This window comes from Castellaniella sp. (assembly GCF_034675845.1).
Classification (GTDB): domain Bacteria; phylum Pseudomonadota; class Gammaproteobacteria; order Burkholderiales; family Burkholderiaceae_B; genus Castellaniella.
This window is the reverse complement of sequence record NZ_JAUCCU010000002.1, coordinates 346,030-461,372: the sequence shown is the minus strand read 5'-3', so window position 1 is coordinate 461,372 and position 115,343 is coordinate 346,030. Positions and strand designations below refer to the sequence as shown.

Annotated in this window: 97 protein-coding genes, 3 tRNA genes, 3 rRNA genes and 3 pseudogenes (2 of these 106 only partly in view); 38 read left to right on the top strand and 68 right to left on the bottom strand. The window is 59.3% G+C overall.

Annotation, left to right across the window (positions count from 1 at the left end):
- The 8 genes from purD to VDP81_RS13675 form a co-directional block, all read left to right on the top strand.
- A protein-coding gene (gene purD, locus VDP81_RS13710) for a phosphoribosylamine--glycine ligase (protein WP_322995337.1) crosses the window boundary here: on the top strand, nt 1-945 show its 3' portion. Its footprint begins 351 nt before the window's first position; the window shows 945 of its 1,296 coding nt (coding positions 352-1,296); its start codon lies beyond the left edge, outside the window; it ends in the stop codon at nt 943-945.
- Between the two features lie 12 nt (nt 946-957).
- Nucleotides 958-1,860, top strand: coding sequence for an oxygen-dependent coproporphyrinogen oxidase (gene hemF / locus VDP81_RS13705; protein WP_323012615.1), 903 nt, complete (start codon nt 958-960; stop codon nt 1,858-1,860).
- A complete protein-coding gene (gene nadD, locus VDP81_RS13700; protein WP_322995339.1) occupies nt 1,851-2,462 on the top strand; it encodes a nicotinate (nicotinamide) nucleotide adenylyltransferase in 612 nt (203 codons plus the stop codon). Before hemF ends, nadD begins: the two co-directional genes overlap by 10 nt.
- A gap of 12 nt (nt 2,463-2,474) precedes the next feature.
- A complete protein-coding gene (gene rsfS / locus VDP81_RS13695; RefSeq protein WP_323012614.1) occupies nt 2,475-2,870 on the top strand; it encodes a ribosome silencing factor in 396 nt (131 codons plus the stop codon).
- A complete protein-coding gene (gene rlmH / locus VDP81_RS13690) occupies nt 2,867-3,340 on the top strand; it encodes a 23S rRNA (pseudouridine(1915)-N(3))-methyltransferase RlmH (protein ID WP_323012613.1) in 474 nt (157 codons plus the stop codon). Before rsfS ends, rlmH begins: the two co-directional genes overlap by 4 nt.
- Nucleotides 3,341-3,453: 113 nt before the next feature.
- Nucleotides 3,454-4,899: a pyruvate kinase gene (pyk, locus tag VDP81_RS13685; protein ID WP_322995342.1), complete on the top strand. Its 1,446-nt coding sequence runs from the start codon at nt 3,454-3,456 to the stop codon at nt 4,897-4,899.
- On the top strand, nt 4,899-5,534 hold the full coding sequence (locus VDP81_RS13680; RefSeq protein ID WP_323012612.1) for a Maf family protein: 636 nt from the start codon (nt 4,899-4,901) through the stop codon (nt 5,532-5,534). The genes pyk and VDP81_RS13680 overlap by 1 nt, the downstream gene beginning before the upstream one ends.
- A gap of 153 nt (nt 5,535-5,687) precedes the next feature.
- Nucleotides 5,688-7,145, top strand: coding sequence for an Nramp family divalent metal transporter (locus VDP81_RS13675; RefSeq protein ID WP_323012611.1), 1,458 nt, complete (start codon nt 5,688-5,690; stop codon nt 7,143-7,145).
- A gap of 141 nt (nt 7,146-7,286) precedes the next feature.
- Here the strand turns inward: VDP81_RS13675 and rrf are convergent.
- The 5 genes from rrf to VDP81_RS13650 all read right to left on the bottom strand — a co-directional run bounded on the left by rrf (nt 7,287) and on the right by VDP81_RS13650 (nt 12,764).
- Nucleotides 7,287-7,399, bottom strand: a 5S ribosomal RNA gene (rrf, locus tag VDP81_RS13670).
- 231 nt (nt 7,400-7,630) lie between these two features.
- Nucleotides 7,631-10,604: ribosomal RNA gene (locus VDP81_RS13665) — 23S ribosomal RNA — on the bottom strand.
- 320 nt (nt 10,605-10,924) lie between these two features.
- Nucleotides 10,925-11,000: transfer RNA gene (locus VDP81_RS13660), tRNA-Ala, on the bottom strand.
- Between the two features lie 27 nt (nt 11,001-11,027).
- A tRNA-Ile gene (locus VDP81_RS13655) sits at nt 11,028-11,104 on the bottom strand.
- Nucleotides 11,105-11,221: 117 nt separating this feature from the next.
- Nucleotides 11,222-12,764: ribosomal RNA gene (locus VDP81_RS13650) — 16S ribosomal RNA — on the bottom strand.
- Together the 16S, 23S and 5S rRNA genes with 2 tRNA genes alongside form the textbook arrangement of a ribosomal RNA operon.
- 756 nt (nt 12,765-13,520) lie before the next feature.
- Between VDP81_RS13650 and rng the strand changes: the two genes are divergently transcribed.
- Nucleotides 13,521-14,996, top strand: a complete 1,476-nt coding sequence (gene rng / locus VDP81_RS13645; protein WP_323012610.1) for a ribonuclease G — start codon at nt 13,521-13,523, stop codon at nt 14,994-14,996.
- Between the two features lie 7 nt (nt 14,997-15,003).
- Here the strand turns inward: rng and VDP81_RS13640 are convergent, their stop codons facing one another.
- On the bottom strand, nt 15,004-15,441 hold the full coding sequence (locus VDP81_RS13640; protein ID WP_322997378.1) for a hypothetical protein: 438 nt from the start codon (nt 15,439-15,441) through the stop codon (nt 15,004-15,006).
- Between the two features lie 76 nt (nt 15,442-15,517).
- Complete coding sequence (gene msbA / locus VDP81_RS13635; RefSeq protein WP_322997377.1) at nt 15,518-17,305, bottom strand: lipid A export permease/ATP-binding protein MsbA; 1,788 nt, start codon at nt 17,303-17,305, stop codon at nt 15,518-15,520.
- 152 nt (nt 17,306-17,457) lie between these two features.
- Here msbA and VDP81_RS13630 point away from each other — a divergent pair, with 152 nt between their 5' ends.
- Nucleotides 17,458-18,372, top strand: coding sequence for a glycosyltransferase family 9 protein (locus VDP81_RS13630; protein ID WP_323012763.1), 915 nt, complete (start codon nt 17,458-17,460; stop codon nt 18,370-18,372).
- The gene (locus VDP81_RS13625; RefSeq protein WP_323012609.1) at nt 18,369-19,133 is read left to right on the top strand and encodes a YdcF family protein; all 765 of its coding nucleotides are present in this window, start codon (nt 18,369-18,371) and stop codon (nt 19,131-19,133) included. Before VDP81_RS13630 ends, VDP81_RS13625 begins: the two co-directional genes overlap by 4 nt.
- A gap of 11 nt (nt 19,134-19,144) precedes the next feature.
- Here the strand turns inward: VDP81_RS13625 and VDP81_RS13620 are convergent, their stop codons facing one another.
- From VDP81_RS13620 to hrpA, 9 genes and pseudogenes are all read right to left on the bottom strand, one after another.
- The gene (locus VDP81_RS13620) at nt 19,145-20,338 is read right to left on the bottom strand and encodes a glycosyltransferase family 4 protein (protein WP_322997375.1); all 1,194 of its coding nucleotides are present in this window, start codon (nt 20,336-20,338) and stop codon (nt 19,145-19,147) included.
- Nucleotides 20,335-21,072, bottom strand: a complete 738-nt coding sequence (locus VDP81_RS13615) for a polysaccharide deacetylase family protein (protein WP_323012608.1) — start codon at nt 21,070-21,072, stop codon at nt 20,335-20,337. The genes VDP81_RS13620 and VDP81_RS13615 overlap by 4 nt, the downstream gene beginning before the upstream one ends.
- Nucleotides 21,069-22,283: an O-antigen ligase family protein gene (locus VDP81_RS13610; RefSeq protein ID WP_323012607.1), complete on the bottom strand. Its 1,215-nt coding sequence runs from the start codon at nt 22,281-22,283 to the stop codon at nt 21,069-21,071. The genes VDP81_RS13615 and VDP81_RS13610 overlap by 4 nt, the downstream gene beginning before the upstream one ends.
- A 54-nt stretch (nt 22,284-22,337) precedes the next feature.
- The gene (locus VDP81_RS13605; RefSeq protein ID WP_323012606.1) at nt 22,338-23,465 is read right to left on the bottom strand and encodes a glycosyltransferase family 4 protein; all 1,128 of its coding nucleotides are present in this window, start codon (nt 23,463-23,465) and stop codon (nt 22,338-22,340) included.
- The gene (locus VDP81_RS13600; protein WP_323012605.1) at nt 23,462-24,256 is read right to left on the bottom strand and encodes a glycosyltransferase family 2 protein; all 795 of its coding nucleotides are present in this window, start codon (nt 24,254-24,256) and stop codon (nt 23,462-23,464) included. The genes VDP81_RS13605 and VDP81_RS13600 overlap by 4 nt, the downstream gene beginning before the upstream one ends.
- Entirely contained in the window at nt 24,246-25,091 is an 846-nt protein-coding gene (locus tag VDP81_RS13595; RefSeq protein WP_323012604.1) for a polysaccharide deacetylase family protein, read from the bottom strand. The genes VDP81_RS13600 and VDP81_RS13595 overlap by 11 nt, the downstream gene beginning before the upstream one ends.
- Nucleotides 25,088-26,185, bottom strand: a complete 1,098-nt coding sequence (locus VDP81_RS13590; RefSeq protein WP_323012603.1) for a glycosyltransferase family 4 protein — start codon at nt 26,183-26,185, stop codon at nt 25,088-25,090. Before VDP81_RS13590 ends, VDP81_RS13595 begins: the two co-directional genes overlap by 4 nt.
- Complete coding sequence (gene dnaE / locus VDP81_RS13585) at nt 26,182-29,661, bottom strand: DNA polymerase III subunit alpha (protein WP_323012602.1); 3,480 nt, start codon at nt 29,659-29,661, stop codon at nt 26,182-26,184. The genes VDP81_RS13590 and dnaE overlap by 4 nt, the downstream gene beginning before the upstream one ends.
- 35 nt (nt 29,662-29,696) lie before the next feature.
- Nucleotides 29,697-33,510, bottom strand: a pseudogene (hrpA, locus tag VDP81_RS13580) (ATP-dependent RNA helicase HrpA).
- A 221-nt stretch (nt 33,511-33,731) separates the two neighbouring features.
- Between hrpA and argA the strand changes: the two are divergent.
- Genes argA through VDP81_RS13560 form a run of 4 tightly spaced genes read left to right on the top strand, consistent with a single transcriptional unit; the run spans nt 33,732 to nt 37,438 of the window.
- Entirely contained in the window at nt 33,732-35,087 is a 1,356-nt protein-coding gene (argA, locus tag VDP81_RS13575; protein ID WP_322997367.1) for an amino-acid N-acetyltransferase, read from the top strand.
- A 32-nt stretch (nt 35,088-35,119) separates the two neighbouring features.
- The gene (gene rfbB, locus VDP81_RS13570) at nt 35,120-36,184 is read left to right on the top strand and encodes a dTDP-glucose 4,6-dehydratase (protein WP_323012601.1); all 1,065 of its coding nucleotides are present in this window, start codon (nt 35,120-35,122) and stop codon (nt 36,182-36,184) included.
- Nucleotides 36,185-36,199: 15 nt separating this feature from the next.
- Complete coding sequence (rfbD, locus tag VDP81_RS13565; RefSeq protein ID WP_322997365.1) at nt 36,200-37,114, top strand: dTDP-4-dehydrorhamnose reductase; 915 nt, start codon at nt 36,200-36,202, stop codon at nt 37,112-37,114.
- Between the two features lie 51 nt (nt 37,115-37,165).
- On the top strand, nt 37,166-37,438 hold the full coding sequence (locus tag VDP81_RS13560) for an oxidative damage protection protein (protein WP_322997364.1): 273 nt from the start codon (nt 37,166-37,168) through the stop codon (nt 37,436-37,438).
- Nucleotides 37,439-37,497: 59 nt separating this feature from the next.
- Here VDP81_RS13560 and phoU read toward each other — a convergent pair whose 3' ends face one another.
- Nucleotides 37,498-38,217 (bottom strand): phosphate signaling complex protein PhoU, encoded by a 720-nt coding sequence (gene phoU, locus VDP81_RS13555; protein WP_322997363.1) that lies wholly within the window; start codon nt 38,215-38,217, stop codon nt 37,498-37,500.
- A 131-nt stretch (nt 38,218-38,348) separates the two neighbouring features.
- Nucleotides 38,349-39,035: a ribose-5-phosphate isomerase RpiA gene (gene rpiA, locus VDP81_RS13550; RefSeq protein WP_323012600.1), complete on the bottom strand. Its 687-nt coding sequence runs from the start codon at nt 39,033-39,035 to the stop codon at nt 38,349-38,351.
- 223 nt (nt 39,036-39,258) lie between these two features.
- On the opposite strand from rpiA, the gene VDP81_RS13545 reads away from it, so the two are divergent.
- Nucleotides 39,259-40,011, top strand: coding sequence for a carbonic anhydrase (locus VDP81_RS13545; protein ID WP_323012599.1), 753 nt, complete (start codon nt 39,259-39,261; stop codon nt 40,009-40,011).
- On the opposite strand, the gene VDP81_RS13540 is transcribed toward VDP81_RS13545, so the two are convergent.
- The 3 genes from VDP81_RS13540 to VDP81_RS13530 are packed head-to-tail and all read right to left on the bottom strand — an operon-like array spanning nt 39,995 to nt 42,423.
- A complete protein-coding gene (locus tag VDP81_RS13540; RefSeq protein ID WP_322997361.1) occupies nt 39,995-40,963 on the bottom strand; it encodes an autotransporter outer membrane beta-barrel domain-containing protein in 969 nt (322 codons plus the stop codon). The genes VDP81_RS13545 and VDP81_RS13540 overlap by 17 nt on opposite strands.
- A gap of 30 nt (nt 40,964-40,993) precedes the next feature.
- A complete protein-coding gene (locus VDP81_RS13535) occupies nt 40,994-42,001 on the bottom strand; it encodes a hypothetical protein (protein ID WP_323012598.1) in 1,008 nt (335 codons plus the stop codon).
- Nucleotides 41,941-42,423 (bottom strand): hypothetical protein, encoded by a 483-nt coding sequence (locus tag VDP81_RS13530; protein WP_322997359.1) that lies wholly within the window; start codon nt 42,421-42,423, stop codon nt 41,941-41,943. Before VDP81_RS13530 ends, VDP81_RS13535 begins: the two co-directional genes overlap by 61 nt.
- 93 nt (nt 42,424-42,516) lie before the next feature.
- Between VDP81_RS13530 and VDP81_RS13525 the strand changes: the two genes are divergently transcribed.
- The gene (locus VDP81_RS13525; RefSeq protein ID WP_323012597.1) at nt 42,517-43,989 is read left to right on the top strand and encodes an inorganic phosphate transporter; all 1,473 of its coding nucleotides are present in this window, start codon (nt 42,517-42,519) and stop codon (nt 43,987-43,989) included.
- 31 nt (nt 43,990-44,020) lie between these two features.
- On the opposite strand, the gene VDP81_RS13520 is transcribed toward VDP81_RS13525, so the two are convergent.
- The 9 genes from VDP81_RS13520 to alr form a co-directional block, all read right to left on the bottom strand.
- Nucleotides 44,021-44,830, bottom strand: coding sequence for an ABC transporter permease subunit (locus VDP81_RS13520; protein WP_322997357.1), 810 nt, complete (start codon nt 44,828-44,830; stop codon nt 44,021-44,023).
- A complete protein-coding gene (locus VDP81_RS13515) occupies nt 44,830-45,729 on the bottom strand; it encodes an ABC transporter permease subunit (RefSeq protein ID WP_322997356.1) in 900 nt (299 codons plus the stop codon). Before VDP81_RS13515 ends, VDP81_RS13520 begins: the two co-directional genes overlap by 1 nt.
- Nucleotides 45,726-46,850, bottom strand: a complete 1,125-nt coding sequence (locus VDP81_RS13510; RefSeq protein ID WP_322997355.1) for an ABC transporter ATP-binding protein — start codon at nt 46,848-46,850, stop codon at nt 45,726-45,728. Before VDP81_RS13510 ends, VDP81_RS13515 begins: the two co-directional genes overlap by 4 nt.
- A 5-nt stretch (nt 46,851-46,855) precedes the next feature.
- Nucleotides 46,856-47,953, bottom strand: a complete 1,098-nt coding sequence (locus VDP81_RS13505; RefSeq protein ID WP_323012596.1) for a polyamine ABC transporter substrate-binding protein — start codon at nt 47,951-47,953, stop codon at nt 46,856-46,858.
- Between the two features lie 84 nt (nt 47,954-48,037).
- Nucleotides 48,038-48,736 (bottom strand): 3-deoxy-D-manno-octulosonic acid kinase, encoded by a 699-nt coding sequence (locus VDP81_RS13500; protein ID WP_323012595.1) that lies wholly within the window; start codon nt 48,734-48,736, stop codon nt 48,038-48,040.
- Nucleotides 48,733-49,515 carry a sulfite exporter TauE/SafE family protein gene (locus VDP81_RS13495; protein WP_323012594.1) on the bottom strand — a complete coding sequence of 261 codons (783 nt, stop codon included), beginning with the start codon at nt 49,513-49,515 and terminating at the stop codon, nt 48,733-48,735. Before VDP81_RS13495 ends, VDP81_RS13500 begins: the two co-directional genes overlap by 4 nt.
- Complete coding sequence (gene radA, locus VDP81_RS13490) at nt 49,515-50,870, bottom strand: DNA repair protein RadA (protein ID WP_322997351.1); 1,356 nt, start codon at nt 50,868-50,870, stop codon at nt 49,515-49,517. The genes VDP81_RS13495 and radA overlap by 1 nt, the downstream gene beginning before the upstream one ends.
- Nucleotides 50,870-51,586, bottom strand: a complete 717-nt coding sequence (locus tag VDP81_RS13485; protein WP_322997350.1) for an SDR family oxidoreductase — start codon at nt 51,584-51,586, stop codon at nt 50,870-50,872. The genes radA and VDP81_RS13485 overlap by 1 nt, the downstream gene beginning before the upstream one ends.
- Before the next feature lie 20 nt (nt 51,587-51,606).
- Nucleotides 51,607-52,725, bottom strand: coding sequence for an alanine racemase (gene alr, locus VDP81_RS13480; protein WP_323012593.1), 1,119 nt, complete (start codon nt 52,723-52,725; stop codon nt 51,607-51,609).
- Nucleotides 52,726-52,832: 107 nt separating this feature from the next.
- Between alr and hpnC the strand changes: the two genes are divergently transcribed.
- From hpnC to hpnE, 3 genes are read left to right on the top strand one after another with little or no spacing between them, the layout of a single operon-like run.
- The gene (gene hpnC, locus VDP81_RS13475) at nt 52,833-53,726 is read left to right on the top strand and encodes a squalene synthase HpnC (RefSeq protein ID WP_416233270.1); all 894 of its coding nucleotides are present in this window, start codon (nt 52,833-52,835) and stop codon (nt 53,724-53,726) included.
- Nucleotides 53,716-54,579 carry a presqualene diphosphate synthase HpnD gene (gene hpnD / locus VDP81_RS13470; RefSeq protein WP_322997347.1) on the top strand — a complete coding sequence of 288 codons (864 nt, stop codon included), beginning with the start codon at nt 53,716-53,718 and terminating at the stop codon, nt 54,577-54,579. Before hpnC ends, hpnD begins: the two co-directional genes overlap by 11 nt.
- A complete protein-coding gene (gene hpnE / locus VDP81_RS13465; RefSeq protein WP_323012592.1) occupies nt 54,576-55,883 on the top strand; it encodes a hydroxysqualene dehydroxylase HpnE in 1,308 nt (435 codons plus the stop codon). The genes hpnD and hpnE overlap by 4 nt, the downstream gene beginning before the upstream one ends.
- Before the next feature lie 6 nt (nt 55,884-55,889).
- On the opposite strand, the gene VDP81_RS13460 is transcribed toward hpnE, so the two are convergent.
- Nucleotides 55,890-56,969, bottom strand: a complete 1,080-nt coding sequence (locus VDP81_RS13460) for an ornithine cyclodeaminase (RefSeq protein WP_322997345.1) — start codon at nt 56,967-56,969, stop codon at nt 55,890-55,892.
- A gap of 239 nt (nt 56,970-57,208) precedes the next feature.
- On the opposite strand from VDP81_RS13460, the gene VDP81_RS13455 reads away from it, so the two are divergent.
- Nucleotides 57,209-57,634, top strand: a complete 426-nt coding sequence (locus tag VDP81_RS13455) for an Lrp/AsnC family transcriptional regulator (RefSeq protein ID WP_322997402.1) — start codon at nt 57,209-57,211, stop codon at nt 57,632-57,634.
- A 56-nt stretch (nt 57,635-57,690) separates the two neighbouring features.
- Here the strand turns inward: VDP81_RS13455 and thrC are convergent, their stop codons facing one another.
- From thrC to alaC, 3 genes are read right to left on the bottom strand one after another with little or no spacing between them, the layout of a single operon-like run.
- Nucleotides 57,691-59,091, bottom strand: a complete 1,401-nt coding sequence (gene thrC / locus VDP81_RS13450; protein ID WP_322997344.1) for a threonine synthase — start codon at nt 59,089-59,091, stop codon at nt 57,691-57,693.
- Nucleotides 59,088-60,392 (bottom strand): homoserine dehydrogenase, encoded by a 1,305-nt coding sequence (locus VDP81_RS13445; RefSeq protein ID WP_322997343.1) that lies wholly within the window; start codon nt 60,390-60,392, stop codon nt 59,088-59,090. The genes thrC and VDP81_RS13445 overlap by 4 nt, the downstream gene beginning before the upstream one ends.
- Nucleotides 60,389-61,576: an alanine transaminase gene (alaC, locus tag VDP81_RS13440; protein WP_323012591.1), complete on the bottom strand. Its 1,188-nt coding sequence runs from the start codon at nt 61,574-61,576 to the stop codon at nt 60,389-60,391. Before alaC ends, VDP81_RS13445 begins: the two co-directional genes overlap by 4 nt.
- A 185-nt stretch (nt 61,577-61,761) precedes the next feature.
- Here alaC and VDP81_RS13435 point away from each other — a divergent pair, with 185 nt between their 5' ends.
- From VDP81_RS13435 to pdxA, 4 genes are all read left to right on the top strand, one after another.
- Entirely contained in the window at nt 61,762-62,208 is a 447-nt protein-coding gene (locus VDP81_RS13435; protein WP_322997341.1) for an Mth938-like domain-containing protein, read from the top strand.
- Nucleotides 62,205-62,675: a peroxiredoxin gene (locus VDP81_RS13430; RefSeq protein WP_322997340.1), complete on the top strand. Its 471-nt coding sequence runs from the start codon at nt 62,205-62,207 to the stop codon at nt 62,673-62,675. Before VDP81_RS13435 ends, VDP81_RS13430 begins: the two co-directional genes overlap by 4 nt.
- A gap of 57 nt (nt 62,676-62,732) precedes the next feature.
- Nucleotides 62,733-64,472 (top strand): PhoH family protein, encoded by a 1,740-nt coding sequence (locus tag VDP81_RS13425; protein WP_416233259.1) that lies wholly within the window; start codon nt 62,733-62,735, stop codon nt 64,470-64,472.
- A gap of 101 nt (nt 64,473-64,573) precedes the next feature.
- A complete protein-coding gene (pdxA, locus tag VDP81_RS13420; protein ID WP_322997400.1) occupies nt 64,574-65,536 on the top strand; it encodes a 4-hydroxythreonine-4-phosphate dehydrogenase PdxA in 963 nt (320 codons plus the stop codon).
- Nucleotides 65,537-65,614: 78 nt separating this feature from the next.
- Here the strand turns inward: pdxA and VDP81_RS13415 are convergent, their stop codons facing one another.
- The 10 genes from VDP81_RS13415 to VDP81_RS13370 all read right to left on the bottom strand — a co-directional run bounded on the left by VDP81_RS13415 (nt 65,615) and on the right by VDP81_RS13370 (nt 74,279).
- A complete protein-coding gene (locus tag VDP81_RS13415) occupies nt 65,615-66,985 on the bottom strand; it encodes a replicative DNA helicase (RefSeq protein WP_322997339.1) in 1,371 nt (456 codons plus the stop codon).
- A gap of 106 nt (nt 66,986-67,091) precedes the next feature.
- Nucleotides 67,092-67,547, bottom strand: coding sequence for a 50S ribosomal protein L9 (rplI, locus tag VDP81_RS13410; protein ID WP_322997338.1), 456 nt, complete (start codon nt 67,545-67,547; stop codon nt 67,092-67,094).
- 17 nt (nt 67,548-67,564) lie between these two features.
- A complete protein-coding gene (rpsR, locus tag VDP81_RS13405) occupies nt 67,565-67,837 on the bottom strand; it encodes a 30S ribosomal protein S18 (protein ID WP_322997337.1) in 273 nt (90 codons plus the stop codon).
- Between the two features lie 42 nt (nt 67,838-67,879).
- A complete protein-coding gene (priB, locus tag VDP81_RS13400) occupies nt 67,880-68,176 on the bottom strand; it encodes a primosomal replication protein N (protein WP_322997336.1) in 297 nt (98 codons plus the stop codon).
- Nucleotides 68,177-68,195: 19 nt separating this feature from the next.
- A complete protein-coding gene (gene rpsF, locus VDP81_RS13395) occupies nt 68,196-68,564 on the bottom strand; it encodes a 30S ribosomal protein S6 (RefSeq protein WP_322997335.1) in 369 nt (122 codons plus the stop codon).
- A 193-nt stretch (nt 68,565-68,757) separates the two neighbouring features.
- Nucleotides 68,758-69,564: a GTP cyclohydrolase FolE2 gene (gene folE2, locus VDP81_RS13390; protein WP_322997334.1), complete on the bottom strand. Its 807-nt coding sequence runs from the start codon at nt 69,562-69,564 to the stop codon at nt 68,758-68,760.
- The gene (gene dxs, locus VDP81_RS13385; RefSeq protein ID WP_322997333.1) at nt 69,561-71,423 is read right to left on the bottom strand and encodes a 1-deoxy-D-xylulose-5-phosphate synthase; all 1,863 of its coding nucleotides are present in this window, start codon (nt 71,421-71,423) and stop codon (nt 69,561-69,563) included. The genes folE2 and dxs overlap by 4 nt, the downstream gene beginning before the upstream one ends.
- Nucleotides 71,424-71,448: 25 nt before the next feature.
- Nucleotides 71,449-72,363 carry a farnesyl diphosphate synthase gene (locus VDP81_RS13380; protein WP_322997332.1) on the bottom strand — a complete coding sequence of 305 codons (915 nt, stop codon included), beginning with the start codon at nt 72,361-72,363 and terminating at the stop codon, nt 71,449-71,451.
- A gap of 126 nt (nt 72,364-72,489) precedes the next feature.
- Nucleotides 72,490-73,356 (bottom strand): sulfurtransferase, encoded by an 867-nt coding sequence (locus VDP81_RS13375; protein ID WP_323012590.1) that lies wholly within the window; start codon nt 73,354-73,356, stop codon nt 72,490-72,492.
- The gene (locus tag VDP81_RS13370) at nt 73,353-74,279 is read right to left on the bottom strand and encodes a DMT family transporter (protein WP_322997331.1); all 927 of its coding nucleotides are present in this window, start codon (nt 74,277-74,279) and stop codon (nt 73,353-73,355) included. Before VDP81_RS13370 ends, VDP81_RS13375 begins: the two co-directional genes overlap by 4 nt.
- An 88-nt stretch (nt 74,280-74,367) precedes the next feature.
- On the opposite strand from VDP81_RS13370, the gene htpX reads away from it, so the two are divergent.
- Both htpX and VDP81_RS13360 read left to right on the top strand, forming a co-directional pair.
- Nucleotides 74,368-75,243, top strand: coding sequence for a protease HtpX (gene htpX / locus VDP81_RS13365; protein WP_322997330.1), 876 nt, complete (start codon nt 74,368-74,370; stop codon nt 75,241-75,243).
- 12 nt (nt 75,244-75,255) lie between these two features.
- Nucleotides 75,256-76,914, top strand: coding sequence for a Na/Pi cotransporter family protein (locus tag VDP81_RS13360; RefSeq protein WP_322997329.1), 1,659 nt, complete (start codon nt 75,256-75,258; stop codon nt 76,912-76,914).
- On the opposite strand, the gene polA is transcribed toward VDP81_RS13360, so the two are convergent.
- Nucleotides 76,911-79,634: a DNA polymerase I gene (gene polA, locus VDP81_RS13355; protein ID WP_322997328.1), complete on the bottom strand. Its 2,724-nt coding sequence runs from the start codon at nt 79,632-79,634 to the stop codon at nt 76,911-76,913. The genes VDP81_RS13360 and polA overlap by 4 nt on opposite strands.
- Between polA and VDP81_RS13350 the strand changes: the two genes are divergently transcribed.
- The 5 genes from VDP81_RS13350 (at nt 79,633) to VDP81_RS13330 (ending at nt 83,491) form a co-directional block, all read left to right on the top strand.
- Nucleotides 79,633-80,304, top strand: coding sequence for a TIGR00730 family Rossman fold protein (locus VDP81_RS13350; protein ID WP_323012589.1), 672 nt, complete (start codon nt 79,633-79,635; stop codon nt 80,302-80,304). The genes polA and VDP81_RS13350 overlap by 2 nt on opposite strands.
- 134 nt (nt 80,305-80,438) lie before the next feature.
- Nucleotides 80,439-81,227 carry a transporter substrate-binding domain-containing protein gene (locus VDP81_RS13345; protein WP_323012588.1) on the top strand — a complete coding sequence of 263 codons (789 nt, stop codon included), beginning with the start codon at nt 80,439-80,441 and terminating at the stop codon, nt 81,225-81,227.
- A gap of 93 nt (nt 81,228-81,320) precedes the next feature.
- Nucleotides 81,321-82,010: an ABC transporter permease gene (locus VDP81_RS13340; protein ID WP_323012587.1), complete on the top strand. Its 690-nt coding sequence runs from the start codon at nt 81,321-81,323 to the stop codon at nt 82,008-82,010.
- The gene (gene hisM / locus VDP81_RS13335; RefSeq protein WP_322997324.1) at nt 82,007-82,717 is read left to right on the top strand and encodes a histidine ABC transporter permease HisM; all 711 of its coding nucleotides are present in this window, start codon (nt 82,007-82,009) and stop codon (nt 82,715-82,717) included. The genes VDP81_RS13340 and hisM overlap by 4 nt, the downstream gene beginning before the upstream one ends.
- A gap of 6 nt (nt 82,718-82,723) precedes the next feature.
- A complete protein-coding gene (locus tag VDP81_RS13330) occupies nt 82,724-83,491 on the top strand; it encodes an ABC transporter ATP-binding protein (RefSeq protein ID WP_322997323.1) in 768 nt (255 codons plus the stop codon).
- A 47-nt stretch (nt 83,492-83,538) separates the two neighbouring features.
- Here the strand turns inward: VDP81_RS13330 and VDP81_RS13325 are convergent, their stop codons facing one another.
- Together VDP81_RS13325 and VDP81_RS13320 are read right to left on the bottom strand one after the other, a co-directional pair.
- The gene (locus tag VDP81_RS13325) at nt 83,539-84,363 is read right to left on the bottom strand and encodes a DUF4351 domain-containing protein (RefSeq protein WP_323012586.1); all 825 of its coding nucleotides are present in this window, start codon (nt 84,361-84,363) and stop codon (nt 83,539-83,541) included.
- Nucleotides 84,364-84,507: 144 nt separating this feature from the next.
- Nucleotides 84,508-85,989 (bottom strand): IS5 family transposase, encoded by a 1,482-nt coding sequence (locus VDP81_RS13320; protein WP_323012059.1) that lies wholly within the window; start codon nt 85,987-85,989, stop codon nt 84,508-84,510.
- A 347-nt stretch (nt 85,990-86,336) separates the two neighbouring features.
- Between VDP81_RS13320 and VDP81_RS13315 the strand changes: the two genes are divergently transcribed.
- Together VDP81_RS13315 and VDP81_RS13310 are read left to right on the top strand one after the other, a co-directional pair.
- Entirely contained in the window at nt 86,337-87,107 is a 771-nt protein-coding gene (locus VDP81_RS13315; protein WP_323012585.1) for a DUF3944 domain-containing protein, read from the top strand.
- 342 nt (nt 87,108-87,449) lie between these two features.
- Complete coding sequence (locus VDP81_RS13310) at nt 87,450-88,931, top strand: IS5 family transposase (protein WP_322996682.1); 1,482 nt, start codon at nt 87,450-87,452, stop codon at nt 88,929-88,931.
- On the opposite strand, the gene VDP81_RS13305 is transcribed toward VDP81_RS13310, so the two are convergent.
- On the bottom strand, nt 88,907-89,713 hold the full coding sequence (locus tag VDP81_RS13305) for a GTPase family protein (RefSeq protein WP_323012584.1): 807 nt from the start codon (nt 89,711-89,713) through the stop codon (nt 88,907-88,909). The genes VDP81_RS13310 and VDP81_RS13305 overlap by 25 nt on opposite strands.
- 239 nt (nt 89,714-89,952) lie before the next feature.
- Here VDP81_RS13305 and VDP81_RS13300 point away from each other — a divergent pair.
- Nucleotides 89,953-91,121, top strand: a protein-coding gene (locus VDP81_RS13300; RefSeq protein WP_323012413.1) for an IS3 family transposase whose coding sequence is annotated in 2 segments (ribosomal slippage) — nt 89,953-90,172 and nt 90,172-91,121 — 1,170 coding nt in all. Because the reading frame shifts where the segments join, the coding sequence is not laid out codon by codon here.
- An 850-nt stretch (nt 91,122-91,971) separates the two neighbouring features.
- Here the strand turns inward: VDP81_RS13300 and VDP81_RS15395 are convergent.
- Complete coding sequence (locus VDP81_RS15395) at nt 91,972-92,487, bottom strand: EcsC family protein (protein WP_416233258.1); 516 nt, start codon at nt 92,485-92,487, stop codon at nt 91,972-91,974.
- Complete coding sequence (locus tag VDP81_RS15390) at nt 92,420-92,779, bottom strand: hypothetical protein (protein ID WP_416233257.1); 360 nt, start codon at nt 92,777-92,779, stop codon at nt 92,420-92,422. The genes VDP81_RS15395 and VDP81_RS15390 overlap by 68 nt, the downstream gene beginning before the upstream one ends.
- 147 nt (nt 92,780-92,926) lie before the next feature.
- On the opposite strand from VDP81_RS15390, the gene VDP81_RS13290 reads away from it, so the two are divergent.
- Nucleotides 92,927-93,679: a hypothetical protein gene (locus tag VDP81_RS13290; RefSeq protein WP_323012583.1), complete on the top strand. Its 753-nt coding sequence runs from the start codon at nt 92,927-92,929 to the stop codon at nt 93,677-93,679.
- 4 nt (nt 93,680-93,683) lie between these two features.
- On the opposite strand, the gene VDP81_RS15385 is transcribed toward VDP81_RS13290, so the two are convergent.
- The 12 genes and pseudogenes from VDP81_RS15385 to scpB form a co-directional block, all read right to left on the bottom strand.
- Entirely contained in the window at nt 93,684-94,091 is a 408-nt protein-coding gene (locus tag VDP81_RS15385) for a GNAT family N-acetyltransferase (protein ID WP_322997399.1), read from the bottom strand.
- A 12-nt stretch (nt 94,092-94,103) separates the two neighbouring features.
- Nucleotides 94,104-94,733 (bottom strand): annotated as a pseudogene (locus VDP81_RS15380) (YqiA/YcfP family alpha/beta fold hydrolase); the annotation flags it as partial.
- Between the two features lie 103 nt (nt 94,734-94,836).
- Nucleotides 94,837-96,102, bottom strand: coding sequence for a hypothetical protein (locus VDP81_RS13280; protein WP_323012582.1), 1,266 nt, complete (start codon nt 96,100-96,102; stop codon nt 94,837-94,839).
- A gap of 113 nt (nt 96,103-96,215) precedes the next feature.
- Nucleotides 96,216-96,671 (bottom strand): ACT domain-containing protein, encoded by a 456-nt coding sequence (locus VDP81_RS13275; RefSeq protein ID WP_323012581.1) that lies wholly within the window; start codon nt 96,669-96,671, stop codon nt 96,216-96,218.
- A 170-nt stretch (nt 96,672-96,841) separates the two neighbouring features.
- Entirely contained in the window at nt 96,842-98,662 is a 1,821-nt protein-coding gene (gene typA / locus VDP81_RS13270; RefSeq protein WP_323012580.1) for a translational GTPase TypA, read from the bottom strand.
- On the bottom strand, nt 98,659-99,417 hold the full coding sequence (gene truB, locus VDP81_RS13265; protein ID WP_322997315.1) for a tRNA pseudouridine(55) synthase TruB: 759 nt from the start codon (nt 99,415-99,417) through the stop codon (nt 98,659-98,661). Before truB ends, typA begins: the two co-directional genes overlap by 4 nt.
- Before the next feature lie 38 nt (nt 99,418-99,455).
- Nucleotides 99,456-99,866 carry a 30S ribosome-binding factor RbfA gene (rbfA, locus tag VDP81_RS13260; protein WP_323012579.1) on the bottom strand — a complete coding sequence of 137 codons (411 nt, stop codon included), beginning with the start codon at nt 99,864-99,866 and terminating at the stop codon, nt 99,456-99,458.
- A gap of 17 nt (nt 99,867-99,883) precedes the next feature.
- Nucleotides 99,884-102,841 (bottom strand): translation initiation factor IF-2, encoded by a 2,958-nt coding sequence (gene infB / locus VDP81_RS13255; protein ID WP_322997313.1) that lies wholly within the window; start codon nt 102,839-102,841, stop codon nt 99,884-99,886.
- Nucleotides 102,842-102,895: 54 nt separating this feature from the next.
- Complete coding sequence (gene nusA, locus VDP81_RS13250; protein ID WP_322997312.1) at nt 102,896-104,380, bottom strand: transcription termination factor NusA; 1,485 nt, start codon at nt 104,378-104,380, stop codon at nt 102,896-102,898.
- Nucleotides 104,377-104,847 (bottom strand): ribosome maturation factor RimP, encoded by a 471-nt coding sequence (gene rimP, locus VDP81_RS13245; protein ID WP_322997311.1) that lies wholly within the window; start codon nt 104,845-104,847, stop codon nt 104,377-104,379. The genes nusA and rimP overlap by 4 nt, the downstream gene beginning before the upstream one ends.
- A gap of 213 nt (nt 104,848-105,060) precedes the next feature.
- Complete coding sequence (gene rluB, locus VDP81_RS13240) at nt 105,061-106,659, bottom strand: 23S rRNA pseudouridine(2605) synthase RluB (protein ID WP_323012578.1); 1,599 nt, start codon at nt 106,657-106,659, stop codon at nt 105,061-105,063.
- Between the two features lie 16 nt (nt 106,660-106,675).
- Nucleotides 106,676-107,329, bottom strand: a pseudogene (gene scpB, locus VDP81_RS13235) (SMC-Scp complex subunit ScpB); the annotation flags it as partial.
- 68 nt (nt 107,330-107,397) lie between these two features.
- On the opposite strand from scpB, the gene VDP81_RS13230 reads away from it, so the two are divergent.
- Nucleotides 107,398-107,474: transfer RNA gene (locus tag VDP81_RS13230), tRNA-Met, on the top strand.
- 82 nt (nt 107,475-107,556) lie between these two features.
- Here the strand turns inward: VDP81_RS13230 and VDP81_RS13225 are convergent.
- The 3 genes from VDP81_RS13225 to VDP81_RS13215 are packed head-to-tail and all read right to left on the bottom strand — an operon-like array spanning nt 107,557 to nt 109,341.
- Complete coding sequence (locus tag VDP81_RS13225; RefSeq protein WP_322997309.1) at nt 107,557-107,934, bottom strand: CrcB family protein; 378 nt, start codon at nt 107,932-107,934, stop codon at nt 107,557-107,559.
- Between the two features lie 14 nt (nt 107,935-107,948).
- The gene (gene crcB / locus VDP81_RS13220; RefSeq protein ID WP_322997308.1) at nt 107,949-108,356 is read right to left on the bottom strand and encodes a fluoride efflux transporter CrcB; all 408 of its coding nucleotides are present in this window, start codon (nt 108,354-108,356) and stop codon (nt 107,949-107,951) included.
- A complete protein-coding gene (locus VDP81_RS13215; protein ID WP_323012577.1) occupies nt 108,349-109,341 on the bottom strand; it encodes an urea transporter in 993 nt (330 codons plus the stop codon). Before VDP81_RS13215 ends, crcB begins: the two co-directional genes overlap by 8 nt.
- Before the next feature lie 247 nt (nt 109,342-109,588).
- Between VDP81_RS13215 and VDP81_RS13210 the strand changes: the two genes are divergently transcribed.
- On the top strand, nt 109,589-110,440 hold the full coding sequence (locus tag VDP81_RS13210) for a helix-turn-helix transcriptional regulator (RefSeq protein ID WP_323012576.1): 852 nt from the start codon (nt 109,589-109,591) through the stop codon (nt 110,438-110,440).
- Between the two features lie 20 nt (nt 110,441-110,460).
- On the opposite strand, the gene VDP81_RS13205 is transcribed toward VDP81_RS13210, so the two are convergent.
- The 3 genes from VDP81_RS13205 to VDP81_RS13195 form a co-directional block, all read right to left on the bottom strand.
- Complete coding sequence (locus VDP81_RS13205; protein ID WP_322997305.1) at nt 110,461-111,558, bottom strand: ribonucleotide-diphosphate reductase subunit beta; 1,098 nt, start codon at nt 111,556-111,558, stop codon at nt 110,461-110,463.
- Nucleotides 111,559-111,633: 75 nt separating this feature from the next.
- The gene (locus VDP81_RS13200; protein WP_322997304.1) at nt 111,634-114,150 is read right to left on the bottom strand and encodes a ribonucleoside-diphosphate reductase subunit alpha; all 2,517 of its coding nucleotides are present in this window, start codon (nt 114,148-114,150) and stop codon (nt 111,634-111,636) included.
- Nucleotides 114,151-114,355: 205 nt separating this feature from the next.
- A protein-coding gene (locus tag VDP81_RS13195; RefSeq protein WP_322997303.1) for an EAL domain-containing protein crosses the window boundary here: on the bottom strand, nt 114,356-115,343 show its end. 2,186 nt of this gene lie beyond the right edge of the window; 988 of the gene's 3,174 nt are visible here — the last part of the coding sequence; its start codon lies off the right edge, out of view — the gene reads right to left on this strand; it ends in the stop codon at nt 114,356-114,358.

Genomic DNA, 115,343 nt, shown 5'->3' with positions numbered 1-115,343 from the left:
GCCGCCTACCAGACCTTTACTGACGCAGCCCAGGCAAAATCCTTTATCCAGGCACAAGGCGCACCCATTGTCATCAAGGCCGACGGCCTGGCCGCCGGCAAGGGCGTGGTCGTGGCCCAGACCCTGGATGAGGCGCTGCAGGCCATCGACAACATGCTGGGCGCAGACGGCGCATTCGGTGCCGCTGGCGCCCGGGTCGTCATCGAGGAATTCCTCAGTGGCGAAGAAGCCAGCTTCATCGTCATGTGCGACGGCCAGCACGTGCTGCCCCTGGCCACCAGCCAGGACCACAAGCGTCTGCTGGACGCCGATGCCGGCCCCAATACCGGCGGCATGGGGGCCTATTCCCCCGCGCCCATCATTACCCCGGCCCTGCATAATCGCGTCATGCGCGAAATCATCCAGCCTGCCATCCAAGGGATGGCAAAAGACGGCATCCCCTATACCGGGTTTTTGTATGCCGGCCTGATGATCGGCGATGGCAAGGACGCGACCCGCCCGCTCAGGGTCCTGGAATTTAACTGCCGCATGGGTGATCCCGAGACTCAGCCCATCATGCTGCGCATCAAGAACGATCTCACCGAGGTCTTTGACCACGCCATCGACGGCACGCTGGACCAAGCTGAAATCGATTGGGACCGCCGCACAGCCGTCGGTGTCGTGCTGGCGGCCGCCGGCTACCCCGAAGCCCCCCTGAAGGGCACCCCCATCACCAGCATGGCGCCCGATACGGACACTTGCATCACCTTTCATGCCGGCACTCTGCGTCAGGATAATCAGCTGCTGACCAGCGGCGGGCGGGTACTCTGCGTCACCGCCTTGGCTGACTCCCTGCGCCGCGCCCAACAGGCCGCCTACGATGCGGTCAACCAAACACTATTCGAAGGCCGCCAATACCGCCATGACATCGGTTGGCGTGCCCTGACCCACTCCAAACACGACTAGGTCGCAACCCTCATGCATGTTCCCGTTGAGCAGGTTCACACATACTTTTCTGGGCTGCAAGCCCGCATTGTTGCAGGGCTGGAAGCGCTGGAAGGGGCTGCCTTTGGCAGCGATGCCTGGACCCGCACCGAAGGCGGCGGCGGCCTGACCCGCTATTGCGAGGACGGGGCTGTATTCGAACGCGCCGGCGTACTGTTCAGTCATGTCCAGGGCCATACCTTGCCGCCCTCGGCCAGCGCCCACCGGCCCGACTTGGCCGGACGCAGCTGGGAGGCCATGGGGGTTTCAATGGTCTTGCATCCCCGTAACCCGCACGTCCCCACGACACACATGAACGTCCGGATGTTCGTTGCGCACGGCACCAAAGCAGAACAAGATGTGTTCTGGTTCGGTGGCGGACTGGACCTGACCCCCTATTATTTGGTTGAAGCTGACGCCCGGCATTTTCACCAGGTCTGCCACGACGCAGTCAGCCCCTATGGCGACGACAAATACCCGCAATACAAAGCCTGGTGCGATGACTACTTCAAGCTCAAGCACCGCCAGGAAACCCGCGGCGTGGGCGGGCTGTTCTTCGATGATCTGAATGTGCCGGATTTTGACACCAGCTTTGCCCTGACCCAATCCGTTGGCGACTGCTTCCTGGCGGCCTACGTCCCCATCGTCCAGGCACGCCAGAACACGGCTTATGGCGAACGCGAGCGCGCATTCCAGGCCTATCGCCGGGGACGCTATGTCGAATTCAACCTGGTCTATGACCGTGGCACCCTGTTTGGCCTGCAGTCAGGCGGGCGCACCGAGTCCATCCTGTTATCCATGCCGCCCATGGCCCAATGGCGCTATAGCTGGACCCCGGAACCAGGTTCTCCAGAAGCTGCCCTGTCGGCCTATCTCACCCCGCGCACATGGCTGTAAAGCCTCAGGTGGGCCTGCTGGGGGGCAGTTTCGATCCCGTCCATACGGCCCATATTGGCCTGGCGCTGGCAGCAATCCAGGCACTATCCCTGGAACAAGTTCAGTTACTGCCTGCCGGACTGCCTTGGCAAAAAGGCCAATTAGGCGCCTCGGCCAATGACCGTCTCGCCATGCTGCGCCTGGCCAGCAGCCCCTACCCCCAGTTGCATATCAACCCCATCGAGCTCCAGCGCAGTGGCGCTACTTATACAATCGACACCCTGACGGCGCTGCCTGACAGCGCCCAATACACCTGGATCATGGGTGCCGATCAGTTGGCGAACTTCTGCAACTGGCACCGCTGGCGCGATATTATCCAGTATGTGCGCCTGGCCGTGGCTCAACGGCCAGGCACAACATTAACCATCCCGCCTTCTTTGGAACAACTCCTGCCCGACGAAGGCCTGGTCCGCATCCCATTCCCTCCTCAGGATATTGCGGCATCCACCATCCGCCTGGCTCTGGCCCAAGGCCAGACCCATATTCCAGAGCTCGATCCCCTGGTGCTGGACTATATCCACACCCATCAGCTCTATCAACAGCCCTCTATTCCAGGCGCCTAAGCCCAGCACACCATGAATCTGCAAAAACAACAACGCCTCGTAATCGACGCCCTGGAAGACACCAAGGCCCAGGACATCCAGATCTTCAACACCACCGCCCTGACCGGCCTGTTCGACCGGGTCATCATCGCCAGCGGCACATCCAACCGCCAGACCCGCGCAATGGCCAGGCACGTCGCCGATCAGGCCAAGAAAGACGGCCTGCAGGTCGTCGCCTTCGAAGGCGAGGACACCGGCGAATGGGTGCTGCTCGACTTGGGCGACATCGTCGTGCACTGCATGCAGCCTGCCATCCGCAGCTACTACAACCTCGAAGAAATCTGGGGCGCTCATCCGGTGCGCGTGAAGCTCCTGTCCACGGGTCCAGCCCAGGCATCCTGGACCGGTGACGACGACGTCGAGGAATGAAACTGCGCATCTATGCCGTCGGCACCCGCATGCCAGCCTGGGTGCAAGCTGCATGGCAGGACTACACCAAGCGCATGCCGCGCGAATGTCAGATCGAACTGCACGAAATCCGTCCAGAACCCCGGACACATGGCAAAACACCTGCTCAACTGATGCAGGCAGAGGCCCAACGCATCGAGGCCGCCCTGCCCGCGTCGCCAATCTGGCGGGTGATTCTGGACGAGCACGGTCAGGACCTGAGCACCCGGGCTCTGGCCAGCCACCTGGAAACCTGGCGCGAAGCCGGCCAGGATATTGCGCTGATCATCGGCGGCCCGGATGGTCTGGAGCCCGCTCTGAAAAAAACCGCCCGCCAGATGCTGCGCCTGTCGTCACTCACCCTGCCCCACCCGATGGTGCGCGTTTTACTGGCCGAGCAACTGTACCGTGCCTGGACCATCTTGTCCGGCCACCCCTATCACCGCGAATAGGCAACGCGCAAATCTCTGGACACGCCCCTTGCCCCAGCGGGGCTTTAGGGTATGCTGATGGGCTCCATTCACCCGTCTGGGCTTTATTGCCAGATCCTCTCTGGAACGCATGTATGGTTACCCCTCGCCGTCGTACCAAGATTGTCGCCACTCTCGGGCCTGCAACATCCAGCCCCGAACGCATCCAGGATTTGATCTTGGCCGGGTTGGATGTGGCACGCATGAACTTCTCTCATGGCTCAGCCGATGATCACCGTCAGCGCGTCCGGCTGGTGCGCGAAATCGCGGCAAAAAACGATCGCCACGTCGCCATCATGGGCGACCTGCAAGGCCCAAAGATCCGGATTGCCCGCTTTACCGACGGTCAGATCGAACTGCAGGTGGGTGAACCCTTCACCCTCTCCATCCAGCACCCTTTGGATGGCGGCACCCAGCGCATCGTCGGCATCGAATACCCACCCCTGGTACAGGACTGCACCCCCGGCGACGAACTCCTGCTGGATGATGGCCGGGTCATCCTGCAGGTCGATTCCGTGGACGAATATGCGGTGCACACCACCGTGACCGTCGGCGGGCCGCTCTCCAACAACAAAGGCATCAACCGTCGCGGTGGCGGCATCTCCGCCCCTAGCCTGACAGACAAGGATCGCCAGGACATCCATCTGGCCGCCGAACTCCAGCTGGATTATGTCGCAGTCTCGTTTCCACGCAGCGGGGCCGACATAGAACAAGCCCGTCGCCTGGTGCGCGAAGCCGGCAGCCAGGCCTGGATCATCGCCAAGATCGAACGTGCCGAGGCTGTCGCCGACGATGCAGCCATGGACGACCTGATCCGGGCCAGCGACGGCGTCATGGTGGCGCGCGGTGACCTGGGGGTGGAAATCGGCGATGCCCGCCTGGTCGGCATCCAGAAACGCATCATCCAGCACGCCCGCACCCTGAATAAACTGGTGATCACGGCCACGCAGATGATGGAATCCATGATCGCCAGCCCCATCCCCACCCGAGCCGAAGTCTCGGATGTGGCAAACGCGGTGCTGGACTACACCGATGCCGTGATGTTGTCGGCTGAGTCCGCCTCCGGGCAATACCCAGTCGAAGCCGTACAAGCCATGGCACGCATCTGCCTGGGCGCCGAGCAAGAACCCACCAGTGTCAAATCTCACCACCGCATGGGCGAAACTTTTTCCCGGTGCGACGAGACCATAGCCCTGGCCAGCATGTACGCCGCCAATCATTTCCCCGGCGTCAAGGCCATCATCAGCCTGACCGAGAGCGGTCATACTCCCCTGATCATGTCGCGCATCCGCTCGGGCGTGCCGATCTATTGCTATACCCGCCACGAGGCCACCCAGCGGCGGGCAGCCCTGTTCCGGGGGGTATATACGGTGCCATTTGACGCAGCCTCTTTGCCGCCAGCTCAGATCAGCGCAGCCGCCATCGATATTCTGCGCCAGCGCGGCCTGCTGCAATCAGGCGACTGGATCATCCTGACCAAGGGCGACTTCTACAGCGACAGCGGCGGCACCAACGGCCTGAAAATCCTACGAGTCGCCTGATGCCGCCGGGGTTTATCCTGCTGGCCTCGGCCAGCCCTCGGCGCCATGAAATCCTGGATCTCCTGGGAATCACGCACGGTATCTTGCGCGTACCCGCCCCCGAAGGCCCGGATGAGCCCCAACTGGTCGGAGAAACCGCAGAAGACTACGTCCGACGCACGGCCCGCGACAAGGCCGTGCAGGCCATGCAGTGGCTGGCTGCGGGTGGCGCGCCACCGGACATTCCGTCCAACTGGCCCGTCGACTGGCGCCAGGCGCCGATTCTGTGTGCCGATACCACCGTCATCCTGGACGGCGACGTATTGGGCAAACCCGTGGATCTTGACGACGCCGGCGCTATGTTGCGCCGACTATCCGGGCGCACCCACCAGGTACATACTGCCGTTGTCCTGGCGGTTCACGGCCAACTGCACGAGACCTGCCAAGTCAGCCAAGTCAGTTTCCAGATATTAAACGCCCAGGAAATCACCCAATACTGCGCCACCCACGAACCCCTGGGCAAAGCAGGCAGCTACGCAATCCAGGGCCGTGCTGCGGCCTTCATCACCCACCTGTCGGGCAGCCACAGCGGCGTCATGGGCCTGCCTGCCCACGAGACCTTGCAACTGCTGAAAGCATGGCAGGCCACTGCCTAGTGTTTACCCGCAGGCACTCGCGGGATGCTTGACCAAATCGACAAACCACTCATAGGATGATTGACAACTTGCTGAACATCGCAAGCCTTCGGTGATGGCCATGGCTGCATGCACGGCCACCTTTGCAAACGTCTGATCATAGAGGCATTGCACATGGTAGACCCTGTTGTCAATTCTGCATCCACTCCCGCCCCCGAAATACGCAGCGGCAATCTCCCCCCCGTCACCTATCGCGATCTCCCAGAGCCCTTATCACTTAAAAAGGTCATTGGCCCCAGCGTATTGCTCTTGGCCGGGTCCATCGGTTCAGGTGAATTCGTTTTATGGCCCTATATTTCCACCCAAACCGGGATGGCGCTGGTATGGCTGGCCACCATCGGCATCCTGACCCAGTATTTCCTGAACATGGAGATTACCCGCTATACGCTGGCCACGGGCGAAACCGCCGTCACGGGGTTCACGCGCCTCTGGAAACCCTGGAGCTGGCTGTTCATCATCATGGCGGTCATCCCCTGGATGTGGCCAGGCTGGGCAACTGGCAGTTCCACGGCCCTGACCTATGCCTTCGGCCTGTCGGAAGGTTCAATTGTGCCAATCACCATCGCCTCGCTGGTCTTGATCGGAATCATTCTGACCGTCTCTCCGGTGGTTTACCGGACAGTCGAAAAAATCCAGTTTTTCCTGGTGGCCTTGATTGTCCTGTTCATGCTGTACATCATCTTCGGACTGCTCACCGGAGACTCCTGGTCTGCGCTGTTTGCGGGCTTCACCTCCGAAGTCCCCAAGATCCCAGACGCCATCGGCGAGCTGCCCATTGCCCTGTTGCTGGGGGCCATTGCATTTGCAGGCGCCGGAGGGGTCATGAACCTGGCTCAGTCCAACTGGGTGCGTGATAAAGGCATGGGCATGGGGGCCTTGCTGCCAAAAATCGTATCCCCGATCACCGGAGAAGAAACCACTGGTGCTTCCATTGGCCACTTCTTTCCCCAGGACGAAGCCAATATGCGCCGCTGGCGTGCTTGGTGGCGGGTTGCGGATCGCGAGCAGTTCATCACCTTCTTTGTGCTGGGCCTGCTGGCCATCGTCCTGTTCATGATGCTGGCATATACCTACGTAGGCGTCGGCAGCAAAGCCCAGAATTTCGACTTCGTGCGACTGCTGGGCGAGACCTTGAACGAAAGGGTCGGCAGCTGGGGCGGCCCCGCGTTCTGGCTGACTGGTGTGGTGGTGCTGCTGTCCACCAACCTGACCGTACTGGACATGATAGGCCGCATCGTGGCGGACATCGCCAAGGCCAATTGGCTGCGCGACAGCAAGACCTGGACCGAAAGCCGCCTGTATTTCCTGGTGGTCTGGCTGATGGTGGTTTTTGGCTCCGTCATCCTGCTCTCGGGCGTCAGCCAGCCGCTGCTATTGCTGGTGATTGCATCGGCACTGAACGGCCTGGTCATGTTTGTTTATTCAGTCTTGCTGATTCAACTGAATCGCTGCATGCTGCCTCGCGCAATCGGCCTGGCCGGCGTGCGTTTCGTGGCGATACTCTGGGCAGTGGTGTTCTACGGCGGATTTTCCATCTACCTGTTGATCAACCAGTTCGGCAAACTGTTCTAAATCGGCATGGGAGGCAGCCTTTGTAGACTGCCCCTCTGCCGCATTGGTCGGGCCACGGAAGCATGATTCGTCGTACCGGGCCGGACGCACAAAGACAAAACCCCTGCAGCGGATAAGCTGCAGGGGTTTTGCGGAATAAAAGCCTGACGATGACCTACTTTCACAGGTGTCCACCCACTATCATCGGCGCGAAGGCGTTTCACTGTCCTGTTCGGGATGGGAAGGAGTGGGGCCACCTTGCTATGGTCGTCAAGCATAACTGGTTGTGTGCTAGTTTTTTAAGGACTAGCGCACGAATTTGGAAGAAGCACACTGTGCATTGCTGTGCGGCGTGTCGATTTGACAGCGGCGCAGTGTAGCAGGTTTTAGGCCTGCTTTGCACGGGTTGTTTTGTACGATTGTTTGTTGCGTTCGAATTGAATTGGGCTTTACACACGATTCACTATTCTCATACAGGCAAGCCTTTGGCTAACCTGCAAGGTTATAGGATCAAGCCGCACGGGCAATTAGTACTGGTTAGCTGCACGCATTACTGCGCTTCCACACCCAGCCTATCAACGTCCTGGTCTCGGACGACCCTTCAGGGGGGTCAAGCCCCCGGGATACCTAATCTTCAGACGAGTTTCGCGCTTAGATGCCTTCAGCGCTTATCTCTTCCGCACGTAGCTACTCGGCAATGCCATTGGCATGACAACCGATACACCAGCGGTGCGTCCACTCCGGTCCTCTCGTACTAGGAGCAGGCTCCGTCAAGTATCCAACGCCCACGGCAGATAGGGACCAAACTGTCTCACGACGTTTTAAACCCAGCTCACGTACCTCTTTAAATGGCGAACAGCCATACCCTTGGGACCGGCTACAGCCCCAGGATGAGATGAGCCGACATCGAGGTGCCAAACACCGCCGTCGATATGAACTCTTGGGCGGTATCAGCCTGTTATCCCCAGAGTACCTTTTATCCGTTGAGCGATGGCCCTTCCATACAGAACCACCGGATCACTATGACCTGCTTTCGCACCTGTTCGACTTGTCAGTCTCACAGTCAAGCACGCTTATGCCATTGCACTATCAGCACGATTTCCGACCGTACCTAGCGTACCTTCGTACTCCTCCGTTACACTTTAGGAGGAGACCGCCCCAGTCAAACTGCCCACCATGCACTGTCCCCAACCCGGATAACGGGCCAAGGTTAGAACCGCAAACAGACCAGGGTGGTATTTCAAGGTTGGCTCCACTGCATCTAGCGACACAGTTTCAACGCCTCCCACCTATCCTACACAGGCCGGTTCACAATCCAATGCAAAGCTACAGTAAAGGTTCATGGGGTCTTTCCGTCTAGCCGCGGGTAGATTGCATCATCACAAACATTTCAACTTCGCTGAGTCTCAGGAGGAGACAGTGTGGCCATCGTTACGCCATTCGTGCAGGTCGGAACTTACCCGACAAGGAATTTCGCTACCTTAGGACCGTTATAGTTACGGCCGCCGTTTACCGGGGCTTCGATCAAGAGCTTGCACCCCATCACTTAACCTTCCGGCACCGGGCAGGCGTCACACCCTATACGTCGACTTTCGTCTTGGCAGAGTGCTGTGTTTTTAATAAACAGTCGCAGCCACCGATTCACTGCGGCCCCTTCATGCTCAGTGCGCAGGCACCTCACACTACCAGGGCATACCTTCTCCCGAAGTTACGGTATCAATTTGCCGAGTTCCTTCTCCTGAGTTCTCTCAAGCGCCTTGGAATATTCATCCCGTCCACCTGTGTCGGTTTGCGGTACGGTCTCGTGAGACTGAAGCTTAGAGGCTTTTCCTGGGACAACTTCCGATCAGTCCAGGAACCGAAGTTCCTGTTCACCCACACCCTTGAATTACGCGCCCGGATTTGCCTAAGCGCCTTCTATGATGCAGCAACGGGGACATCCAACACCCCGATGATCTTGCAGCCATCCGTCCCCCCATCGCATCTCACGACGGTGCTGGAATATTAACCAGCTTCCCATCAGCTACGCATCTCTGCCTCGCCTTAGGGGCCGACTCACCCTGCGCCGATGAACGTTGCGCAGGAAACCTTGGACTTACGGCGAGGGGGCTTTTCACCCCCTTTATCGCTACTCATGTCAGCATTCGCACTTCTGATACCTCCAGCAGACCTCTCGATCCACCTTCGCAGGCTTACAGAACGCTCTCCTACCGCGTGCGCCCAGTGGCGCACACCCGCAGCTTCGGTAACTGGCTTAGCCCCGTTACATCTTCCGCGCAGGACGACTCGATCAGTGAGCTATTACGCTTTCTTTAAAGGATGGCTGCTTCTAAGCCAACCTCCTGACTGTCTATGCCTTCCCACTTCGTTTCCCACTTAGCCCGTTTTAGGGACCTTAGCTGGCGGTCTGGGTTGTTTCCCTCTTGAGTCCGGACGTTAGCACCCGGTGCTCTGTCTCCCACACTGTACTTGCCGGTATTCGGAGTTTGCCATAGGTTGGTAAGTCGCCATGACCCCCTAGCTATAACAGTGCTCTACCCCCGGCAGTAATCATGTGAGGCACTACCTAAATAGTTTTCGGAGAGAACCAGCTATCTCCAGGCTTGTTTAGCCTTTCACCCCTATCCACAGTTCATCCCCTAATTTTTCAACATTAGTGGGTTCGGTCCTCCAGCACGTGTTACCGTGCCTTCAACCTGACCATGGATAGATCGCCTGGTTTCGGGTCTACACCCAGCGACTAATTCGCCCTATTCGGACTCGCTTTCGCTACGCCTTCCCTATTCGGTTAAGCTTGCCACTGAATGTAAGTCGCTGACCCATTATACAAAAGGTACGCAGTCACCCCCCTTTAAGGACTCTCTACAAATCCGCTCGGGATCTGCTTCAGCCTATGATCTTTTGATGCGGCTGCGCCGCACCGAAAGCCCTTAAAGGGGGGCTCCTACTGTTTGTATGCATACGGTTTCAGGATCTATTTCACTCCCCTTCCGGGGTTCTTTTCGCCTTTCCCTCACGGTACTGGTTCACTATCGGTCGATTACGAGTATTTAGCCTTGGAGGATGGTCCCCCCATCTTCAGACAGGATTTCACGTGTCCCGCCCTACTTGTCTGACGCCTAGTCTCACACTCCAAATTTCGTCTACAGGGCTATCACCATGCTACGGCTGGCCTTTCCAGACCATTCGACTATTTGAAGTGCTATCTCGTCACGGCTCTTCCGGTTTCGCTCGCCGCTACTTCCGGAATCTCGGTTGATTTCTTTTCCTCGAGCTACTGAGATGTTTCAGTTCACCCGGTTCGCTCCGTGCAGCTATGTATTCACTACACGGTACGCTATTGCTAGCGTGGGTTTCCCCATTCGGACATCTGCGGATCAAAGCTTGTTTGCCAGCTCCCCGCAGCTTTTCGCAGGCTACAACGTCCTTCGTCGCCTGTAATCGCCAAGGCATCCACCATATGCACTTATTCGCTTGATCCTATAACTTTGCAGGTTATAGGAATTTGAGTTCGCGTGTTTGTGCCGTTCAATTCCATTAAAGGCTCATCAACCTTGCATCCCGAAGAACACAATGTTGCTTGAATCTTAGAACTTTTGAACAATTGATTTTGCAATCACAACCCGTAAATTACCCATCACGACAATTAAGTCGATCATGATATTTACATTTGTTGTGCTTCTTCCAGATTGTTAAAGAACATGGTAATGCTACTGAATTCCCACTCGGGCAAAAACCCGAAGATGAAACCCAGTCAACAATCGCCTGATTGAATATCAAGCCATTCTTGACTGAGCGCCTGGTGGAGGATGACGGGATCGAACCGACGACCCCCTGCTTGCAAAGCAGGTGCTCTCCCAGCTGAGCTAATCCCCCGTTTTTAAGCCTATCGCCAAAAAACCGTGGTGGGTCAAGATGGATTCGAACCATCGACCCCCGCCTTATCAAGACGGTGCTCTAACCGACTGAGCTACTGACCCCCTAGTCGTGACCACTGCCGTCTGCGTTGACTGCAGTGCTTGGACTTCAGACCATGTTACTAAACAAACAGCCGATAAGCGTGGACGCTATGACAACAAGCACAGTGGCTTGCTCTTAAAGGAGGTGATCCAGCCGCACCTTCCGATACGGCTACCTTGTTACGACTTCACCCCAGTCATGAATCCCACCGTGGTAAGCGCCCCCCTTGCGGTTAGGCTACCTACTTCTGGTGAAACCCACTCCCATGGTGTGACGGGCGGTGTGTACAAGACCCGGGAACGTATTCACCGCGACATTCTGATCCGCGATTACTAGCGATTCCGACTTCACGCAGTCGAGTTGCAGACTGCGATCCGGACTACGATCGGGTTTCTGAGATTGGCTCCACCTCGCGGTTTGGCATCCCTCTGTCCCGACCATTGTATGACGTGTGAAGCCCTACCCATAAGGGCCATGAGGACTTGACGTCATCCCCACCTTCCTCCGGTTTGTCACCGGCAGTCTCACTAGAGTGCTCAACTGAATGTAGCAACTAATGACAAGGGTTGCGCTCGTTGCGGGACTTAACCCAACATCTCACGACACGAGCTGACGACAGCCATGCAGCACCTGTGTTCCGGTTCTCTTGCGAGCACAATTCAATCTCTTGAATCTTCCAGACATGTCAAGGGTAGGTAAGGTTTTTCGCGTTGCATCGAATTAATCCACATCATCCACCGCTTGTGCGGGTCCCCGTCAATTCCTTTGAGTTTTAATCTTGCGACCGTACTCCCCAGGCGGTCAACTTCACGCGTTAGCTGCGCTACTAAGGTTAATAAACCCCAACAGCTAGTTGACATCGTTTAGGGCGTGGACTACCAGGGTATCTAATCCTGTTTGCTCCCCACGCTTTCGTGCATGAGCGTCAGTATCATCCCAGGGGGCTGCCTTCGCCATCGGTATTCCTCCACATATCTACGCATTTCACTGCTACACGTGGAATTCTACCCCCCTCTGACGTACTCTAGCCCGGTAGTTAAAAGTGCAGTTCCGAGGTTAAGCCCCGGGATTTCACACCTTTCTTTCCGAACCGCCTGCGCACGCTTTACGCCCAGTAATTCCGATTAACGCTTGCACCCTACGTATTACCGCGGCTGCTGGCACGTAGTTAGCCGGTGCTTATTCTGCAGGTACCGTCATTAGCCCAGGGTATTATCCCAGGCCGTTTCTTCCCTGCCAAAAGTGCTTTACAACCCGAAGGCCTTCATCGCACACGCGGGATGGCTGGATCAGGGTTTCCCCCATTGTCCAAAATTCCCCACTGCTGCCTCCCGTAGGAGTCTGGGCCGTGTCTCAGTCCCAGTGTGGCTGGTCGTCCTCTCAAACCAGCTACAGATCGATGCCTTGGTAGGCCTTTACCCCACCAACTAGCTAATCTGATATCGGCCGCTCCAATAGTGAGAGGTCTTGCGATCCCCCCCTTTCCCCCGTAGGGCGTATGCGGTATTAGCTGACCTTTCGGCCAGTTATCCCCCGCTACTGGGCACGTTCCGATATATTACTCACCCGTTCGCCACTCGCCACCAAAGAAAGCAAGCTTCCTTCGTGCTGCCGTTCGACTTGCATGTGTAAAGCATCCCGCTAGCGTTCAATCTGAGCCAGGATCAAACTCTTCAGTTCAATTCCTGTAATCGTAGTTCCTTGTCTATAAATAGACAGAAAGCTACGGTTCGCTTGCATCACTCAAAAGAAATGACAAAGCTTGGTGTTAACCTTACTTCTTCATTTCTATCTGTGCGAGCACTTGGTATAACTTGTTTGCATTTCCAACACAGGACCGGTTCGTGAGAACCAAATCCGCGTCGGGCCATGCTGCTTGTTACCCAGCGCCCACACTTATCGGCTGTTAAGTTTTTAAAGAACAAATCTGCCAGAAGCAGAGAAACGAGATTATGAAGCAGTTTTTATTTCCTGTCAAGCCACTGACCCGGGAAGGTATAAGTTCGCGATTCCGCTTGCCTAAACCACATCCTGCCGCTGCTCGACAAAAAGACTCCATCTTCTCGTCGAAGGCCAGAATTAAAACACATTTAAGTTTCAACGTCAAGCCCTACCGCATTCGGCCTAGACCGAATCTTCGTCGTCAGCGGGAAATCCTGAATCGGGCTTTAGCCTGCAAACTCTGGCTTTCCTGCCTGGCTATCCATCGGTGTTACCCGGTGAATTCAGGGTTAACCCCTGGGTGCCTGGCGGCGAAGAGGTCGAACTATAGCACGGTTTTTTTGAGTTGTGCAAATGGGTCTTCCGGCAGGCCTTTGAGGTTTTTCTCATACACTGGTGGGAAGGCTGCGCTTGGCGGCCTCGTCGTACTACAGAGGCATCTGCATTGGATGCGCTGCCGTGCGGGCCATTCCATCAGATCAGCCAGGTTGCGGCATGAACCACAGCGAAGACATCCTCATTAACGTTACTCCTTTTGAAACCAGAGTCGCCCTGACGGTGCAGGGAGTGGTCCAGGAATTACACATAGAGCGCAGCATCCAGCGCGGCCATGTAGGCAACCTGTACCTGGGCCGGGTGGCCCGTGTGCTGCCAGGCATGCAAAGTGCATTCGTGGATATCGGCCTGGAACGTGCTGCCTTTATCCATGTGGCGGACTTGCGCCAAAACCGCCATAGCCGCAATAGTGGCGACCACACCCCGCAGACGCCGATTGAAAAGCTGCTGTTCGAGGGGCAATCTTTATTGGTGCAGGTGATCAAGGACCCCATCGGCACCAAGGGCGCGCGCCTATCCACCCACATCAGCATCGCGGGGCGCATGCTGGTCTACCTGCCACACGAACCCCACATTGGGGTATCCCAGCGCATTGACAAGGAAGCCGAACGTACGGCGCTGCGCGACCGCCTGGTTGCGTTGTGTCTGGACGATGAGACGGGCGGCTATATCGTGCGCACCCAGGCCGAAGGTGCCAGCGACATCGAGCTGGCGGCCGACATGAATTATCTGCGCACTTTATGGGCGAACATCCAGATCCGAATCCGCCAGGTGCCGGCCTCCTCGGTGGTTTATACCGAACTGACCCTGGCGCAACGGGTGCTGCGTGACATGGTCGGCCCGGAGACCGGGTCCATTACGGTGGATTCGCGTTCTGTCACCCAAGAGCTCAGAAGCTGGGCTGAACGCTACACCCCATCTGTCACAGATCGCATCCATCATTATCACGGCAACAGGCCTTTGTTCGATACCGCCAACGTAGACGAGGAAATCTCACGGGCGCTGTCTCGTCGGGTAGACCTGAAATCTGGTGGTTATCTGATTATTGACCAAACCGAAGCATTGACGACCGTGGACGTCAATACCGGGGGTTATGTGGGTGGGCGCAATTTCGATGACACCATCTTCAAGACCAATCTGGAAGCGGCCGTGACGATTGCCCGGCAATTGCGGCTGCGCAATCTGGGCGGCATCATTGTGCTGGATTTCATTGATATGGATGACTCGGACCATCAGGCATCCGTACTGGCCGAGCTACACAAGGCTCTGTCCTATGACCGTACCCGCGTGACGGTCAGCGGCTTCAGTCAGCTGGGGCTGGTGGAAATGACGCGCAAGCGCACCCGGGATTCATTGGCGCACCAGCTGTGCGAGCCCTGCCCTACTTGCCAGTCGCGCGGCTCGGTACGCACCCCCCGCACCCTCTGCTACGAGATCCTGCGCGAAATCCTGCGCGAAGCGCGGCAATTCGATCCCAAGGAGTTCCGCGTGATTGCCGCGCAGTCGGTGATCGATTTGTTCCTGGAAGAAGAAAGCCAGCATCTGGCGATGCTGGGCGACTTCATTGGCAAGCCAATTTCATTGACGGTGGAAGTCGGCTATGCCCAAGAACAATACGATCTGGTCTTGATGTGACCGAGGCTTAGTCCTCTACGTCCAGCTTGTTTTCCCAACTGGTATCCGCCTGGCAGGCCGCAGGCTTCATCATGGCGGTCAGCATCTGGTGGACCCGGTCCATCTGTCCGGAATAATAGCTGTAGGCCTTGACGTTGGTGCTGCGGTCATGCAGCAGCGTCAGGCTGAGAACCACGCTGTCGGCCCAGCCCGCATCCGGCGTAGGCCGGTATACCACGCGCCCAAATGCGGATTCGCGCGGCAGCATCTCGAAGGTATAGGTCTGGCCACATAGCGCGGCATGGCGAAACAGGTTCTGCTGAATGGCGGGAAAATCAATCGGCAGGCGGCGGCGCTCGGTGAGCAGATAGGGGCTAGTCTCCAGTTGATCGACCGTCAGTCCTGTGGGCTGACTGGCACAAGCGGACAGCAGCAGCACGGCGCTCAGGGCATAAAAAATTTTCATCGACACTCCTTCGTGGGATTTTGAGGCATTCGAGAAGGTCGATAAACACCTTCTTCAGTGGGCGTGGGGCTAATATTCAACCGTCTGGCGTAGCAGTATCCTGGAATTGCAAACGGTACAGGTTGGCATACAGACCACCTTGGGCAAGCAGGCTGGCATGGTTGCCCTGCTCGACTATCTGCCCCTGGTCCAAAACGATAATGCAATCGGCTTTCTGAACGGTGCTGAGGCGGTGGGCAATCACCAGCGTGGTGCGCCCGGCCATCAGGCGCTCTAGCGAGGCCTGTACCTGGCGCTCAGCCTCGTTGTCCAGGGCCGAGGTCGCTTCGTCCAGAATCAAGATGGGCGCATCCTTGATCAGGGCTCGGGCAATGGCCAGGCGCTGACGCTGGCCACCGGACAAGGCATTGGCATTGCTGCCGACCTGGGTATGCAGGCCCTCGGGCAAACTATCGACAAAATCCAGCAGGCTGGCGGCATCCAGGGCCGCGCGGACTCGGTCTTCCGGGACATCTTCCAGCACGCCATAAGCGACATTTTCGGCAATCGTGCCCTCGAACATGACCACGTCCTGGCTGACCAAGGAAAGCTGTGAACGCAAGGCGCGCAGCTGCAAATCACTGATATCCATGCCGTCGATCAGAATCTGGCCGCTGCTTGGCTGAATAAAGCGCGGCAGCATATTGGCCAGAGTAGTCTTGCCGCTGCCCGAGCGTCCCACCAAGGCAACCGTCTGGCCGGCGGCAACAGACAACGACACCCCATCCAGCGTATTGCGCGCAGCATCGGGAAAGCGGTGCGTGACCTGGCGAAACTCTACCTGCCCCGAGACGCGACCCGTGATCTGCTGCCCCCCCGTGTCGGATTCAACAGGCTCGTCGATCAGCGCAAAAACGCTTTCTGCCGAGACCAGCATGCGCTGAGAGGCACCCGCGATATTGGTGAGGCGCTTGAGGGGGTCAAATATCTGGCCCAAAGCGGCCATGAAGGCGGCAAAACTGCCGACGGTCAAGCCCTGGTGGTTGGCCTGATACAAAGCCACGGCCACAACGATGGCGACTGACAAGCCCACAAAGAACTGGGAAATCGGCGACATGGCTGAATCGGCGCTGGCCGCCCGCATCGCAAACCGCCGCAGCCGGGCATTGACGTAGGCAAATCGTTTGCGCTCGCGGCCATAGCCATCGAAAAGCTTGATGACGCGCTGCCCGGCAATCCCTTCGGAGACCACGCGGGTGAGTTCGGCATTCATATTGATGGTGTCGCGATTGATGCGCCGCAGCCGGCGCACAAAATAGCGCCCCGTCACCACCGACAAGGGCAGCATCACCAGCACAATGAGGGTGAGCTGCCACGACATGTAGAGCAGCACCCCCAGCAAAGCCACCACCGTGAGGGATTCGCGCACAATGACCCGGATGACCTCGGTGGACAGGCCGCTGACGTTACCTGCGTCGATGGTGAAGCGATTCAGCAAGCGCCCTCGGTCACGCGCACGAAAAGTCTCGTCGGACATGGCCAACAGACGCTCGAACATATCGTGGCGCAAGCCCAGCAGCATGTTGTTGGCCACCCAGGACATCAGGTAAGTGCCCCCGAACGTCGCGATACCGCGCAACAACATCAAGCCCACCACCGCCAGCGGAATGGACCAGATATAGGACGGCTGGGCGCCGGTGAAGCCCTCGTCCAGCAAAGGCTTCATGATGACTGCCAGCAAGGGCTGGGTGGCCGAGGCGACGCTGAGCAGCACCAGGGCCAGCACGCCGATTTTCCAATCTTTGCCCAAACGGGTGTAGATTTGATGCCAGAGCGCACGCCGCACCGGGCGACTATCGGTCAGCTGTTCGGAATCGGGTTTCAACCGGCACACTCTCTTATATACTGTTGGGAATCACGCATTTTAGCCCGTTGCCGGCGCTGGTCCGCAGCGGGTCGTTGGAGCTGATCGCGTTGACACCTGCCACCCGCCCCGCCCTGTATGTGCGCCTGCCCAACTGGGTGGGCGATGTCTGCATGAGCCTACCCAGCCTGGACCTGTTGCTGCAGGCCGATATCCCTGTCGTGGTCTGCGCCCGCCCCTGGGCTCAAGACCTGCTGGCAGCCTACCCGCTGGCCGGTTTTGTACCCATGCGGGGGAACTGGCGGGCCGACCGCGCCTGCGTGCGCCAGCACCTGAAGCAATCCGCCGCCAAACGCCCCTACGGCCTGCTGTTGCCGGATTCTCTTTCCAGCGCCCTGGCCTTTCGTTTCGCAGGCATCCCGTGCGCAGGCTATCGCGATGATGGCCGCAGCCTGATTTTGCGCTGGCCCTGCCGCAAACCAAAAACCCAGTTGCATGCGGTGCAGTCCTGGCATTTCCTCAGCCGCTTTGCGCTGACGCGCTGGCAACTGCCCGTTACCAGCCCCGAGCCCAGCCCAGAACTGCAATGGCAGGCAGCCATCCCGCACGAATCCCAGGCGGCCCAGGCTCTTTCGGCTGCTGGCCTGGCTGCACACGACTTTATCCTGATTGCGCCGACCGCAGTCGGCCTGCACAAGGGTCAGATCAAAACCTGGCCAGGATTCGACAGCCTGACGCAGGCGCTGCAGGCTCGTGGCCTGCAGGTGGTGATGGCCCCCCCGGCAGCCGAACAAGACGCCGCCCGACTGGCGGCGCCGACAGCCCTGTGCCTGCCCCCCCTTGGACTGGGGGCGTTCGCGGCACTGACCCGGCTGGCCAGACTGGTCATCTGCAATGATTCCGGCGTATCGCACCTGGCTGCAGCCGCTCAGGCCCGGCAAATCACCTTGTTCGGGGTCACCGACGCGGCCCGCACCGGCCCCTGGTCCAATCAAGCCTTGCGCATGGGTCGGCTCGGCGCATGGCCCAGCACCGCCGAAGTCCTGACCCAAGCCCTGGAAACCCTGGATATCGGCTCCGACGCATGAGCTTGCCCGAATTCCTGGCCAATCTGGTCATCCCACTGAACTTATCCATCACCCTGCTGCTAGTGGCTGTGATCCTGTTCATTACGCGCTGGCGCAAGACTGCCGCTATTTTGACACTGAGCGCCCTGGCCTGGCTTGTGTTCTGGTCCTTGCCGACATCCTCGCTCTGGGCGGGCGGTCTGCTGGAGCAACGCTACCCGTACACCGCCCCAGCAGACCTGCCGACCACCCAGGCCATCGTGGTCCTGGGGGGCAATACCGCCAACAGCCGACAAAACTGGTTCGAGGAATATGATCGCCAAAGCACCATCCCGCGCACGGAAACCGCCGCCAAACTTTACGCGGCGGGGCGAGCGCCACTGATTGTCGTCTCAGGAGCAGCCCTGGATGGCGGCGCCAGTGAAGCCAGCATGATGGCCCAGGCGCTGGAGCGCGATGGGGTGCCCGCCAACGCCATCATTCAGGAAGACCACAGCCTGACCACCTACCAAAATGCAGTCTATAGCGCAGCCATCCTGCGCGAACATGGCATACAACAGTTTTTGCTGGTGACTTCGGCGCTGCACATGCCCCGCGCCATGGCCAGCTTCCAGAAGCAGGGGTTGAATCCCGTTCCGGCCCCCTCTCCCCCTCAGATCGTCGTGCCCGCCGAGCCCAATTTTTCTTTTTGGTTGCCCGACCTGCGCGCGTTGCAGGCCAGCCGCTCCATCGTGAAGGAATACCTGGGGATACTGGTGTATTGGCTGCGCGGCTGGGCCTGACGCGCAAAGGATCAGCGTGCGGGACGTTCGGCCTGGACGGCCTGATACAGGGCCAGATACTGCCGGGCGACCTGCGGCCAGGCATGACGGGCCAGGACGGCCTGCATGCCGTCCTGCAGCCTGGCCCGCAAGGCCACATCCGAGCGCAAACGCTGGATGGCCTGGGCCAGTTCATCGGCGCGTTCCGGGTGGCTCAGGATCAGGGCTTCTTGCTGATCCTGGACATATTGGGCAAAACCGCACCAGGGGGCGGGACTCAGCACCACGGGCAGGCCAAAAGACATGGCTTCCAGAGGGGCCATGCCAAAACTATCATTCAAGGTGGGATGCACGTAGAGGTCAGCCGCCCGATAGTAAGGTGCCACCAGCGAGGTCTCTGAAATCAGATGGACTCGTTGACGCACAGCTTCGGGCGCCAGGGCCACACAGTCGCGCGCAGCGGCATTGGCCCCCACCACCAGCAACAGCACATCGTCAGGCAAGCGCGACAAGGCCGACAGCACGGTCGGCAGGCCCTTGCGCATGGGATTTCGAGCCACCAACAGACAAAGCGTACCCGTGGCGGGCAAATCGAGATCCTGACGGGCCTGGCGGCGTTGATCGGGGCCGACCGGGGGTTCTGTGGCAACCCCAGGGGCAATCACCGGAATCTGGCCGGGGAAAAAACCATAGGCCCCCGCCAACTGATGGGCGATCAGATGGGATACCGCCACGACCCGGTGGCCCGGACGCGGCGCCACTCGGCGGGCTTCCAGCCCCAGATAAGTCTGTACCCGGGGACTGATGAAAGACAAGGCGCGTTTTAGCCACGCCATGGGCTGCACGCGCCAACGATAGCGCACGGGAGTGACATGGACGACCTCGATATCGCCACACCAGCCATTCATATGCGAGTGCACAATATCGTAGCCTCGGCTTGTGGCCCGCGCGGCACGACGTGCAAATAACCAGACGCGAATCCAACTGGGCCAGTGGCGGCCGATGCGAATCGGATGAAACGGCAACTGCAGATCGCAGGCGGGGTCATATTCCCTGGCAAAGACGGTGATCTGATGTCCCATCGCGCAAAATTCACGCATCAACGCGACACCATAGGCCTCCGCCCCCCCGAAACGATTGCCAAAACGATCGACCACGAAGGCGATCGACAAGGGGGCGGTTGGCGGCTGCGCCGTCACTGGTGGCATATCGGCGGCGTGCATCATGCACGCGCCTCTGCTGCCCGACGTTTGCGGTCTTCGAGCGGCGTCAGGCACTTCTGCAAGAAGCGCACCAGCAGAGTCGAGCGCATTACCGCCACCCGGGGCAAGGCGTAGGCGTGGTCAGGCACGCGCGCCAGACCACGCGCCGTTGTGGTGGCACTGAGGTACCCGGCAGCCTGCACCTGTTCGGCCAGCGCAGGCGTGTATTTCCCATAGGGGTAGCAAAAAGCCGTCACCGGACTGCCGCTGATCTGTTCGAGGGCATCGCGGGAGTCGCGAATTTCGTTGATGGCCAACTGGGGAGACAGGCGCGGCAGAACCGGGTGATTGAGCGTGTGCGAACCGACTTCGTGGCCCGCATCGACCCAGGCGCGCAGGCCAGCCGTACCCATAAGCGCCGCTGAAGGCACGCCTTCGGCGTGATCCCAGACATTGCTGCCCCCCAATTGGCGGACCACAAAATAGTTGGTGGCATGAAAACCGCAGTCTTCGAGGACAGGCACCGCATGGTCCAGCACATTCTGATAGCCATCATCAAACGTAATCCCAAAGACCTTGCCGTGCTTTTCACCGGCCAGATAGGGCATGAGCTGGGACATCGACAGGCCGCGATAGCCCAGTCGACGCAGCCAGAGCATTTGGCGGCGGAAGTCTCGGGGGTGGACAGTCAGGCCACGATAAGGCGTGCCCCTGGGCTGTGGCTGATCGATCTGATGGTACATAAGGATCGGAATCATGGGCGCGCAGACCGTGCATATCGATCAGGATCAGACAAAATCATGAATAAGGCCAGTGACATGGAATAAAACCCTATGGTGCGCATCCCTCGGAACATGGTTTCAGTCAGGCCAAACACCAAAAACCCCAGGGTCAGCGACAAGCCCATCGCGGCAGCCGCCCTGGCCTGGGCTGGATGATGAAAAGCCAGGCGGCGGAGAAACAAGCCGGCTGGTCCCAAAAACACCAATAGCAGGGCGATCCCCCCCGGCACGCCATAGCTGGTCAGTGCCAGCATGATGTCATTATGCGGCTCACCCCAGCCCTCGGCAACCGACGGCGACACCACACCGGCAGGCAGGGATTCTTGATTGAGATAATCGTTGAAATAACGCTTGGAACCCATGCCTGCCACAGGCCGCTGTGCCAGCATATCCAAAGACGCCCGCCAAAGCTGCAAACGGATGCAAATGGAGGTATCAGCGGTGCTTTGATCGCCTGAGCAAGTGACGGCTTCTTGGTAGGCATCCACCACCCGCTGACGCCAGGTGCCGTTGGCAGCAAACACTGCGGATAGCAGCACCGCCATGCCCACGGCCAGCACTAAGGCCCTGACACGTCTGTGCGGTTTCATATAAAGCAGGCAGGCCACCACAATGAAGATGGGAAAGGCCAGCAAGGCAGTGCGTGTCTGCACCAGAATCACCGCCAGCAGCCCCAACCCGACCAACACGAGCTTGGTCATCGATTCGGCGCGTGGCCAGGGGCTGAGCCGCCAGGGCAGGGAAAAAGCCACCAGCGCCATCAAGAGCCCGGTCAGACTGCCATAGCCCACGGCGTTATAGGCCGGCGTGTCCGGGCGCAACGGGCTGGCGAGCGCCAGAACAATAATGATGAGGCTGGCCACTAGCGCCGCCAGCATGAAGCCGCATAATGCTTTGCCAAGCACGGCCGGATTGATCCGGGTAAAGGCCAGCCCCAAAATCCAGAACCCCAGCAAGAAGCGCAAGGCGGCCTCTAAGTCCGGCCCTGCAAGCTTGGCATTCACCATCGAAGAAAACAGGACGGCCAGGGCGGGCGCCGCCAGACACAGCAGGGTCACCCGGTATTTTTGATAAAAACCATGCAAGGGGTGGCCGCGGTATTGAACCAGGACGGCCAGGCTGCACAGCAGCAGTAAATAGAAAGCCGGACTGGGCAGGGTCTGGCCAGTCATGATCAGTAGAGGCATCAGCCCCACCACAAATACGAGCGATTTTTCCAGCATGGTGACAGTTGCCCAGGTTTAGTAGGACGAACGGGGGTTTGTGTGGCAGATTTGCTGATAGAAATCCATGGTGCGCTGGGCAAAGCCCCGCAGGGAAAATGATTTTTCTGCGTGCTTTCGGGCTGCCTGAGACATTACGGAAGAAATGGGTTCGGACAGGCGCTGGCGCAGCCAGGCATGAACCGCATCCACATTGCCCGCAGGCACAACCCAGCCATCGACCCCATCGCGCACGACCTCCGGCAGGCCGCCTGCATTGGAGACCAGCGTAGGCAGGCCAGTGGACAGAGATTCCGCCGCCGCGAAGGAAAATGCCTCGTGCAAAGACAGCACAAACCCTATATCTGCTGCTGCCAGCACAAGCTCCGGACGCTCTACCAGCCCCGGAAACACGACGCTGGTGCCAACCCCAAGGCGGCTGAAGTCCTGCTGCAACTGGCCACGCAAGGGATCTCCGGCCACCAGCAGGCGCACTCGGGCGCGCAACGAGATCGGTAGCTTTGCAATGGCCTGGGCCAGATAAATCCAGCCCTTGTCGCGATCTGTGCCGCCCACGCTGGCCAGCACCAGGGTATCCGCCGGCAAGTCGCCCATGAACTGCTGGCGCAAGGCCTGTGCCCGGGCTGCGGTCACCGGACGAAAGCGATTGGTATCCACCCCATGATGGATGGTTCGGATCGGGCAGCGTGAAAAGCTGGAATCCAGCAACAGGCTGCTGACAAAATCGCTGACGCCGATCGCACCATCCGTGCCCATTTGGGCGCGGATGTAATTGCCCATGCTGCGGATCGGCACGGTATTGTGTTTGGTCCAGATAATACGCGGCCGATTGCGCAAGCCCACGCGGGCCAGCATGGCCTGGCGATGATCGGCGGAACCGTTTACATGAATCAGGTCGAACTGGCCATCGCGCAACAGCAAACGCAGGGTGAGGACCTCAGCGCTCATGGCGGCGGGGCGCGTATTGAATGTCACATCCAGACATTGCACACCCGGAATATCGCTGGCCATGGCATACAGTCGGCTGGTGCTGGGAGAAGCGACGGCAATCTGGTGTTCGCCCTGGAAGCTGCGCGCGAGGTTGGCGATATAGTTCGCGTGGCCGCCACCATTACGGGGGTGAAAATTGGTGTAGAGGATTTTCATGATACGGCCCGATCCGTTGCGCTGGCCTGGCGCTGCAGGCAATAGAGTTTAACGTAGCGATAAAAGCTGCCGGTACCTGCCATCCCCGCCAGCATCAGGCCCTGCCAACCATCCAGCATGCCCAGCCGCAGCACATAATGGCGAAAAAATGTCCAGAATCCATGGGCGAAAGGACCCAGCAAGGTCGTGCGGCGACCCTGATCGTAAGCCATGCGGGCGGCCTCGGCAGAGTAGCGGTTAATCTTGTCGATGAAGACTTCCAGCGTGGCATAAGGATAGTGCAGAAAATGCCCCGGCAATGTGCCAAGATTGCCCTGCACTTGCACGCGTTCGTGCACGGCGGCATCGGTGAAGCGCCCGGCCTGCCGACGAAAAAGACGCACGACATGATCCGGCCACCAGCCGCTATGCTTGATCCAGCGGCCACAAAAATTGGACAGGCGCGCAATCCGGTAAGCGTCTGCCGTTGGCGCCTGCAGAACCTGCTGAATATGATCCGCCAATTCGGGCGTTACCCGCTCGTCGGCATCGATCGACAGCACCCAATCGCCCGAGGCCAGATCCAGGGCACGATTTTTCTGGGGGCCAAAGCCCGGCCAATCCGGGCTTTGATGCCAGATCGCCCCATGCTGACGCACGATGTCGCCCGTGGCATCGGTGCTGCCGGAATCCAGCACGATGATTTCATCGGCAAAACCCAAGGTATCCAGGCAGGCACCAATATGGGCAGCCTCGTTTTTGGTGATGATGATGACGGACAGCCGTACGGTATCCATACGGTCAACCGGCATAGTGCTGGCCGCGCTTCCAGCGTTTCCAGGCATTGAAGGCCGGCCCGATGATCGGGCTGGCAGCCACCTGGATGCGACGACCCATCGATGCCCCACTGGTATTACGCACGGCAAAGCGAAAGATCGACGCCGGATCGGCGCCAGGGCGATTTTGGCCAAAGGCCCGCGTGGTATACAAGTGAGAAAACCCGACATCCCGAGCGATCCGTACATAATCCGCATCAAAATAGCCTTGGGGCCAGCACAGGTGATCCGATACGCTGCCCAGATGCTCTTGCAAACAGGCGCGCGACTGGCTCAGTTCTTCAAGCATACGGATGTTTTTGGTGGCGGGGTCTTGTTTGTCCCATCGGGTATGCGTATGCGTATGGCTATGGAATTCACATACGTCATCGGCCTGCATCAGGGCAATCTCGGACCAGCGCAAGGCGATATCGCCGGCCTGCCCCTCAGTGACCTTTCGGGTGCAAATGGCGTGATCGGGGGTTTCTGGCAAAGCGTCCCCCTGCCCGGTTGCGGCATGCCGGGCAGGGCCGTCCCTCACCCAACTGGTGACCAGAAAAATGACGGCATGAAAGCCGAACTCACGCAGCAAAGGCCAGGCGTGTACGTAGTTATCCAGATAGCCGTCATCAAAGGTAATCAGCACAGAACGCGCGGGGGCCGGAGCGCCCGCCAGGTGTGCAGCAAACTGCGCACACGTGAGGCTGCGATAGCCGTGCTGCTTCAGCCATGCCAGTTGATCCCGGAAATGCGCGGGGGTGACGTTGATGGCCCCACCTGCCGGGGTGACATGGTGGTACATCAGCACAGGCACCGTGCGTCTTGAACTCATGGCTGTCGCTCCTGTAGCCACCTTATATAGCATTGCTCGGTCTGGCGGACCAGGCCTTCTAAGGTAAACCGATCCGTCCCCCGAACCGTCTGCAAGCCCGCCTGACCCATGGCCCGACGGCGCGCCGGATCATCGACCAGGGACTGCAATGCCTGAGCCAGGGCCGCCGTGTCATGCAGCGGCACCAGAATCCCGCTGATGCCATCTTGCATCATCTCGGCAACGCCGCCCACATCGGTGCCGATGACCGGCAGTCCGGCGGCGGCAGCCTCGACGAATACGGTGCCCGAAGCTTCTTGCTCGGTGGCCAGGGCAAACAGGTCAAACCCTGCCAGAACATTGGGGATATCCTGGCGGCGTCCGGTGAACAGGATTTTATTTTGCAGGCCCAGCGACTGTACGTAAGCCTGCAGTTCTTCGAGGGTTGGAGAGCCATCGCCCACCAGCACCAGAAACACATCGGGCCGCTGCAGCAAACCGGCCATGGCATCAATCAGTGCCCGATGGCCTTTTTTAGCGCGCATGACGGCCACGCAGCCCACCACGATGGCACCATCCGGCAAATCCAGTTCCTGACGCAGGCTGGAGTGTTCGACGCGGGGCGGCAAAGGGATCGGAGAATAGACCGTCGCCACCCGGTTCGGCGGCGCCCCCCGATCCAGCAACAACTGGCGCACGTGATCGCTGACCGTGGTAACACAGTGCGGCACCACGGTATAAGACAATAATGAGCCCGGGCGCACGGCAAGATGGCGCGTTCGTACGATCAGCGGCGTGCCGGCCAGACGAGCAGCCGCCCCCGCCAGCATGGTATCGCGTCGGCTGTGGGTATTGAGCACATCAAAGCGACCTTGACGGAGAATACGACGCACCTTCAGCAATCCCGCGAAATAATTGCGCGGACCATCCATCAACATCGTGTGCACCTGAAAGCCTTCGTCACGCAAACGCTGGGTCAGACGGGCGTGTGGCTGGCACAGGGCCTCCAGGTGGTGGCCAGCCGCCCGCATGGCGCACATTTCCTTGAAAATCCGGTTCTCTTGGCCGCCAAAACCAGTGGCAGCCTCTGAGTGCAGAATGCGTAATGGACTCATCCGTAAAAGACCTCGACCTGATCATAGGACAGCCACTGGCGGGCACTGGCGATCAGCGCATCATCCATGCGGACTCGCCAATCTTCCCCCAGGCGCAGCTGGCAGGCAAAGCCGGCACGCTGCAAGGAGAGTTCGACCGGCACCCCCGCATCCACCGAGCGCCAGGGTGCCAGCAGCGCGGTCAGGCGCACAAGATCGAGTTCAGCAGGCACCGACAGGCGCAGGCTGCGGGCGCGGGTCTCGCGCACGCGCTGCAAATCGTATAAATCGTCCGCAGAAACCCGCAATCCGCCGGAATATTCGTCGTGACTGACCCGCCCCTGAATCACCAAAGGACGATCTTCCTTCAGACTAAGCCGGTACTGTTCGTACAGTTCGTTGAAAATGGCGATTTCAATCTGCGCCGTACCATCATCCAGCAAGGCATACAGCATTTTGCCGCGCTTGGTCATGCGCGGGCGCACGGCGGCCAATACCCCCGCCAACCACTGCTGGCCCCGTGATGGTGCCAGCCGCGCCAACGGCGTCGGGGCGACCCGGCGGATCTCATCGCGCCAGGCCTCGAATAGATGACCGCTGAAATAAAATCCCAGGGCGGCTTTTTCCTCGGTCAGGTAGGTCTGCAGATCCCAAGGAGTGACACGCGCAAGTTCGCCCGCCACCAGTTGATCGGAGTCATTGTCGAACAGCGAGCCCTGATTGGCATTGCGTTCAGCCTGCTCGGCAGCCTCGATGGCACTGCCCAGGGTTGCCAGCAAGGCGGCACGGTTGTCCTCAAGCAGATCGAAGGCCCCTGCCCGGATCAGGGCCTCGATGGTGCGCCGGTTGACGGCATGGCGGTCGACCCGGGCACAAAAATCAAACAGACTGGCAAAGGGGCCACCCGCCTGGCGGGCCGCTAAAATAGCTTCGACCGCGCCCTGGCCTGTGCCTTTGACCCCGCCCAGGCCATAGCGAATCGTGCGTGGCGGGCGGCCCTGGGCGGTATGTTCGTCGGCCACCGGCGCAAAGCGATAGCCAGAAGCATTCACATCGGGCGGCAAGACGGCCACGCCGTTATCCACGGCGTCGCGCCAGAAGATCTGGACCTTGTCGGTATCGTCCATATCCGACAGCATGGTGGCCGCCAGAAACTCGGCGGGATGATAGTGCTTCAGCCAGGCTGTCTGATAGGAAATCAGGGCATAGGCGGCCGAATGACTTTTATTGAAGCCATAACCGGCGAACTTCTCCATCAGGTCGAACAGGTGGGCGGCCAAGTCGGCATCGTAGCCTTTCTTGACCGCGCCTTCCTGGAAGACAACCCGGTGCTTGGCCATTTCCTCGGGCTTTTTCTTACCCATGGCGCGACGCAGTAAATCCGCCCCGCCCAGCGAGTAACCCCCGATGATCTGCGAGATCAGCATCACCTGTTCCTGGTAGACGATGACGCCATAAGTGCTTTTCAGCACAGGTTCCAGGTCAGGATGGAAATAATCGACTTCGGCCCGACCGTGCTTGCGATTGACGAAATCGACCACCATGCCGGATTCCAGCGGTCCTGGACGAAACAGGGCCAACAAGGCGATCACGTCTTCAAAGGTATTGGGCTGCATGCTTTTCAGCAGCTCTTTCATGCCGCGGGATTCCAGCTGGAACACCGCCGTGGTGTTGGCCGAAGACAGCAAGGCGTAGGTGGCGGCATCATCCAGCGGCAGACTCATGATGTCGAAGTCGCGCTGGTCCGGATTGAACTCGCGCACATAGCGCACGGCCCAATCCAGGATGGTCAGATTACGCAGCCCCAGAAAGTCGAACTTGACCAGACCGACGTCTTCCACGTCGTTCTTGTCATATTGCGATACCACGCTGGTTTCGTTGCCAGGCTGGCAATACAGCGGGGTGTAATCCGTGAGTTTTCCGCGCGCAATGATCACGCCGCCAGCGTGCATGCCGATATTGCGTGTCAGGCCTTCCAAAGGACGCGCCAGGTCGATCAGGGCGCGGATTTCTTCGTCCGTGTCGTAACGCTCGCGAAACGCGGGCTCGTTGGCCAAGGTGCGTTCCAGCGACCAGGGGTCCGCTGGATTGAAGGGAATCATCTTCGAGAGGTTGTCGCACACGCTATAGGGCATTTCCAGCACCCGCCCTACATCGCGCACGACCGCCTTGGCCCCCAAGGTGCCAAAGGTGGCGATCTGGCTGACGGCATCGCGCCCGTATTTTTCCTTGACGTACTCAATCACGCGTTCGCGGTTGTCCTGACAAAAATCGATGTCAAAGTCAGGCATGGACACGCGTTCGGGATTCAGGAAGCGCTCGAACAGCAAGTCGTAGCACAAGGGGTCCAGATCGGTGATGCCCAGGCTATAGGCCACCAGCGAACCCGCCCCCGAACCACGCCCAGGGCCAACCGGCACGCCATGGCCCTTGCCCCAGTTGATGAAGTCCTGCACGATCAGGAAGTACCCCGGAAAGCCCATGCCGACGATGGTCTGGCATTCGAGATCCAGGCGCTCCTGGTAGGCAGGCATCTGCTGCGCACGCTCGGCGGGGTCGTCATACAGCTGCAACATGCGGCGCTGCAGGCCTTCGTTGGCCAACCGCACCATGTAGTCATCCAGCGTGACGCCATCGGGGGTAGGAAACAGGGGCAGCTCTGGGTGACCCAGAGTCAGGCTCAGATTGCAGCGCTGGGCAATCCGTACGGTATTGCTCAGGGCCGACGGCACATCGGCAAAGCGCTGGGCCATGTCGCTGCTGTCGGTCAGGTATTGATCCGGCGTGAAGCGTTTGATCCGGCGTGGGTTGCCCAGCAATTCGCCATCGGCGATGCAGACCCGGGCCTCGTGGGCGCGAAAATCATCCGCCGCAATGAACTGAATGGGGTGTGTGGCGACCACCGGCAAGCCACAATCGGCCGCCAGCCGCAAGGCTGCCTGCACATAGACTTCATCGCCGTCGAACCCGGCGCGCTGCAGTTCGATGAAATAATTACCTGGAAAATCAGCCGCCCACAGGCGAGCCAAACGACGGGCCTCGTCAAGACGGCCTGCTTCCAGGGCCTGACCGACATCCCCTGCCCGGCCGCCCGATAGAATAATCAGACCCGTGTGGCCGATCAGCCATTCGCGCCGGATTTCCGCCCGGCCACGACTGCTGTTGTCGATCCAGGCGCGGCTTAGTAATTCGCACAGCGCCAAATAGGCGGCATGATCGGTCGCCAGCAGCAAAATACGAAAAGGCTTATCGACATCCTGGGTATTTTCCAGCCAGACATCAGCGCCCACGATAGGCTTGATGCCGGCCTTGCGGGCGGTTTTATAGAACTTGACCCAGCCAAACAGGTTGCACAGGTCGGTAATGGCCATGGCTGGCTGGCCAAAGGCCTTGGCCTGATTGATCAAATCAGGAATACGGGCAATGCCATCCACCACCGAAAATTCGGAATGGCTGCGCAGGTGAACAAACAAGGGAGATTCAGGGGACATCGTCATGGATGGATTGTACTGAAGGATAGGTGGTGACCCATTTAGCGCGGCATGGCAGACCAGGCTTTTTGCAGGCGCTTGACCGAAACCGGGAAAGGGGTGCGCAAAGTCTGGGCAAACAGAGCGACACGCAGCTCTTCCAACTGCCAGCGAAATGCGTCCAGCTGCGCATCGGGGGCGCCCTTCAAGGCTATCCGGGCGCGCTGCCAGGGGGCAATCAACAAGGCCATCTCTGCCATCAGACGGGCGTCACGCGCCGGATCTTCGCGTAATTTATCAATCCGCATCTGGGCCGCCTTGAGATAGCGTGGCAGATGTTTCAACTGCTCGGCCGGTGTCTGTTGAATGAAGTGGGCGCCCACCAAAGCATCCAACTGTTGACGCATATCCTGCTGCGCGGCGGGCCAGGACTTGGCCTGCGGCAGTTTTTTCTGCAGTGCAGTACGCTCCTGCAAGACGAGCGCCACCAGTCGGGCGAGTTCCTGGGCCAACAGATTCAGGCGTGTGCGAGCGTCTTCGCTGCGCTGGGCAAAGGATTCAGCCGATTCGGGCCAGGGCTCCATCAGGCAAGCCTGATCAATGGCGGCATCGATCAACTGGTCGCGCAAGTCCTGCTGGCTGCCTAAATCCATGTACAACATGGCCATGCGGGTCAGGTCGGGCAGGTTTTTTTCCAGGTAGCGCACCTGCTCGCGCAGGGCCAGGCGAAACAACCGGCGCAGGCCTGCCGCATGAACGCGCCGCGCCTGCTGCGGATCATCAAATACATCCAGGTCGCAGGACTCTCCTCGATCACGCAAGGCTGGATAACCGATCAGGGATTGGCCGCCCCGATGAATTTCCAGCAGCTCCGGCAAAGCACCAAACGTCCAGGCCGTCAGATTCTCATGCTCCAGCACCTGGGCCACCTGCTGGTCTCTGGCGGCCAACTGCTGAAACGAGGCCTGGGCTTCACGGCCATGCTCTGCCCGCAGTTGATCCAGGCTGCGCCCGCCAGACAGCATACGACCGTGCTCATCGACGACTTTGAAGTTCATGAACAAGTGGGCCGGCAGAGTTTCGAGCTTGAAGTCAGTGATGGCCAGCCGTATCCGGCACTCATCCCAGACATCCTGTGCAATCGCCTCCAGCAGGCCCAGGCCAGGATCGGCAGCACGTTCAAACCACCGGTCATGAAACCCCGCAGCGTAGTCCGGCAGTGGCACGCAATGGCGACGCAACTTCTGCGGCAGCGACTTCAGCAACAGATGGACTTTTTCCTTCAACATCCCCGGCACCAGCCACTCACAGCGCGATGACTCGATCTGGTTCAGCGTAAACAGCGGCACCGTCAAGGTCATGCCATCACGGGGGGAACCCGGTTCAAAGTGATAATCCACCGCCAGCTCTGTTCCTGCCCAGGACAGGCGACGCGGAAAGACCTCAGTGGTCACCCCGGCCGCATCATGCTGCATCAATTCGTCGCGGTTCAGTCTCAAGCGCTCGGTCTGGACCGCATCCAACTGGCCGAACCAAGCCTCCAAGGTCGCCGTCTGGCAGATATCCTGAGGGATCTGCTGATCATAAAAAGCATAAATCAGTGCATCATCGACCAGAATATCCGGGCGGCGGCTCTGGTGCTCCAGACGTTCTATCGCCGTAATCAAGCGGCGATTATGCGTGATGAAGGGCAACTTGCTGTCGATGTCGCCCTGCACCAGGGCATCCCGGATGAAAATTTCACGGGCGGCCTGCGGATCAACGCGGCCATAGTGCACGCGCCGCCCGGTATACACCGGCAGGCCGTAAACGGTACCGCGTTCATTGGCCACCACCTGGCCGGCCTTTTTTTTCCCAACGCGGATCGGACCAGGCTTTTTTCAGCAAATGGGCGCCCGCTCGTTCTACCCAGGTTGGTTCGATCTGCGCCACACAGCGGGCATACAAGCGCGTGGTTTCAACCAATTCCGCTGCCAACACCCAGCGCCCCGCCTTTTTCTGCAGGGGCGAACCCGGATGAATGGCAAAACGGATATCCCGCGCGCCCTGATATAAATTGGCGTCATCCGATTTCATGCCGATATTGCCCAGCAAACCCGCCAGCAAGGCCATGTGCAGTTGTTCGCGGGTGGCCGGAGTCTGGTTCAAGCGCCAGCCCTGCTCGCGCGCCAGTGTCAGCAACTGAACGTGCGTGTCATGCCATTCGCGCAGGCGAATGGGCGATAGAAATTTTGCCCGCAACTGATCCACCAGCTTGCGCTGAGAGGCCTTATGCGCGACTTGTTCGCCATACCAGGCCCAAAGTTTCAGCCACGTTTGAAATTCGGATTGCTTGTCGCGAAACTGAGCGTGGGCATTGTCGGCTGCCTCACGAGCCTGCATGGGCCGTTCTCGCGGGTCCTGAATGGACAAGGCAGCGGCAATGACCAGGACCTCGGTCAGGCATTGCTGATCGTGCGCGGCATAAATCATGCGGGCAATCCGCGGGTCCACCGGCAATTTGGCCAAAATCCGGCCCACGGCGGTCAAGTGGTTGCGCTCGTCCAAGGCGCCGAGTTCCTGCAACAGCTGGTAGCCATCGGCAATCGCGCGACCGGTGGGTGGCTCGACGAAGGGAAAGGCCTCCACATCGTCCAGTCGCAAAGCTTTCATGCGCAAAATTACCGATGCCAGCGACGAACGCAGAATTTCCGGATCGGTGAATGGGGCGCGTTGTTTGAAATCCTGCTCGGCATACAGGCGGATGCACACGCCAGGCCCCAGGCGACCGCAACGGCCTGCCCGCTGATTGGCCGAGGCCTGGCTGATGGGCTCGATCCGCAATTGCTCGACCTTGCTGCGCCAGGAATAGCGCTTGATACGCGCCAAGCCGCTATCGACCACATAGCGGATGCCAGGGACGGTCAGCGAGGTCTCGGCCACGTTCGTGGCCAGCACAATGCGCCGCAGATTGCTGCGCGGATGAAAAATCTGTTCCTGCTCGGCACGTGACAAGCGGGCGTACAGCGGCAAAACCAGAGCGCCGGCAGGATGGCGCTTACGCAAGGCCTCGGCACATTCGCGGATTTCGCGCTCGCCAGGCAAAAACACCAGCACATCACCCGTGCCATGGCGGGCGCACTCATCCACCCCATCGACCACGGCATCGACCAGATCACGCTCCTCGTCGCTCTGGCTGACGGCATCGGCCTGAAGGTCATCGGGCCGCACCGGCCGGTAGCGCATTTCAACCGGATACAAGCGCCCGGATACCTGAATCACGGGCGCAGGCTTGGCCTCAGTGCCAAAATGGCGAGCAAACCGATCCGCATCAATCGTGGCCGAAGTGATGATGAGCTTGAGGTCTCGCCGCCGGGCCAACAGCCGCTTTAAAAACCCCAAGAGGAAATCAATGTTCAGGCTGCGCTCGTGGGCTTCGTCAATGATCAGGGTGTCATAACGGCGCAACAAAGGGTCGCGTTGGGTTTCCGCCAGCAAAATCCCGTCCGTCATCAGCTTGATGGCGGTCGCGGGACCAGACCGGTCACTGAAACGGATTTGATAGCCCACCCAATCGCCCAGTTCGGTGTGCAGCTCTTCGGCCACACGCTGAGCCACGGAAGTCGCCGCCAAGCGGCGGGGCTGAGTATGCCCGATCATCCCCTGACGGCCACGCCCCAATTCCAGGCAGATTTTAGGGAGCTGCGTAGTCTTGCCCGAACCAGTTTCACCGCAGACAATCACTACAGGATGATCGGCAATGGCCTGGGCGATCTCCTGGCGGCAGGCACTGACAGGCAAGTCTTCTGGATAGCTGATCGTCGGCAGCGGCCGATCACCGGCGCCAGCGGGTGCCGGTGGCACCGCTGGGCGCGTCCTGCGACTACGGCTGGGCACTGCTTGATCAGACGCTGTCGACGCGGGGCGCGGGCCACGGGATGCTCGATCGGTTTTTGGTACTGGGGTTTCTGGCAAAACGGAAAATTCCACGAATAAGATGAGTCGGCTGGCTCTATAAAGCCCGATACTGCCCAGCCTGACCGACACTGCTGTCAGCAAAGTGCAATCCCTCATTATAATTTCGAGAGTCAGCTACCTTACCGTCACCAGTCTTTGTCATGAGCGCCACAGAAACCGATACCTATTCCGCCCAGGATGCCCCCGAATTCGCCCCGGCCCAGTTCGTGCGCTGGTTTCGCGAAGTCGCGCCCTATGTACACGATTTTCGAGGCAAGACCTTTGTCGTGGCTTTTGGCGGAGAACTCATCGAGGACAATGGCCTGGAAGCCCTGGTGGCCGACCTGTCACTGCTGTCGGCCCTGGGGGTCAAGCTCGTCCTGGTGCATGGTTCGCGTCCTCAGGTCAACGAACAACTGCGTCTGAAAGGATATACCACGCAGTTTGGCCGCGGCACCGAGACCACCACTCCGGAAGCCCTGGAATGCGCCAAGGAAGCCGCCGGCGAAATCCGCCTGGATATCGAGGCTGCCTTCAGCCAAGGGCTGCCCAATACGCCCATGTCGCACGCCAAAATCCGGGTAATGTCCGGCAATTTCGTGACGGCCCGGCCCGTGGGCGTGATTGATGGCGTGGACTACCGCCGCGCCGGCACCGTGCGCAAGCTGGATATCGACGCCATGCACAACGTGATCAGCCAAGGCGCCATCGTGCTGCTGTCGCCGCTGGGATTTTCACCCACCGGCGAGGCCTTTAATCTGGCGATGGAAGACCTGGCCACCAACGCCGCCGTGGCCCTGCGGGCAGAAAAATTGATTTTCCTGACACAAAACCGCACCGTGACCGAAATGGACGGCTCAGTAGACACCGAGCTGGCCCGCAAGGACGCAGACGACCTTCTGGCCCAGAATATCCTGGACGAAGACACCACGGCCTTTTTGCGCCATGCCTCGCTGGCGGTCAAACGCGGCGTGGCGCGGGCGCATTTGGTGCCCTACACACTGGATGGCAGCATCCTGCTGGAAATTTTCACCCACGATGGGGTGGGCACCATGGTGGTCGAAGACACCCTGGAAGACCTGCGCCCCGCCATGGCCGATGACGTCGGTGCCATCGTGCAGCTGATCGAGCCGCTGGAAGCCGATGGCACGCTGGTGCCGCGCGGACGCGCCGTCATCGAGCGCGACGTGGAAAGGTTTACCGTGCTGGAACACGATGGCGTGATCTACGGCTGCGTCTCCGTCATCCCTTATGCCAAGGACAGCATGGCCGAAATGGCCTGCCTGATCGTACACCCCGAATGGCAAGGCACGGGCGACGGCGAAAAGCTCCTGCGCCACGCCGAGGCCAGCGCCCGATCGCTGGGGGCCAAGCGCCTGTTCGTGCTGACCACCCGCACCTCGCACTGGTTTCTGAAGCGCGGCTTTGTCCAAGGGGGGGTATCCGACCTGCCCTACGAAAAACGCGCCCACTATAATCACTCACGCAACAGCCTGATTTTCATCAAAAGGCTGTAAACCATTCCTGTTATTCGCACGAGAACCCCACGATGAAAATCCTAGTTACGGGCGGCGCGGGCTTTATCGGCTCGGCCCTGATTCGTCATCTGATCAAGCAGACGGAACATACCGTCGTCAATGTCGATAAGCTGACCTACGCTGGCAACCTGGAATCCTTGTCGCCGATTGCCGACAGCCCGCGCTATGCCTTCGAACACCTGGATATTTGCGATGCCGCCGGGATGGCCGGGGTCTTTAGCCGACACCGCCCGGACGCGGTCATGCACCTGGCTGCCGAATCCCACGTGGATCGCTCGATTGAGGGGCCTTCGGCCTTCATCCAGACAAATATGGTGGGCACCTATACGCTGCTGGAAGCCACCCGCCAATACTGGAACACACTGGATGACGCCGCAAAATCGGCGTTCCGCCTGCACCATATCTCCACCAACGAGGTCTACGGCGACCTGGACGGCACTGACGACCTGTTCACTGAAACCACGCCTTACGCACCCAGCTCACCCTACTCGGCCAGCAAGGCCGGATCGGACCATCTGGTGCGAGCCTGGCAACGCACCTATGGGCTGCCTGTGCTGGTGACGAACTGTTCAAACAATTATGGCCCCTACCATTTCCCGGAAAAGCTGATTCCGCTGGTCATCCTGAATGCCCTGGAAGGTAAGCCATTGCCGGTCTACGGCCAGGGCCTGCAGGTCCGCGATTGGCTCTACGTCGAAGACCATGCCTGTGCCCTGCTGCGCGTCCTGGAAACCGGCGTTCCGGGTGAGACCTACAACATCGGCGGCCATAATGAACAGCGCAACATCGAGGTGGTGCACGCCATCTGCGACCTGCTGGAAGAACTGGCCCCCCAGCACCCCGCCGGCGTGACGCATTACCGCGACCTGATCACCCATGTCACGGATCGGCCAGGCCACGATTTGCGCTACGCCATCGACGCCAGCAAAATCCAACACGAACTGGGCTGGACCCCGCAGGAAACCTTTACCAGCGGGCTGCGCAAAACCGTGCTGTGGTACCTGGCCAACCACGATTGGTGCCGCAATGTCCAGGATGGCAGCTACCAGCGCCAACGCCTGGGCCTGGTGTCCTGATTTCCGGAATCTTTTATGACCAAAACACCCTTGCATATTCTGGTGACCGGCGCCAACGGCCAGTTGGGCCACTCGCTGCAGACGCTGGCCGCGTCTCAGGCCAGCCACATCACCTATGCGTTCACCGACCGCGAACATCTGGACATCACAGACGACGCTGCCGTGGCCCGCTGGCTCGACCAGCACCCGGCGGACTGCCTGATCAATGCCGCAGCCTACACGGCAGTAGACCGCGCCGCCACCGAGCCCGACGCCGCGATGGCCATCAACGCCCATGCTCCCGCCCTGCTGGCCCGACACTGTGCTGCCCGCCGCATGCACTTGTTGCATGTGTCCACGGATTATGTATTCGATGGCACCCTGGACCGGCCCTATCGCGTGGACGACACCCCGGCCCCCTTGAACACGTATGGCCGCAGCAAACTCCTGGGCGAGCAAGCCATTTTGCAGCATGCCCCCGATGCCCTGATTCTACGCACCAGCTGGGTGTTCAGCGCCTGGGGCGGAAATTTCGTGCGCACCATGCTGCGCCTGGGCGCTCAACGCGACCATCTGCAGGTAATCGATGATCAGGTCGGCGGCCCCACCTGGGCCGGTCATCTGGCGCAAGCCCTGCACCAATTGGCCCTGCGATTGCACACCCCCGGCCTGGATACCCCCGGGGGCCTATACCATTGCAGTGGCGCACCGGATGTCAGCTGGCATGGTTTTGCCCAGGAGATTTTTCAGCAAGCCCTGAAGCGCGATATGCTGAAAAAAGTGCCTACTCTGGAAGCCATCCAAGCCACAGCCTGGCCATCCCCCGAGCCTCGGCCTGCCAACAGCCGCCTGGATTGTTCCCGCCTGGATACCTTGCTAGGGCCGATAGCGCGCGACTGGCGCATAGGCCTGGGCCAGGTGCTGGATACCTGGCGCAACGAAGCCACCTGACCGGCGACGATACCTGCTCACTGATTGATTCAACCACGAGATCCGACGACTATGCCCCGCATGATTCATTGCCGAAAACTGGACCGCGAGGCCCCCGGCCTGGACTACCCCCCCTATCCGGGCGAAATCGGGGCGCGCATCTGGCGCGAAATCTCCCGGGACGCCTGGGCCAAATGGCTGGATATCCAGACCCGGCTGGTCAACGAAAACCACCTCAGCTTGGCCGAGCCCGAGGCGCGGAAATTCCTGGCCGAGCGCATGCAGGCATTCTTATTTGATGATCAGGATGTCGAGGCCCAGGGCTATACTCCGCCTAGTGCCTGAATAAAACGAGGGGCGGCCACGCTTCCAAGCGTGGCCGCCCCTCGTTTTGCCTTATACGCTTAGTCGCGCGGCTGGGCTGGTTCTCCGCGCGCCATGCGTTCGGTGTTGTTGACCCCGGTGTGGCGCACATCATCACCGCGCACCATGTAGATGACACGTTCGGACATGTTCTTGGCATGGTCGCCGATACGTTCCAGGGCCCGGGCGATGAAGATCAAATCAATGGAATGCGAGATCGTGCGCGGGTCCTCGATCATGTAGGTAATGATGTGACGCAAGGAAGCCTTCCATTCCTTGTCCACGTCTTTGTCGTTGCGCACCACCTGGGCGGCGGCCACGGGGTCTTCGCGGGCAAAGGCATCCAGCGCGGCGCGTATCATGCTGGCCACCGCATCGGCCATGTGGCGCAATTCGACCACGGGTTCGTAGGCGGAATCGGCTTCATGCAGACGGCGCGCGACCTTGGCGATTTTTTCGGCCTCATCACCACAGCGTTCCATGTCGGTCAGCATCTTGGAGATCGACAGCAGCAGGCGCAAATCGCCTGCGGTAGGCTGGTTGCGGGCAATCAGCTGGCTGATGCGCTCGTCGATGTCGACCTCGAATTGGTTGACCTGTTTTTCGTGTTCGCGCACCCGATCAACCAGTTGGAGTTCACCCTCGGACAGAGCCTGGATGCCATCCAGCACCATGGATTCGACCAGCCCACCCATTTGCAGGAACATGGAGCGCGTGGTTTCGAGCTCGGTGTGAAATTGCTTGTTAGTGTGTTCCAGCATAGAGACCTCTGACTGCCTGCTTTCGAGGCGAATGTAACAAGGACACAGCGTACCATCCCATCAAGGGATTGTGAAGGTGGCGCCATGTGATGTTCAGGATAGCAGGCGGATATGACAACTGAATGACAGGCTCAGTCGTCCTGGAGTTCCAGGCGGGACACGCCGTTTTGACCGGCCACCAGGGCCACATGGGCACCGGAGATGGCAAACAGGCCGCAGCAGACAATGCCGGGAATATTATTGAGCATGGCCTCGAAGGCGGCTGGATCGTTTTCGTAGTACAACCCCGCCACATCCAGAATCTGATTGCCGTTATCGGTGATAAAACCATCGCGCAACTGCGGCCCCCCCCCCAGTTGGCGGATTTCACGGATCACGGCCTCGCGGGCCAATGGAATGATCTCGATGGGCAGGTCAAAACCGCCCAGTTGCTCGACCAGCTTGGACTCATCCACAATGCAGACAAAGCGGTCAGCGACCGATGCGACTATTTTTTCGCGGGTCAAGGCCCCGCCCCCGCCCTTGATCATATTCAGCTGATGATCGATTTCGTCTGCGCCATCCACATACAAAGCCATGCTTTTGACGTCGTTCAGGTCCAGCACGGCAATGCCTGCCGCCTGCAGGCGGCGGGTACTGCGCTCGGAACTGGAGACTGCCGCATGAAACGCAGCCCGATGCGCCGCCAGCAAATCAATGAACAAATCCACGGTAGAGCCGGTGCCCACCCCCAGAATGCTGTCAGGCTGCAACTGTGGCAGCACATAATCCAGCGCAGCCTGCGCGACCTGTTGTTTGAGTTGATCCTGGGTAAACATGAGCGATATCCGGTCTGGGTGATAAATCGGCCTATTTTAAGCGCGTTTGGCATCGGTTTTGACAAGCCCCTGATCCCTTTCAGGCGGGCTACCCTGCGCCTCAGTATAAATATCAGTGGACAAAACAAGCGAAAAAACAGAAGCTTCAAGCGCTAGCCCTACCCTGGAGGCGCTGTCGCAAACAGCCCTGATAGGGCTCTTTACCTTCCATCAAGGAAATATCATGTGTGATGCCATGTCCTGTCAGCAGCCAAAAGTCACATCTCGCCGCGATTTCTTACGCGCCACGACTGCGCTGTCCCTGATGACCACAGCGGGGCTCAGCGGCCTCAGCCCTGTCGCCTGGGCCGCCAGCCCCCCGAAACCAGACAACGTCTTGACTCCGGACGCGGCCATTCAACGGCTGATGGAAGGCAACCAACGCTACGCTTCGGGCGTCAGGCTGCGGCACAACTTCACCCATGACCGTGCCGCACTGGCGGGCGGACAGAACCCTTATGCCGCTATCCTGGGCTGTGCGGATTCCCGAGTGGCCCCGGAATACACTTTCGACGCCGGTCGGGGCGACCTGTTCATCGCCCGTGTGGCGGGAAATTTCGCCAACGACGACATGCTGGGCAGCCTGGAATACGCCGTGGCTGTCTTGAATGTGCCCGTCATTCTGGTATTGGGGCATGACCGCTGCGGCGCGGTAGATGCCGCCGTGAAGGCCGTGACCCAGGGCACCCATTTTCCGGGACACATCCAAAGCCTGGCCAACGCCATCGCTCCGGCGGTCAAACAGGCGCAATCACAGCATCCGACTCAGTTGCTGGACGCCGCCATCACCCAAAACGTCCAGGATAACGTCGCCAGCCTGAGCACCCAATCCGCCATCATCCGACAGGCGCAACAGGCCGGGAAACTGAAAATCATCGGCGGCGTCTACCGCCTGGATACCGGCAAGGTGGATTTTCAGCTCAAAACCGCCAGCTAGCCTGCAGCGACCCGGCATGACTCCGGGTCTGGCTGGACAACTGTCCGTCATACTGCAACCTGAGATCCAGACCATTTTTGCTGGAAACCTGCACTCCGGCGGACAACTGGCCCGACACGCGCCCGGTATTCAGCTCGGAATCAAACATATCCGTGCCGGATGGGGCCAGCGCGAATCGCGCCCGCGTATTCCATTGATCCGTACTGGCCAGCGCAACCCCGATGCTGGCATACGGCTGAACCACATAGCCGCTATTCAATTCGAAGCGCCCGCCAATTTCCAGGCCCGGGGTCAGGATGGCGGACCATTGCTGGTTGCTCTCTATGTACAGGTCGGCCGCCCCGGCCCCAGTCTCGCTAAACGATGGCATGCGCGTATACACCACATCCAGATTCACAAAGGGCTTGATATAGGCGTTGGACAAGGCCTGGGTGTAATCCACTCGCAGGCGCTGACCGATCGATGCAACGCGGGAACTGCTGCTGCCCTGTAGCCCCAGAACGGCCACATCGCGCGTGTTGTCGAATTTACCGTAGCTGCCCGTCACGGCCCCCAAATACCCGGTATCCCCCTTCAGGTGCTGGCGTTGTTGGTCAGCGCGAATCGATTGGTGTTCATAGGCGCCAACCACCCCCAGGGTCCAGGCCGGAGCAAGGCTGCGCTGCCAGCCGATCTGATAGGCAACACTATCGGATTTGAAACCAGGATTGCCACCACTGCCATCCACCCGCGACGTGTTTCCGATGATCCGCCCCCAGGTACACTGCTGCGGGTCCGATCGCAAGCCGAGCCCTGTCTGTTCCGGGCAACGCATCAGGGTATCGGCAAATGACGTCATGGCGCGGGTCTTCAGGGCGGCAGGCGCGGCCAACACGCCCGGCGAAAGATCATTCAAGGCGCTGGCATAGCGGGTACTACCCAGACCGGCCGCCCCATCCAGCAGCGCATACAAGCCGCCCAGCTTTTCGTTGCTGCCCCGGTCCTAGATATCCTGCAAATGCTGCCTGACTGCACCCAGGTTCTGACCCAGACCATACACCGAAGTCATCTGCCGGAATCTGGCCTGATCCACCGACAGCCCCAAGGAACTGCCCGATTGGTGCACACGGTAGGTAAACAGATCAGACCTGCCTTGCGCGGTCAGATCCGAGGATAGCTCATGGGCCTGCAAGAAACCCAGTTCGCGGGTAGGCACCAGCGAACTTGCCAGGACACGTACCCGGCCCTGGAGGCTGGCCCGGCCTTCTACCTGCAACTGATCGGCAGCACCCGGTACAAAGTCCGTCCCTATATTCAACCATCCCTGGCTGTCCTGGATATAGTCCCCCATCACTCGCAAGGTATCCCGAGCCAAGCCAGCACCTACCGTCACCTGGCCCTGACTGAAAATATGGCCATGAACCTGGGTGGCCCCGGAAAACGAACCTTGATTGGACAGACTGAGCGCGGTCGATGAGGCAGTAGGCCCCAGGAGATTGCCATCCAGCTCACCCTGATTGGAGATCCGCGTGAACCCGTCGCCCGTGTACTGAATCCCGGCCAGCCCTGCCTGACCGCTGACTTTACCGCCTAGTTGAATGATCACCAGATTGGTCAACCCACCCGGCACCCTGCTAATGCTATCGATCCAGATGGCCCCCCCGGTGGGCGACTGGCCAGCAAGCGTCTGCCCGCCCGACACCACACCAGAGACTGAAATCCCCACCGGGGGCAAAGTATTACCCACCCGCTGGGCACCATAGGACTGAGCAAAGACACCCCACGAATTTTGCCCCTGCACCTGGACAGTTCCATTCAATTCCAGGGACACGCCAGTGCTGTAGTTAAGCGGTTCTTCCGTACTGCCTGACGTAAACGAGTGCATGGCCCCGGCAAAGCTGCCATCGCCATATCCCCCCAAACTACCCGGCGCCCCCAAGGATTGAGCAATCACTCCATGCGCATTATCGCCTGTGGTATAGATCCCGCCACCGCCTGCAATGGATTGCACACCACACCGTGGGCATCATAGCCCGCCGTAGAAACAGCCACGCTGCTATTGGCGGCGTTCATGTTGATGATCCCGCCATTGCCCCCATTACCCACCGAACCGCCCCAGCCCAGCGACAGGGTCGGGTTGCTGGATGAATTGCTGCCCAGAATATCTGAAGCAACTGCCCCCTGGCCGCCTCCGCCACCAATGGACTGGGACAGCATGCCCATGGCATCTGCACCAGTCGTGACAATCTGGGTATTCACGTCAGCATTGATCTGGGCCGCATTGCCAGAAGCGCCTTGGCCTGCCTGTTTGACGGCACTGCCCCCATAGCCGCCTATGCTTTGCGCGGCGACGCCAATGGCCTGCACCCCACTGGTGCTAATACTGCTCTGCTGGCCAGCCTGATTGCCTTTGGATGCCAGATTGATCTGCACGCTGCACGCTGCACGATAGCGCGCTCAACAAGCCCTTAAAACAAGCGCCGCAAAATTTGCAATAATGCCGCGTCTCCTGACCATATCCCTATTATGTTCGACTTATTCTCCGGACTGCCGCTGGCTGTCGGGTTCAGCCTGGCGCTAGCGCTGGCGCTCGTCCTGGCATTTGAATTCATCAACGGCTTTCACGATACGGCCAATGCCGTTGCCACCGTGATCTACACCAAGGCCATGCCACCCCACCTGGCGGTGTTTTTTTCTGGCATCTGCAACTTCCTGGGAGTGCTGCTGGGCGGTGTAGGGGTGGCCTATGCCATTGTGCATCTACTGCCCATCGACGTTCTGCTCAACCTGGAAAACGGCCGTAGCCTGGCCATGGTGTATTCCATCCTGGTGGCGGCCATCGTCTGGAACCTGGGAACCTGGTATCTGGGCATTCCATCATCCAGTTCGCACACCTTGATTGGGGCTATTTTGGGGGTAGGCGTGGTCAATGCCCTGCTGGGCGACCTGCCCCTGGGCACCGGGGTCAACTGGGACAAAGCACTGGATATTGGTTTATCGCTGATTATTTCGCCCATAGCCGGCTTTATTGTGGCCGGCCTGATGCTGTTGATTCTGAAAAAGGGTTTTGTGGATTCGAAAATGCATAAAACGCCCGAACAGCGCCGTGCCATCGACAACAAAAAGCACCCGCCCTTCTGGAATCGTCTGGTGCTGGTGTTGTCCGCCATGAGCGTCAGCTTTGTGCATGGGTCCAACGACGGACAAAAAGGCATCGGCCTGATCATGCTGGTACTGATCGGGATCGTGCCCGCCAAATTCATCCTGGACCCCGCCGCCACACCCTACCAAATCCAACGCACCTACGACGCCACGCTACACCTGCAAAGCCTGTATGAGCGCAATACCAATGTACTGGGCGATTTTTTGGCGCTACAAAGCGCCCCCACCCCCTTGGCCCCTGATTTTCACTGCGACCCCAGCAATACCCCATCCACGATTCAAGCCGTGCGCCTCAGCCTGGACGGGGTGCATACCTACCGCGCACTGGCGCCTGAAGCCCGGGCGCAAATGCGCCGCTATTTGCTGTGTCTGGACGACACTGCCAGAAAAGTGGGCAGCTTGAAGGTCTTGCCTGCCGCCGAAGCGGCAGACTTGCAACGCCTGCGCAGCGACCTGACCATCACTGCCGAATACGCTCCCCTATGGGTGATTGCCGCCGTCGCCCTGGCCCTGGGGATAGGCACCATGGTGGGCTGGCGGCGTGTGGTGATTACCGTAGGCGAAAAAATCGGCAAACAAGGCATGACCTACGCTCAGGGCATGGCCGCGCAGATTACCGCCGTGGGGGCCATCGGGGTGGCCAACCTGTTCAGCCTGCCGGTATCCACCACCCAGGTCTTGTCGTCTGGGGTAGCTGGCACCATGGTGGCCAACCGCAGCGGCCTGCACAACGGCACGGTACGCACAATTCTGCTGGCTTGGCTGCTGACCTTTCCCGCCAGCATGCTGCTGTCGGGGGGGCTGTTCAGCCTGACCGTGCTGGCGCTGGGTATGTGACTGCACAACGGGGGCTTTCCCTCACGGGATCTTAGCCCCCTTGACGCTTTCCCGCCTGGATCTGCATCCGATTCACCGCCACGACAATCACGCCCACCAGCACGATGAACAGCGTTGCCAGGGCATTGATTTCGGGCTTCAACCCCAGGCGCACACGGGAAAAGACTTCCAGCGGCAAAGTCGTATAGCCAGGACCTGACAGGAATGCCGCCACTACCACGTCATCCAGAGACAGCGTAAAGGCCAGCAGCCAGGCGGCCATCAGCGCGGGCGCAATCAATGGCAGGGTAATCGTAAAAAAGACCTTCAGCGGCGAGGCCCCCAAATCCAGGGCGGCTTCTTCCAGGGAACGATCCAGGTCGCGCACGCGCGACTGGATGATGACCGCCACATAGGCGGTACACAGCGTCACGTGCCCGACCCAGATGGTGAACAGGCCATTGCCGTCCGGCCAACCCAGAAAGTTGGACATTTCCACGAACATCAGCAGCAGCGATATCCCCAGCACGACCTCCGGCATCACCAAGGGCGCACTCAACATTCCGATATACAGGCCAAAGCCACGAAACCGGCCCATTCTGGCCAACACATAACCCGCCCAGGTGCCGATCACCACAGCAGCGGTGGCTGTCAACAAAGCAATCAACAAGGACAGGCGCGCCGCTGAAAGCAGCGCCTGATCCTCGAACAGCGCCCGATACCAGCGCAACGAAAACCCTGACCAGGAATTCATCAAGGTGGAATCATTGAAGGAAAACACCATCAGGCAGGCGATGGGAATATACAGAAACCCATAACCCACCACCAATGACAGAAAACGGAACCAGGAAGAACGCCGCATCAGTGCTCCCTACCCATCATCTGGCGCGCCTGGTTGTACTGGAAAATGGACAAGGGCACCAGCAACAGCAGCACCATCACGCAGGTGACCGCCGCCGCCATGGGCCAATCGGCGTTATTGAAGAATTCATTCCACATGACCCGACCCATCATCAGGGTATTGGCCCCGCCCAGCATTTCCGGGATGACGTATTCGCCCACCGACGGAATGAATACCAGCATGGCGCCGGCAATCACCCCCGGCATGGACAGGGGCAACGTCACCCGCAGAAAAACCTGCCAGGGTCGCGCCCCCAGGTCATAGGCGGCTTCCAGCAGGCGGTGATCGAGCTTGACCAGATTGGCATACAGCGGCAGGATGAAAAACGGCAGATAGGCATAAACCAGGCCGATATACACCGCCAGGTCCGTGCGGTAGATCTCCAGGGGGGTATCGATAACCCCCATGCCCATCAGCAGATTATTCAGCAAGCCGTCATTGCGCAATATCCCCACCCAGGCATACACGCGCAAAAGCAGCGATGTCCAGAACGGCAGAATCACCCCCAGCAGCAGCAGATTACGCAGCGCGGGACGCGAGCGCGCAATCTGATAGGCCATGGGGTAGCCGATCAGCGCACAGCACAGCGTGGTCACCAGCGCCATCTTGACGGAATTCAGATACACCGCCACATACATGCTGTCGGTGAACAGCAGAATATAGCCGCGCAGGTGCAGCGCCAGCGACAGGGTTTCGTCCGCAAACGTGGCAATCGGCAGATATGGCGGAATACCAAACTGCAGGTCCGAAAAGCTGATTTTCAGGACCAGCAAGAAAGGCACCAGTAAAAACAGCGTCAACCAGGCAAAGGGCAAGGCAATCGCCCATTGCCGGGCACTGGGACGGCGGCTGAGGTTCATGAGGCCAGCACCGTGCCTGCGTCATGCGACCAACTGACGTAGATTTCCTCGTCCACGCCGGGGGCTTCGGTCTGGCTCCAGACCAGGCTGGGCACGCTGGCCTCGATCATCTGGCCCGCATCCAGGCGAATCTGATAGCGCGCATAACTGCCCATCCAGGCCACATGCGAAACCATGCCATGCCCCCAGTTGGAGTCGGTTTCCGGCGCCTGTCGACCTACCCGAATCTGCTCGGGCCGGATCGAGACATGAACCTCCATACCCAGGGGTTCGCTGACGCCGTGGCTGACAAATAGCGGACGCGACAGGGCGTCAGACTCGATCTGCACATGATCGGGCTCATCCACCACGATCGTGCCGGTGAACAAATTGGTGGAGCCAATAAAGCCCGCGACAAAGCGGGTGCTGGGAAAAGCATACACATCATGCGGCGTGCCGCACTGCACGATCTGGCCTTCGGTCATGACCGCCAGGCGGCTGGCCATGGTCATGGCTTCTTCCTGGTCGTGGGTCACCATGATGCAGGTGACACCCACCTGGTCCAGGATTTTGACGAGCTCGATCTGCGTCGCCTGGCGGATTTGTTTATCCAGGGCCGACATGGGCTCGTCCAGCAACAGCAGCTTGGGGCGTTTGACCAGGCTGCGGGCCAAGGCCACGCGCTGCTGCTGGCCGCCTGATAACTGATGGGGCTTGCGCCGGGCATAAGCAGCCATTTGCACCAGATCCAGGGCCTCGAAGACGCGCTCATGGATCTCGTGGCGCGGCACGCCTTCTTGCTTCAGGCCAAAAGCCACGTTGGCCTCGACCGTCATGTGGGGAAACAAGGCGTAGGACTGAAACATCATATTGACCGGCCGCCGGTAAGGCGGCAGGCTGGTGATGTCCTCATCATCCAGGATGATGCGCCCGGACGTCGGCTCCTCGAAGCCTGCCAGCATGCGCAGCAGGGTCGATTTGCCGCAGCCCGAGCTGCCCAGCAGCGCAAAGATCTCGTGGCGGCGCACCGACAGGCTGACCGAGCGCACCGCAACCGTATCGCCAAAGATCTTGACAACGTCCTCGATGCGCACGAAGTCATCGGCCTCGCCCTGGCGGGGCATGCCACGCGGGTCCAGCATGGCCATCAACGCCCGGTTTTCAGCTGCGCCCAGAGCTTCGTCTGCAGGCGCAGGATATTCATGGGCTGAGGCTGGATGACAAACAGCGTGCGCGCGACCTCTGGCGAGGGATAAATCATGGGGTTGTCGGCGACTTCCTTGACCACGAACTCCCGGGCAGCCTGGTTGGCATTGGGATAGAACATGGTGTTGGTGATGGCCGCATGGACTTCGGGGGTCTCGATGTAGTTGATGAAGGCATGGGCCGCATCGACGTGTTCTGCACTCTTGGGGATGGCCATGGTGTCGAACCACACCGGCGCCCCGCCCTGCGGGATGTAGTATTCGATGGCGTAGGTCTTGCCGGCCTCACGGGCGCGGGCGGCAGCGATCATCACATCGCCGGAAAAGCCATACACCATGCACAGTCCGCCGGAAGCAAGCTCGTCGATATAGCCCGAAGAACTGAACTGACGAATATAGGGGCGGATGGACTGCAGCAGCTCGAAGGCGGCCTCGTAGTCCTTGGGTTCGCTGCTATTGGGGTCCTTGCCCAGATAATGCAGGGCGGCCGGAAATACCTGGGCGGCCTCGTCCAGAACGGAAATCCCACAAGATTGCAGCTTGGCTGCGTTTTCGGGCTTGAACAACATGTCCCAGGAGTTCAGCGGCGCATCCGGCCCCATGATGTCCTGCACCTGGGTGACGTTGTAGCCCAGGCCATTGGTGCCGTAGCCCCAAGGGACCAGGTACTGGTTGCCGGGATCGACCGTGGCCACCAGCGCCATCAGTTCAGGGTCCAGGTTCTTCCAGTTCGGAATCTTCGAGCGGTCAAGCTTCTGAAACAGACCACCCTGGACCTGTCGGGCGGCATAGTGGGTAGACGGAACAACCACGTCATAGCCGGATTTTCCGGTCAGCAGTTTTGCCTGCAAGGTGTCGTTGGTGTCGTAGACGTCGTAACGGATTTTTATACCCGTGGCCTTCTCAAAGCCCGACAAGGTATCCGGCGCCGTGTATTCGGCCCAGTTATAGACATTGACGACAGAATCCTGGGCGTGAACCGACCCGGCTGCAATCAGCGCGGTGGCGGCCAACAGGGTTTTAACGGTGCCGAATTTCATGGCAAGGTCCCCATAGAAAGGTAAATCACAGGATAGAGGGGGCAAGGCCCCAGGCTTTGGTCTGAAGGCCCGTTATTCAAGCCTTCAAACCGGCAATGTCCGCCAGACGGTGTCCAGCACATCCCACCACTGCGCTCCGCGCTCGCCGGCTACCTTAACCAAAGACCGTCGCAGTCGCAATAGGTTTTTATATTGTTGTGCCTCGGACACGACACCCAAGCGCGCCCGGTCGAAATCAATCAGCCAAACCCGGCCTTGTGAGTCGAACAGAATATTGTAGGCATTCAGATCGGCATGCCAGACCCCGGCCCGGTGCATGGCCCGAATTGCGGTCGCCACCGCCTGGGGATCGGCTTGATCCAGGCGGCTGGCCAGAGCCTGCGCACCGTCGATCCGGGCGACCAGAATCGCCGTGCGGTAAAACAGGCCCAACCGCCAGTACGCGGCCCCCAGAGGCTGGGGAACCAGCACCCCGGCGGCCTGTAAATGCGCCAGCACACGCACCTCGGCAAAAGCACGCACGCGGGCCTGTCCCAACCAGGCATAGCCGTCCGGCCCCAGGCGGGCGCGCAAGCCGCCCCGCCGATAATGGCGCAACACAGCGGGGCCATGTTCACCCGCCACAAACCAGGCGGCCTGACGACCGCCTTCCGCCACAGGCTTGGCATCCGCACGCTGAGGATCAAACCAGGCGGCATTGGCTGCAGCCGCCAAGGCCGTCGGCACGCAAAAAGCGCCATCGGCCAAAGGCCGCAGAACCCAACCGGATGGAATGCTGTTCATGCTGGACCTCGCAGCAGCAGCAAACCCATGATCAACAACAACATGCAGGCGAAAATCAGCTTCAGGCGGGCTTCGGGCAGCGCATAGGCCAGCCGCACGCCATAGGGCACGCACAGCAGGCTGCCCAGAGCCAGGGGCACCCCCACCAGCCCATGGGCCTGGCCATGCCAGGCGTAGGTGGCCAGGGCCACCACGGTACCTGGCACAATCATGGTCAAGGCCAAGGCTTGGGCCGTAGTCTGGCGCAAACGAAAAAGGCTGGTCATCAAGGGCACGGCCAACACCGAACCGCCCACGCCGAACACCCCACCGGTCAGGCCGGCAAAAATGCCAACCAGGAAATACCAAAAGCGGCGGACCTCGCCGACCTCGTGGAAATGGCTGTCGGGTCGAGCGCGGGCCTTGCGGCCCAGGCTCTCCCGAAAATAAAACAGGGCAATCAAAAAGACAAAGCCTGCATAAATGCGGCGCAGCAGCCACGGGTCTATACCCAGGGCGATCTGGGCGCCGATCCAGGTAAACAGCACCGAGCCGCCCGCCCCCGCCGCCGCAGAACGTAAGTCGATGGGCGCACGTTGATGGTATTTTCGGACTGTCAGCAATACCGCAGGCAAGACCATGATGAGTGCCGTGCCCTGAGCGGCCTGCTGGTCATACCCCAGCACCAACCCCAGCAGAGGAATGGCAATCAGGCCACCGCCGATACCCAGCACCCCGCCCGAAAACCCAATGACCCCACCCACTAGCAAACAGGCGGGAATCAACCAAAGGCTATCCATCACCGCAGCACGCTAAGCATGTCTTCGACCCGATCCACGGGCTGCACCTGCAAGCCGTCGATGGCCTGACGCGGTAGATTGGCCCGTGGCACGATGGCCTGGGTAAAGCCGAGCTTGGCGGCCTCGCGCAGGCGCTCCTGGCCCCGAGGGGCCGGACGGATTTCGCCTGCCAGGCCGATTTCGCCAAAGGCCAGCAAGCCTGCGGGCAAGGCCTGATCGCGCATGGAAGACAGGATCGCCAGCGCCACCGCCAAGTCGGCGGCGGGTTCCATGATGCGCACGCCACCGACGGCATTGACGAAGACATCCTGGTCGTAGGTGGCGATCCCCGCATGACGGTGCAGGACCGCCAGCAACATCGCCAGACGACTGCCCTCCAGCCCCACGGACAGGCGCCGGGGATTCGGCACATGCGCAGTATCCACCAGGGCCTGGACCTCGACCAGCAAAGGTCGCGTGCCTTCCTGGGTAGCCATGACGCAAGACCCGGCCACATCCCGCGCATGACCGGCCAGAAACAGGGCAGATGGGTTACTGACGCCTTTGAGGCCACGATCCGTCATGGCAAAAACACCCAGCTCATTGACCGCTCCGAAGCGGTTTTTGATGGCGCGCACCAGGCGGAAGGAAGAATGGGTATCGCCCTCGAAGTACAGCACCGTATCGACAATATGTTCCAGCACCCGAGGCCCGGCCAGGGCACCATCTTTGGTGACATGGCCGATGAGAATGAGGGTGACGCCGGTTTGCTTGGCCACCCGCGTCAGCCGGGCCGCGCACTCGCGCACCTGGGACACAGAACCTGGAGCAGCCGTCAGATCCGCAGAATACAGGGTCTGGATCGAGTCGATGACGGCGACCTCGGGACGGCGTTCGACCAAGGCACCGGTGATCTGTTCCAGGCGAATCTCGGCCAGCAGATCGACGGCGTCGCCCGCGACCCCCAGGCGTTGAGCCCGCAGGGCGACTTGCTCGGCGGACTCTTCGCCGGTGACATACAGCACGGAGCCGCGCATCGACAGGCTGGCCAGGGCCTGCAGCAAGAGCGTGGACTTGCCGATGCCCGGATCGCCGCCGATCAGCACCACCGCACCGGCCACCAATCCGCCCCCCAGCACCCGGTCGAATTCCTCGATGCCGGTGGGATTGCGGGCTTGTTCGCGCGCCTCGATGTCGGCCAGGCGACGCACGGGCGCAGAGCCTGCCAGGGGGGCAAAACGGTGGGTGGCCGCCGCCGGGGTCTCATGCGACTCTTGCAGCGTGTTCCAGGACCCGCAATGCGGACAACGGCCTTCCCATTTGGCGGTGGTCCCGCCGCAATCCGAGCAAAGAAAAACGATTCTGGCCTTGGCCATCAGCGACCTGCCAGGCTGCCGCCCCCATCCACGCCAAGTTCCTGGCCCGTGATGAAAGCCGCCGAATCACTCAGCAGGAAGACCACGGCGGAAGCAACCTCGTCGGCCTGCGCAAGACGTCCCAGGGGAATGGTGGCCAAAATGGCTTTCTCGGCCTCGCTGCCAACAGGGCATTCAGCCCGAAAGGAAGCGGTTTCGACCGGGCCGGGGGAAACGGCATTGACGGTAACCCCATAAGGGGCGAGTTCCAGCGCCCAAGTGCGGGTACAGCCCAGCAAGGCGCTTTTGGCAGCAGAATAGCTGGTATGCCCGGCAGAGCCATAGACAGCACGACTGCAGAGATTGACGATACGCCCGGAGTGACGGGCTTTCATGCCAGGCACAAAGGCCTGCACCGCCTGCACGGCGACGCGTACATTCAGGTCAAAGGCCTGATAGAGCGACGCCAGATCAACCTCTCCGAGGGGTTCGGGCATGACCGGCCCGACGCAATTCACCACCGCATCCACCGGATATTTCTCGCGGATGACGCGCAGAAGTTCTTCGGTCTCGCCTGCGTTGGCCAAGTCGCAGCCGTACAGATAACCAGGAAAATCGATATCCGCCGTATGTCGGGCCAGGCCCACCACATGGCAGCCCTGATCAGCCAACCGCTGACTGACCGCCCAGCCTATGCCTTTGGTCGCCCCGGTAACGAGCACACAGCTATTTTTCATCGATGGTCCTCTGTGGTGAGTCAGATTTCGCGGCGGGGCACCCTAGGGGCCACGGCGCAGAGCAATTCATAACCGATGGTACCGCAGGACAAGGCGACTTCGTCCACCGACGGCCCACCCTGGCCCCAGAGCACGACGGGCGCACCCACCCCGGCGCTGGGCACCGGGGCCAGATCAACCGCCAGCATGTCCATGGACACCCGGCCAAGCAGCCGCGTACGCACCCCATCAACCGTGATGGGCGTGCCCGTGACGGCATGTCGGGGATAGCCATCCGCATAGCCACAGGCAACAACACCCACGCGCATAGGCTGCTGGGCCCGAAATATCTGGCCATAGCCCACGGCTTCACCGGCCGGCACAGTATGCGTGCTGATCAGACGGGCGCTGAGAGTCATGGCCGGACGCAGGCCAAATGATTCGGCGGACTGGTCGGCAAAGGGCGAGGCGCCATATAAACAGATGCCAGGCCGGACCCATTGCCCATTGGAAGCCGACAGACCAGACGCCAATCCAGGCGTCAGCGTGGCGGCGGAATTACAGACGCTGACCATGCCCGGCAAGTCGCGCGTGATGGACTGAAAACAATCCAGTTGGGCCTGGGTGACAACAGGATCATCGTCGGCGCGGGCGAAATGGGTCATCTTGCCCAGCGACCCCAGCACGCCGACCGCCTGCAAGGCCTGAGCGCGGGCAAAGGCATCCGCGTATTCACCGGGCTGAAACCCCAGCCGGTGCATGCCGGTATTGAGCTTGACCAGCGCATCGATGGGGCAATCCACCGGGCCGGATTCCAGCATGTCCAGTTGCTCGGCGCAATGGATGGCAGTGCTGATGCGGTAACGCGTCAGGATTTCCAGGTCGGCGGGCTCAAAGAAGCCTTCGAGCAGCAGGATCGGCCCCGACCAACCAAGTTCACGACAATGGATGGCTTCGTCGATATCCAGCATGGCAAGGCCGTCGGCCTGGGAAAACCCGGCCAGGGCAGCGACCATCCCATGGCCATAGCCACGGGATTTCATCACAGCCCAGATGAACGGCGGTGGTCCGGATGCATCCTGCGCCAGCCGATAGGCAACGGTTTGCAGGTTGTGAGCCAAAGCACTGGTATCAATAGTCGCCAGAATCGGACGCGGCATGGAATCCCCTAGAAACAGGAACAGCGAGGTGCTAGTTAGCCAAACAGGACACTAGGCCTCGCCGGAGAGGGCCGTTTGCCGGCCAAGGCTCAGTATACTGCCTGATGATGTCTATTGATCACTACGAAAACTTCCCTGTCGCCTCGGTCTTGCTGCCGGCCAGATTTCGCCCGGCGGTACGCAGCCTGTATGCCTTTGCCCGGGGTGCCGACGACCTGGCCGACGAAGGCGATGCCGACCGCGATACCCGCCTGGCGGCCTTGCAGGCCTGGCGCTCGGCCATTCAGGACCTGGGCAGCCACAAGGCCGTGCGCACCCCCCTGTCCGCAGCCGACCAGGCGATGTTCCAGCGGCTGGGCGAAACCATCCATGAACACGCCCTGCCCATCCAGCCGTTTCTGGATCTGCTCTCGGCCTTTATTCAGGACCTGGACGTGCCGCACTATCACGACGAGTTGGCCTTGATGGACTACTGCAGCCGATCCGCCAATCCGGTGGGCCGCCTGATGCTGCACTTGTTCGGCGCCACATCCGCCCAGGATCTGGCCGAATCCGATGCCATCTGCAGCGGCCTGCAGCGGGTCAATTTCTGCCAGGACGTGGCGATCGACCAGGCCAAGGGACGCTGCTATATCCCGCTGGACTGTCTGGCGCGCCACGAACTGACTTTGTCCGGCCTGGACGATTTATGCAATAGCCGACCTGCGCAAGTACCAGCACCCTGGCAGGCTGCCCTGCAAGACCAGATACAGGTGGCGCGCCACCTGCTGCTGAGCGGCAGCCCACTGGCCTGGCGCCTGCCAGGACGTTTTGGACTGGAACTGCGCCTGGTGGTGCACGGCGGCCTGCGCATCCTGGAAAAACTGGCCCAGGGACAATACAACCCTTATGCCAACCGGCCCATCCTGACCCCACGCGACAGCTTCCTGCTATGCTGGCGCGCATTCTGCCGACCTTGTCCACGGCCGACCACGGCACTGCCTCCCCATCATGACACCTGACGAATACTGCCAACAAAAAGCAGCCCAAAGCGGCTCCAGCTTTTATTACTCATTTTTGTTCCTGCCCAGCGAACAGCGCAAGGCCATCACCGCCCTGTATGCATTCTGCCGGGAAGTCGACGACATCGTCGACGAGATCCACGAGGCCTCGGTGGCCCGCATGAAACTCAGTTGGTGGCGCGGCCAGGTAGGACTGATGTTCGACGGCACGCCAGATCACCCGGTGGCCATCGCCTTGCAGCGCCACCTGTCTGTCTACAACTTACGGCCCGAGCCCTTCTATGCCATCATCGAAGGCATGGAAATGGATCTGGACCAGTTCCGCTATCCTGACTGGGCCAGCCTGCAGGAATACTGCTGGCGCGCCGCCGGGGTGGTCGGCGAACTGTCCGCCAGCATTTTCGGCCACACCCAGCCCGAGACGCTGAAATATGCAGAGACCCTGGGCCTGGCTTTCCAGATGACCAATATCATCCGTGACGTGGGCGATGATGCCCGGCGCGGGCGCATCTACCTGCCCGAGGACGATATGGCCCGCCACGGGGTCACCAAAGACGAGATCCTGGATGGCCGTTACAGTGATAATTTCCAGGCCCTGATGCGCCAACAGACCCAGCGTGCCCGCGAACTCTACCGCGACGCCATGCGCCTGCTGCCCGAGACCGACCGCCGCACCCAACGGCCCGGCCTGATGATGGCGGCGATTTACGCCACCTTGCTGGACGAGATCGAGCGCGACGGCTGGCATGTGCTCAACCAGCGCATTGCCCTGACCCCGATTCGAAAATTCTGGCTGGCCTGGAAGGTCTGGGTCGGGGGTGGCCAAGGCCTGATCAAACGCCTGGCTGCATGAAAATTGCCGTGGTCGGCGCCGGCTGGGCCGGGCTGGCCGCCGCCACCCGCCTGCACCAGCAGGGGCACGATGTCCGCTTATTCGAGGCCGCCGCCGCACCGGGCGGGCGCGCCAGAACCGTCCATCTGCCAGCGCTGGATCTGCCCACCGACAACGGCCCGCACCTGCTGTTGGGGGCCTACTGCGATACCTTCGCCCTGATGCAATCCCTGGGTCTGAAACCCGAGGACCGCTGCCTGATCCAACCCCTGGATCTGCAATCCGCCGACCAACAGCTGCGCCTGCGATTCTGGCCATTGCCAGCCCCCTGGCATCGGCTGGGCGCAGTGTTCGGCAGCCGGGGCCTGAGTGGCTGGCGCGGCAGACGGCACCTGGCCAAGGTATTGAAAGCCGCCCACCCGACACAGATCGCCCCCCACCTGAGCCTAAGCAACTGGTTGACCCAACTGGACTGTCCACCGGCATTGTTGCAGCGCCTGTGGGCCCCCCTGTGCCTGGCCGCGACGAACACCCCAATCGCGCAGACCGATGCCCGTCTGTTCGCCCAGGTGCTGCGCGACAGTCTGGCAGCCGACGCAAGCGCCAGCCAGCTGGTCATTCCACACGGCACCTTGCATGAACTATGGCCGCAAACTGCCTGCGAGCAACTCGGCAATCGCCTGCAACGGCGCCGCGTGCAGAAAATCGGCATGGGGCAGTCCGGCAACTGGTTGGTAGACGACGAGTCCTATGGGCGCGTGATTCTGGCAGTACCACCCGGCGAGGCCCGGCGACTGCTGCAACCCCTGCCGCACGCGACGGACTATCTGGCCCATTGGCCCCAATGGCAGCATGCTGCCATTGCCACCTTGAATCTGCGCCTGGAAACCCCCTGGCACAGCGGGATGGCCCTGGGCCTGCTCTGGGACGAGCCTGCGCAGCATGCCTGGGGACAATGGTTTTTTGATCGCAGTACCAGTAAGAGCACAGAAAAAACTCTGGTTCAGGTGGTGATTGGCCGGGCGGAGTCGCTGGCCGATGAGGCGCCGGAGCAAATCCTGGCGGGGGTGCTGGCACAGTTGCAGGCCCAATGCCAACAACCACTGCCGCCGCTGAAACGCTGGGCGCTGATTACCGAAAAAAGGGCCACGTTCGACGTGACCCCAGGCCTGTCGCGCCCCGGCACCCTGACACCCTGGCCCGGCCTGCTGCTGGCGGGCGACTGGACGGACACCGGCTACCCGGCGGTGTTGGAGGGGGCTGTGCGCAGCGGCCTGCACGCAGCCGCTATGACTCAGGAACCGGGTTCTGCCAGTCAAGTCTAGGGCGACTCAGCCCGCCAAGGCATCTGCGGGGTGATTCTGGGCCTGCAGCCAGCCAAACAAGTCGCGCGGGTCTTCCTGATCGGGGGTGACCTCTACCCAGCGACCGATACTGTGACGGGTCGCCTGAGCATGCAGAAACTGCAAAGCGGAATAATCCTCTAGTGCGAAACCCACGGAATCGAACAAAGTGATCTGAGCCGCATCCGTGCGTCCGGGCTGCTGGTCAGCCAACACCCGCCAGAGTTCGGTAATGGGGAAATCGGCTGCCTGGTTCTGGATTTCACCCTCGTGTCGGGTTTGCGGCGGGAACTCGACAAAGACAGTGGTGTGAGGCAGGATCGCCGGGTCCAACTCAGTCTTGCCCGGGCAGTCTCCGCCCACGGCATTGATGTGCATGCCGGGTTCCAACAAGTCGGCGCTCAGTACCTGAGCCACCCCCTGGAAAGCCGTTACCGTCGTGACAATATCGGCCCCCTGCACCGCCTGGCGCACAGAATCACAAATCTGCACACGCAGATCGGCCAGACCGCTGGCGGCCAGATTATGCTGTAAACGCTGTGATGCCGAACGATCCAGATCGTACAGCCGAATCTCGCGTATCCCCAGCAGGGTATAAAAGGCAAGTGCCTGAAAATCGCTTTGGGCGCCATTGCCGATCAAGGCCATGGTGCGGCTGTCGGGTCGGGCCAATGCCTGCGCTGCCAGGGCCGATGTCGCTGCCGTGCGCATGGCCGTCGTCAGGGTCAGTTCACTGATCATGCGTATCATGCCGGTGTCGCAATCCAGCAACGCCCCCATGGCCATGACCGTGGGCAGACCACGCAGACCATTGCCTGGGTGGCCATTGACGCATTTATAGGTGTATTGCGTGCCGTCGCTGATCGGCATGAGTTCGATGGTGCCCTGCGAGGAATAGCTGGCGACACGGGCGGCCTTCTCGAACTGCGGCCAGCGCAAGTAATCGGCCCGCAGACGGGCGACCAGTTGTGTCAAGGCATCCGGCACACCGATCACGCCCAGCAAGCGGGCCACATCATGCGTGTCCAAAAACAGGGTCTTGGGGTTGGATAGGTGGGAATGGCGCATGGTGGTCTCCTGTTTCATTGTTATCCTGAATTCAGTATCGCCAAAGCCGATGACAATGACTATCGGCAAAAATGCATGCGATCCGTCATAAAATCACCAAAATGCCACGTGCTTGATTGCAAATTGATCAAAATACGCGCGTGGGTATGCTTAGGGCGCGCAGCATGGCGCCATGTAGCGATTCAATGGTTTATGCATGCACGGGACGGACAGGCCACAACATGAGCACGAATATTGCGATGGATTCCACTGACCAGCAATTGATCCGCTTATTGCGGGCAGATGCGCGCAGCAGCATCGCCACCCTGGCCAAGCGCCTGGGGGTGGCACGCGGCACCGTGACTCAGCGCATGCGGCGGCTAGAGGACGCAGGGCTGATCGTAGGCTATACCGTGCGTCTGCGACCCGACGTGCAGCCACAGAGCATCCACGCCTGGATGAGCATTGCCGTCGAGGGGAACGATGCCCGCACCGTGATTGCCAGCCTGTTGGGCGAGCCAGGCGTGGCTGCCTTGCACGATACCAATGGCCGTTGGGACTTGCTGGCCGAACTGCGCGCCGCCGACCTGCAGGAGCTGGCCCAGGTGCTGGAGCGCGTCCGCCTGATTCGCGGCATCAGCCAGTCCGAAACCAGCATCCACCTGCAGACATACCGCGCCGCTTGAAAAAAGGCCAGGATGACGCTGAATCATCCTGGCCTGTGCCCAAAGGAACATCTATCCTATAAGGCGTGCTGCTGCAGATAGGCTGCCACCTGCTTGGCGTCGCAATCCATCACCACCACGCGCTGGGGGCGTTGCTGCAGATCCTGCAGATCGGCAGGCACTGCTGGCGTCTGGCCGGTAGCCTCGATGATGGTCTCGGCGAATTTCGCCGGCAAGGCGGTTTCCAGCACCAGCATGGGCACATCCGGGTCCAGATGGGCCTGGGCCACCCGCACGCCATCGGCGGTATGCGGATCGATCAGCACCCCCGTACGATCATGGATGTCGCGGATCGTGGCCAGACGATCGGCGTGGGAACTGGCTCCTGACACAAAGCCGTAGCGGTCGGTGAACTGGTCTTTCAGGCTGGACAGATCGAATTGCCCGGTCTCGCGCAGTTCATCCATCAGGGCGCGGACCCGGCCCGCATCCTGGTCCACCAGATCGAACAGGAAACGCTCGAAGTTGGATGCCCTGGAAATATCCATCGAAGGGCTGGAGGTGGCATAAGTCTGGCTGGCGGGACGGGGTCGGTAGATCCCAGTACGGAAGAATTCTTCCAGCACATTGTTTTCGTTGGTCGCCAGCACCAGACGGTGAATCGGCAGGCCCATCCGGCGAGCCAGGTGACCGGCCAGAATATTGCCGAAGTTGCCCGAGGGCACGGCAAACGACACCAACTGACCAGGCTTTTGAGTGGCCCGCAGCCAGCCCCAGACGTAATAGACGATTTGGGCGGCAATGCGCGCCCAATTAATGGAGTTGACCGCCCCCAGGTGGTTGCGACTCTTGAAATCCAGATCGCCAGCCAGGGATTTGACGATATCCTGGCATTCATCAAACACGCCATGCACGGCGATATTGTGAATATTGGCGTCTTGCAGAGAATACATTTGTGCCCGCTGGAAGGGGCTCATGCGGCCATGGGGCGAGAGCATGAATACTGCCACGCCTTGTTTGCCGCGCAAGGCATATTCCGCCGCCGACCCGGTATCTCCGGACGTCGCCCCCAGGATGTTCAGCGTCTGGCCGCGCCGGGCCAGCACGTATTCAAAGACCTGACCCAGAAATTGCATGGCCATGTCCTTGAAGGCCAGCGTGGGGCCTTCCGACAAGCCCAGCAAGGACAGCCCCGGCATCAGGGGCTTGATCGGGGCAATCACGGGAAAGACCGTCGGACCATAGGCCGCCTGCGTCATGCGTAGCAGGTCGGCAGGCGGAATGTCATCAATGAACAGGCCCAGGACTTGGGCGGCCAGTTCGGCATAGGACAGCCCACGCCAGGATTCCAGCGTGTCGGCGCTGAGTTGTGGCAAGGTCTGCGGTAAGCTCAGGCCGCCATCGGGGGCCAGGCCTTCCAGCAAGATATCGCAAAAGGGCAAAGGGGCCATGCCGCCCCGGGTTGAGCGATATTTCAAATCAGATTCTCCACGCGCAAGCGGGTCACGCCCGAACGCACGAAAGGCTGGGCCTGCATGGCTTGCAAGGCAGTGTCCACATCACCCTCGCGGGCTTCATGGGTCAGGAAAATAATGTCGGCCTGGTGTTCACCATGTGGTTGCTGGAACATCGAGCCCACAGAAATCCCGGCGCCCGACAGAATACGGGCCAGGTCTGCCAGCACACCCGGACGGTCATCCACCCGCAGGCGCAGATAAAAGCTGGATTGGACCTCGGCCATGGGCAGGATGGGAATATCGACCATCGCATCGGGCTGGAAAGCCAGGTGCGGCACGCGGTGTTCGGGGTCGGCCATCTGCAGGCGTGCCACGTCCACCAGATCGGCCACCACTGCCGAAGCCGTGGGCAACGACCCTGCCCCCTGGCCGTAATACATGGACAAGCCCACCACATCGCCGCGCACCAGCACGGCATTCATGGCGCCTTCGACATTGGCCAACAAGCAACCGGCGGGCACCAGCGTGGGATGTACGCGTAACTCGATGCCAGTGGGGCGCCGACGGGTGATGCCCAGGAGCTTGATCCGATAGCCCAGGCGATCCGCGTGCACAATATCCTCCGACGCCAGGTTGGAGATGCCCTCGGTGGTGGCCTTGTCGAACTGCACCGGAATGCCAAAGGCCAGCGACGCCAGCAAGGTGAGCTTATGGGCCGCGTCCACCCCCTCGATATCAAAGGTGGGATCGGCCTCGGCGTAGCCCAGACGCTGGGCCTCGGCCAGGACCTCGTGGAACGGCAGGCCACGCTGGCGCATTTCTGACAGAATGAAGTTCGTGGTGCCATTGATGATGCCGGCTACCCATTGAATGCGATTGGCGGTCAGGCCTTCGCGGATGGCCTTGATGATGGGAATACCGCCCGCCACGGCGGCCTCGAAGGCCACCATTACCCCATGGGCCTGCGCAGCAGCGAAAATTTCGTTGCCATGCATGGCCAGCAGAGCCTTATTGGCCGTGACGATATGCTTGCCCTGGGCAATGGCCGCCAGCATGCAATCGCGTGCCACGGTATCGCCCCCCATCAGCTCGACAATGATATCGATATCCGGGTCGTTGACCAGCGCCATGCCGTCGTCGACCACGCGCACGTCCGGACCTACCAGGGCGCGGGCCTTGGCCACATCGCGCACGGCCACAGCGGCGACCTCGACACAGCGCCCGGCGCGGCGGGCGATCTCGTCGCCGTTCTGGGCCAGGACCGTCCAGACGCCACTGCCGACGACCCCCAGACCCAACAGGCCAATCCGAATTGGTTTCATTTAATCAGTCCGTCCTTGCGAAACATGTCTTTGATACCGCGCACCGCCTGACGGATACGCTGTTCGTTTTCAATCAGCGCAAAGCGCACGTATTCGTCGCCATACTCGCCAAAGCCAATGCCCGGAGAGATGGCGACCTTGGCCTCGGCCAGCAGACGCTTGGAGAACTCCAGCGAGCCTTGCGCCCGATAGGGTTCTGGAATCCGGGCCCAAATGTACATGGACGCCTTGGGAATATCCACTGGCCAGCCGGCCTCGTGCAGGCCCTTGGCCAACACATCGCGACGGCTCTGGTATTGCGCGACGACCTCGGTCACGCAATCCTGAGGGCCTTCCAGCGCGGCAATGGCGGCCACCTGCAGCGGTGTGAAAGTGCCGTAATCATGGTAGCTCTTGATGCGCGCCAGTGCGTTGACCAGCTCTTGGTTGCCCACCATGAAACCGATCCGCCAGCCCGCCATGTTGTAGCTCTTGCTCATGGTGAAGAACTCGACCGCGACATCGCGCGCGCCAGGCACCTGCATGATGGACGGCGCCACATAGCCATCGAAGGTGATGTCGGCATAGGCCAGGTCATGCACCACCAGGATGTTGTGTTCTTTTGCCAGGGCGACGACGCGCTCGAAAAACGACAGATCCACGCACTGGGCGGTGGGATTACTGGGGAACCCGAGAATCATCATTTTTGGCTTCGGGATGGATTCGCGCACCGCACGCTCGATTTCCTCGAAGAAATCCAGCCCTGGGGTCATGGGCACCGATCGGATGTTGGCCCCGGCGATCACCGCGCCATAAATGTGGATGGGATAGCTGGGATTGGGCACCAGCACGGTGTCCCCACGATCCAAGGTGGCCAGCATCAGGTGGGCCAGGCCTTCCTTGGAGCCGATCGTGACGATCGCTTCCGTATCCGGATTGAATTCCACCCCATAGCGGCGCTGGTACCAACCGGCAATCGCCCGACGCAGACGTGGAATACCCTTGGAGACTGAATAGCCATGGGTATCGTCGCGCTGCGCGGCCTCGATCAGCTTATCGACGATATGCTGCGGCGTTGGGCCATCGGGATTGCCCATGGACATATCAATGATGTCCTCGCCGCGTCGGCGGGCGGCCATCTTCAGTTCCCCAGTGATATTGAACACGTAGGGGGGTAGGCGCTCGATGCGCGGAAAGCTAGTCATGATGGTCCTCGGACTGGGCGGTAACGGAAAACGGCAAGACATGGCTGCAGTGCAGCAAATCCAGTAATCTAGCGCATGCGCTCCAGTCTCGCAAATCCGGCAAATCCAACAGCCCCCCGCTGCCCCCTCCGTCATCACCAGACAGCCCTCACTGCGCTATCATCTCAGGAACTCTGGAGCGCGCCGTGTTATTGCAAAAAGACTTCAACCCCACCCTGAATACCGTCACAGCTTATGGGGCAGACCACCTGGAAATCAATCGGGTGCGTTTCGAGACGGCCGTCTGTTTCAGCCCCGAAGGCCCCGTCAAATCCCTGGACCTGCGCACCCCGGCAGAGATCGACAGCGCTTTTCTAAAAACACTGATCGGCCTGGGTGCCGCAGACCAGGACCCGATGGCCTTCCTGGACGATTCCCCCCCCACGCTACCTGCCGATGCACCGGAAGTCCTGTTGATCGGCACAGGCACCCGCCAAACTTTCCTGGCCCCCGAAATCATTCGCCCGCTCTTGCAACTGGGCATCGGGGTCGAGACCATGACCACCCAGGCTGCCGCCCGGACCTACAACATCCTGATGTCCGAAGAACGCCGCGTCCTGGCCCTACTGCTACCCGGAGACCCCACTGCATGAGTTCTGTCGCTATTGGCCAGCCACTGCCCCCCCTGACTGCCGAATCCACCCACGGCCCCTTCGATTCCAGCGCCTTATCGGGCCAGGCCTTTGTTCTGTATTTCTACCCCAAGGACAACACTCCCGGCTGCACCACCGAGTCCCAGGATTTTCGCGACCTGCACGAACAGTTCCTGGCGTCGGGCTGCAAAGTCTTTGGCATCTCGCGAGACAGCCTGAAATCCCACGAAAACTTCACGGCCAAGCAAAGCCTGCCCTTTGCGCTGATCAGCGATCCAGACGAAGCCTTATGCGCGCTGTTCGGGGTGATGCAACTGAAAAACATGTATGGCAAACAGGTACGCGGCATCGAACGCAGCACCTTCCTGTTTGACGCCCAAGGCATCCTGACCCAGGAATGGCGCAAGGTCCGCGTGCCAGAGCACGCGAGCGAAGTCCTGCAAGCCGTCCGCCAATTGGCTGCCTAAGCCCCGGAGCCCCATCCATGCCCCTGCCGCCCCCCCCCCAGCCGCCTAGGCACTACTGTGGCCTCTGATGTGGCTGCCGCCCTACCCCCCAAGGTCGCGGCAATCACTGAGAAACCCGCTGAAAAACGCAAGAAGCAGCCCCTTGCAGCCATCCTGACACGCCACGAAGCGCCTGCTGCGGCTACGGCGTCGGCTGTGCCAGCAGCACCCCTGCCTGCCGCCGTACCGGCCCCCGCTGCTAAAAAAACCTCGGCAGGGGCGACTAACGCCCTGCCAACAGTGCCAACAGACAAGCAACTGCCATCCGCGCCTGCCGCCCAGCCCCCTGCCGCTGCCCCTAAACAGCCAGCAGCCAAAGCCGCCGCCAAGCCGCGTGCCAAACGCCTGCCGACTGCCCAGCGCAAACTCTTTGTGCTGGATACCAACGTCTTGCTGCATGATCCGACCTCGCTGTTTCATTTTGCCGAACATGACGTCTTCCTGCCCATGATCGTGCTCGAAGAGCTGGATCACCAGAAAAAGGGCATGTCCGAGGTCGCCCGCAATGCGCGCCAGGTCAGCCGCTATCTGGACGAACTGATCGGCACGGCAGACTTGAGCAAAGGCGTGCCGCTGGATTCTCTGGGCCATACCGACGCGCTGGGCTTGCTGTATTTTCAGACTCGCCCCACCGACACGCCACTGCCGGTCGAGCTACCCATGGGCAAGGCCGACAATGTCATTCTCAGCATTGTGCACGGCCTGCGCCAGGAATCCCCAAAGCGCGAAATCGTGCTGGTGTCCAAAGATATCAACATGCGCCTGAAGGCGCGCGCCCTGGGCCTGCCCGCCGAGGACTATCTCAACGACCACGTGCTGGATGATTCCGACCTGCTGTATGACGGGGTCATGCCGCTGCCGGAAAACTTCTGGATCAAACACGGCAAGAACATCGAATCCTGGCAGCAAAACAACCTGACTTGGTATCGCGTGCGCGGCCCGCTGTGCAGCCAGTTCAGCATCAATGAATTCGTCTACTACGACGGCGATATGCCGCTGGCGGCTCAGGTCCGCGAGATCACGGGCAAAAGCGCGGTACTGGCCACGCTGCGCGACTTCAGCCACACCAAAAACAGCGTCTGGGGCATCACGGCACGCAACCGTGAACAAAACTTCGCGCTGAATCTGCTGATGAACCCGGACATTGATTTCGTATCCCTGCTGGGTCAGGCGGGCACTGGCAAGACCCTGCTGACGCTGGCCAGCGCCCTGGCCCAGACCTTCGAGACCAAGCGCTACACCGAAATCATCATCACCCGGGCCACGGTGCCGGTGGGTGATGACATCGGCTTTCTGCCCGGCACCGAGGAAGAAAAAATGCTGCCTTGGATGGGTGCCCTGGAAGACAATCTCGAGGTCCTGCATCAGGGTTCGAGCGGCGCCATCAGCACCAGCAGCAACGGCAACACCCAGGACTGGAGCAAAACCCCGGCCATGGATCTGATTCGTTCACGCATCAAGGTCAAATCCCTGAACTTCATGCGCGGACGCACCTTTCTGAACAAATTCCTGATCATCGACGAGGCCCAGAACCTGACTCCAAAGCAAATGAAGACCCTGATCACCCGAGCAGGCCCAGGCACCAAGATCGTCTGCCTGGGCAATATTGCCCAGATAGATACGCCGTACCTGACCGAAGGCAGTTCAGGTCTGACCTACGTGGTGGATCGCTTCAAAGGCTGGCCACACGCCGGACACATCACCCTGCAACGCGGCGAACGATCACGCCTGGCGGACTATGCCAGTGAGGCGCTGTAGATGCGTACCGCGCCCCCTATGACAGGACTGAATGCACCGTGGCTGAATTGACCAACACGCTCTTGCCCAAAGAACGGATCGGGTTGCCGCTGGCCTTCACAATGGGGGATGCGGCTGGGGTAGGCCCGGAACTGATCGCCCGTCTGTTTGCCCAGGGGCTGCCCCACCCTGCCGTGGTGTATGGCGATGCCGGCATTCTGGCCCGCACCTGCCAGTCGCTGGGGCTGGATACCCGCTTGCAGGTCATCACGCTGGACCAACCCGGCCAGGGCAGCACAGGCGACATCATCGGTGTGCTGAATCGCTGGCAGGCTCTGCCGGCGGACCTTGCGCCAGGCCGTGTGGATGCCCGAGCAGGGCGCGGGGCCTATGAATATTTATGCCATGCCATCGATGATGCTCAGGCCGGGCTGCTGCGCGCCCTGGTGACCGCGCCCCTGCACAAGGGCGCCATGCACGCGGGCGGCATCGATTTTCCCGGTCACACCGAAATCCTGGCACTACGCACCGGCACAGTCGATTACGCCATGATGCTGGCAAACGACGAATTGCGGGTATTGCTGGTGACCATCCATATCGCCCTGGCCGATGTCCCCGCTGCCATCAACCAGGCCGCCGAAGCGCGTGCCATCCGGTTGGCCCATCTGGCCTGCAGGCAGTCCGGTATCGCTCAGCCTCGCATTGCGGTGGCGGGCCTGAACCCGCACGCAGGCGAAGGCGGAGTCTTTGGCAACGAGGAAGCCTTGCACATTGCCCCCGCCATCGCCCAGGCACGCGCTCAGGGACTGGACGTCTCCGGCCCCTGGCCGGGCGACACGATTTTCATGCGGGCACGCCAAGGGGAGTTCGATATCGTGGTGGCCCAATACCATGATCAGGGGCTGATTCCAGTGAAATACCTGGGGCTGGAAGAAGGCGTCAATGTCACGGTGGGCCTGCCCTTCGTGCGTACCAGCGTGGACCACGGCACGGCCTTTGATATCGCAGGCCAGGGACTGGCCGACCCCGCATCGTTACGGGCCGCCATGAAAGCAGCCCTGAACATGACGACGACTCCGATCTGAACCCGGCGGATGCCCGCCGGTACAGAAACACCCTGCACCGGCACGGGCTTGCCCCCATCAGGGAAGAACTGGCAAACCCTAAAAGGTCGGGGTTGCTGAAAAATTCAGGAAGCGGGTGCTGGCGCCCTGGAAAGTCAGGCGCACAGTGCCAATCGGGCCGTTACGCTGCTTGCCGATGATGATTTCCGCCGTGCCCTTGTCGGGTGAGTCAGGGTTATAGACCTCGTCACGATAAATGAAAATAATGACGTCAGCATCCTGTTCGATAGCGCCAGATTCGCGCAGATCGCTCATGACGGGGCGTTTGTTGGGGCGTTGTTCCAGACTACGGTTCAGCTGTGACAGCGCCACCAAGGGGCAGTTCAGTTCTTTGGCCAGGCTTTTCAGTGAGCGGCTGATTTCGGAAATTTCGGTGGCGCGGTTTTCGCCGCCACTGCCAGACATCAGCTGGATATAGTCGATGATGATCAGGCCCATTTGCCCGCACTGACGCGCCAGACGCCGGGCACGCGCACGTAACTCCATGGCAGTCAAGGCAGGGGTTTCGTCGATATAGATCTGTGCCTGCTCGACTTTCTGGACGGCGTGGGTGAGGCGCGGCCAGTCATCTTGACTAAGTTTGCCGGTGCGCATGCGGTGCTGATCCAGCATCCCGACCGAACCGATCATGCGCATGGCCAGCTGTACCGCACCCATTTCCATGGAAAACACGGCAACCGGCAGACCCTGTTCAATCGCGACGTGTTCGCCGATATTCATGGAAAAAGAGGTCTTGCCCATGGACGGGCGTCCAGCCACGATGACGAGATCGCCCGGCTGCAAACCGGAAGTCAGGCGATCCAGATCCTCGAAGCCCGTGGGCACCCCCGTAATGTCCGAATCGCCTTCGCGGTGATACAGCTCGTCGATGCGTTCGATCACCTGGGCCAGCAAAGGACGGATTTCCTGGAATCCCGCCATTCCCCGAGCGCCCTCCTGGGCGATCTGAAACACGCGGGATTCGGCCTCATCCAGTATCTGGCGGGCTTCCTTGCCCTGAGGATTAAAAGCCGCTGCCGAAATTTCGTCAGAAATCGAAACCAGCTTGCGCAACATGGAGCGCTCGCGCACGATTTCGGCATAGCGGCGAATATTGGCCGCCGACGGTGTGTTGTGCGCCAAGGCATTCAGATACGCCAGGCCGCCGGTGTCGTCGGCCTTGCCCGCCGTGCTGAGAGATTCGTGCACGGTAATCACATCGGCTGGGCGGGATAGGCTAACCAGACGCGTGATGTGCTGCCAAATCAAACGGTGATCAAAACGATAGAAATCATCCTCGTTCAGGACATCGGCAATCCGGTCAAAGGCCGCATTATCCAGCAGCAAGCCACCCAGCACCGACTGCTCGGCCTCGATGGAGTGCGGCGGCACCCGCAGGTAATCCAGTTGGGTATCTGGTTTGGCTTCCACCCTGATGTCCTTGAATTCAATAAAAAAGGCCGGCAAAATGCCGACCTTTTCATACTACCCTGCCAGCCAGTGGCAGGGCAATGCAGCGCATGGCACCTGAAGGCGATCAGGCCATTTCGCCCTGAACCGTCAGGGTGACATCGGCCACCACGTCGGCGTGCAGCGTGACCTGCAGGGGAAACTCACCCACGGCCTTGATGGCACCGTCGGGCATGTAGATCTGGCCCTTGTGCACATCGGTAAAGCCTGCGGTTTGCAACGCCTTGGCGACGTCCATATTGGTGACCGAACCGAACAGACGACCATCCACACCCGCTTTCTGACCGATGACCAAGGCAAAGCCGTGGAGTTTTTCGGACAGGGTCTGGGCAGCGGCCAGTTTTTCGGCCTGCAGTTTTTCGAGCTCGGCGCGGCGGGCTTCGAATTCTTTCAGGGCGGCGTCAGTGGCGCGGCGGGCGATTTTCTGGGGAATCAGGTAGTTACGGGCATAACCATCGCGCACGCGCACGACATCACCCAGATTGCCGAGATTGACGACTTTTTCAAGCAGAATGACTTGCATGACGAATGATCCTCGGCTTAGTTGTGATTGTCGGTGTACGGCAACAGGGCCAGAAAGCGCGCACGCTTAATGGCGGAGTCCAGCTGGCGCTGGTAGTGTGCCTTGGTACCGGTCAGACGGGCGGGGATGATCTTGCCGTTTTCCTGGATGAAATCACGCAGGGTATCGAGATCCTTGTAGTCGATTTCCTCGACCTTGGCCACGGTGAAGCGGCAGAATTTACGGCGCTTGAAGAGCGGATTTTGTTGTCCGAATTTGCGTTTTTCTTTCGACTTTTTAAAGTAAGCCATGATGATTGACCTTTGTCTGGTTCCGGGCTGAGCCCGGCGGGTTCATTCAGTTACCTGCACTAGCTGCTGGATATGTAATACCAGCCGATCCGATCCTTGACGCTGAGGGGCCAGAAAACCGACCACCTGAACCTGACTGCCCGCCGTATATCTGGCTAGGGCCAAGGCGATGTCGCCCAGAGCGATAGCCTTGAATTCCATGGAGATCTTGCGGGCGAGGCCAGCTTCGATCACCTGAGATTCGTGGGCCAACTGCAAGCGCAACACGGGCAAACCTGCCGGGGTGTGACGCATGGGCGGAATATCGACTAGTTTTGCAGCCAGTTCGACGCGGTTCACGGATCGCGCGAGCGCCGGATCAGGAGTTCGAGGATTCGGCAGTGGAAGCCTTGCGGGCTTCTTCGCGCTCTACCGACTTCATCATCAATGACGGCTCGGTGTGGGCGTGCTTGGTCTTGATGAACAAGTGGCGCAGGATGGCGTCGTTATAGCGGAACGAATGCTCAAGCTCGTCGAGCGCAGTCTGGCCGCATTCGATGTTGAAGCACACATAGTGGGCCTTGACGAGCTTCTGGATGGGGTATGCCAGTTGGCGGCGGCCCCAGTCTTCAACACGATGGACCTGGCCGCCGTGGGTGGTGACCGTGGAAGAATAGCGCTCGACCATCGCGGGAACCTGCTCGCTTTGATCGGGATGCACAATAAACACTACTTCGTAGTGACGCATGAATGACTCCTTGTGGATATCTGCGATGTTGACAGACAGCCCGCCGCTGCCGTTTTTCAGCCAAATCATGCCTGAAAAACAAATACGGTCGAGCAAGTAACCCGCTATTCTAGCATGGAAACCTCATGCACACATGCCGCCCGACTCATTCAGGGCAAATGAAAGGTGGCGCAGACAGGCTTGAGTGCTGTTTCTAGCCAGCCACAACTGCATAGGCCGAATGGTTATGGATGGACTCGAAGTTCTCGGCCTCGACCTCGTAGCGCGTCAAGCCCGGCAGGGTCTGCAGCATCACCGCCACGTCACGCACTAGATCCTCGACGAATTTTGGGTTTTCGTAGGCGCGCTCGGTGACGTATTTTTCGTCGGCGCGCTTGAGCAGGCCCCAGAGTTCGGACGAGGCCTGAGCCTCGATGCGTGGAATCAAATCATCCAGGGCCGGCGCCTGATCTGCCGCGCAATGCAAGCGTACGGTGACGTGAGAGCGCTGATTATGGGCACCATAGTCGGAAATCGCCTTTGAGCACGGGCACAGGCTGGTGACTGGCACCAGGACCTCCAGGGCAAAGGCCGGCAGCCTGTCCTGGCGCGCCTGCACGGTCCAACGCACCTGGTAATCCAGCAGGCTGCGAACACCCGATACCGGCGCAACCTTGTCGATGAAGTACGGAAAGCGGGCGGTGACATCACCCGCATCGGCCTGTAGCAGGACCAGCATGTCCTGCGCCATGGCGGCCAGCGTGACCGGCGTCATGGCTTGGCTGCGATGGGACTCCAGCAGCGCAATAAAGCGCGACATATGCGTGCCTTTTTCCTCGGCAGGCAGGCCCACGGTCATTTCCCAATCGGCAATCGTAGCCTGGGGTTGGCCTGCTCCCGCCACCAGCAGTGGATGGCGCACACCACGCACGCCTACGCGCTGAATGGCGATATGTCGGGTATCAGCACTGCTTTGCACATCCGGCATGGCGACTGCCAGCGGATCGAGCACGGTATTCATGAAGATGTCCTTTGCAAACGTTGGCGTATTGACGCCTCGATCCCATCGGCGTCCAGACCTAGCCTGGAGAGGATGGCCTTTTGCTCTCCGTGATCGATGAATTCGTCCGGCAGCCCCAACTGCAGAACGGGCCGCACGATCGCCTGATGATTGAAGTATTCCATGACGGCGCTGCCTGCCCCGCCCATGATCGCTGCTTCTTCGACCGTGACGAACAGACTGTGATCCCTCGCCAACTGCGTCAGCAGGGCCTCGTCCAGCGGTTTGACAAACCGCATGTCCACCAGCGTCGCACCCAGCGCCTCGGCAGCCTGAATGGCCTGGGGCAACAGCGTGCCGAACACCAGAATCGCCGTCTCCCGTCCCTGGCGGCGCACAACGGCACGGCCAATCTCGACAGGGTCCAGGCTGTCGCCAGGATCAGCCCCAGTGCCAGCACCACGCGGATAACGCACAGAAGCCGGCCCGTCGTGCAGATAGCAGGCATTCAGCAGCAAACGGGCCTCGTGCTCGTCAGACGGGGTAGCCACCACCATATTGGGCACGCAGCGCAAATAGGCAATGTCGTAATTTCCGGCATGCGTGGCACCATCGGCTCCGACAATGCCGGCGCGGTCCAAGGCGAAGGTGACATCCAGGTTCTGCAGCGCCACATCATGGATCAGTTGATCGTAGCCGCGCTGCAAAAAGGTGGAATAAATCGCCAGCACAGGCTTGCAGCCCTCGCAGGCCAGCCCGGCCGCAAAGGTGACCGCATGCTGTTCGGCAATGCCCACGTCGAAATAACGCTGCGGGAACTTGCGCTCGAATTCGATCAGGCCACTGCCCTCGCGCATGGCTGGCGTCACTCCCACCAGACGGGTATCATGCTGCGCCATATCGCACAGCCACTGGCCAAATACCTGGGTAAAGGTCCGGCGTGCAGGCTGGGCAGGCTTCTGGATGCCCACCGCAAGATCGAACTTACCCGGCCCGTGATACAGCACCGGATCGGCCTCGGCCAGCTTGTAGCCTTGGCCCTTGCGGGTCACCACATGCAAAAACTGTAGTCCCTTGAGGGCGCGGATATTTTCCAGCGTGGGGATCAGGGCTTCCAGGTCATGGCCATCGATCGGCCCCATGTAATTGAAGCCGAGCTCCTCGAACAGGGTGGACGGCGAGAGCATGCCCTTGGCGTGGCCTTCGAGCTTGCGAGCCAGCGCCAGCGCCGGGGGCACGTGCTGCAGCACGGCACGGCCCATGGTCTTGGCGCGGGCATAGAACTGGCCCGACAGCAAGCGCGCGAAATAATAGTTCAGTGCCCCCACTGGCGGCGAAATCGACATATCGTTGTCGTTCAGCACCACCAGCAGATTCACATCAGGGGTGACCCCCGCATTGTTCAGCGCCTCGAAGGCCATCCCCGCCGTCATGGCGCCATCGCCGATCACGGCAATGTGCTGACGATCCAGTCCGGCATTGCGGGCGGCCACGGCCATCCCCAATGCCGCCGAAATCGACGTAGAAGAGTGCGCGGTGCCAAAGGCGTCATAAGGCGATTCGCTGCGCTTGGGAAAGCCGGAAATCCCGCCCCACTGGCGCAAACCCGCCATGGCCTGGCGTCTGCCCGTGAGAATCTTATGCGCGTAGGCCTGATGCCCAACATCCCAGATAAGACGATCATCCGGGGTATTGAACACATAATGCAGGGCCAGGGTCAGTTCGACCGTCCCCAGGTTAGAGGACAGGTGGCCACCGGTATGCGCCACCGAATCCAGGACAAAAGACCGCAGCTCCACGGCCAGGTCCTTGAGTTCGCGTCGATCCAGTCGGCGCAAGGCCGCAGGCGTATCGATTCCTTCCAGTAAAGTCGTCATCATCTATATCTAGGTATATGCACCACGGTTAGTGGGTGCGGCCAACCATGTAGTCGGCAAGATCTCGCAGTCGGCCGGCCGCTGGGCCTAGCGGCAACAGCGCTTGATGTGCCTGTTCGCGCAAATCCAGCAATAGCTGGCGCGATTCATCCAGCCCGAGAATGGAGACATAGGTGGGCTTGCCTTGTTCGGCGTCCTTGCCGGCGGTCTTGCCCAAGGTGGCAGAATCTGCGGTCACGTCCAGAATATCATCCGCCACTTGAAAAGCCAGCCCCATGGCGGCGGCATAGGATTCCAGACCACTGCGCACCCCGGAACTGGCCCCAGCCACCACCCCGCCCAGCAATACGCTGGCTTCCAGCAAAGCGCCAGTTTTCATGCGGTGCATATGCTGCAGCGTCTCGATGGACAAGGGCTGACCAACGCTGGCGCAATCAATCGCCTGCCCACCCACCATGCCGTCGCTGCCAGCTGCTCGGGCCAGCAATTGCACAGCCTGCACCACCAGTGCCGGCGCAATAGGCATCTGGACCAGGCAATCAAACGCCAAGGGCTGCAGGGCATCGCCCGCCAGCATGGCCAGAGCCTCGTCGTCGAACTGCCGGTGCACGGTAGGCCGCCCACGGCGCATTTCGTCATCATCCATGCAAGGCAAGTCATCATGAATCAGGGAATATGCGTGGATCAGTTCGACGGCGGCCGCTGCCCCATCCAGCGCCAGCCCCTGGGCTGCCGTTGTCGGGCTGGCGGGTGAGCCGCTGGCTTCGCCAGCCGCATAGACCAAAGCTGCCCGGATACGCTTGCCGGGGCCCAGCACCGCATAGCGCATGGCCTCGTGCAGGCGTGCGGGATCGTCGTCTTCCGGCGGAGGGAGGAGTTCGTCCAACACATCAGCGGCATGCGCAGCGGTATCGTGCAACCACGACTCGAAGTGACTGACCATAAATAAGGTTTGATTTAAGGTTCCAAGACAGGATTGTACGAGAAACCATTAGGCCGGTCCGAGGCACGCTGCCGACCACTGCCGGACAAGGTGCCATCGCCAACCAGAGTTTCAGCGGACGGGGGCTTATGCCCCGCGTGCCACCGGGCGTTCGGGATCACTGCACCATTCGCTCCAGGAGCCAGGATATAGCGCCGAACCACGCAGCCCAGAGAGTTCCATCGCAAACAGATTGTGGCAGGCGGTAATCCCCGAGCCGCACTGATGCACGATGCCACGGTCCAGCCGCCCGCCCAGCAAGGACTCGAACTCTTGGCGCAGTTGCGCGGAGGGCTTGAAGCGACCATCCGTCCCGACATTGTGGGCAAAGGGCCGATTCAGTGCGCCGGGGATGTGCCCGCCCACCGGATCCATGGGCTCGACGTCACCACTGAAGCGCTCTGGGCCCCGCGCATCCAGCACGGTAAAGCGCGGATCATCCAGATTTGACAGCACGGCCCGGGCATCAACCACCGGCATGGATGGTTGACCGGTCAGCACCAGGCTCTGGATGGCCTGCGCCTCGCTGACCGAAGCGGTGCGAGGACCGGTTTCCACTGCCCCCCCCGCCGCCTGCCAGGCCGCCCAGCCGCCGTCCAACACCGCCACGGATTCGTGCCCCAACCAGCGCAGCATCCACCACAGATGCGCAGCAAACATGCTGTTGGCAGCATCGTAAACCACCACATCCGAGCGGGAGGTCAGTCCCTGGGCACGCAACAAGGCAGCGAATTCAGTCCGATCAGGCAAGGGATGGCGACCGTTGCGACCATTGCGGACAGCGCATAGCTGAGTCTCGTGATCCAGATAAAGCGCCCCTGGAATGTGTCCAGCCAAATAGGCCTGACGTCCCGCCTGATGGTCGGATAGATCATGACGCACATCGAACACCAGGCAGCCCGGACGGGCCAGCCGGTCGCGCAGTGTCTCGGCCTGAATCAGTAAATCGATCATGATGGGTGTGCCTCCGTTGAGGGTGAATTGGGGGTCGCCGGACCAGACGCCACATGGCTGCCCAGACCCCGCATAACCCGGGATTCCGCATGCGTGCGCCAGACCGACAGCAGACCCGAGGCAATAATCAGCACCATGCCGGCCCAAGCCAGCGGTGCGGGTCGATCACCCCAGGCCAGGATGCCAATCAGCGCAGCAAAGATGATGGTGGTGTACTGCAAAGCTGCCGTCAACAGGGTAGACCCCAAGCCAAAGGCCCGCGTCATTGTCAATTGACCGATCAGCCCGGCTACACCCAAGCCTATGAGCGACGACAAGGCTAGCACATCGCTGGTTTGCCAGCCCTGGATGCCGACCCCCAGCCCACCGCTGATGCACACGCCGATAGAAAACAACAGGACCGTACGCCATTCAGGTTCTCCAATGCGGCCCAGTTGACGAATCTGCATCATGGCAATGGCAGCCAGCCCCCCAGCCCCCAGCCCAGCCAGTGCCGCCAGCCATTGATCCTGCTGCACACTGGGGCGCAAGACACCCAAAACCCCAAGAAACCCCGCCAACACTGCCAACACGCGAATAGGATCTTTTTGAGCGCCACCGAAAAACAACAGCCAACCGGCGATGAACAAGGGCGCGGTGTAGTTCAGGCTGATGGCAGTGGGCAATGGCAGGAGCGACAGGGCGAAAAACCCCAGCCACATGGATCCGATACCACTGAGGTTGCGCCAGACATGCAGACGCCAACTAGAGGGGCGTATGCTGCGGCGCGTAGCCCGCGCCCAGAAAAACAGCAACAAAACTGACGGAACACCCCGAAATAGCACGATTTCGGGCAAAGTCGCTCCCAGATCGGTGGCGACTTTGACGAGAGCCCCCATCATGGCGAACATCGCACAGGCCAGCAACATCCACAAGGACTGCATGTTTGTAACCACCAAGGGATACTGTTTATAAAGCCAATACTATACACTTTGGGCACATTGAAACCCGACGTGCGGAGCCACCTCTCAAATGAAAAGAATCATCCTGTTTCTCATGACCAACATGGCCGTAATGCTGGTGCTCAGCATCACCATGAACCTGCTGGGCGTGGGCCGTTTCCTCACCGCCAACGGCATCGCACCGATGCAACTCCTGATCTTTGCTGCGGTCATCGGCTTTGGTGGGTCGATCATTTCGCTATTGATGAGCAAATGGATGGCCAAAACCAGCACTGGCGCCCAGGTCATCAACCCCCAGGCCCCGCGCAACCAGCGCGAAGCCTGGCTGGTCGATACGGTCCACCAACTGGCCGACCGCGCAGGCATCGGCCGCCCAGAAGTCGCCATCTACGAAGGTGCGCCCAATGCCTTCGCCACCGGCGCTTTCCGCAATGAATCTCTGGTGGCGGTGTCCACCGGGCTGCTGTCCTCGATGACCGAGGAAGAAGTCACCGCCGTGCTGGGGCACGAAATCGCTCATATTGCCAACGGCGATATGGTCACGCTCACCCTCATCCAGGGGGTGGTCAATACCTTCGTCATCTTTTTGTCTCGCCTGGTGGGGTATTTCGTCGACCGCGCCATCCTGAAGAACGACAAGGGCGTAGGCATGGGCTATTACGCCAGCGTGCTGGTCTGTGAAATCCTGTTCGGCGTGATTGCCTCCATCATTGTTGCCTGGTTCTCCCGCCAGCGCGAATACCGCGCCGACGCAGGCTCCGCCCATCTGCTGGGCGCGCGCGAACCCATGATCCGGGCGCTGGCCCGCCTGGGCGGGGTCGAGGCCGGCGAGCTGCCCAAGTCCTTCCAGGCTGCCGGCATTGCAGGGGGCGCCATCGGTGCCCTGTTTGCCTCGCATCCCCCCATCGAAAAGCGCATTGAAGCCCTGCGCCACTCGGCCAATTAAGCCTCGCGCATCATGAAAGAGTTCCAGGTCATCATCGCCTTCAGCGGCTTCATCGCGCTGCTGCTATGGGGCGTGCACATGGTGCAAACCGGGGTGCAACGCGCCTTTGGCAAGACCCTGGGGCTATGGATGGGGCGTGCCATGGGGTCGCTGCCACGCGCCTTTGGCACGGGCCTGGCGATTACCGCCGCCATCCAAAGCAGCACGGCCACCGGCCTGATGATTACCGGCTTTGCCGTCACTGGGCTGGTCTCCCTAGTCCCGGGGATGGCGGCCATGCTGGGGGCGAATGTCGGCACCACCCTGATCGTCCAGGCGCTGTCCTTCAAGCCCACCGCCCTGGCCCCCGGCCTGATCCTGATCGGGGTCTGGATGTTCCGCCACTATGCACCGGGCCGCTCCCGCGATCTGGGGCGTGCCTTGATCGGCCTGGGCCTGCTGCTGCTGTCGCTCAGTGAACTGGTCACCATGTTCGAGCCCCTGAAAAGCGCGCCCATGCTGGGCACGGCACTGGATGCGCTGGGCGATGCCCCTTTTCTGGCACTGATTGCCAGTACGGCACTGACTTGGGCCTCGCATTCCAGCGTGGCCGTCGTGGTGCTGATCATGTCGCTGGCCCTGCATGACCTGATCGACCCCACCCTGGCCTATACCCTGGTGCTGGGCGCCAACCTAGGCACCGCCATCAATCCTGTGCTGGAAGGCGGCCACGACGACAACCCCGCCTCGCGCCGCCTGCCCATCGGCAATCTGGGCACCCGCGTCATCGGCTGCGTTCTGGGCATGGCACTCCTGCCCTGGGCCACCCCCATCATGCAGGCGCTGGGCAGCGACGCCTCGCACAGTGTGGCCAATTTCCATCTGCTCTTCAATCTGGTCGTGGCTGCATGCTTCATGCCCATCCTCAGGCCCTATGCGATCCTGTTGCAGCGCCTGCTGCCTCAGCGCAGCGATCCGGACGATCCGGCCCGACCACACTACCTGGATGAAGCCGCCCGCGAAGTCCCCGCCGTAGCCCTGGGCCAGGCTGCCCGCGAGGCCTTGCGCCTGACCGACCTGCTGCGCGAATCCCTGCAGTTGACCCAGCATGCCCTGTTGCGCGACGACGGCCAGGCCATCGGCCGCGCCCGGTATCTGAACGGCGTCATCAGCCAGTTGGACCAGTCCATCACGACGTTTTTGGCCACCCAGGACCAGGAAAGCCTCAGCGCCGAAGACGAGCAATATCTGAAATCCATCTTGGCGTTTTCCATGAATATCGCCCATGCGGCCAGCGTCTCGGGCATGGGCTTGCTGGGCCACGCCAGCCGCCTGCATAAAAAACACTGGGTGCTGGACGCCGACCAACGCACTGAACTGACCGCCACCCTGGAACGCCTGCAGCGCAACCTGCGCCAGGCGGCCTCGCTGTTTGTCTCAGCCGACCGCCAGGTGGCACGCAATCTGGCCTTTGAAAAAGAATACTTCCGCAACCTGGAAGCCAAGGCGGCCGACCGCCACCTGGAACGCATCAAGACCGGCCAACTGGATGCCGCCGACATGGGTGCGTTCTACCTGGAAATCCTGCGCGACACCGGCGGCGTCAATGCCTATCTGGTCAATGCCGCCGCCTATCCCATCCTGATCAAATACGGCGAACTGCGCCCCAACCGCCTGCGCGAAGCGGATTAATGCGCCTCACCCCAGTCGCGCCCCACCCCGACCTCGGCCACCAGCGGCACGGCCAGTTGCGCCACGCCAGCCATCAGTTCAGGCACACGCCGACGTAAGAGCTCGACCTCGTCGGGCACGGCATCAAAGACCAGTTCATCGTGCACCTGCATCACCATCAGGCTATGCAGGCCATCGGCCCACAGCCAATCTTGCACGGCCACCATCGCCATTTTGATCAGATCCGCTGCCGTACCCTGCATCGGAGCATTGATGGCGGCACGTTCGGCGGCGGCAGCACGCGGGCCCTTGGCCCCGGCCAGATCCGGAAAATACAGGCGACGGCCAAACACGGTCTCTACGTAGCCCTGCTCGCGGGCCTGGCGGCGGATGCGGTCCATGTAATCGGCCACGCCCGGATAACGCATGAAATAGCGGTCGATATAAGACTTTGCCGCCGCTCGCGTAATCCCCAGGTTGGACGCCAGACCGAATTCGCCCATGCCATAGATCAGGCCGAAATTGATGGCCTTGGCCGCGCGGCGGTGTTCGGCATCCACTTGGTCCGGCGCCACACCAAAGACTTCGGCGGCTGTGGCCCGGTGAATATCCTGACCCTCGGCAAAGGCCTGGCACAGGTTTTTATCCCCCGATACATGGGCCATGACCCGCAGTTCGATCTGCGAATAATCCGCCGACACAATGCTGCCCAGGCTGGCCACAAAGGCCGAGCGCACACGTCGGCCCTCGGCAGTACGCACGGGGATGTTCTGTAAATTGGGGTCGGACGAAGCCAGCCGCCCGGTGACCACCGCCGCCTGCGCATACCGCGTGTGCACCCGCCCAGTATCCGGATTGATCATGCGCGGCAGCTTATCCGTGTAGGTGGATTTAAGCTTGGCAATGCCGCGATAGTCCAGCAACAAGCGCGGCAAGGGGTAATCCGCCGCCAGCCGCGTCAGGACCTCCTCGTCGGTGGACGGCGCCCCGCTGGCGGTCTTGCGCACCACGGGCAACTGCATCTGATTGAACAGGATTTCGCCCAGCTGCTTCGGCGAGTTCAAATTGAACGGCTGGCCCGCCAGCTGGTGCGCCTGGGCCTCCAGATCCAGCATCTGCTGGCCCAATTCGTGGCTTTGACGGGCCAGTGCCTGGGCATCGATGGCCACGCCATTGCGTTCGATCCGCGTCAGCGCTTCCGAGGCGCGAATCTCTAGTTGATAGGTACGCGCCAAGCCCTCGTGCGCCAGCACTTTGGGCAACAGCACCTGATGCAGGCGCAGGGTGAAATCCGCATCTTCGGCCGCATAGTATGCGGCCTGATCCAGCGCGACTTCGTCAAAGCCGATTTGCTTGGCACCTTTGCCGCACAGGTCTTCATAGGTGGTGCCGGTGACACCCAGCCACTGGATGCACAGATCCTGCAGGTTGACGCGCCGGTGTGACTGCAGCACATAGGCCTGCAACATGGTGTCATGCTGAACCCCGCGCAGGCTGACGCCCTCGTTGGCAAACACATGCGCGTCGTACTTGGCGTTATGCAGCAGTTTCGGAGCATCCGGATCTTCGAGCCAAGGACGCAATTGCTCCAGCACCCAGTCTCGGTTCAGTTGATCAGGGGTGCCTGGCGCGGTATGACCCACGGGAATATAGGCCGCATGGCCCGCCTGCATGGACAGCGACAAGCCCACCAGGCGTGCCGCCATCGGGTCCAGGCTGGTGGTCTCGGTGTCCAGGGCGACCAGATCGGCCTGACGCAGTTGCGCCAGCCAATGCGTCAATTGATCCTGATCCAGAATCGTCTCGTACTGAATCTGGCTGGGGGGCGTGGGTGTGGCATCCGGCTGGGCTACCCGGGCATCCTGAGCGGGGATGCGATCTGGTTCGCCGGAGATCTCGCGCAGCCAGGTACGAAAGCCGTAGGTTTCATATAACTGTGTCAGCGCTGTCTGATCCGGTGCCCGCAGCGGCATGGCCAGCACTGCATTTTCGGGGGGTAGTTCGCAATCCAGGCGGATCGTCAGCAGATCCCGAGTCAGCGGAAAATTCGCAATGGCCTGACGCAGATTCGTCCCGGCCACACCCTTGATCTCGTCGGCATGCGCCACCAGCGCCTCGATACTGCCGTATTGCGTCAACCATTTTGCAGCGGTCTTGGGGCCGACCTTGTCCACTCCGGGGACATTATCCACCGTGTCGCCCGTCAACATCAGGTAATCAATGATGCGATCGGGCGGCACGCCGAATTTTTGCAGCACCCCAGCCGGATCCTGGCGCTCGCCCGACATGGTGTTGATGAGTTCGACCTGATCATTGACCAACTGGGCCAGGTCCTTGTCCCCTGTGGAAATAATGGTATAAAGGCCATCTTTGGTGGCCTGGGCGGCCAATGTGCCGATGACATCGTCGGCCTCCACCCCAGACTCCGAGATCACCGTCCAGCCCAAAGCAGCGGCAGCCTGATGAATCGCCGCGATCTGCACCCGCATATCGTCTGGCATCGAAGGCCGGTTGGCCTTGTACTGGGGGTATATTTGGTCGCGAAACGACCCCCCCGGTGCATCAAACACACAGGCACCGTACTGCGCATCCTTGTAATCGTGCATCAGCCTTCGTAACATGGAGATAACTCCATACAAGGCCCCAGTAGGCTGCCCTTGCGCATTACGCAAATCGGGCATGGCATGATAAGCGCGGTACAGGTAGCTGGACCCATCGACTAGCAACAAGGTTTTTTTCATGACAGACAATAAGACAAAACGGGTCTCGGCAGAACAACAGATTCCCACGATTATTGCAGAGATGCGCCAAGCCGCCGTGGCTTTTCAAAAAATCGGCCTGGGCGTCAGCATCTTCGGCAGCGCCCGCATCCCGCGCGGCCACCCATTCTACGAGCTAGGCCAGGAACTGGGCGCCCGCATCGCCCAGCTGGGCATACCCGTGATCGCCGGCGGTGGCCCAGGCCTGATGGAAGCAGCAAACCGTGGCGCCTTCGAAGCAGGCGGCCGCAGCGTGGGTCTGAACATCCGCCTGCCACGCGAGAATTCCGATAATGGCTACCAGACCGACAGCCTGCATTTCGAATATTTCAATTCGCGCAAGGCATCGTTTTTCATGCACAGCCTGGCCTATGTGGTGCTGCCCGGCGGGTTCGGCACCCTGGACGAACTCTTCGAAGCCGTCACCCTGATACAGACCCTGAAACAGCCTCCGGCCCCCATCATCCTGGTGGGCACCACGTTCTGGTCCGGCCTGATCGACTGGATTCAGGACCAACTGGTCAGTAATGGCACGGTCGGCCCCTTTGACACCGAACTGCTCACGGTCACCGACGACATGGACGAAATCATCAGCCTGATCCAGGAAGCCGTCCAGATCGAGCCCAATCGCGAACCCGCCCTGCCCGAATAAGCCTTTGCATGTGCCCGGTCCCCGGCGTATCAGGGTAATGCTTGATGCACCCGGACGGTCACCTGAGGTAACATCACGCCTTGTTATCGCCGGACGGGTACCCCCGATACCGGCCCCCACAGGAGACTTTCCCCATGAAAAAAGCTCTGTTCGGCGCCGCCATGCTGATCGCTGTCGGCCTGATCCCGGCCACTGGCTCGGCCGCTGACGCCAAAGACCTGAAAATCGCCACCGAAGCCGGTTACCCGCCGTTCGAATACCGCAATCCCAACGGCCAGCTCGAAGGCTTTGACATCGATATCGGTAATGAACTGTGCAAACGCATGCAGCGCAACTGCGTCTGGATCGACACGTCCTTCGACGGTCTGATCCCCGGCCTGCAGGCACGTAAGTTCGACCTGGCGAATTCCACCATGACCGCCACCGAGGCGCGCAAGAAAGTCATCGACTTTTCCACCCCGGTGTTCATCGTGCCCGTGAAGCTGATGGTCAAAAAAGGCAGCGGCCTGGAACCCACCGCCGCATCCCTGAAAGGCAAGCGCGTGGGCGTGCAGCAAGGCACCACCATGGAAACCTATGCGCGTAAATTCTGGGCCCCCGCCGGCGTCAACGTTGTGTCCTACCCCAGCTACACCAACGCCTATGTGGATGTGACTGCCGGTCGTCTGGATGCCACATTCCAAGAAGCGCAAAGCGCAGTTGAAGGCTTTCTGGAAAAACCCGAAGGCGCCGACTACGAGCTGGCCAGCATGACGCTGGACGACCCCATTTTGAACGAACCCATCGCCATCGGCATCCGCAAGGGCAACCCCTTGAAGGCCGACGTGGACAAGGCGCTGCAGTCCATGCTGGCTGACGGCACCATCCAAGGCTATGCAAAAAAATACTTCGCCGAAGGCCTGATCCAGTTTCCCGCCCAATAATCAGGCCTGCGGCATGCCGCACGGCCCGGCCGCCCGGATCGCCGCCCTGACAGGCGGCTCCCCCCGGGCGGCTGTCCTATTCGATATTTTCTCATGTTCCTGAACGGCTACGGCCCCCTGTTGCTGGCAGGCACCTGGGTCACCATTCAGCTTGCTCTGCTGTCCCTGCTGGTGTCCCTGTTTCTGGGGCTGCTGGGCGCCTGGGCCAAACTGTCTTCCTTGTGGTGGGCACGCCTGCTGGCCACGGCCTACACCACCCTGATACGCGGCGTCCCGGACCTAGTCCTGATGCTGCTGATTTTCTTCAGCCTGCAGATCTACCTGAATGAAGTCACCGATCTGTTGGGCCTGGACTACATCGATATCGACCCCTTCGCCGCGGGCGTGCTGACGCTGGGCTTCATCTATGGCGCGTATTTTGCCGAGACTTTTCGCGGCGCCTTCATGGCCGTCCCCTATGGCCAGTTGGAAGCCGCTACCGCCTACGGCATGCGCGAATTCCAGGTCTTCCGCCGGGTGCTGTTCCCGCAGATGATGCGCCACGCACTGCCCGGCATCGGCAACAACTGGCAGGTCCTGCTGAAATCCACTGCCCTGGTCTCGCTGATCGGCCTGACCGATCTGGTCAAAGTCGCCCAGGATGCCGGTAATGTCACATTTCGCGTGTTTTTGTTCATCTCCATCACCGGCATCATCTACCTGGCCTTGACCACAGTCTCCAACGGTGTGCTGTACTGGCTGGATAAACGCTACAGCGTAGGCGTGCGCGAGGCCTCGCTATGACGGACGTGATTGACCAATTCTGGCGGGCCTACCTGTATTCCAGCAACGGCAGCCTATCGGGCATGGCGGTCACCCTGTGGCTGCTGGTGCTGTCGGTATCCATGGGATTTTTTCTGTCGATCTTCCTGGCTGTGGCCCGGGTATCGTCGCGCCGCTGGCTGTCCGTGCCGTTATGGGTATTCAGCTATGTGTTTCGCGGCACCCCGCTATATGTGCAGATACTGTTTATCTATGCCGGCATCTACAGCCTGGACTTTATCAAGGACACCCCCCCGCTGGCCGATTTTTTCCAAAGTGGATTCAACTGCCTGACGCTGGCACTGACGCTGAATACGGTGGCCTACACCACGGAAATCTTCGCCGGGGCCATTCGCGCCACCAACGCAGGCGAAATCGAGTCCGCCCGCGCCTTCGGCATGACGCGCTTCGCCCTATATCGGCGCATCATCATCCCGTCGGCCTTGCGCCGCGCCCTGCCCGCCTACAGCAACGAGGTCATCCTGATGCTGCACGCGACCTCCCTGGCGTTCACCGCCACCGTACCCGACATCCTGAAAGTCGCCCGCGACGCCAACTCGGCCACCTACCAGACCTTCGCATCCTATGGCATTGCCGCCCTGCTGTATCTGGTCCTGTCGTTTACACTGATTGGCCTATTCCGCTGGTACGAGCACCGCGCTCTGGCCTACCTGGGCTCTCACCGATAAATAGTCATGTCCAAACTCGACGTACTCAATATTCACAAACACTATGGCGACAATGAAGTCCTGAAGGGTGTATCCCTGCAGGCCAACGCCGGCGACGTGATCTGCATCCTGGGCTCCAGCGGATCAGGTAAGTCCACCTTCCTGCGCTGCATCAATTTTCTGGAAAAACCCGATCGCGGCAGCGTATCACTGAACGGCGAAACCCTGAAAATCATCCAGGACAAGCGCGGCGAACCGCACGCCGCCGACCTGGATCAATTGCGTCGCCTGCGCTCTAAGCTGGCCATGGTGTTCCAGCACTTCAATCTATGGGCGCACATGAACGTGCTGGGCAACGTCATCGAAGCCCCCGTCCAGGTGCTGAAACTCAGCCGCGCCGAGGCCATCGAGCGCGCCCGGCACTACCTGGCCAAGGTCGGCCTGGACCCCAAGGTGGAAACCCAGTACCCGTCATCGCTGTCGGGCGGTCAGCAGCAGCGCGTCGCGATTGCCCGCGCCCTGGCGATGGAACCCGAAGTCATGCTGTTTGACGAACCGACGTCTGCCCTGGACCCCGAACTGGTCGGCGAAGTCCTGAAGGTCATGCAGAAGCTGGCCGAAGAAGGCCGCACCATGCTGGTGGTCACCCACGAAATGGGTTTTGCCCGAAACCTGGCATCCCACGTGCTATTTTTGCACCAGGGCGTGGCCGAGGAAACCGGGACGCCGACCGATATTTTTGACAATCCACAAAGCCCCAGACTACAGCAGTTTTTATCGGGGAACCTGAAGTAGAAGCGACAGGCCAGCGCCCTGACTCTGGCGATGCTATTCAGGCCTCATCAATCCAGAAACACACCATCCAGCGCCTTGGCATCCAGAATATTCAAAGACCACGCCGTCAATTGCTGACGATTGGCCTGCTGAATGCGCTGGACGGTTTCGTCTGATACAGGGCCGAAGCGACGTTCTATCAAGCCCAATAGCAGCAATGCTTGTCCTTGCTCTATACCCTCTTCACGGCCTTGCTCCAGTCCGCGCTGGGTATATACCCGCTCTACTACGGTGACGTAGCTCATGTTGTGCTCCTGATGCAATTGATCGACAGCCACAAAATATTCCGACTCTAAATCCTGCGATAGGTGGATGATCCATTCCACCAGCCGCAACAGCGGGTTGATTTGATCCTTGCTGTAGCCATAATCGTACAAACGCCGCACTATATTCAGTAGCGGCCCCAGCCGAGTAGCCTTATCCGCATGCATCGAAGCCAGGATTTGTGCCATTACAATGACGGCAAAAGGGTTGGTCGGAGCCAAAGCATCCAGCGTATCCATGCGACCATGCCATTGGCTTAATTCTACAATGGGAAAGGTAAATTCTGTCCTTTGCGACAAGAACTTATCCTGATAGCTGCCCTGTGTTCGAGGCGCTCTGCCAGGATTGGGCGGCTGGTCAATCAAAACCCCCAGGCTGAAGATCGTCGGCGGAAGCAGGGCTTTGGTCTTGCGCAATTCACGCACCTGGATCAGCATTCTGTATTGAAAAATCCGCCACCCAAAGACCTGAAAGTCTGTCGGCGTGGATAGTCGGCCCTGGACCTCGATGTGGACCAGCAGCAAAGCGCTAGCACCCGCCAGTAACTGAACCTTCACCAGCTTATCCACCAATTGCCGTCCATTGGCAGGAGTGGAAGCCCGTTGGATCGCCTGCAGCTCCTTGTCCAGAAAATCAACTGAAACGGACCAGTCGATCAGGGCATGCAGATCAGGGGCTAATAAGTCGTCCCTGAAGAATTCATTTCACCTATATCACGCCGGATTTCCGGCGATCTGAGGCCACGCATCCTGGCGGGGTAGCTCACCCCACAGGGATGATTTCTGAATTCGCTGCCAGATCCAGGTCAAAAAATAAGGCGCAAAAAAAGGGCGGATGCCCTTGCGGGCAATCATGCGCAGCAGCCACTTCATATTGAAGCCCGCCGCGCATAGCACCGCGTGGATAGCGTCCCCAATTTGTCCCTTCAAGTGGCAGCGATTCATGCCGTGATCGCTTTTAAGATGCCCAATGATCGGCTCAATCGCCTGGCGCCGTCTCAGCAACTGCTGCTCTTTGGGTGTCAAGCGTTTGAATTTCCCACGGTGCTTCAGTGCATATTCCGGGATTTCACCATCTACCCCGCGATACCCCAGATCCGCATAGATCGTCTTGGGTTTGACGCCGGTGTCCTGCAGCAGGATACTGGCTTGCTCCAATGCCTCCGCCAAAGTATGACCATCGTACGGGTTGCCTGGGAAGCTGCGTGCGCCCACGATCAGGTTCCCTGTCAACGTGGTGACGATACCCACCTTGACGCCGAACTCATATGGGGTGCGGGCCTTGCCCTTACCGATACACTCGACTTCGGGGGCATGCCAGCTGTAAATCTTGTCCTTGCCCTTCACCGCCTGCTTGCGACGGCTCTGCTCCGCGATTCGATGTGCTCGGGCCAGCAGCGGATCCAGGGCTTGCTGGATGCTTTGGGCCAGCACCGTCTTGCTGCGCTCGATGTCGCGGGCCAAGCGGCCCAGAATCGTGCGCTGGCGCTTGATCGCTTTGTGCATGCGGCGGTACTGCTTGGCGTGCGCATATCGCCCAGCCCGCCTGGCCAGGTCCCGGCCTTCTTTGGCGTAGCTTTGCTTCAAGCAAATGCCATGGGCCTTGGCAGCCTCAGCCAGCTTGTCACGTGCCACTTCCAGCAAGCGGCTGTCAGTGGGGTGTGCCACCGCCTTGCTCTGCACCGTGCTGTCCACGATCACGGTTTCCAGTGCCCGACGTTCAATCAGGCCCAGCTTCATGCCCACCATAATGGTTTGCACCAGCAATTCTTCCACGCCTTCTTCGCCCAGCAGGCCTCGGAAGCGGCTGATCGCGCTGGGATCGCACGGCAGGCGATCCTCGAAATATTCCTGGCCGGAAAAGTATTGCCAGACTGGCGTCTCGCTCCAGCGTTCGCATACGCCTTCATCACTTTCGTTGAAGGTGTGCTTCAGATACAGCAAGGAGATCATGAGGCGCATCGGCAGGCGCGGGCGCCCAGCGTTTGAAATCGCACCGCCCACGACAGCCACGCTCGGGCCAAACAAATCCACATCGGAAACTTTCTTTCCTGTGCGCACTTGGCGTGCAAATCGATGGGCCACCGAGGCCTCCAATTCCTGCCAGGGAATATGCGTGGCGAGTACCGCCAGCGGTTTGCGCAGATCGATCATTTGATCCAGGCGACTGCGGAAAAAATCGTCGATTTCACTCATGGGGCGTTTGGCATTTCTCCCAGAAAATGACCTGCAACGGAGGCGTTTCTGGGAGATTTGTTGGTTTTGGATGTCAATATTATTACATGAAATCAATGTGTTATTGATACTTCAGGGGCGACTAATGAGGATAGGGATAATTTCAAGTCTAATGATAATAAGCGTGACTATAAAGAAGATGTTGAGAAATCTATATTTGATTCTTTTCTTGAATACGTAAAAGATGTTAGCGCTAAGGTTTTTGATGAGTTAAAAAAACCAGAAAATATTGATAAATTCATTGGTTTTGTTAAAAACAATGTAGTTCCAATTATTATAACTAAAAAAACTAAATAATAGGGTAAATTATGGCCTATAGAAATGATGTTGATTTGGATTTTCTTGAGGAAATTCCTAGTGAAGATTTGGTTGATTTGGTTGATTGTTTAATAGTGGATAAAGATGGTAAAAGTAGATATACAGAAGAGTTAACTGGAAATGATCTATATAAAAAATATCACCCGGATCATACTAGGTATTGGCATTTAATTGCAGCTGAAATTCAGTGCTTTGGTGCCAATAGCCTCTCTACTTTATTCCGTGGCGGAAAAGGTGTTTTATATCGCGAGGTGTTGACGGATGTTTGCGATAAGATGGGGGCTAAGTACAAGAAAAATAATGAAGTCATCATGATCGAAAATAATTTGATGACAAAAATAATCGAAGACTCTCTAGGAAAAATGACAGAGCCAGAAAGAGCTGAGTTCGCGAAAATTATCGGAATTGACAATGTTTTATCCTTATCTGCAGCTGGCTTGACGGCGGCTATTCAAGCACTGTTTAGGATGGGAGGATTCGCATCATATCGTCTGACTTTGGTTATTGCTAATGCAATTAGCCGCTCCATTGTTGGGCATGGACTATCGCTTGCTGGAAATGCAGCGTTGGTTAGGGCTGCATCCATTTTGACTGGACCTGTGGGTTGGGCATTGGCTGGGCTATGGACTGTGGTTGATTTGGCTGGGCCTGCGGATCGGGTCACGATTCCAGCTGTAATTAATGTTGCGCTGCTGCGTAAAAGATATCAAGCAGAAAAGGAAGGGATTATGGGAGACATAGAAAAAGAATTAGATAATTAATTTTTTGTATTGCTTCGAATGGATTTTTAAAATTGGCTTAGTAAGCAATGTATTTAATTTAATTTAGCTGGCTTGTTTGTCACAGAGCAAGCCTTTAATTATTTGATTTTAAAATATGAGTGGTGTATTAATTTTATTGAATTATTATTTCATTTTTGTTTTGAGAAAATTGATCGATCATCGCGGCAGCATTTGATTATTCTCTAAACTGTCTTATGTGGTCGCCCCTGCAGTATCAATAACACATTGATTTCATGCAATAATATTGACATCCAAAACCACCAAATCTCCCAGAAACGCCTCCGTTGCAGGTCATTTTCTGGGAGAAATGCCAAACGCCCCATGAGTGAAATCGACGATTTTTTCCGCAGTCGCCTGGATCAAATGATCGATCTGCGTAAACCGCTGGCGGTACTCGCCACGCATATCCCTTGGCAGGAATTGGAGGCCTCGGTGGCCCATCGATTTGCTCGCCAGGTGCGCACAGGAAAGAAAGTTTCCGATGTGGATTTGTTTGGCCCGAGCGTGGCTGTCGTAGGCGGTGCGATTTCAAACGCTGGGCGCCCGCGCCTGCCAATGCGGCTGATGATCTCCTTGCTGTATTTGAAGCACACCTTCAACGAAAGTGATGAAGGCGTATGCGAACGCTGGAGCGAGACGCCAGTCTGGCAATACTTTTCCGGCCAGGAATATTTCGAGGATCGCCTGCCGTGCGATCCCAGCGCGATCAGCCGTTTCCGGGGGCTATTGGGCGAAGATGGCGTCGAAGAACTGCTGGTGCAAACCATTATGGTGGGCATGAAGCTGGGGCTCATCGAGCGCCGGGCGCTGGAAACAGTGATCGTGGACAGCACGGTGCAGAGTAAGGCGGTGGCACACCCCACCGACAGCCGCCTGCTGGAAGTGGCACGTGAAAAACTGGCAACCGCTGCCAAGGCCCATGGCATTTGCTTGAAGCAAAGCTACGCCAAAGAAGGCCGGGACCTGGCCAGGCGGGCTGGGCGCTATGCGCACGCCAAGCAGTACCGCCGCATGCACAAGGCGATCAAGCGCCAGCGCACGATTCTGGGCCGCTTGGCCCGCGACATCGAGCGCAGCAAGACGATGCTGGCCCAAAGCATCCAGCAGGCCTTGGACCCACTGCTGGCCCGAGCGCATCGAATCGCAGAGCAGAGCCGTCGCAAGAAGGCGGTGAAGGGCAAGGACAAGATTTACAGCTGGCATGCCCCCGAAGTCGAGTGTATCGGTAAGGGCAAGGCCCGCACCCCATATGAGTTCGGGGTCAAGGTGGGTATCGTGACCACGTTGACAGGGAACCTGATCGTGGGCGCACGCAGCTTCCCAGGCAACCCGTACGATGGCCATACGCTAGCAGAAGCGCTGGAGCAAGCCAGTATCCTGCTGCAGGACACCGGCGTCAAACCCAAGACGGTCTATGCTGATCTGGGGTATCGCGGGGTAGATGGTGAAATCCCGGAATATGCACTGAAGCACCGTGGAAAATTCAAACGCTTGACACCCAAAGAGCAGCAGTTGCTGAGACGGCGCCAGGCGATTGAACCGATCATTGGGCATCTGAAAAGCGATCACGGCATGAATCGCTGTCACTTGAAGGGACAAATTGGAGACGCCATTCATGCGGTGCTGTGCGCGGCAGGCTTCAATATGAAATGGCTGTTGCGCATGATTGCCCGAAAGGGCATTCGCCCTTTTTTTGCGCCTTATTTTTTGACCTGGATTTGGCAGCGGATTCAGAAATCATCCCTGTGGGGTGAGCTACCCCGCCAGAGTTCGTGGCCTCAGATCGCCGGAAATCCGGCGTGATATAGGTGAAATGAATTCTTCAGGGACGACTCATTAATGTATTCAGAAACGACTGCTCGTTTTTTTCTGGGCAAGCAAAGCATAATATAACTTAAAAGCTTTTCTAAATTATATGGTCTAGAAATCAACTCGCCATCGAAGGTATATCCAGCAGAATAAAAAATAGGATCGACGTTTAAATCAGGATCTAGGCCATTGATCCTCCTTTTTACTTCCTCAGATTGGTCCTCTAAAAATTTAGTTAATTTTTCTTCCGGACGATTCTTTGTTCGATCCCAAAAATGTCCACTCATGGCTTGATCAGCTTTATTTATACCTATTAAAATTCGATCCTTCTCATTATGATCAAGTGATGGGATTATTACATCTTTCAACAAAGTATATACACTACTGAAATCTCGACTTGATCCATCAAGAATCAAAAAAACCAAATCTACTAGAGGAACTCCTCGAGCATCTTTTTTAAATAGCAATTTTTTTATGCTTTCTTTATGGTCTATATCCTTTTCCCGACTATCCCCTAAACCAGGAGAATCCCATACAACCAGATTGTCACCTAATTTATATTGATTAATATCCATGGTCTCTGGTCGAGATGTTTCGCCTACCTTGGCCTGAACATCCAGCCCTGCACTCTGAAACAAAGCATTGATTGTGGAGCTTTTACCTACACCAGTCCCCCCAACCAAAAGGACATTGACTTTAGTTAAACGCAAGCGGCTTCGGATTTCATCCAACTGCTGCTTAGTAAGTAAATCCAGCCCATTATTTAGCATCACCATACCTCCTTTCTATAGACACACAAAAAATAACTAATACATGAGCACTTAATTGGCTACTAGTCTGCACTGTGGAGGATACTCAAACAAGACACATGGAGCTATCAAAATATAGACAGTTCTATCTAAAGTGGACCCCGGAATCGAGACAGCGGTTTAAGCTGTAATCCGAGGAGGAAAGCAGCGTGACAGAGGTTAAGAAACGCAAGGTTCACAGCGCAGAATTCAAGGCGAAGGTGGGCATGGAAGCGATCCGCGGGGAGAAGACGCTCAACGAAATAGGACAACAGTACGGTGTGCATCCCGTGGTGGTCAGCCAGTGGAAGAAGGCAATCCAGGAACAGGCAGCCACGCTGTTTGCCAGCAAGCGTGGCCCAAAGCCTGCAGAGCACGCCGACGAGGACCGCTTGTACAGCGAGATCGGGCGCCTGAAGATGGAATTGGATTGGCTCAAAAAAAAGTCCGGACTATGAACGCAGACGTACGGATGAACTGGGTCATGCAGGACACGTCCCTGCCGATTACTCGCCAGTGCGAGCTCGCGCAGGTGCCCCGGGCAACTTTCTATGGCCGCAGGCCCGCCAATCTGGCCAGTGATGAAGACTTGCTGTACATGCGGCTGATCGACGAGGAGTACACCCGCCACCCGTTCTACGGCAGCCGCCGCATGGTGGTATTTCTGCAGCGTGGGGGCCACGAAGTGAACCGCAAACGGGTGCAGCGTCTGATGCGCGTCATGGGCCTGGCAGGTATGGCGCCGGGTCCGGCAACCAGTCATCCACACCCCCAGCACAAGATCTATCCGTACCTGCTGCGAGGTTTGCAGATCGTGCGGCCCAATCAGGTCTGGAGCACTGATATCACCTATATCCGGCTGGCGCGTGGGTTTGTCTACCTGGTGGCTGTCATCGACTGGTACTCTCGACGGGTACTGGCCTGGCGCATCTCCAACAGCATGGACACGGCGTTCTGCGTGGACTGTCTACAGGAAGCATTGGATCAGCATGGATGTCCGGAGATCTTCAACAGCGATCAGGGTTCTCAGTTTACGAGCGAGGCCTTCACCGGCGTGCTTAGAGTTGCCGGGATCGCCATCAGCATGGACGGGCGTGCGCTGGACAACATCTTTGTGGAACGGCTCTGGCGTAGCCTCAAGCACGAGGACATCTACCTGAAGGGCTACAGTACGGTGGCTGAGCTCACGCTCGGACTGGTCGAATACTTCGCGTTCTACAACGGCGAGCGGCCCCATCAGGGACTGGGAAACCGCACTCCTGACGAGGTCTATGCCGATGGTATTGGCGGCGGCGCCAGGATTGCTAATCACTTTGACCGGGACGGAAATCCTTCCAGCCCGGTCGCATCGGGGCAGCGCCGTTCGGCTGCAGTAGAAGCAATGGATTTAGCTTAAACCCGGATGAAATCTGTCTTGACAGATGGGTCCACTTTAATCTGATTGAGCAGTAGAGATCATGGCAATTAAGACTAAGACAAGCAAAAGACTCGCATCACCTGCTCTTTTCTTGAGCAATTTGCTACAAGTGTAATAAAATATACCCTATTTTGTGCGTTTCTGTCTCTCGAGATTTTCATCCCCCACCATGCTCCACAACAGGCTAACAACGGCTAACAAATTTCGAGCCATGACGTGCTCCTGTCTGGTCAGCACCCTATCCTCTGGGTGATTAAGATCATGATATGCATGATTGCGTCATATTGTGTCGCAATACGTATGCGACACAAATTGTCGCTTATGTCCTTATACTGCTTCGAAGCGACTCAATCACTGCCTTGGGTCAATCCAAAGCCACCCGCGTCTAAGAGGAGTTTCCATGCCACACAACATCATCAGCATGCCAGACCTCGCATCCACCTTGGTTTGCCCCGAATGTCGACATAAGTCCATCCCTTTCCACAGCTGCTTGCCCCACATAGACCAGCACTGCCCCCGCTGTAAAGATCAGATCATGATCAAACGACCTGCGACCCAATGGGAAATAGTGCGCCGACTTACCATCCCATGGTTTAACTCATTTAAATAATTTCTCTTCACTCAGCAAAGGCCCGCCATACCCATCCCACCCAAGCCATTTACCTTGCTCTGCCCCCAGTGCGGCCACCGCGAAACCCACTTCCCGGCCAGCGACGTGCTGCATATGTCGCTCAACTGTCCCCGCTGCAAAGATCAGCAGATGGATATGCAGTCAGCCAGCACGTGGGATCAGTTGCGCAGCGTGCTGACTGGGCGTACACGGTAATGATCAACGCGACTGATCCGCAGACAATCCCGCGTAAGCCTGTTCAACGGCTTCCTGTCCATACACGGATTCCAGCCGTCGGATAATAAAATGGCCACGCGCCATATCCTGAAAATGGTCGATGAATAAGGTATTGATCAGCGCCCCGCCCGCCGCACCAATAGCAGGCACGGCCTGGGCGGCGGCTTTTTCGGTGATCTGAATGCCAAAGCGCTCGGCAATCATGCTGACCAAGCGGGCCATGGCTGGCGGGGCGGCTTTTTCCAGCATGACTTTGCCGCCTGCATATTCCACCGCCTGGCTGACTGCCTGGGCCAATAGGGCACGGACGGCATAGTAGCCGCTTTCAGTTGCGTCATCGCTGGCCTGATTGCCCCCCAACGCAAAGACCTCCAGGCAGGCCAGCCGAGTCTGGGGATTATCCAGGTGCTCGCCCTCGCTGCGGGCAATATCAGCGATGGAGCGCATCATCAAGGTCGTGGAAATCGGCAGTTCCACCGCCAGGCCTGGCGAAGCCAAAAAAGCCCCCTACACCCCCGGTCACCGCTACGCCCACCTTGTGCCAAAGGTTGGAGCTTTCCTTTCCCGGTTGCTTGTCCAGCGTAAACAAGGCTGTGTCGGCTGCCTTCATCAAGGCAATCCGAGTGACGTCGCCAATGGTCTTGTGCCAGCCGTTGGGCAGGTAGCGCAGGCCTTTTTCGATGGGTGAGCCCAGCGTGCCGGTCAGTCTTGCCGTCAGGCCGGGGTTTTCCAGCAGCGCGTGGGCGCGGCGCAGGGCATCGAGGTCTGCCTCCGAGAAGCGTACATCCATGGTGTGTTCCTGTATGGGTTGAATGAAAGCGTAGACACCAGGTCGTGCTTGATTTTATACAGAGTATTAAGCGCAGAGCGCGACAAACTATGCCGCTATCAAAAACCAGGCTAATCTGCAGACCAATGCCGCTACAATGCCGCCATCATGTCAGACCAATACATTCCTCCTGTCGATCCTCTGGCCACCCTGGTTGCCGCTGCCGAACAGGCTCATGGCGCCCACTTGGCCCAAGAGCTGTTTACCCAAGTCTTCCGGGATGCCGCAGACGGCCAGGGGCTGTCGCCCGCCGTCGAAGCACAGCTGAAGCCATGCCTGGAATGGGTACATCAGGCCAGTGATCTGGATGCCCAGGCCTTGCGTCTGGCCCTGCTGCTGACAGGCCTGGATCAATGGGGGCTGGCATTCAGCCAGGCATTCGGCATTACTGCCATGCCGGGGCTGACAGCGCTGATCGGTCAGTTGCGTACCGGTCTGAGTCCTCAGGCAGAGGCCCAGTTTCTACGCCAATTCGAGCAAATCCAGGCAGCCTCTATTCACGCGATCGACTTTAAAATTCATTTGCGCCGCCAAATCCATCTGGCCTTGTGGCATGCCATGGGCAGCGCCGGCACAACCGACGAGGCCAGCCCGATTCTGCAGGCGCTGGGCAGCCAACTGCTGGCCCTGGATCAATCCATGCCGGGCCTGGGCTGGCGGCTGGTGGCCGATACGCTGGCCCATGTCCAGATCCGTCTGTTACAGGATACACAAGCATCCACCCAGGCCCAAGACGGCACTCAACAATTATTGACTGCCTTGCGGCAGGCGCTGCCGGATGAACGCTATCGGCAAATCATGGCGCACGCCACCCAGGCCGTGCTGGCGTGGCAACAGGCGCAGCGACACACCAGTCATTGATTGATTAAAACCGCAACCGCATCAAACGATGCGGAATCCCGGCATCCATAAAGGTCTCGCCTTCTTCCACAAAGCCATGTCGGGCATAAAAAGACCGGGCATGCAGCTGGGCGGCCAGCAGCACCTCGGTATCGCCCCGCTGCCTGGCGGCCTGCACCAGAGCCGTTAATATCTGCGACCCCACCCCATGTCCCCGCCCCGCCTGGCGCACCGCCATCCGGCCGATATGGCCATCGGGCAGCAAGCGCCCTGTTCCCACCGCAGCGCCGGACGCATCATAGGCCACAGCATGCAGGCAGTGCACATCCATGGCGTCCATTTCTTCTTCTGGCGGAACATGCTGTTCCTGCACAAAAACCTCCAGGCGAACCGCAGAGGCCTGCAGCCCCAGCTGATCCCAGCCACCCAGCATGATCTGGCAAGCACTGGCGTCCGCCAACATAAAATCCAGCACGGTTGGGAGCCAGCGCTCGAAATCCGAGATACCGTGGTCGCTGCCTTCGATGATCCGCTGCGGGCTGCCAACAAAACGCGCCTGCATCTCGCGCCAATCCAACACCTCGTCGCCTGTCGCTGCCAGCAAAAAATACCGCTCAGGCTGGGTCAGTGCCTGGATGTCAGCCTCGGCTTGGGCCAGTTCATCCACATACGCAGGCAGGAACTCGAAGGGTTCATCCCCATGGAAGGTGCGATGTGATCCCACCTGCGTGGCAAGGTCGCGCGCGGCATGCACCACGGGATTCAGCAACACCGCCCGGCAAGCCAACTGCTGGGCCAGCCAGGTGGCATAAAACCCGCCCAGTGATGAACCAATCACCACCAGGGGATGTCCGACATTGGCAACGGCCCCCCCGGCTGATCCATCCTGCGCAGGTCCATACCCCTGCTGCGCCACCAGTTCCAAGGCCAAGCGCAGGGCCGCGGCTGGGCTGGCCGGCAACTGTGGGCAGCACCAGCGCTGCGCCAGCCCCCGACGGGCTAGTTCAGCCGCCATGATGCGGGATTTATGGGAGTCCGGAGAAGAACGAAACCCGTGCAGGTACAAAATCATCAGTTCAGGCCTTTACTGAAATACGCTTTTCAAGAATAGCCTGATTGCCGGATTCATGCCTGCTTGATGGCAGCCTGCGCAAATAAATGGAGCCAACCTCTGGTCTCTACGAATTCAAATGATGAATTCTGGCGATGGGCGGTGCAGCCAGGATGGCATCGGCAATCTTGTTATCGATTCTATGGCGAAGTTCGTTGATGGAGGCCGATCCTGACGAACTGCAGAGATTTTTCATATCGGAATTGGCCGGGCCTTCGGCAGGCCGAATGCGTCCACTACGCATGCGTATTACAGCGTCGTTGCAGTAGATGTTTTCGGCATGTTCTGTCCCGCGTACTATCTCGCTGTATACGACGTTTCCGTTGACGAGAACCGTGACTGCGTAGCCGTATTCGATGGATATAGGGCTTCTCGTGAGTCTGTACGAATAAATTGAGCCATCGGGCATTTGCTTGCTGCCCACATGATAGTAGCTGACCTGTCGCCGTGTGTACCGGATGATTTCGGTACGGGGCCGCGCCGATTGTTCGTGATAGCGAAGACGTTCAATCTTGACGATGGTGGTGCCTGTTGAGCCATATGGCAACCATTCCACGCCCCTGATTTTTTCTCTGACCACATCCAGCAGGTCTTCGCGGGCGACTCTGTCTCCGCCTTCGTAGACGAAGGCTGCATGCAACGTCATGCTGGCCAATTTTTTATCCGCATATTGAGGGAATACGGGACTGACAAACTGCAGCATCTCTTGCTTGGTAATGAGCATATCATCCAGCGATCGCTCTATGAGCTTCTTGTGGGCTGCCGGAGTTTTCAGATCGGATGCGTAGGCCATGAGCGCCGCAGTCTGCCGGTTGTTTGTATCCATGGCACTACGCGCAGTCGCTAGCGAGCGTTTGAGAATGATCTCTTTATTCTTGGCGGAATCCAAGCCCAGGCCGGTGAGATTGTCTCTGAGCATGAAGCCAATGGTGCCGTTTGCATTGCTCTGCTGCGCACGGGCAATCAGTTGCTGGCGCAAATCCTGGGCCTCTTGAGGCGAGACATAGCGCAGACGCTCGCCTTGGTCGATGTGGACCAAGGCCTTGGCGACCTGTTCCGGGATGTGCATCTGGTGATTGATGTGGTACACCATGGCCTTGACGTACATATCGCGTCGTTCGGGCTGGTCGGCGAAGAACGCCACGATTTGGGCCTGCTGGCCCGGTGTATCGAGTGCCGAGGCGAGGTAACGGTGCGTACTGTCCAAATCACCGGTCGTCATGCTGACACTGGCTTTCTGCAGCATATTGTATGCGTGCATTTCCGGCGACACGGCGCATCCCGCAAGAAATACAAGGACAGAAGCAATGAACATCTGTATGGCGAATCGCATGGCTGCCCCGATTTACAAATTCAAATTGAATTAAATATTTGATACTTGAATGGCATGCCAAGCCTTTATATCACGGCGATCGGCCTGTGGCTACAACATTTGAACCCTGGCGATTATGTGGTCGGAGCGCCTTCCGTGTGCGGCGGCAGCTTGCCGCAGCCATGCGTCTCAGCCTTGTTTTGCAGTGCCAACAGAGCCGTCAGGGCACGCTGCGCGTCTTTTAACGGCACAAAAATATGGTCATGATGAATGGCGGCAACGACATTGCAACCGATGCCCTGCTCGGCCAGGGCCGCCGCAAACGCAGCAGTGAGGCCAACACCATCAAGTGCAGAGTAGACGGTCAAGGTAATGCGCGCCGTTTGGAGCACGATCTCCAATCCGGCCAGGACTGCACGATTCTTCTCAAGAATGACCGTCACCCCCTCGTCTTCACGGATGACCGCAAAGGCAGCAAGATCCTCAGTTTGACGCCCTTGCGGAAGCCTGGCGTACACATAGATGTCGTCATGCAGCACCGGTGTGCAGAACTGCAGCATTTCCAACAGGTCGCGAACGGGTTCTGGCACGGGCAATTTCCTTTCTGATCGAATCAATATCTGTTTAGCGCACTCAGTATGCGACAATAAAAATCCCCGACGCACAGTCCAGCAGGAGTCATGACGCACAAAAAAGTCCCCGTCATTCATGCAAATAACGGGGACTTTATCAAGTAAACGGGGTCTGACCCCATTTACTCTCAGGCCGATTCACGCATGCTGCGACGGCGCTCGTGTTCCTGCAGGTAGCGCTTGCGCAGACGGATGGATTTCGGCGTGACCTCGACCAGTTCGTCATCCGCAATGAATTCCACGGCATATTCCAGGCTCATGGCGACGGGCGGCACCAAGTCGATATGCTCGTCTTTACCCGATGCCCGCACGTTGGTCAGCTTCTTTTCCTTGATCGGGTTGACCACCAGATCATTGTCACGCGAATGAATGCCAATGATCATGCCTTCATAGACCGGGTCCTGCGGCGACACAAACATCCGGCCGCGCTCCTGCAGTTTCCACAGGGCATAGGCCACTGCCGTGCCGTCATCCTGGCTGATCAGCACGCCATTGCGACGCTCGCCCACGCCACCTTCGCGCAGTGGTGCATAATCGTCAAAAATGTGGCTCATCAGGCCCGTGCCGCGAGTCAGCGTCATGAATTCACCTTGAAAGCCAATCAGGCCACGGGCCGGAATACGGTATTCCAGGCGTGTGCGGCCACGGCCATCAGGCTGCATGTCCTGCAGGTCGCCCTTGCGGCGGCCCAGCTCTTCCATAATGCCGCCCTGGTGCGCATCTTCCACGTCCACCGTCAGCAGCTCGTAGGGCTCGCAGCGCACGCCGTCGATATCCTTGTACATCACGCGGGGACGCGACACAGCCAGCTCGTAGCCTTCGCGGCGCATATTTTCCAGCAGAATCGTCAGGTGCAGTTCACCGCGACCACAGACTTCGAACACGGTATCGTCGTCCGTGTCATTGACGCGCAACGCCACATTGGACTTCAATTCGCGGTCCAGGCGTTCACGCAGTTGGCGGCTGGTGACAAACTTGCCTTCGCGCCCGGCCAGCGGGGACGTGTTCACCATGAAGTTCATGGTCAGGGTGGGCTCATCGATGCGCAGCATGGGCAACGCCTCGGGTGCTTCCGGGTCCATCAGCGTGCAGCCGATGCCGATATCTTCGATGCCGTTGATCAGGACAATATCGCCTGCTTCGGCAGAATCCACCAGCACGCGCTCCAGGCCCTGGAATTTCAACACCTGGTTGATACGACCCTTGAAGCTTTCGCCTTCCGGGCCGAACTTGCCGACCACATCCTGGCCGGCATGCAGGCGGCCGCGATTGACGCGCCCGACCCCGATTTTGCCCACGTAGCTGCTGTAATCCAACGAGATGATCTGCAGTTGCAAGGGGCCATCGGCATCATCCTCACGCTGCGGCACATATTGCAAAACCGCATCGAACAAGGGACGCATATCACCCGAACGCACATCATCCGTCAATCCGGCGTAGCCCGTCAGACCCGATGCATAGATCACCGGGAAATCCAGCTGCTCTTCGGTGGCACCGAGCTTATCAAACAGATCAAAAGTTGCATTGACGACAAAATCCGGACGCGCGCCCGGACGATCAACCTTGTTGACCACGACAATGGGCTTTAAGCCCAAGGCCAGGGCCTTGCGCGTCACGAAGCGCGTCTGGGGCATGGGGCCTTCGACGGCATCCACCAGCAACAATACTCCATCCACCATGGACAGCACGCGCTCGACCTCGCCGCCAAAGTCGGCGTGGCCCGGGGTGTCGATGATGTTGATGTGCGTGCCTTCGTATTCGACCGCGCAGTTCTTGGCCAGAATGGTGATGCCGCGCTCGCGCTCGATGTCACCGGAGTCCATGACCCGTTCGGACACCTGCTGGTTATCACGGAACGTGCCGGACTGCCGCAGCAGCTGGTCAACGAGAGTGGTCTTGCCATGGTCCACGTGGGCGATGATGGCCACGTTACGCAAAGCTCGCTTCATAGGATGTTTTCCTCGGTAGATACACTTGTCGGCCGCAGTCCGGCCGGCAAGGCGTGTAAAGGGATAAGCGCCGAAGCAGGCGAATCCATGGCCTGCAAGGCGTCCAGGGCAACGGCCCGGTCGATTGAAAACGGCCCGACTGCCGTGCGCCGCAAGGCCGACAAATGGCCCAGACAGCCTAACTGGCGACCAATGTCCTGCGCCAGCGTTCGTACATACGTGCCTTTGCTGCAATGCACTAACAGCTGGGCGGTCCGGCCATCGCAGGCCAGCAGATCCAGCGTATGAATCGTGATCTGTCGGGGGGGGCGATCCAGCACAATGCCCTGCCGGGCATATTCATACAAGGGCTTGCCGTCGCGTTTCAGGGCCGACACCATGGGCGGCACCTGTTCGATCTGTCCACGAAACCCGGCCAGCACTGTTTCCAGGGCGTCGGGCTGCACAGCAACAAAATCATCCCCGGCCTGAGCCACGATATGGCCGGTCAGGTCTCCGCTGTCGGTTTCCTCACCAAAGGTGATGGTGGCCTCGTAGACTTTATCGGCCTCCAGCATGGCGGCGGAAATTTTTGTCGCGCGGCCAAAACAGCACACCAGCAAACCTGTGGCAAAAGGGTCCAGCGTGCCGGTATGACCCGCTTTGCGGGCATCGACCGTGCGCTTGGCGCGCTGTAGCGCATGATTGCTCGAGAGGCCTTCGGGCTTGTCCAGCAAGAGGACGCCGTCAAGCAACTGCCCACGTCGGGAAGCCATCGTTCTATCCGTTTTTAAGATAAGTGACGACCGCCCGATCAGGGCTGGCCGTCCGGGTCTTCGAGTTCGGGGATGTCCGAGGCGCCTGCCTGGGGACGATTGGCCCGATCGATGAGCTGAGTGAGTTCGATGCCGCGCGCCAGCTGTACATCGTAAAGAAAGCGCAAGGTCGGCACCGTGTGAATATGCAGCAGCTTGAACAGCTGGGAATGCAGCCAGCCGGCCTTGTCGTTCAGGGCTTTGACAGCGACATCGGGTTCAGCGCCCAGCACGGTGAAATAGACCTTGGCGTGCGCATAGTCGGCGGTCAGATCCACCCCTGTCAGGGTGATCAAGCCGGTCTGCGCCATATCCAGCTCGCGTTGCACCAGACCTGCCAGATCCTTCTGGATCTGGTCGGCCAGGCGAGTATTGCGACCTGGATTTGGTTTGGATTGATGACGACCCATAGTTCAGACCCCCGCGATTACAGCGAGCGGGCGATTTCCTTGATTTCGAAGACTTCGAGTTGATCGCCGATTTCGATGTCGTTATTGCCCCTGAGGGTGATCCCGCAATCAAAGCCGGATTTGACTTCCTTGGCATCGTCCTTGAAGCGGCGCAGAGAGTCCAGCGTACCGGTCCACTGAACCACGTGGTTACGCAGCAAGCGAACCTGGGAATCCCGGCGCACCAAGCCTTCGAGCACCATGCAGCCCGCGATATTGCCAATCTTCGAGACCGAGAAGATTTCTCGAATTTCGACCATGCCGATGATTTCTTCGCGCTTCTCCGGCGCCAACATGCCCGAGAGTGCGTTTTTCACATCATCGATCGCATCGTAGATGATGTTGTAGTAGCGCAGGTCGATCTCGTTGCTTTCGGCGAGCTTTTTGGCGGGCTGGTCGGCACGCACATTGAAGCCGATCACCACGGCGCCCGACGCAATCGCCAGGTTGACGTCGCTTTCAGAGATGCCCCCCACGGCAGCGTGTACGACCTGGACACGGACCTCGTCGGTGGACAATTTAAGCAAGGATTGCACCAGGGCTTCCTGGGAACCTTGCACGTCGGTCTTGACGATGAGCGGCAGTGTACGCACGCCCTCGCCCAGATTATCGAACATGGACTCGAGCTTTGCAGCCTGCTGACGAGCGAGTTTGACGTCGCGGAATTTGCCTTGACGGAACAAGGCGATTTCACGCGCCTTGCGCTCGTCGGTAAGCACCAGGACTTCGTCGCCGGCAGCCGGGACCTCGGCCAGACCCTGGATCTCGACCGGGGTCGAAGGGCCAGCTTCCTGAGTGGATTTACCAGTGTCGTTCAGCATGGCACGGATCTTGCCAAAGGCCACCCCTGCCAGCACGGCGTCGCCGCGATGCAGGGTACCGCTTTGGACCAGAATGGTGGCGACAGGGCCACGGCCCTTGTCCAGGCGCGCTTCGATGACAACGCCCTTGGCTGGTGCATCCACCTGCGCCTTGAGTTCCAGGATCTCGGCCTGCAGCAGCACGTTTTCGAGCAGATCGTCAATGCCCTGGCCGGTCTTGGCCGACACGGAAATAAAGGGCACATCGCCACCGTATTCCTCGGGCACGACCTGCTCGGCGACCAGTTCCTGCTTGACACGATCAGGATTGGCTTCGGGTTTGTCGATCTTATTGATGGCGACGACCAGCGGCACATTTGCGGCCTTGGCGTGGTGAATTGCCTCACGGGTCTGGGGCATCACGCCATCGTCGGCTGCCACGACCAGGATGACGATATCGGTTGCCTGCGCACCACGGGCACGCATGGCGGTAAAGGCCTCGTGGCCCGGGGTATCCAGAAAGGCCACCACGCCACGCTCGGTTTTCACGCGATAGGCGCCGATATGCTGGGTGATCCCGCCGGCTTCGCCGGTGGCAACCTTGGTGCGGCGGATGTAATCCAGCAGCGAGGTCTTGCCGTGGTCGACGTGACCCATGACGGTGACGACCGGAGCACGCGGCAAGGCGATGGCCTCGGTGGCTTCGGTGTCGGCCAGGAAGGCTTCCGGATCGTCCAGCTTTGCAGCAATGGCGGTATGGCCCAGTTCTTCGACCACAATCATGGCCGTTTCCTGATCCAGGATCTGGTTGATGGTGACCATCTGGCCAAGCTTCATCAGGTGCTTGATGACCTCGGCGGCCTTGACGGCCATTTTATGGGCCAGATCGGCCACGGAAATGGTTTCCGGGACGTGAACCTCGCGAGCGATGAATTCTGCCTGCTGGGGTTCTTGATGGTAGTCGGCCTGACGTCGATTCTTGCCCCGACCACCCTTGCCACGACCTGACTTGCTGCCGGCGCGCCAGGCATCCTTGCCTGCGCCTGCCGACAAGGTATCGGCCTTGGAGGGTTTCTTGCGGCTGTCGTTGGACCAGGTAGACGAGACGTCTGCGGCCTTGATGACCTTTTTGCCTTCGGACTCTTTTTTGACGGTGGTCTTGCCTGCTGGCTTATGCAGCGTCTTCGCGGCTTCTTCGGGCTCGGGCGCGCGCAGGACCTTGCGCGGCTGGCGCATCATTTCGCGCAGCGCGGCGGCCTCGGCCTCGGCGGCCTTGCGGGCGCTTTCGCGGTCGGGGTCCGCAGGCGCACGGCGGGCCTTGCCCGGCGTGGCTGCGGGGGCTGCCACGGGAGCAGCGGAAGATTCAGGGCGCACGCTGGGTTTGGAATCGGATTTGGCATCCGACTGCGAGCGGGGAGAGTGGCTAGAAGACGCCTGGCCGACAGATGAGTGTGGCTTGGCAACAGGGGTGTCGATCACGATGTCCTGCTTGATTTCCTTGGTTTCAGTGGGGGCAGCCTCAGGCGCCGCGACGGGCTGCTGTGCAGAAGCGGCTGGTTCTGCCACAGGGGCAGCGGCGGCTTCGGCTAGCTGGGGTGCTTCTGCAATAGATGCTGCAAGAGGGGCGGTCGGCTCAGGCGACTGGCTGGCGACCACAGGTGCTGGCGATGTTTCTGCAGGTGTAGGCTGAGGGGTCGACAGGACTGGAGTCGGTTCTGCCTGAACCGCTACAACATCGGGCGCAGTCGGTTGAACCGCAGGTGCGACCGGCGCCGGGCTGGCGTCAGGCACCGAGGTCGGCGCAGCCGCTTCGGCCCGGGCAGTCTCCAACACTTCAGGACGATCGCGTTTGACCAGGACACGTTTCTTGCGTACCTCGACCTGGATGGTGCGTGACCGACCCGAGCCATCAGCCTGACGGATCTCGGAGGTCTTGCGGCGGGTCAGGACGACCTTTTTGCCAGAGTCGGTGCCATGCGAACGCCGCAAGGACTCCAGCAAGGCGCCTTTGTCCGCTTCGGTCACGTCCGCGTTCACCGAGTCGAGCTGGACGCCAGCCGAGCGGAAATGATCCAGCAGGACGTTGGCAGGCATATTCAGTTCTTCGGCGAATTGGGCGACGGTGTTACTCGGCATTCGACTCTCTCTTTGACTACGTTAATGGGGCGAGGGGCAGGAAACGACAGGGGCTTAGGCCTTATCGTCTTCGAACCAGTGCGCCCGCGCCTGCATGATCATGTCGCTGGCGGTGTCTTCGGGCAGACCCGTGATTTCTGCCAGTTCGTCAGCGGCCAGTTCGGCCAGATCATCCAGGGTGGTGATGTTGTTTTCTGCTAATTTAGCCACCAGAACAGCATCCATCCCCTTGATCTCCAATAGATCCTGGGCGGTCTGGACACGCTCTTCCTGGGCAATGGCCTCGGTTAGCAGGGCGTTACGCGCACGCGTGCGCAGTTCGTTGACGGTATCCTCATCGAAGGCTTCGATGTCCAGCAATTCCTGCATGGGCACATAAGCGACTTCTTCAAGACCGGTAAAACCCTCATCGATCAGGATGTCGGCGACCTCTTCGTCCACATCCAGCCGCGTCACAAAAGCATGACGCAAGGTAGTGCGCTCGGCATCCTGGCGATCCTGGCTTTCTTCAGGGGTCATGATGTTGATCTGCCAGCCGGTGAGTTCGGAAGCCAGACGGACGTTTTGACCGCGTGCACCAATGGCCTTCGGGAGGTTTTCCTCGTCGACCACCACATCCATGGCGTGCTTTTCCTCGTCGACCAGAATCGACTCGACGTGGGCCGGAGCCAACGCGCCAATGACAAATTCGGCAGGATCATCGGCCCACAGCACGATATCGACCTGTTCGCCGCCCAGTTCATTGCGCACTGCCGTGACACGCGAACCGCGCATACCGACGCACGTTCCGATGGGATCAATACGCTTATCGTACGCCACGACGGCGATTTTGGCACGCACGCCGGGATCACGGGCAGCCGCCTTGATTTCGAGCAGGCCTTGTTCGATTTCCGGCACTTCGTTATCGAAGAGCTCGCGAATGAAATCGGGCGAAGTGCGCGACAGAATAACCTGCTGGCCACGGGCCGCATGGTCGATCTTGAGAACCCAGGCACGCACACGATCACCCGCCCGGATGTTTTCCTTCGGAATCATTTCCGTACGCGGCAAACGGGCTTCGACGCGGCCGATTTCGATGATTGCATCGCCTTTATCCAGGCGCTTTACGGTCCCTGAGATAATCGTCTCGCCACGATCCAGGAAGTCATTGAGCACCTGTTCGCGCTCAGCGTCACGGATCTTTTGCAGGATGGCCTGTTTGGCCGCCTGTGCGCCGATACGCCCGAACTCGATGGGTTCTAGTGGTTCCTCGATGTACTCACCGACTTCGATGCCTGGCACGATATCCTGGGCGTCGGTCAAGAGTTCCTGGGCATCGGGTTCCTGGAGGCCGGCCTCGTCGGGCACGATCAGCCAGCGCCGAAAGCCTTCGTGTTCGCCGGTTTGGCGGTCGATGGCCACGCGAATATCCACGTCTTCCTTGAAGCGTTTTTTCATGGCTGAAGCCAGCGCGCCCTCGAGCGCACCAAACACCACATCGCGTTCGACGTTTTTTTCACGCGCCAGGGCGTCGACCAATAGAAGAATTTCGCGACTCATCGCTTCTTACCTTTGAAATCGAGAACAGGATCCAGGTGAGCCCGGTCCACATCGTCAAAAGAAAACGGCAGCGTCTGTGGCTGCCCTGTCTGATCTTCGTATACCAGACTGAGGACGGGGGATTCGGTGCCTTCAACCTGCAAAATACCGGAGAAGGCCTTGCGCGACTGGACGGGCTCTCGGAGACGAATCTCGATGCGCTGACCTGCAAAACGGACATAATCCGCCAAGCGACGCAAAGGCCGATCCACCCCGGGAGAACTGACTTCCAGGCGCTTGTAGTCGATATTCTCGACCTCGAATGCGTGCGACAGCTGGTGCGAAACCTGTTCGCAATCCTCGATGCGCACCCCATCGGGGCGATCAATCGTGACGCGCAACAGCCCCAAGGGCGCACGTTCCACATCGACCAGCTCTACATCGAACCCCAACAATGCCTGCTGGGTGACTGCAAAAATATCCGCCATAAAATCCAAAAAAAAGGGGCTGTCCAGCAGCCCTCGGTAGGCCTTGGGGGAACAACCCCAAGACAATCTGAAGAATCGCCGAAAACCCGCACACAGCACCAGGCAACAAAACGCTGCCTAAACGCAATGCAGGTATCCAGTGGGCACAGCACAATACGCTGTAAAGCCTTAGATTATAACAGCATTTGCTATCGCCATCAGGCTTTTTATGCCTTAACGGCCACGACTCACCCGAGCCAACTGGGATTCATGCGCATGCGCACCCTGCGGCTGGCGTTCGTTACCGCCTTGCCCACGCGGCTTCGGCGTGCGATTGGCAGGCTTTTTTGTCTGCGGCTTCGCGGATTTCGGGGGCCTGGGGGCTTTAGGCTGGGCAGTGTCGGCAGCGACCTGCGAGGTCGGTGCCTTGGGCTTATGGGTTTTGGGCTTGTGGACTTTTCCCTGAGGTGCTGTGTTGTTTTTAGGCGCACCGGGTTTTTTCTGTCCCGCAGAGGCGGGCCGTGGGGGTTTTGTCGAATATGGTTTTTTATGGCCCTGAGACTTATGCCCGCCCTCCTCCATGCCCCGACCCGCATCCGGATGCCCATTGGCCAGGCCGCCACTGATCAGCAAACCAGTCGTGAAGGGATCAATCGAGGACTGACGACCACCCGACAAACGTCCGCGACGATTGAAGCGAGCACCATTCTGACCATTTTGGCCTGGCGTGCCAAAGCCAGGCGGCAAGGCGCTGGCGTGCGACATGGGTTGGAGTTCAGCCTGCCCATCAGCGTCGTCATCGCCCACGCGGATCAGGCCCAGGTGCACCATCAGGCCACCGACCAGTTGATCTTCGAGTTCATCCCAACGGCCGCGGCGCAGATTCGAGGGCAAAATGACCTCGCCAAAACGGGTGCGGATCAACCGGCTGACCGTGACCCCAGCAGCCTCGAACATGCGCCGGACTTCGCGATTGCGGCCCTCGGAGAGCGTGACCCGATACCAGCGATTGCTGCCCTCGCCCCCAATATATGCCAGGGAATTGAACTGAGCCTGACCGTCCTCAAGTTGAATGCCGCCCGTGAGCTCGGCTTGTTTTTCTTCGGTAAGCTCACCCAGCACACGCACTGCGTATTCGCGCTCGGCACCGTATCGCGGATGCGACAGACGGTTGGCGAGTTCGCCCGAAGTCGTGAAGATCAGCAGGCCCTCGGTGTTCAGATCCAGACGCCCGATCGACAGCCACTTGCCGGCGCGAAGGCGCGGCAGACGCGCAAACACCGTGGCACGGCCACCGGGGTCGTCATGGCTGACGATTTCGCCGGCGGGCTTATGGTAAAGAATGACGCGGGGCAGCTTATCCACCCGAGGACGCGATACCAACTTGCCATTGACGCGAACCTTGTCGTTGGGCCCGACACGTTGACCGACGTGCGCAGGCTCGCCATTGACGGACACCCGGCCCGCCACGATCAGATCTTCCATATCGCGACGCGAACCCACCCCGGCCTCGGCCAGGACCTTGTGCAGCTTTGGCATCAAGGCATCATTGCGCAGATAGGTATCCAGCCGCTGAGCAGTCTGCGTGTCATTCAGGTAGGACAAGGCACGATCGGCTTCTTCGGCAGTGCCTGCGTCCAGCCCAGGCGCCTGCTCGGCAGCGGCTGGCGCATCAGACTGAGCCTGAGCATCGCCGCGGCGGCGGCGAAAGGGAGTGCGGAGCTTACGCCCGCTGCGTGGCCGACCTGCTGCTGCACGGTCTTCAGGCTGGGTCTGTGACTTAGTGGCTTTCTCGGGAGCCGCTTGTTTTGTCACTTCGAGTTCTGCTGTCATGGGGTTCGGTGGCTCCTTGAGATTCCGATATTGAATAGAGGGTTTCGCCAAAGGCAACGGGCGCGGCGGCATCAGCGTCTGTCCGAGTTTCCGCATCAGAGGGTCGGACGGCGTCGGCAGTTTCCACCAACGGCAAGGTTCCCAGGACATGCTCGGCCGCCTCAGGCTCCAGATCAGGCAATTCGTCCAGCGCCCGCAGCCCCAGATCATCCAGAAAACGGCGCGTCGTGCCCAATAAGGCAGGCCGTCCCGGCGCATCCCGATACCCCAAGGTATCCACCCAACCGCGGTCTTCAAGGGTACGAATGATCTGTGCCGATACCGTCACCCCGCGGATATCCTCGATGTCACCACGAGTGACCGGCTGACGCCAGGCAATAATGGCCAGGGTTTCGAGCAAAGCACGAGAATAACGAGAGGGCTTTTCGGGATTAAGACGCCCAAGGTAACGCTGCATGTCGGGACGGCTTTGAAAACGCCAGCCACCGGCCAATTGCACCAGTTGCAGACCGCGCTCCTGCCAATCCAGCTGCAAGGCAGCCAAGTGGCGACGCAGGTCGTCTCCGGAAATCATGTCTTCAAACAAACTGCGCATCTGCGCCAAGGACAAAGGTGCATCCGCACACAACAAGGCGGTTTCTAACACCCGCAGGATTTCCGCTTCCGTCATTTTATCGTGAACTCCAAAGCTTTGCTTGCATTATTTTTACAGATTATGCTATAGTTCAGTTCTTCAGACGCGGGGTGGAGCAGTCTGGTAGCTCGTCGGGCTCATAACCCGAAGGTCATAGGTTCAAATCCTATCCCCGCAACCAGTTTAGAACAGGCCGGATTTCAAACGAAATCCGGCCTGTTTTGCGTTGTAGGCCGGAAAAACAGTTTCTTTGCAATGTGGCTTTAACCCCGGTCTTTGCCTAGCCTGCCACCCGCCAGCATCGCCAGATAGCCCAGCGCCAGGCTGATCAGCACATAAGCAACCGCGATCAACAGGCCCATGGAAGACCCGGACATCAGCACGACCGGGCCATAGGCAAAGCTGGAAAACGTAGATAGCCCGCCCGTCACGCCAGTCGCCATGAACAGATAGAACTGATCGCCGATCCTGCCCTGCGCCCGCGCAGCAGCCACCAGCCCCAGCAGCAGGCACGCCAGCAGATTGGCCAGCAAGATATCCAGCGGAAAACCACCCAGCCCAGTCGGACTGAAACGCATGAAAAGCTCACGCACGACGGCCCCTATTCCCCCGCCAATAAACACCAATAAAGCCAATTTCATGGGTTTCTCCGTCATCAATACGCCAACAAAGCACCCAGCCAGGCAGCCATCAGCCCCAGCACGACCGACGCAGCCAGATACGCCTGTGCCAGCTTGCGTTGGTTGCCGCCGTTTAACTTCAGCACATCCAGCATCAGGGTGCTGAATGTCGTATATCCGCCCAGCACACCGGTCAGGATGGCGGTATTCAGGGCGTCGCCAGCGCGATCTTGCCAGGACACGGCAAAATAAATACTGAGATAACCAAAGACAAAGGCCCCGCTGATATTGACCAAAAAAGTAGCCAGCGGAAAATTGCCTTGGTAGCGCTCACCGACCAATTTCCCCACCTGCCAGCGCAGGAGTGACCCAAAGCCCCCGCCCAGCCCCACCCAAAGCATGCCCGTGAGGCCCATGTCCTGGAGGTGTTTGGGATCAAGCATGAGGCGATGTTTTGTGCATGGAGTCGGTTCCGCCCACAGCCAGGAAAAAAATGGGTTTAGCAGCCACAAACAAGTACATGACCAGCACATAAGGCGCAGTCAACACGGGCAGCCCGATCGGCGCCATCAGCACATTGAAGGCGGCCTGAACGCAGACGGTGGCCACTGTCGCCAATAAAGCATAGGCCGCCACCCGAACAGAGGTGCGCAAAAAAACCACCCCGACCGCCATGGCAGTCAGTACCGGACTAAAGCCATATAAGCCCCGCATGACCATCACAGGGTCCAGCTGCAGTGCAAGCGCACAAACCATGGCGACTGCAGAACCTGCCGCTGCCGCCACCGCAGCACGCCACGAGGCAAACACGATGCCCAGCAGGATAATGGCGCCGCTGACCGCGCTCTCCAACAGGAAAACCTGGGCAATATTGCGAAAAAATATCTGCAGCAGCTCGTCTGCAGCGGGAATCGGCGCAACCCCGCCCAAATAGGCGCTGGCGGGATGCCCAGGCAGGAGAACTACAGAAGCGGCGTTGGGCGGCCCCACCGCACCAATCCCTGCCAGCATCAACCAGGCGATCAGCACAAAAGGCCCGGTAGAACCCGGAATCCCCCGGGTTTTAGTGAGCACTGCAGCAAATGCCCCCGTCGCCACGGTGCTGACGGCGGCCCCCAGGGCAATAGAAAACCAGAGCGAGGGCGAGGGTGCCACAAAAGTCGCCAAGGCCAAGCCAGTCAGCATGCCATTGAAGCCATACAAGCCCGACCGAGTCGCCGCCTGATCATGGTTCAACCACAAAGCCGCCAAGGTGGCTACCACCAAGCCAAAAACCGCGCCTGCTGTCGTCGACCACTGGGCAGTCTCGTGTGATGCATACGCAATGGCAACAATAAACAAGCAGCCTGCCAGCGCACTTTCCATGAAGAAGACCTGTCCCGCGCCACGCAGACAGACCGTGACTACATCATTGCTTTTTGCTTTCATGCCCATTCGATAGGATCAGGATAATCCGCCATCACCACCATGCGGTGTGGCCTGATGGAGGATATGCCGCCACTGTCCGTAATTTACCCCAAAAAAAAGGACCAACCAGAACACCTGGCTGGCATCATGTAGATATCCAACACAGATATTCCGGCGGTCCGGGGCTCTCAGGACGTAGAATAAACAGCTCTGGGACTTATGTTTAGCGGCAATAAACCATGAAGTATCTTCGAACGGACATCGCAGGATGACGAATAAGCTGTCCAAAGCACCGGCCACAGCACGCATTCCGGGTCACGCGCCCATTATTCAGCGTGGCTTTTTAAACGCGCTGCCCCGCCCTCTGTATGGTCATATCGACAGCCAGTCCAATATGATCATTCCACGTCCGCACCAACATCGCTGGGCCCAGCTGTCCTATGCCATTCGTGGACACTTGCAGGTCGTCACGGCGCAGGCGCGTTTCATCGCCCTGCCTCAGCGCGCGGTATGGATTCCGGCAGGGATACGCCATCGGGTCCATGAGTCCCCCTATACGGTCATTCGCAGCCTATACATAGACGGAGAAGCGCTGGGCCTGGATTGGCCGGACTGCCGTGTGCTGGTGATCCGACCGCTGCTGCAGGAACTGATCCGGGTCTTCAGCACGATTCCGATTGAATACCAGCTGGACGGCCCGGATGGGCGCCTGGCTCAGGTGCTGGCGGATCAGATCGCAGTATGCCGACAGGCTGGCCTGGTGCTGCCTTGGCCATCGGACAAGCGCCTGCAGGCCTTGTGCCGCCAACAGCATCAGCATCCGGATACAGCCCCAGGCCTGGCCCAGTATGGCCATCAGATTGGCCTGTCGGAAAAAACCCTGACGCGTTTGTTCCAGCAACAGACAGGGCTGGGATTCAGGCTGTGGCGCCAACGCGCCCGGCTGGTGCATGCCCTGCCCCTGCTGGAGCAAGGCATGCGGACCACGGATGTGGCGCTGGCCTGCGGCTATGAAAGCCTGTCGTCGTTTATCGCAGCCTTCAGGGAACACACGGGTGAAACCCCGCGCGAGTTTTCACTGCGCAGCCAACAGGCGGATATAGAACCCGAGGCATATTGAACGCGCCAGCAAAAGCCTGATTAGAACTCGTCGTCGAAAACCACGCCCTCGTCGGTACGGCGCATGACGCCGACCTTATAGGCAGCAATATCCTGTTCTTGGGGAGAAGCCTGGGTTTTGCTGATGTTAAGCCATTTTTCCATGTACTTAAGCGGGTTTGACGAGGGAAATTCATAGCGATCCGTATGAATACCCAGGGTGTTGTAGACATCCTTGGCGCAATACAGTGTCCAGGCCGCCAGGCGGTCGCTATTCATGCCGACCAGTTCGCGGCCCTCGGAGAATAGATAATGAATCCAGTCGAGTTCGCTGTCGACGACCTCGGCGATCAACTGCTCGATTTCGAGGCGGCATTGGGCAAAGGCCTGCTGGCCGCGGGCGGTAGCCAGTTCGTTTTTCAGGACGGCGCGGTCGAGTTCAGCATGGATTTCGAGTTCGTCCTGGGCGATTTTCTGGATGGCCTTGCCGATGGGCTGGAACATGCCCGTGTCGCAAATGGCGAAGGTGACGGCAAACGATGCCATGAACTGGATGCGCTCCATGCAAAACAGCGCCACCACCATCATGAACAGGGCGTTATAGGTGTCTTGATTATTGTCGATCTGACCCAGGGCGTATTGATGCGAGGCCTCGTAGCCATCGGCAAAGGCCTTGACCACGCAGGCCAGGCGATCGTGGGCCTCGCGCACGCTGAGAATCTCGTCGATGATGGCGGAAGGATCGTCAAAGGAATTGCGCACGATTTCCGAGTAGGTCGCAGCGTGCACGACCTCGTTGTCGGAAATCCGCTGCCAGGCGGCCCAGAGTTCGGAGGATGTGATGAAGGGAGCCAGTACCGGGGCAATGGCACGCGAGGCCACGCTATCGGCTTCCCACTGCCAGGCCAGCGTCTTGACCATCATGTCATAGGTGGCACGCGGGCAGTTCTTGAAATCCGCATTGCAAGAAGAATAGTCGAATTCGTTCTCGTCCCAGTCCAGGGATTTCTGGGTTTTATAAAGCGCCCAAATATCTGGATAGTGCCGATTGATGGTATCGAACAGACCTTGTTTTTCGCCTAGAAAAAGCAAGGGTTTCTCGTAGTCTTGTTTTTGATAGTTGAAAACGTTTTCTGACATGATGTGAATATCCGTACAGTGTGAAGTGCCCCTGGACATACCAGGGGCAAACGGCGCATGACAAACAGCGATGGCTTACAGGGTGCAGCCACCGGCACAAACAGGATCATCGGGGTCATCCATGCCATGGATGGCCTCGGCCAGGGGCTGACCGGCGGAGATATGGATGCCCACGGTGCCCGCCAGATTGACAAAGCCTTGGGCCGCCGGGATATCTGCGATTTTTTTCATCCCGGCCGAGGTTTTCTGGTTCATGTAGTATTTTGACTTCAGGCCCATTTTTACCCGGTACAGGTAGTTTTGGATCATCTCGGTGGACTCGATGCTGGCGTCGCCGATGACCTTGCGGTAGAAGTCTGCCGAGATCCCCTGATCGGTCCATTTTTGAATAATGGCATAGATGTCAGTCATGTCCTGGGCCGGGACTTCCCAGGCGGATTCATACCAGGCACCGAGTTCATCGCCTTCGGGAGCGGCCCAGTAATTGACCCGCTGATTATCGGTCTTGATCATGGTGAGTTCGCGAATCGGATAGACGCCATTGGTGGTGCCCGATGAATTCGCCGAGGTCTCGGTCGGCATGTGGGCAGCCACCACTGAATTGCGGATACCACCATTGGCAACGATCTCGGCGCGCAGGGATTCCCAGTCGTACTGGTTTTTAAAATCAGCGACCTTGTCTATGTTGGGGTTGTAGGTGTCGATCGGCAACCAGCCCTGAGGCCAGCGGGTCTTGTGCATCCACGGGGCGTTACCTAGTTCACGGCCCAGTTGGAGGCTGGCCTGCACCAGATGGTAATAATGGCGTTCGGCCACCCAATGCACGAATTGCTTGCCTTCGGTTTCGGTGTAGCGCTTATGGCTACGCGCCATCAAATGGGCCAGACCCAGCATCCCCACCCCTGCGTTCAGCCGGGCCTTGGAGGTGACCCCGACGTGTGGCAGTTCATAGTCAGCCAGGTGAATGCATTTGTCGATCATCAGCAAGGCGTAGTAGGCGACCTCTTGGTATTGGGCATCGGACTCGATGTTGGACACCACAATGCCGGCCAGATTGCACGTAGCGACCTCGGGCGAGGAATAGCGCACGATGCGCGCCACCTGGCGGCCATCGGCCAAGGTGTCGCCGGCGGCCAGGTCTTCCTGATAGATCTGACCACGGGTCGTGTCCACCATCCCGGTACCCGGCTGCAGGGTATGCAGGCGTCCATCGGCATCCTCGAATTCCACCAGACTGATGTCCGTCGTCTGGTAAAGCTCGGTGATGTGGTTGTAGGGCTCCGTGGGCAAGGCGATCTCGGAGCATAGGTTAGAGCTGTAAATCGTGCCCTTGAAGGGCGTATGACGATTCATCTCGTAGATGTTGTGCTCGTAGACGCGGCCCGTTTCGTTCCACTCGTTAATGGCGGTGATCAGCAGTTCGCGGGCATTGACGGTCTGTTTCTTGAAGCTGGGATCGGCTTCGTATTTGGCATAGAGCTGCTCGAAGCGGGCCTCGTCGCTGCTGTACAGGGCATCGTAGAGATCTGGCGCGGTATAGCAGTTAAACAGAAAGATGTTTTCGTTGCGGGCGACCTTGCGGGCAAAAAAACGATTGCCGCCCCAGGAATAATCCATACCGCGGATCTTGCGGTCCTCGGTGGACATGGGGTTTTTCAGGCGCAGCAGCACATCGACCTCGGGGTCGAAGATGGAAAAATAGCTGGTGCAGGCACCGCCACGGCCATTTTGCAGATTGGCCTTGATTTCAGCCACGACCGCGCGCAGATAGGGCAGCTTCCCCTGGTGACGAATCACGCCGCCGCGCACGGGATCATTGACCGAGCGCGTCTGCAGGTAGGACCCGATGCCGGCGCTCATGTAGGTCATGGTATTGGCAATATGGTTGCCCACCGCGATGGATCGCGCTGAATCGCCCGAGGCATACAGGCAGCAACTGGCATAGCCACGCAAAGGAGTACCCAGATTGATGTGGTTGGGCGTGGGGGCGTTGATGCGGTTTTTAGACAGGTGTTCGTAGAATTTCGCCACGTCGTTCATGCGGCGCTGGCGCGGCTGGTCCACCGCCAACGCCATGGCCATGCGCATGTAGACGAACTGCGGGGTCTCGTAGTGTATGCCCTTGACGCGGTCGGAGATGGCGTATTTGGACCGGTGTGTATGAATCTGATAGTGAGCATATTCGAAATCACGCGTGTGATCGATCATGCCCTCGACCTGAAAGTATTCTTCTTCAGAATAATCCAGGCGCTCCATGTAGCCTAGTTGTTCGAGCAGGCGATGCAAGGTCAACACCGAGGGAAAAGCCCCGCCGCAGACGTCTTTCAGTTCTTTTTGGGCCAAGGCGGCATACAAGCGCCCGGCCATGCGGTTATACGACCAGGTATCGGCATCCAGGCAGTGTCGGATCAACTGTATCTGCAGGAATTCCGAGGAGCACTCCTCGGGCATATTGGTGACGGTCTCCAGCACCACGGACGGCCAATCCACGCGATCGCCCAATGTGGTGGCACCCCATTCACCCCAGCCATTGAGCTTGGACGGAATAAAAGGTTCTTTGCGTCCATCACGTTTGACGACGGTCTTGATCATGGCAGTATCTTCTTTGGGTGGGAGTGGGTGATGATGTGCTGCGGTCAGCATTCTGTTGTGCTGGCAATTCACACCAAATATTGTGCATATGCTACAACAAACACACTACATGTAGTGGTCGAAAAATGACCAAAACCTGCCCGCCAGACCGCTGGGCAGCGCGCAAACCAACAATGGCGCGGCCTCCCGGAGTTGAAACGGTTTGTTAAATCAGCGGCATCCTGGTCTGCCGATCCATACGCACCAGCGCCTCGAAATCGGCCAGCGGAATCGGGCGGCTGAACAGGTATCCCTGCCAGGTATGGCAATGATGACGCTGCAGAAAATCACGCTGCTCGGCGGTCTCCACGCCTTCGGCGATGACTCGCAAGCCCAGGCTGATGCCCAGGGCCACAATGGTGCGTGCAATCGTGGCATCGTTGGGATCGGTCAACACATCGCGCACAAAGCTCTGGTCGATCTTGATCTGGTCCAGCGGCAGTCGCTTAAGATAAGCCAGCGATGAATAACCCGTGCCGAAATCATCCAGGGCAAAGCTCAGGCCATAGCGCTTCAAGCGCTCCATTTTCTGGACCGTGTCCTCTAGGTTCTGCAGCAACAGGCCCTCGGTGAGTTCAAGCTCCAGCAGATGGGCATCAGCCCCGGTGCCGGCCAGTGCAGCCAGCACCTGATCGACAAAATCAGCCTGACGGAATTGACGCGGACTGACATTGACGGCCACGCGCAAACCGACCATGGCCGGATCTTCAGCCCATTTTGCCAGCTGCTGGCAGGCCGTGCGCAAGACCCAGTCGCCCAAAGGCAGGATCAGGCCGCTTTCCTCGGCCAAAGGAATGAACGAAGCGGGCGGCACATAGCCATCGCGCGGATGCTGCCAACGCAGCAACGCCTCACAGCCAATAATTCCTTGTGGACCCACCTGCGCCTGGTAGAAAAGCTCGAACTGGTTTTGCTCTAGCCCCACCCGGATATCCGCTTCCAGGGCAGCCCGCCCATGCACCACATCCTGCATGCGAGGATCATAGAAACGCAAGGTATTGCGCCCGGCGGATTTGGCCTGATACATGGCCAAGTCGGCGCGCCGCAGCAGTTCATCGACCTTCTCGCCACGCCCGCGAAACAGGCAGGCCCCCACACTGACGCTGGAATGATAGTAGGTATTTTGCAGTTGATAGGGCGTGCGCAGGAGATTG

What these genes read in the sequence shown, in the direction of transcription:
- hemF (WP_323012615.1), top strand. Translation starts at nt 958, where the DNA reads ATGCATGTTCCCGTTGAGCAGGTTCACACATACTTTTCTGGGCTGCAA.
- nadD (WP_322995339.1), top strand. Translation starts at nt 1,851, where the DNA reads ATGGCTGTAAAGCCTCAGGTGGGCCTGCTGGGGGGCAGTTTCGATCCC.
- rsfS (WP_323012614.1), top strand. Translation starts at nt 2,475, where the DNA reads ATGAATCTGCAAAAACAACAACGCCTCGTAATCGACGCCCTGGAAGAC.
- rlmH (WP_323012613.1), top strand. Translation starts at nt 2,867, where the DNA reads ATGAAACTGCGCATCTATGCCGTCGGCACCCGCATGCCAGCCTGGGTG.
- pyk (WP_322995342.1), top strand. Translation starts at nt 3,454, where the DNA reads ATGGTTACCCCTCGCCGTCGTACCAAGATTGTCGCCACTCTCGGGCCT.
- VDP81_RS13680 (WP_323012612.1), top strand. Translation starts at nt 4,899, where the DNA reads ATGCCGCCGGGGTTTATCCTGCTGGCCTCGGCCAGCCCTCGGCGCCAT.
- VDP81_RS13675 (WP_323012611.1), top strand. Translation starts at nt 5,688, where the DNA reads ATGGTAGACCCTGTTGTCAATTCTGCATCCACTCCCGCCCCCGAAATA.
- rng (WP_323012610.1), top strand. Translation starts at nt 13,521, where the DNA reads ATGAACCACAGCGAAGACATCCTCATTAACGTTACTCCTTTTGAAACC.
- VDP81_RS13640 (WP_322997378.1), bottom strand. Translation starts at nt 15,441, where the DNA reads ATGAAAATTTTTTATGCCCTGAGCGCCGTGCTGCTGCTGTCCGCTTGT.
- VDP81_RS13630 (WP_323012763.1), top strand. Translation starts at nt 17,458, where the DNA reads ATGAGCCTACCCAGCCTGGACCTGTTGCTGCAGGCCGATATCCCTGTC.
- VDP81_RS13625 (WP_323012609.1), top strand. Translation starts at nt 18,369, where the DNA reads ATGAGCTTGCCCGAATTCCTGGCCAATCTGGTCATCCCACTGAACTTA.
- VDP81_RS13620 (WP_322997375.1), bottom strand. Translation starts at nt 20,338, where the DNA reads ATGATGCACGCCGCCGATATGCCACCAGTGACGGCGCAGCCGCCAACC.
- VDP81_RS13615 (WP_323012608.1), bottom strand. Translation starts at nt 21,072, where the DNA reads ATGATTCCGATCCTTATGTACCATCAGATCGATCAGCCACAGCCCAGG.
- VDP81_RS13610 (WP_323012607.1), bottom strand. Translation starts at nt 22,283, where the DNA reads ATGCCTCTACTGATCATGACTGGCCAGACCCTGCCCAGTCCGGCTTTC.
- VDP81_RS13605 (WP_323012606.1), bottom strand. Translation starts at nt 23,465, where the DNA reads ATGAAAATCCTCTACACCAATTTTCACCCCCGTAATGGTGGCGGCCAC.
- VDP81_RS13600 (WP_323012605.1), bottom strand. Translation starts at nt 24,256, where the DNA reads ATGCCGGTTGACCGTATGGATACCGTACGGCTGTCCGTCATCATCATC.
- VDP81_RS13595 (WP_323012604.1), bottom strand. Translation starts at nt 25,091, where the DNA reads ATGAGTTCAAGACGCACGGTGCCTGTGCTGATGTACCACCATGTCACC.
- VDP81_RS13590 (WP_323012603.1), bottom strand. Translation starts at nt 26,185, where the DNA reads ATGAGTCCATTACGCATTCTGCACTCAGAGGCTGCCACTGGTTTTGGC.
- dnaE (WP_323012602.1), bottom strand. Translation starts at nt 29,661, where the DNA reads ATGACGATGTCCCCTGAATCTCCCTTGTTTGTTCACCTGCGCAGCCAT.
- argA (WP_322997367.1), top strand. Translation starts at nt 33,732, where the DNA reads ATGAGCGCCACAGAAACCGATACCTATTCCGCCCAGGATGCCCCCGAA.
- rfbB (WP_323012601.1), top strand. Translation starts at nt 35,120, where the DNA reads ATGAAAATCCTAGTTACGGGCGGCGCGGGCTTTATCGGCTCGGCCCTG.
- rfbD (WP_322997365.1), top strand. Translation starts at nt 36,200, where the DNA reads ATGACCAAAACACCCTTGCATATTCTGGTGACCGGCGCCAACGGCCAG.
- VDP81_RS13560 (WP_322997364.1), top strand. Translation starts at nt 37,166, where the DNA reads ATGCCCCGCATGATTCATTGCCGAAAACTGGACCGCGAGGCCCCCGGC.
- phoU (WP_322997363.1), bottom strand. Translation starts at nt 38,217, where the DNA reads ATGCTGGAACACACTAACAAGCAATTTCACACCGAGCTCGAAACCACG.
- rpiA (WP_323012600.1), bottom strand. Translation starts at nt 39,035, where the DNA reads ATGTTTACCCAGGATCAACTCAAACAACAGGTCGCGCAGGCTGCGCTG.
- VDP81_RS13545 (WP_323012599.1), top strand. Translation starts at nt 39,259, where the DNA reads ATGTGTGATGCCATGTCCTGTCAGCAGCCAAAAGTCACATCTCGCCGC.
- VDP81_RS13525 (WP_323012597.1), top strand. Translation starts at nt 42,517, where the DNA reads ATGTTCGACTTATTCTCCGGACTGCCGCTGGCTGTCGGGTTCAGCCTG.
- VDP81_RS13520 (WP_322997357.1), bottom strand. Translation starts at nt 44,830, where the DNA reads ATGCGGCGTTCTTCCTGGTTCCGTTTTCTGTCATTGGTGGTGGGTTAT.
- VDP81_RS13515 (WP_322997356.1), bottom strand. Translation starts at nt 45,729, where the DNA reads ATGAACCTCAGCCGCCGTCCCAGTGCCCGGCAATGGGCGATTGCCTTG.
- VDP81_RS13510 (WP_322997355.1), bottom strand. Translation starts at nt 46,850, where the DNA reads ATGCTGGACCCGCGTGGCATGCCCCGCCAGGGCGAGGCCGATGACTTC.
- VDP81_RS13505 (WP_323012596.1), bottom strand. Translation starts at nt 47,953, where the DNA reads ATGAAATTCGGCACCGTTAAAACCCTGTTGGCCGCCACCGCGCTGATT.
- VDP81_RS13500 (WP_323012595.1), bottom strand. Translation starts at nt 48,736, where the DNA reads ATGAACAGCATTCCATCCGGTTGGGTTCTGCGGCCTTTGGCCGATGGC.
- VDP81_RS13495 (WP_323012594.1), bottom strand. Translation starts at nt 49,515, where the DNA reads ATGGATAGCCTTTGGTTGATTCCCGCCTGTTTGCTAGTGGGTGGGGTC.
- radA (WP_322997351.1), bottom strand. Translation starts at nt 50,870, where the DNA reads ATGGCCAAGGCCAGAATCGTTTTTCTTTGCTCGGATTGCGGCGGGACC.
- VDP81_RS13485 (WP_322997350.1), bottom strand. Translation starts at nt 51,586, where the DNA reads ATGAAAAATAGCTGTGTGCTCGTTACCGGGGCGACCAAAGGCATAGGC.
- alr (WP_323012593.1), bottom strand. Translation starts at nt 52,725, where the DNA reads ATGCCGCGTCCGATTCTGGCGACTATTGATACCAGTGCTTTGGCTCAC.
- hpnC (WP_416233270.1), top strand. Translation starts at nt 52,833, where the DNA reads ATGTCTATTGATCACTACGAAAACTTCCCTGTCGCCTCGGTCTTGCTG.
- hpnD (WP_322997347.1), top strand. Translation starts at nt 53,716, where the DNA reads ATGACACCTGACGAATACTGCCAACAAAAAGCAGCCCAAAGCGGCTCC.
- hpnE (WP_323012592.1), top strand. Translation starts at nt 54,576, where the DNA reads ATGAAAATTGCCGTGGTCGGCGCCGGCTGGGCCGGGCTGGCCGCCGCC.
- VDP81_RS13460 (WP_322997345.1), bottom strand. Translation starts at nt 56,969, where the DNA reads ATGCGCCATTCCCACCTATCCAACCCCAAGACCCTGTTTTTGGACACG.
- VDP81_RS13455 (WP_322997402.1), top strand. Translation starts at nt 57,209, where the DNA reads ATGGATTCCACTGACCAGCAATTGATCCGCTTATTGCGGGCAGATGCG.
- VDP81_RS13445 (WP_322997343.1), bottom strand. Translation starts at nt 60,392, where the DNA reads ATGAAACCAATTCGGATTGGCCTGTTGGGTCTGGGGGTCGTCGGCAGT.
- alaC (WP_323012591.1), bottom strand. Translation starts at nt 61,576, where the DNA reads ATGACTAGCTTTCCGCGCATCGAGCGCCTACCCCCCTACGTGTTCAAT.
- VDP81_RS13430 (WP_322997340.1), top strand. Translation starts at nt 62,205, where the DNA reads ATGAGTTCTGTCGCTATTGGCCAGCCACTGCCCCCCCTGACTGCCGAA.
- pdxA (WP_322997400.1), top strand. Translation starts at nt 64,574, where the DNA reads ATGGGGGATGCGGCTGGGGTAGGCCCGGAACTGATCGCCCGTCTGTTT.
- rplI (WP_322997338.1), bottom strand. Translation starts at nt 67,547, where the DNA reads ATGCAAGTCATTCTGCTTGAAAAAGTCGTCAATCTCGGCAATCTGGGT.
- rpsR (WP_322997337.1), bottom strand. Translation starts at nt 67,837, where the DNA reads ATGGCTTACTTTAAAAAGTCGAAAGAAAAACGCAAATTCGGACAACAA.
- rpsF (WP_322997335.1), bottom strand. Translation starts at nt 68,564, where the DNA reads ATGCGTCACTACGAAGTAGTGTTTATTGTGCATCCCGATCAAAGCGAG.
- folE2 (WP_322997334.1), bottom strand. Translation starts at nt 69,564, where the DNA reads ATGAATACCGTGCTCGATCCGCTGGCAGTCGCCATGCCGGATGTGCAA.
- dxs (WP_322997333.1), bottom strand. Translation starts at nt 71,423, where the DNA reads ATGATGACGACTTTACTGGAAGGAATCGATACGCCTGCGGCCTTGCGC.
- VDP81_RS13380 (WP_322997332.1), bottom strand. Translation starts at nt 72,363, where the DNA reads ATGGTCAGTCACTTCGAGTCGTGGTTGCACGATACCGCTGCGCATGCC.
- VDP81_RS13375 (WP_323012590.1), bottom strand. Translation starts at nt 73,356, where the DNA reads ATGATCGATTTACTGATTCAGGCCGAGACACTGCGCGACCGGCTGGCC.
- VDP81_RS13370 (WP_322997331.1), bottom strand. Translation starts at nt 74,279, where the DNA reads ATGCAGTCCTTGTGGATGTTGCTGGCCTGTGCGATGTTCGCCATGATG.
- htpX (WP_322997330.1), top strand. Translation starts at nt 74,368, where the DNA reads ATGAAAAGAATCATCCTGTTTCTCATGACCAACATGGCCGTAATGCTG.
- VDP81_RS13360 (WP_322997329.1), top strand. Translation starts at nt 75,256, where the DNA reads ATGAAAGAGTTCCAGGTCATCATCGCCTTCAGCGGCTTCATCGCGCTG.
- VDP81_RS13350 (WP_323012589.1), top strand. Translation starts at nt 79,633, where the DNA reads ATGACAGACAATAAGACAAAACGGGTCTCGGCAGAACAACAGATTCCC.
- polA (WP_322997328.1), bottom strand. Translation starts at nt 79,634, where the DNA reads ATGAAAAAAACCTTGTTGCTAGTCGATGGGTCCAGCTACCTGTACCGC.
- VDP81_RS13345 (WP_323012588.1), top strand. Translation starts at nt 80,439, where the DNA reads ATGAAAAAAGCTCTGTTCGGCGCCGCCATGCTGATCGCTGTCGGCCTG.
- VDP81_RS13340 (WP_323012587.1), top strand. Translation starts at nt 81,321, where the DNA reads ATGTTCCTGAACGGCTACGGCCCCCTGTTGCTGGCAGGCACCTGGGTC.
- hisM (WP_322997324.1), top strand. Translation starts at nt 82,007, where the DNA reads ATGACGGACGTGATTGACCAATTCTGGCGGGCCTACCTGTATTCCAGC.
- VDP81_RS13330 (WP_322997323.1), top strand. Translation starts at nt 82,724, where the DNA reads ATGTCCAAACTCGACGTACTCAATATTCACAAACACTATGGCGACAAT.
- VDP81_RS13320 (WP_323012059.1), bottom strand. Translation starts at nt 85,989, where the DNA reads ATGAGTGAAATCGACGATTTTTTCCGCAGTCGCCTGGATCAAATGATC.
- VDP81_RS13315 (WP_323012585.1), top strand. Translation starts at nt 86,337, where the DNA reads ATGGCCTATAGAAATGATGTTGATTTGGATTTTCTTGAGGAAATTCCT.
- VDP81_RS13310 (WP_322996682.1), top strand. Translation starts at nt 87,450, where the DNA reads ATGAGTGAAATCGACGATTTTTTCCGCAGTCGCCTGGATCAAATGATC.
- VDP81_RS13305 (WP_323012584.1), bottom strand. Translation starts at nt 89,713, where the DNA reads ATGGTGATGCTAAATAATGGGCTGGATTTACTTACTAAGCAGCAGTTG.
- VDP81_RS15390 (WP_416233257.1), bottom strand. Translation starts at nt 92,779, where the DNA reads ATGGATGTACGCTTCTCGGAGGCAGACCTCGATGCCCTGCGCCGCGCC.
- VDP81_RS13290 (WP_323012583.1), top strand. Translation starts at nt 92,927, where the DNA reads ATGTCAGACCAATACATTCCTCCTGTCGATCCTCTGGCCACCCTGGTT.
- VDP81_RS15385 (WP_322997399.1), bottom strand. Translation starts at nt 94,091, where the DNA reads ATGCTGGGTGGCTGGGATCAGCTGGGGCTGCAGGCCTCTGCGGTTCGC.
- VDP81_RS13280 (WP_323012582.1), bottom strand. Translation starts at nt 96,102, where the DNA reads ATGCGATTCGCCATACAGATGTTCATTGCTTCTGTCCTTGTATTTCTT.
- typA (WP_323012580.1), bottom strand. Translation starts at nt 98,662, where the DNA reads ATGAAGCGAGCTTTGCGTAACGTGGCCATCATCGCCCACGTGGACCAT.
- truB (WP_322997315.1), bottom strand. Translation starts at nt 99,417, where the DNA reads ATGGCTTCCCGACGTGGGCAGTTGCTTGACGGCGTCCTCTTGCTGGAC.
- rbfA (WP_323012579.1), bottom strand. Translation starts at nt 99,866, where the DNA reads ATGGGTCGTCATCAATCCAAACCAAATCCAGGTCGCAATACTCGCCTG.
- infB (WP_322997313.1), bottom strand. Translation starts at nt 102,841, where the DNA reads ATGCCGAGTAACACCGTCGCCCAATTCGCCGAAGAACTGAATATGCCT.
- nusA (WP_322997312.1), bottom strand. Translation starts at nt 104,380, where the DNA reads ATGAGTCGCGAAATTCTTCTATTGGTCGACGCCCTGGCGCGTGAAAAA.
- rimP (WP_322997311.1), bottom strand. Translation starts at nt 104,847, where the DNA reads ATGGCGGATATTTTTGCAGTCACCCAGCAGGCATTGTTGGGGTTCGAT.
- rluB (WP_323012578.1), bottom strand. Translation starts at nt 106,659, where the DNA reads ATGACAGCAGAACTCGAAGTGACAAAACAAGCGGCTCCCGAGAAAGCC.
- VDP81_RS13225 (WP_322997309.1), bottom strand. Translation starts at nt 107,934, where the DNA reads ATGAAATTGGCTTTATTGGTGTTTATTGGCGGGGGAATAGGGGCCGTC.
- crcB (WP_322997308.1), bottom strand. Translation starts at nt 108,356, where the DNA reads ATGCTTGATCCCAAACACCTCCAGGACATGGGCCTCACGGGCATGCTT.
- VDP81_RS13215 (WP_323012577.1), bottom strand. Translation starts at nt 109,341, where the DNA reads ATGAAAGCAAAAAGCAATGATGTAGTCACGGTCTGTCTGCGTGGCGCG.
- VDP81_RS13210 (WP_323012576.1), top strand. Translation starts at nt 109,589, where the DNA reads ATGACGAATAAGCTGTCCAAAGCACCGGCCACAGCACGCATTCCGGGT.
- VDP81_RS13205 (WP_322997305.1), bottom strand. Translation starts at nt 111,558, where the DNA reads ATGTCAGAAAACGTTTTCAACTATCAAAAACAAGACTACGAGAAACCC.
- VDP81_RS13200 (WP_322997304.1), bottom strand. Translation starts at nt 114,150, where the DNA reads ATGATCAAGACCGTCGTCAAACGTGATGGACGCAAAGAACCTTTTATT.